The organism is Thiomonas sp. DCM-2 (genome assembly GCF_056820905.1).
Genome location: NZ_CM165962.1, coordinates 332395 through 442341, shown reverse-complemented (window position 1 = coordinate 442341; position 109947 = coordinate 332395). Strand labels below are relative to the sequence as shown.

113 protein-coding genes (2 of these 113 cut by a window edge) are annotated in these 109947 nt (G+C 66.7%); 33 read left to right on the top strand and 80 right to left on the bottom strand.

Annotation, left to right across the window (positions count from 1 at the left end):
* The 3 genes in view from AC1ZQA_RS02215 to AC1ZQA_RS02205 are tightly spaced (at most 21 nt apart) and all read left to right on the top strand, a layout consistent with a single transcriptional unit that may run on beyond the window.
* Positions 1-464, top strand: the 3' end of a protein-coding gene (locus AC1ZQA_RS02215) for a cation diffusion facilitator family transporter (protein WP_482678216.1). The gene continues 478 nt to the left of window position 1, outside the view; only the last 464 of its 942 coding nucleotides appear in the window; its start codon lies off the left edge, out of view; its stop codon occupies positions 462-464.
* Between the two features lie 21 nt (positions 465-485).
* Positions 486-1112: a YbhB/YbcL family Raf kinase inhibitor-like protein gene (locus AC1ZQA_RS02210; protein WP_482678215.1), complete on the top strand. Its 627-nt coding sequence runs from the start codon at positions 486-488 to the stop codon at positions 1110-1112.
* A gap of 3 nt (positions 1113-1115) precedes the next feature.
* Positions 1116-1409, top strand: coding sequence for a hypothetical protein (locus tag AC1ZQA_RS02205; RefSeq protein WP_482678214.1), 294 nt, complete (start codon positions 1116-1118; stop codon positions 1407-1409).
* A 7-nt stretch (positions 1410-1416) separates the two neighbouring features.
* Here AC1ZQA_RS02205 and AC1ZQA_RS02200 read toward each other — a convergent pair whose 3' ends face one another.
* Together AC1ZQA_RS02200 and AC1ZQA_RS02195 are read right to left on the bottom strand one after the other, a co-directional pair.
* A complete protein-coding gene (locus AC1ZQA_RS02200) occupies positions 1417-2916 on the bottom strand; it encodes a sensor histidine kinase N-terminal domain-containing protein (protein WP_482678213.1) in 1500 nt (499 codons plus the stop codon).
* On the bottom strand, positions 2909-3682 hold the full coding sequence (locus tag AC1ZQA_RS02195; RefSeq protein ID WP_482678212.1) for a response regulator: 774 nt from the start codon (positions 3680-3682) through the stop codon (positions 2909-2911). Before AC1ZQA_RS02195 ends, AC1ZQA_RS02200 begins: the two co-directional genes overlap by 8 nt.
* Positions 3683-3854: 172 nt before the next feature.
* On the opposite strand from AC1ZQA_RS02195, the gene AC1ZQA_RS02190 reads away from it, so the two are divergent.
* Positions 3855-4106 carry a hypothetical protein gene (locus tag AC1ZQA_RS02190; protein ID WP_482678211.1) on the top strand — a complete coding sequence of 84 codons (252 nt, stop codon included), beginning with the start codon at positions 3855-3857 and terminating at the stop codon, positions 4104-4106.
* On the opposite strand, the gene AC1ZQA_RS02185 is transcribed toward AC1ZQA_RS02190, so the two are convergent.
* The 8 genes from AC1ZQA_RS02185 to dacB all read right to left on the bottom strand — a co-directional run bounded on the left by AC1ZQA_RS02185 (position 4088) and on the right by dacB (position 12642).
* Positions 4088-5200 (bottom strand): mechanosensitive ion channel family protein, encoded by a 1113-nt coding sequence (locus tag AC1ZQA_RS02185; protein WP_482678210.1) that lies wholly within the window; start codon positions 5198-5200, stop codon positions 4088-4090. The two genes, AC1ZQA_RS02190 and AC1ZQA_RS02185, sit on opposite strands and share 19 nt — an antisense overlap.
* A 31-nt stretch (positions 5201-5231) precedes the next feature.
* Positions 5232-6368, bottom strand: coding sequence for a mechanosensitive ion channel family protein (locus tag AC1ZQA_RS02180; protein ID WP_482678209.1), 1137 nt, complete (start codon positions 6366-6368; stop codon positions 5232-5234).
* Between the two features lie 9 nt (positions 6369-6377).
* Positions 6378-6791: a sodium:solute symporter family transporter gene (locus AC1ZQA_RS02175; RefSeq protein WP_482678208.1), complete on the bottom strand. Its 414-nt coding sequence runs from the start codon at positions 6789-6791 to the stop codon at positions 6378-6380.
* 40 nt (positions 6792-6831) lie between these two features.
* Positions 6832-8328, bottom strand: coding sequence for a glucosylglycerol-phosphate synthase (gene ggpS / locus AC1ZQA_RS02170; RefSeq protein WP_482678207.1), 1497 nt, complete (start codon positions 8326-8328; stop codon positions 6832-6834).
* Complete coding sequence (locus AC1ZQA_RS02165; protein ID WP_482678206.1) at positions 8285-9055, bottom strand: HAD family hydrolase; 771 nt, start codon at positions 9053-9055, stop codon at positions 8285-8287. Before AC1ZQA_RS02165 ends, ggpS begins: the two co-directional genes overlap by 44 nt.
* 11 nt (positions 9056-9066) lie before the next feature.
* Complete coding sequence (locus AC1ZQA_RS02160; protein ID WP_482678205.1) at positions 9067-10251, bottom strand: NAD(P)H-dependent glycerol-3-phosphate dehydrogenase; 1185 nt, start codon at positions 10249-10251, stop codon at positions 9067-9069.
* Between the two features lie 640 nt (positions 10252-10891).
* Positions 10892-11167: a SemiSWEET family sugar transporter gene (locus AC1ZQA_RS02155; RefSeq protein WP_482678204.1), complete on the bottom strand. Its 276-nt coding sequence runs from the start codon at positions 11165-11167 to the stop codon at positions 10892-10894.
* 29 nt (positions 11168-11196) lie between these two features.
* Positions 11197-12642, bottom strand: a complete 1446-nt coding sequence (gene dacB, locus AC1ZQA_RS02150) for a D-alanyl-D-alanine carboxypeptidase/D-alanyl-D-alanine endopeptidase (RefSeq protein ID WP_482678203.1) — start codon at positions 12640-12642, stop codon at positions 11197-11199.
* 185 nt (positions 12643-12827) lie between these two features.
* Here dacB and pyrF point away from each other — a divergent pair, with 185 nt between their 5' ends.
* The 5 genes from pyrF to AC1ZQA_RS02125 all read left to right on the top strand — a co-directional run bounded on the left by pyrF (position 12828) and on the right by AC1ZQA_RS02125 (position 17290).
* Positions 12828-13709, top strand: coding sequence for an orotidine-5'-phosphate decarboxylase (gene pyrF / locus AC1ZQA_RS02145; RefSeq protein ID WP_482678202.1), 882 nt, complete (start codon positions 12828-12830; stop codon positions 13707-13709).
* On the top strand, positions 13706-14197 hold the full coding sequence (moaC, locus tag AC1ZQA_RS02140) for a cyclic pyranopterin monophosphate synthase MoaC (protein WP_482678201.1): 492 nt from the start codon (positions 13706-13708) through the stop codon (positions 14195-14197). The genes pyrF and moaC overlap by 4 nt, the downstream gene beginning before the upstream one ends.
* A gap of 57 nt (positions 14198-14254) precedes the next feature.
* Positions 14255-15718 carry a metalloprotease TldD gene (gene tldD / locus AC1ZQA_RS02135; protein WP_482678200.1) on the top strand — a complete coding sequence of 488 codons (1464 nt, stop codon included), beginning with the start codon at positions 14255-14257 and terminating at the stop codon, positions 15716-15718.
* 464 nt (positions 15719-16182) lie between these two features.
* Entirely contained in the window at positions 16183-16638 is a 456-nt protein-coding gene (locus AC1ZQA_RS02130) for a PsiF family protein (protein ID WP_482678199.1), read from the top strand.
* A gap of 118 nt (positions 16639-16756) precedes the next feature.
* Positions 16757-17290, top strand: coding sequence for a cytochrome b (locus tag AC1ZQA_RS02125; protein WP_482678198.1), 534 nt, complete (start codon positions 16757-16759; stop codon positions 17288-17290).
* 16 nt (positions 17291-17306) lie between these two features.
* Here the strand turns inward: AC1ZQA_RS02125 and AC1ZQA_RS02120 are convergent, their stop codons facing one another.
* The gene (locus AC1ZQA_RS02120; RefSeq protein ID WP_482678197.1) at positions 17307-18128 is read right to left on the bottom strand and encodes a PPK2 family polyphosphate kinase; all 822 of its coding nucleotides are present in this window, start codon (positions 18126-18128) and stop codon (positions 17307-17309) included.
* Positions 18129-18138: 10 nt separating this feature from the next.
* Entirely contained in the window at positions 18139-19047 is a 909-nt protein-coding gene (locus tag AC1ZQA_RS02115; protein WP_482678196.1) for a tetratricopeptide repeat protein, read from the bottom strand.
* 110 nt (positions 19048-19157) lie between these two features.
* Here AC1ZQA_RS02115 and AC1ZQA_RS02110 point away from each other — a divergent pair, with 110 nt between their 5' ends.
* Genes AC1ZQA_RS02110 through AC1ZQA_RS02100 form a run of 3 tightly spaced genes read left to right on the top strand, consistent with a single transcriptional unit; the run spans position 19158 to position 21150 of the window.
* Positions 19158-19778, top strand: coding sequence for a LemA family protein (locus AC1ZQA_RS02110; RefSeq protein WP_482678195.1), 621 nt, complete (start codon positions 19158-19160; stop codon positions 19776-19778).
* Positions 19779-19784: 6 nt separating this feature from the next.
* A complete protein-coding gene (locus AC1ZQA_RS02105) occupies positions 19785-20642 on the top strand; it encodes a TPM domain-containing protein (RefSeq protein ID WP_482678194.1) in 858 nt (285 codons plus the stop codon).
* Between the two features lies 1 nt (position 20643).
* Positions 20644-21150, top strand: coding sequence for a TPM domain-containing protein (locus AC1ZQA_RS02100; RefSeq protein WP_482678193.1), 507 nt, complete (start codon positions 20644-20646; stop codon positions 21148-21150).
* Between the two features lie 9 nt (positions 21151-21159).
* Here the strand turns inward: AC1ZQA_RS02100 and AC1ZQA_RS02095 are convergent, their stop codons facing one another.
* On the bottom strand, positions 21160-23493 hold the full coding sequence (locus AC1ZQA_RS02095) for an AsmA family protein (RefSeq protein ID WP_482678192.1): 2334 nt from the start codon (positions 23491-23493) through the stop codon (positions 21160-21162).
* 139 nt (positions 23494-23632) lie between these two features.
* On the opposite strand from AC1ZQA_RS02095, the gene AC1ZQA_RS02090 reads away from it, so the two are divergent.
* On the top strand, positions 23633-24841 hold the full coding sequence (locus tag AC1ZQA_RS02090; protein WP_482678191.1) for an FAD-dependent monooxygenase: 1209 nt from the start codon (positions 23633-23635) through the stop codon (positions 24839-24841).
* Between the two features lie 26 nt (positions 24842-24867).
* Positions 24868-25605: a DsbC family protein gene (locus AC1ZQA_RS02085; RefSeq protein WP_482678190.1), complete on the top strand. Its 738-nt coding sequence runs from the start codon at positions 24868-24870 to the stop codon at positions 25603-25605.
* Between the two features lie 151 nt (positions 25606-25756).
* On the opposite strand, the gene AC1ZQA_RS02080 is transcribed toward AC1ZQA_RS02085, so the two are convergent.
* From AC1ZQA_RS02080 to AC1ZQA_RS02070, 3 genes are read right to left on the bottom strand one after another with little or no spacing between them, the layout of a single operon-like run.
* Entirely contained in the window at positions 25757-26095 is a 339-nt protein-coding gene (locus tag AC1ZQA_RS02080) for an AzlD domain-containing protein (protein WP_482678189.1), read from the bottom strand.
* Positions 26092-26841, bottom strand: coding sequence for an AzlC family ABC transporter permease (locus AC1ZQA_RS02075; RefSeq protein ID WP_482678188.1), 750 nt, complete (start codon positions 26839-26841; stop codon positions 26092-26094). The genes AC1ZQA_RS02080 and AC1ZQA_RS02075 overlap by 4 nt, the downstream gene beginning before the upstream one ends.
* Positions 26842-26859: 18 nt before the next feature.
* Entirely contained in the window at positions 26860-27744 is an 885-nt protein-coding gene (locus tag AC1ZQA_RS02070; protein ID WP_482678187.1) for a helix-turn-helix domain-containing protein, read from the bottom strand.
* Positions 27745-27791: 47 nt separating this feature from the next.
* Here AC1ZQA_RS02070 and AC1ZQA_RS02065 point away from each other — a divergent pair, with 47 nt between their 5' ends.
* Positions 27792-28211, top strand: coding sequence for a DUF3806 domain-containing protein (locus AC1ZQA_RS02065; RefSeq protein WP_482678186.1), 420 nt, complete (start codon positions 27792-27794; stop codon positions 28209-28211).
* A 6-nt stretch (positions 28212-28217) separates the two neighbouring features.
* Here the strand turns inward: AC1ZQA_RS02065 and AC1ZQA_RS02060 are convergent, their stop codons facing one another.
* The 3 genes from AC1ZQA_RS02060 to ruvA form a co-directional block, all read right to left on the bottom strand.
* Positions 28218-29735, bottom strand: a complete 1518-nt coding sequence (locus tag AC1ZQA_RS02060) for a cytochrome-c peroxidase (protein WP_482678185.1) — start codon at positions 29733-29735, stop codon at positions 28218-28220.
* Between the two features lie 41 nt (positions 29736-29776).
* The gene (locus AC1ZQA_RS02055; RefSeq protein WP_482678184.1) at positions 29777-31486 is read right to left on the bottom strand and encodes a phospholipase C; all 1710 of its coding nucleotides are present in this window, start codon (positions 31484-31486) and stop codon (positions 29777-29779) included.
* A 168-nt stretch (positions 31487-31654) separates the two neighbouring features.
* Complete coding sequence (gene ruvA / locus AC1ZQA_RS02050) at positions 31655-32230, bottom strand: Holliday junction branch migration protein RuvA (RefSeq protein WP_482678183.1); 576 nt, start codon at positions 32228-32230, stop codon at positions 31655-31657.
* Between the two features lie 52 nt (positions 32231-32282).
* Here ruvA and fabA point away from each other — a divergent pair, with 52 nt between their 5' ends.
* Together fabA and AC1ZQA_RS02040 are read left to right on the top strand one after the other, a co-directional pair.
* Entirely contained in the window at positions 32283-32798 is a 516-nt protein-coding gene (fabA, locus tag AC1ZQA_RS02045) for a 3-hydroxyacyl-[acyl-carrier-protein] dehydratase FabA (RefSeq protein ID WP_482678182.1), read from the top strand.
* A gap of 144 nt (positions 32799-32942) precedes the next feature.
* Positions 32943-33983, top strand: coding sequence for an MBL fold metallo-hydrolase (locus tag AC1ZQA_RS02040; protein WP_482678181.1), 1041 nt, complete (start codon positions 32943-32945; stop codon positions 33981-33983).
* A gap of 23 nt (positions 33984-34006) precedes the next feature.
* Here the strand turns inward: AC1ZQA_RS02040 and AC1ZQA_RS02035 are convergent, their stop codons facing one another.
* From AC1ZQA_RS02035 to aceK, 21 genes are all read right to left on the bottom strand, one after another.
* Positions 34007-35155, bottom strand: a complete 1149-nt coding sequence (locus AC1ZQA_RS02035; RefSeq protein WP_482678180.1) for a branched-chain amino acid ABC transporter substrate-binding protein — start codon at positions 35153-35155, stop codon at positions 34007-34009.
* A 90-nt stretch (positions 35156-35245) separates the two neighbouring features.
* Positions 35246-35830, bottom strand: coding sequence for a crossover junction endodeoxyribonuclease RuvC (ruvC, locus tag AC1ZQA_RS02030; protein WP_482678179.1), 585 nt, complete (start codon positions 35828-35830; stop codon positions 35246-35248).
* A gap of 13 nt (positions 35831-35843) precedes the next feature.
* On the bottom strand, positions 35844-37394 hold the full coding sequence (gene purH, locus AC1ZQA_RS02025) for a bifunctional phosphoribosylaminoimidazolecarboxamide formyltransferase/IMP cyclohydrolase (protein ID WP_482678178.1): 1551 nt from the start codon (positions 37392-37394) through the stop codon (positions 35844-35846).
* 31 nt (positions 37395-37425) lie between these two features.
* A complete protein-coding gene (locus tag AC1ZQA_RS02020) occupies positions 37426-37665 on the bottom strand; it encodes a helix-turn-helix domain-containing protein (protein ID WP_482678177.1) in 240 nt (79 codons plus the stop codon).
* On the bottom strand, positions 37662-38732 hold the full coding sequence (gene dusB / locus AC1ZQA_RS02015) for a tRNA dihydrouridine synthase DusB (protein ID WP_482678176.1): 1071 nt from the start codon (positions 38730-38732) through the stop codon (positions 37662-37664). The genes AC1ZQA_RS02020 and dusB overlap by 4 nt, the downstream gene beginning before the upstream one ends.
* Before the next feature lie 70 nt (positions 38733-38802).
* Positions 38803-39021: a DUF1289 domain-containing protein gene (locus AC1ZQA_RS02010; protein ID WP_482678175.1), complete on the bottom strand. Its 219-nt coding sequence runs from the start codon at positions 39019-39021 to the stop codon at positions 38803-38805.
* Between the two features lies 1 nt (position 39022).
* Positions 39023-39532 (bottom strand): YbaK/EbsC family protein, encoded by a 510-nt coding sequence (locus AC1ZQA_RS02005; RefSeq protein WP_482678174.1) that lies wholly within the window; start codon positions 39530-39532, stop codon positions 39023-39025.
* Positions 39529-40485, bottom strand: a complete 957-nt coding sequence (locus AC1ZQA_RS02000; protein ID WP_482678173.1) for a hydroxymethylglutaryl-CoA lyase — start codon at positions 40483-40485, stop codon at positions 39529-39531. The genes AC1ZQA_RS02005 and AC1ZQA_RS02000 overlap by 4 nt, the downstream gene beginning before the upstream one ends.
* A gap of 14 nt (positions 40486-40499) precedes the next feature.
* Positions 40500-41444, bottom strand: a complete 945-nt coding sequence (locus AC1ZQA_RS01995; protein WP_482678172.1) for a 2-hydroxyacid dehydrogenase — start codon at positions 41442-41444, stop codon at positions 40500-40502.
* Positions 41441-43498: an acetyl/propionyl/methylcrotonyl-CoA carboxylase subunit alpha gene (locus tag AC1ZQA_RS01990; protein WP_482678171.1), complete on the bottom strand. Its 2058-nt coding sequence runs from the start codon at positions 43496-43498 to the stop codon at positions 41441-41443. The genes AC1ZQA_RS01995 and AC1ZQA_RS01990 overlap by 4 nt, the downstream gene beginning before the upstream one ends.
* A 22-nt stretch (positions 43499-43520) precedes the next feature.
* Positions 43521-44180 (bottom strand): DUF4126 domain-containing protein, encoded by a 660-nt coding sequence (locus AC1ZQA_RS01985; protein WP_482678170.1) that lies wholly within the window; start codon positions 44178-44180, stop codon positions 43521-43523.
* Between the two features lie 8 nt (positions 44181-44188).
* The gene (gene bioB, locus AC1ZQA_RS01980) at positions 44189-45199 is read right to left on the bottom strand and encodes a biotin synthase BioB (protein WP_482678169.1); all 1011 of its coding nucleotides are present in this window, start codon (positions 45197-45199) and stop codon (positions 44189-44191) included.
* Between the two features lie 33 nt (positions 45200-45232).
* Positions 45233-46036, bottom strand: a complete 804-nt coding sequence (locus AC1ZQA_RS01975; protein ID WP_482678168.1) for an enoyl-CoA hydratase-related protein — start codon at positions 46034-46036, stop codon at positions 45233-45235.
* Complete coding sequence (locus AC1ZQA_RS01970; protein WP_482678167.1) at positions 46033-46557, bottom strand: DinB family protein; 525 nt, start codon at positions 46555-46557, stop codon at positions 46033-46035. The genes AC1ZQA_RS01975 and AC1ZQA_RS01970 overlap by 4 nt, the downstream gene beginning before the upstream one ends.
* Complete coding sequence (locus AC1ZQA_RS01965; protein ID WP_482678166.1) at positions 46545-46790, bottom strand: PIN domain-containing protein; 246 nt, start codon at positions 46788-46790, stop codon at positions 46545-46547. Before AC1ZQA_RS01965 ends, AC1ZQA_RS01970 begins: the two co-directional genes overlap by 13 nt.
* A 66-nt stretch (positions 46791-46856) precedes the next feature.
* Positions 46857-48464, bottom strand: a complete 1608-nt coding sequence (locus AC1ZQA_RS01960) for a carboxyl transferase domain-containing protein (protein ID WP_482678165.1) — start codon at positions 48462-48464, stop codon at positions 46857-46859.
* A gap of 6 nt (positions 48465-48470) precedes the next feature.
* A complete protein-coding gene (locus AC1ZQA_RS01955; RefSeq protein WP_482678164.1) occupies positions 48471-50174 on the bottom strand; it encodes an AMP-binding protein in 1704 nt (567 codons plus the stop codon).
* Between the two features lie 52 nt (positions 50175-50226).
* Positions 50227-50832, bottom strand: a complete 606-nt coding sequence (locus AC1ZQA_RS01950; protein ID WP_482678163.1) for a DsbA family protein — start codon at positions 50830-50832, stop codon at positions 50227-50229.
* 28 nt (positions 50833-50860) lie between these two features.
* Positions 50861-51988, bottom strand: coding sequence for an acyl-CoA dehydrogenase family protein (locus AC1ZQA_RS01945; RefSeq protein WP_482678162.1), 1128 nt, complete (start codon positions 51986-51988; stop codon positions 50861-50863).
* A gap of 80 nt (positions 51989-52068) precedes the next feature.
* Positions 52069-53247, bottom strand: a complete 1179-nt coding sequence (locus tag AC1ZQA_RS01940; protein ID WP_482678161.1) for an acetyl-CoA C-acyltransferase — start codon at positions 53245-53247, stop codon at positions 52069-52071.
* The gene (aceK, locus tag AC1ZQA_RS01935) at positions 53244-55052 is read right to left on the bottom strand and encodes a bifunctional isocitrate dehydrogenase kinase/phosphatase (protein WP_482678160.1); all 1809 of its coding nucleotides are present in this window, start codon (positions 55050-55052) and stop codon (positions 53244-53246) included. The genes AC1ZQA_RS01940 and aceK overlap by 4 nt, the downstream gene beginning before the upstream one ends.
* Before the next feature lie 149 nt (positions 55053-55201).
* On the opposite strand from aceK, the gene AC1ZQA_RS01930 reads away from it, so the two are divergent.
* Positions 55202-56356: an aminotransferase class V-fold PLP-dependent enzyme gene (locus AC1ZQA_RS01930; RefSeq protein ID WP_482678159.1), complete on the top strand. Its 1155-nt coding sequence runs from the start codon at positions 55202-55204 to the stop codon at positions 56354-56356.
* A gap of 44 nt (positions 56357-56400) precedes the next feature.
* Here the strand turns inward: AC1ZQA_RS01930 and AC1ZQA_RS01925 are convergent, their stop codons facing one another.
* Complete coding sequence (locus AC1ZQA_RS01925; RefSeq protein ID WP_482678158.1) at positions 56401-57579, bottom strand: isovaleryl-CoA dehydrogenase; 1179 nt, start codon at positions 57577-57579, stop codon at positions 56401-56403.
* Between the two features lie 185 nt (positions 57580-57764).
* Here AC1ZQA_RS01925 and AC1ZQA_RS01920 point away from each other — a divergent pair, with 185 nt between their 5' ends.
* Positions 57765-59351, top strand: coding sequence for a GGDEF domain-containing protein (locus AC1ZQA_RS01920; protein WP_482678157.1), 1587 nt, complete (start codon positions 57765-57767; stop codon positions 59349-59351).
* Positions 59352-59360: 9 nt separating this feature from the next.
* Here the strand turns inward: AC1ZQA_RS01920 and AC1ZQA_RS01915 are convergent, their stop codons facing one another.
* Positions 59361-59774: a MerR family transcriptional regulator gene (locus tag AC1ZQA_RS01915; RefSeq protein ID WP_482678156.1), complete on the bottom strand. Its 414-nt coding sequence runs from the start codon at positions 59772-59774 to the stop codon at positions 59361-59363.
* 72 nt (positions 59775-59846) lie between these two features.
* Between AC1ZQA_RS01915 and AC1ZQA_RS01910 the strand changes: the two genes are divergently transcribed.
* Genes AC1ZQA_RS01910 through corA form a run of 3 tightly spaced genes read left to right on the top strand, consistent with a single transcriptional unit; the run spans position 59847 to position 63128 of the window.
* Positions 59847-60902 (top strand): MBL fold metallo-hydrolase, encoded by a 1056-nt coding sequence (locus AC1ZQA_RS01910; protein WP_482678155.1) that lies wholly within the window; start codon positions 59847-59849, stop codon positions 60900-60902.
* A gap of 20 nt (positions 60903-60922) precedes the next feature.
* Entirely contained in the window at positions 60923-62137 is a 1215-nt protein-coding gene (locus AC1ZQA_RS01905; RefSeq protein WP_482678154.1) for a patatin-like phospholipase family protein, read from the top strand.
* Positions 62138-62162: 25 nt separating this feature from the next.
* Positions 62163-63128, top strand: coding sequence for a magnesium/cobalt transporter CorA (gene corA / locus AC1ZQA_RS01900; RefSeq protein ID WP_482679265.1), 966 nt, complete (start codon positions 62163-62165; stop codon positions 63126-63128).
* 1 nt (position 63129) lies between these two features.
* Here corA and AC1ZQA_RS01895 read toward each other — a convergent pair whose 3' ends face one another.
* From AC1ZQA_RS01895 to AC1ZQA_RS01880, 4 genes are all read right to left on the bottom strand, one after another.
* Entirely contained in the window at positions 63130-63555 is a 426-nt protein-coding gene (locus AC1ZQA_RS01895; protein ID WP_482678153.1) for a nuclear transport factor 2 family protein, read from the bottom strand.
* Positions 63556-63621: 66 nt separating this feature from the next.
* On the bottom strand, positions 63622-64044 hold the full coding sequence (locus AC1ZQA_RS01890) for a diacylglycerol kinase (protein ID WP_482678152.1): 423 nt from the start codon (positions 64042-64044) through the stop codon (positions 63622-63624).
* A gap of 4 nt (positions 64045-64048) precedes the next feature.
* On the bottom strand, positions 64049-65077 hold the full coding sequence (locus tag AC1ZQA_RS01885; protein WP_482679264.1) for a glycosyltransferase family 4 protein: 1029 nt from the start codon (positions 65075-65077) through the stop codon (positions 64049-64051).
* A gap of 74 nt (positions 65078-65151) precedes the next feature.
* Positions 65152-66099: a UDP-2,3-diacylglucosamine diphosphatase gene (locus AC1ZQA_RS01880; RefSeq protein ID WP_482678151.1), complete on the bottom strand. Its 948-nt coding sequence runs from the start codon at positions 66097-66099 to the stop codon at positions 65152-65154.
* A gap of 138 nt (positions 66100-66237) precedes the next feature.
* Here AC1ZQA_RS01880 and AC1ZQA_RS01875 point away from each other — a divergent pair, with 138 nt between their 5' ends.
* Positions 66238-67794, top strand: coding sequence for a CYTH and CHAD domain-containing protein (locus AC1ZQA_RS01875; protein WP_482678150.1), 1557 nt, complete (start codon positions 66238-66240; stop codon positions 67792-67794).
* A 7-nt stretch (positions 67795-67801) separates the two neighbouring features.
* Here the strand turns inward: AC1ZQA_RS01875 and AC1ZQA_RS01870 are convergent, their stop codons facing one another.
* The 7 genes from AC1ZQA_RS01870 to argS form a co-directional block, all read right to left on the bottom strand.
* Positions 67802-68587, bottom strand: a complete 786-nt coding sequence (locus tag AC1ZQA_RS01870) for a COG4705 family protein (RefSeq protein WP_482678149.1) — start codon at positions 68585-68587, stop codon at positions 67802-67804.
* Positions 68588-68716: 129 nt separating this feature from the next.
* Positions 68717-70246, bottom strand: a complete 1530-nt coding sequence (locus AC1ZQA_RS01865) for an RNA polymerase factor sigma-54 (protein ID WP_482678148.1) — start codon at positions 70244-70246, stop codon at positions 68717-68719.
* A gap of 6 nt (positions 70247-70252) precedes the next feature.
* Positions 70253-71050 carry an LPS export ABC transporter ATP-binding protein gene (lptB, locus tag AC1ZQA_RS01860; RefSeq protein ID WP_482679263.1) on the bottom strand — a complete coding sequence of 266 codons (798 nt, stop codon included), beginning with the start codon at positions 71048-71050 and terminating at the stop codon, positions 70253-70255.
* Positions 71051-71094: 44 nt separating this feature from the next.
* The gene (lptA, locus tag AC1ZQA_RS01855; RefSeq protein WP_482678147.1) at positions 71095-71727 is read right to left on the bottom strand and encodes a lipopolysaccharide transport periplasmic protein LptA; all 633 of its coding nucleotides are present in this window, start codon (positions 71725-71727) and stop codon (positions 71095-71097) included.
* A 138-nt stretch (positions 71728-71865) separates the two neighbouring features.
* The gene (locus AC1ZQA_RS01850) at positions 71866-72531 is read right to left on the bottom strand and encodes a thiol:disulfide interchange protein DsbA/DsbL (protein WP_482678146.1); all 666 of its coding nucleotides are present in this window, start codon (positions 72529-72531) and stop codon (positions 71866-71868) included.
* Between the two features lie 35 nt (positions 72532-72566).
* Positions 72567-73196: an SPOR domain-containing protein gene (locus AC1ZQA_RS01845; protein WP_482678145.1), complete on the bottom strand. Its 630-nt coding sequence runs from the start codon at positions 73194-73196 to the stop codon at positions 72567-72569.
* 52 nt (positions 73197-73248) lie between these two features.
* The gene (gene argS, locus AC1ZQA_RS01840) at positions 73249-75003 is read right to left on the bottom strand and encodes an arginine--tRNA ligase (RefSeq protein WP_482678144.1); all 1755 of its coding nucleotides are present in this window, start codon (positions 75001-75003) and stop codon (positions 73249-73251) included.
* Between the two features lie 168 nt (positions 75004-75171).
* On the opposite strand from argS, the gene AC1ZQA_RS01835 reads away from it, so the two are divergent.
* A complete protein-coding gene (locus AC1ZQA_RS01835; protein ID WP_482678143.1) occupies positions 75172-75540 on the top strand; it encodes a PsiF family protein in 369 nt (122 codons plus the stop codon).
* Between the two features lie 104 nt (positions 75541-75644).
* On the opposite strand, the gene AC1ZQA_RS01830 is transcribed toward AC1ZQA_RS01835, so the two are convergent.
* From AC1ZQA_RS01830 to AC1ZQA_RS01785, 10 genes are all read right to left on the bottom strand, one after another.
* Positions 75645-76814 (bottom strand): septal ring lytic transglycosylase RlpA family protein, encoded by a 1170-nt coding sequence (locus tag AC1ZQA_RS01830; RefSeq protein ID WP_482678142.1) that lies wholly within the window; start codon positions 76812-76814, stop codon positions 75645-75647.
* A gap of 145 nt (positions 76815-76959) precedes the next feature.
* Positions 76960-77394 (bottom strand): F0F1 ATP synthase subunit epsilon, encoded by a 435-nt coding sequence (locus AC1ZQA_RS01825; protein ID WP_482678141.1) that lies wholly within the window; start codon positions 77392-77394, stop codon positions 76960-76962.
* Positions 77395-77489: 95 nt separating this feature from the next.
* The gene (gene atpD / locus AC1ZQA_RS01820) at positions 77490-78905 is read right to left on the bottom strand and encodes a F0F1 ATP synthase subunit beta (protein ID WP_482678140.1); all 1416 of its coding nucleotides are present in this window, start codon (positions 78903-78905) and stop codon (positions 77490-77492) included.
* Positions 78906-78963: 58 nt separating this feature from the next.
* On the bottom strand, positions 78964-79842 hold the full coding sequence (gene atpG, locus AC1ZQA_RS01815) for a F0F1 ATP synthase subunit gamma (RefSeq protein WP_482678139.1): 879 nt from the start codon (positions 79840-79842) through the stop codon (positions 78964-78966).
* A 68-nt stretch (positions 79843-79910) separates the two neighbouring features.
* Positions 79911-81452 carry a F0F1 ATP synthase subunit alpha gene (atpA, locus tag AC1ZQA_RS01810; RefSeq protein ID WP_482678138.1) on the bottom strand — a complete coding sequence of 514 codons (1542 nt, stop codon included), beginning with the start codon at positions 81450-81452 and terminating at the stop codon, positions 79911-79913.
* A gap of 16 nt (positions 81453-81468) precedes the next feature.
* On the bottom strand, positions 81469-82008 hold the full coding sequence (locus tag AC1ZQA_RS01805; RefSeq protein WP_482678137.1) for a F0F1 ATP synthase subunit delta: 540 nt from the start codon (positions 82006-82008) through the stop codon (positions 81469-81471).
* A gap of 12 nt (positions 82009-82020) precedes the next feature.
* Positions 82021-82491, bottom strand: a complete 471-nt coding sequence (locus AC1ZQA_RS01800) for a F0F1 ATP synthase subunit B (protein WP_482678136.1) — start codon at positions 82489-82491, stop codon at positions 82021-82023.
* Positions 82492-82547: 56 nt separating this feature from the next.
* Entirely contained in the window at positions 82548-82796 is a 249-nt protein-coding gene (atpE, locus tag AC1ZQA_RS01795) for a F0F1 ATP synthase subunit C (protein ID WP_013107156.1), read from the bottom strand.
* A gap of 55 nt (positions 82797-82851) precedes the next feature.
* A complete protein-coding gene (gene atpB, locus AC1ZQA_RS01790; RefSeq protein ID WP_482678135.1) occupies positions 82852-83706 on the bottom strand; it encodes a F0F1 ATP synthase subunit A in 855 nt (284 codons plus the stop codon).
* Between the two features lie 47 nt (positions 83707-83753).
* Complete coding sequence (locus AC1ZQA_RS01785) at positions 83754-84449, bottom strand: ATP synthase subunit I (protein WP_482678134.1); 696 nt, start codon at positions 84447-84449, stop codon at positions 83754-83756.
* Between the two features lie 99 nt (positions 84450-84548).
* Here AC1ZQA_RS01785 and AC1ZQA_RS01780 point away from each other — a divergent pair, with 99 nt between their 5' ends.
* Positions 84549-84995 (top strand): CopD family protein, encoded by a 447-nt coding sequence (locus AC1ZQA_RS01780; protein WP_482678133.1) that lies wholly within the window; start codon positions 84549-84551, stop codon positions 84993-84995.
* On the opposite strand, the gene waaF is transcribed toward AC1ZQA_RS01780, so the two are convergent.
* The 3 genes from waaF to AC1ZQA_RS01765 are packed head-to-tail and all read right to left on the bottom strand — an operon-like array spanning position 84996 to position 87256.
* A complete protein-coding gene (gene waaF, locus AC1ZQA_RS01775) occupies positions 84996-86066 on the bottom strand; it encodes a lipopolysaccharide heptosyltransferase II (protein ID WP_482678132.1) in 1071 nt (356 codons plus the stop codon).
* A gap of 21 nt (positions 86067-86087) precedes the next feature.
* The gene (locus tag AC1ZQA_RS01770; RefSeq protein WP_482678131.1) at positions 86088-86288 is read right to left on the bottom strand and encodes a zinc-finger domain-containing protein; all 201 of its coding nucleotides are present in this window, start codon (positions 86286-86288) and stop codon (positions 86088-86090) included.
* 32 nt (positions 86289-86320) lie between these two features.
* Positions 86321-87256, bottom strand: coding sequence for a branched-chain amino acid transaminase (locus AC1ZQA_RS01765; protein WP_482678130.1), 936 nt, complete (start codon positions 87254-87256; stop codon positions 86321-86323).
* 144 nt (positions 87257-87400) lie between these two features.
* Here AC1ZQA_RS01765 and AC1ZQA_RS01760 point away from each other — a divergent pair, with 144 nt between their 5' ends.
* The 3 genes from AC1ZQA_RS01760 to AC1ZQA_RS01750 are packed head-to-tail and all read left to right on the top strand — an operon-like array spanning position 87401 to position 91265.
* Positions 87401-88429, top strand: coding sequence for an extracellular solute-binding protein (locus tag AC1ZQA_RS01760; protein WP_482678129.1), 1029 nt, complete (start codon positions 87401-87403; stop codon positions 88427-88429).
* Positions 88405-90174, top strand: coding sequence for an ABC transporter permease (locus AC1ZQA_RS01755; protein WP_482678128.1), 1770 nt, complete (start codon positions 88405-88407; stop codon positions 90172-90174). The genes AC1ZQA_RS01760 and AC1ZQA_RS01755 overlap by 25 nt, the downstream gene beginning before the upstream one ends.
* Complete coding sequence (locus AC1ZQA_RS01750; RefSeq protein ID WP_482678127.1) at positions 90171-91265, top strand: ABC transporter ATP-binding protein; 1095 nt, start codon at positions 90171-90173, stop codon at positions 91263-91265. Before AC1ZQA_RS01755 ends, AC1ZQA_RS01750 begins: the two co-directional genes overlap by 4 nt.
* Here AC1ZQA_RS01750 and tpx read toward each other — a convergent pair.
* From tpx to gspG, 13 genes are all read right to left on the bottom strand, one after another.
* Positions 91238-91735, bottom strand: a complete 498-nt coding sequence (tpx, locus tag AC1ZQA_RS01745) for a thiol peroxidase (protein WP_482678126.1) — start codon at positions 91733-91735, stop codon at positions 91238-91240. The two genes, AC1ZQA_RS01750 and tpx, sit on opposite strands and share 28 nt — an antisense overlap.
* An 87-nt stretch (positions 91736-91822) precedes the next feature.
* Positions 91823-92737, bottom strand: coding sequence for a 5'-nucleotidase (locus tag AC1ZQA_RS01740; RefSeq protein WP_482678125.1), 915 nt, complete (start codon positions 92735-92737; stop codon positions 91823-91825).
* Between the two features lie 258 nt (positions 92738-92995).
* Positions 92996-94210, bottom strand: coding sequence for a type II secretion system inner membrane protein GspF (gene gspF, locus AC1ZQA_RS01735; RefSeq protein WP_482678124.1), 1215 nt, complete (start codon positions 94208-94210; stop codon positions 92996-92998).
* Positions 94211-94242: 32 nt separating this feature from the next.
* Positions 94243-95667, bottom strand: coding sequence for a type II secretion system ATPase GspE (gene gspE / locus AC1ZQA_RS01730; protein ID WP_482678123.1), 1425 nt, complete (start codon positions 95665-95667; stop codon positions 94243-94245).
* A gap of 15 nt (positions 95668-95682) precedes the next feature.
* Positions 95683-98361, bottom strand: coding sequence for a type II secretion system secretin GspD (gene gspD / locus AC1ZQA_RS01725; RefSeq protein WP_482678122.1), 2679 nt, complete (start codon positions 98359-98361; stop codon positions 95683-95685).
* A 55-nt stretch (positions 98362-98416) separates the two neighbouring features.
* Positions 98417-99229, bottom strand: coding sequence for a type II secretion system protein N (gspN, locus tag AC1ZQA_RS01720; protein WP_482678121.1), 813 nt, complete (start codon positions 99227-99229; stop codon positions 98417-98419).
* 108 nt (positions 99230-99337) lie between these two features.
* Positions 99338-99892: a type II secretion system protein GspM gene (gene gspM / locus AC1ZQA_RS01715; RefSeq protein WP_482678120.1), complete on the bottom strand. Its 555-nt coding sequence runs from the start codon at positions 99890-99892 to the stop codon at positions 99338-99340.
* Positions 99889-101082 (bottom strand): type II secretion system protein GspL, encoded by a 1194-nt coding sequence (gspL, locus tag AC1ZQA_RS01710; protein WP_482678119.1) that lies wholly within the window; start codon positions 101080-101082, stop codon positions 99889-99891. The genes gspM and gspL overlap by 4 nt, the downstream gene beginning before the upstream one ends.
* A gap of 96 nt (positions 101083-101178) precedes the next feature.
* The gene (gene gspK, locus AC1ZQA_RS01705) at positions 101179-102153 is read right to left on the bottom strand and encodes a type II secretion system minor pseudopilin GspK (RefSeq protein WP_482678118.1); all 975 of its coding nucleotides are present in this window, start codon (positions 102151-102153) and stop codon (positions 101179-101181) included.
* Entirely contained in the window at positions 102150-102887 is a 738-nt protein-coding gene (locus AC1ZQA_RS01700) for a PulJ/GspJ family protein (RefSeq protein ID WP_482678117.1), read from the bottom strand. The genes gspK and AC1ZQA_RS01700 overlap by 4 nt, the downstream gene beginning before the upstream one ends.
* On the bottom strand, positions 102888-103238 hold the full coding sequence (gspI, locus tag AC1ZQA_RS01695) for a type II secretion system minor pseudopilin GspI (RefSeq protein WP_482678116.1): 351 nt from the start codon (positions 103236-103238) through the stop codon (positions 102888-102890).
* A gap of 107 nt (positions 103239-103345) precedes the next feature.
* Complete coding sequence (locus AC1ZQA_RS01690) at positions 103346-103918, bottom strand: pilus assembly FimT family protein (protein WP_482678115.1); 573 nt, start codon at positions 103916-103918, stop codon at positions 103346-103348.
* Positions 103919-103964: 46 nt separating this feature from the next.
* Entirely contained in the window at positions 103965-104432 is a 468-nt protein-coding gene (gene gspG / locus AC1ZQA_RS01685) for a type II secretion system major pseudopilin GspG (protein ID WP_482678114.1), read from the bottom strand.
* A gap of 116 nt (positions 104433-104548) precedes the next feature.
* Between gspG and AC1ZQA_RS01680 the strand changes: the two genes are divergently transcribed.
* The 5 genes from AC1ZQA_RS01680 (at position 104549) to AC1ZQA_RS01660 (ending at position 109803) form a co-directional block, all read left to right on the top strand.
* Positions 104549-105142 (top strand): type II secretion system protein N, encoded by a 594-nt coding sequence (locus tag AC1ZQA_RS01680; RefSeq protein ID WP_482678113.1) that lies wholly within the window; start codon positions 104549-104551, stop codon positions 105140-105142.
* Between the two features lie 181 nt (positions 105143-105323).
* Complete coding sequence (locus AC1ZQA_RS01675; protein ID WP_482678112.1) at positions 105324-105593, top strand: FmdB family zinc ribbon protein; 270 nt, start codon at positions 105324-105326, stop codon at positions 105591-105593.
* 94 nt (positions 105594-105687) lie between these two features.
* Positions 105688-106326 (top strand): DUF502 domain-containing protein, encoded by a 639-nt coding sequence (locus AC1ZQA_RS01670; protein WP_482678111.1) that lies wholly within the window; start codon positions 105688-105690, stop codon positions 106324-106326.
* Positions 106327-106400: 74 nt separating this feature from the next.
* The gene (gene aspS / locus AC1ZQA_RS01665; RefSeq protein ID WP_482678110.1) at positions 106401-108224 is read left to right on the top strand and encodes an aspartate--tRNA ligase; all 1824 of its coding nucleotides are present in this window, start codon (positions 106401-106403) and stop codon (positions 108222-108224) included.
* A gap of 457 nt (positions 108225-108681) precedes the next feature.
* Positions 108682-109803: a 3-deoxy-7-phosphoheptulonate synthase gene (locus AC1ZQA_RS01660; RefSeq protein WP_482678109.1), complete on the top strand. Its 1122-nt coding sequence runs from the start codon at positions 108682-108684 to the stop codon at positions 109801-109803.
* Positions 109804-109854: 51 nt separating this feature from the next.
* Here the strand turns inward: AC1ZQA_RS01660 and AC1ZQA_RS01655 are convergent, their stop codons facing one another.
* Positions 109855-109947: the 3' portion of an aminotransferase-like domain-containing protein gene (locus AC1ZQA_RS01655; RefSeq protein ID WP_482678108.1), read on the bottom strand. It continues 1377 nt past the right edge of the window; the window shows 93 of its 1470 coding nt (coding positions 1378-1470); its start codon lies beyond the right edge, outside the window; the stop codon is at positions 109855-109857.

Sequence of the window (109947 nt, the reverse complement as noted above, 5' to 3'; positions counted from 1 at the left end):
TCGGCGTGTTGCTGGTGCCGGTCACCGGCTGGCTGTGGCTCGACCCGGTGATCGGCATCATCGTGGCACTGCACATCCTGGGCGAGGCGTTCTCGCTGGTCAGGCGCTCGGTCGATGGCCTGATGGACAAGTCGATGACCGAGGCCGATCTGGCCGAACTGCAGACCGTGCTCGATCGCTTTCGGTCCAGGGACATGCGCTTCGACCATGTGCGCACCCGCGTGGCGGGCACCCGGCGCTTCGTCTCCATGCACCTGCACATGCCCGGGCAGTGGACGCTGCAGCGCGCAGCCAACTGCCGCTACGCGGTGGAGAAGGCGCTGATCGAGGCACACCCCGGCATGGTGGTCACGATCGAAATGCTCACTTCCGCGCAGGAAAGTCTGCAGGAGGAAAATGAGCAGGCGCACGGCAGCCCTGCACGCGAAGACTGCCCGCCCGCATCCCCCATTGCGCGCCCTTGATGCATCCACCAGGAGAAGTCCATGCAACTGACCAGTCCCGCCTTTTTCGACGGCCAGCCCATCCCGCCGCAGTATGCGTTCTGCAAGCCCGCGGTGGTCGGTCATGTGGCGCTGTCGCAGAATCTCAACCCGCCGCTGGCCTGGCGTGACCTGCCCGCAGGCACGCAGAGCCTGGTGCTGATCTGCCACGACCCCGATGTGCCCAGCCGCGCGGACGACGTCAACCTCGAAGGCCACACCGTGCCGGCCGACCTGCCCCGCGTGGATTTCTATCACTGGCTGCTGGTCGACATTCCGCCCACGCGCACCCACATCGACGAAAAGGAATTCAGCCACGAAGTCTCTCCGCGCGGCAAGCCGGGCCCTTCCTGTCATGGCGGCATGCGCCACGGCGTGAATGACTACACCGCCTGGTTTGCCGGGGATCAGGACATGGCCGGGCAGTATTTCGGTTACGACGGCCCCTGCCCGCCGTGGAACGACAGCCTGCTGCACCACCACATCTTCACCCTGTACGCGCTCGATCTGCCGCGCTGCCCGGTGGACGGCGCGTTCAATGGTGCGCAACTGCGCGCTGCCCTTGCCGGTCATGTGCTGGCCCAGGCCAGCCTCACCGGCACCTACACCCTCAACCCCGCCCTGCGCTGACCCATGGCCGACACCCCGCAAGCCCCAACGCCCACGCCGCCGAGCAAAAAGCGCGGAATCAGTGTGCAGCTCAGCGGACTGCTGGGCATCGTCATCGGCATCGTGGTCCTGGTGGGCATCTTCAGCCTGCTGCGCGAGCGGCTGGTGAATGAACCTGTGGACGCGCCGCAACTCCAGCTCGCCAATGACAGCCCCTGCATGCGCGAGGGCCTCAAGGCCCTGGCCGCCAGCGGCAAGCCCGTCACCTATGGTCAGCTCGGCACCCTGAAACATCAGTGCGGGGAAGACAGCGACTGAGGCGCGCTCAGACCCGCACGAATTGCAGTTGCACACGAAGACCGCGACTGCCCTGCGGAGGGATGGGAAGGTCCATCAAGGCGATGTCGGCGTCATGCTGGCGGGCGATTTCGCGGACGATGGCCAGCCCGAGGCCGCTGCCCTCGCTGCCGTTGTCGAGAATGCGATAGAACGGCTCGAACACCAGCTCACGCTCGGCCTCGGGAATGCCGGGGCCAGTGTCGTCCATCTGCAGTTGCACCACGGCTCGGGCGCCCGGGCCGTCGGCCACGGTGCTGCGCAGGCGCAGGGTCACGCTGCCGCCGGACGGCGTGTAGGTGATGGCGTTGTGCAGCAGGTTCTTGATCAGCTCGTGCAGCAACAGGGCATTGCCGCGCATGGGCAGTGGCACCGGAGGGCTGTCGAACTCCAGCTCCAGCCCCTTGTCGAGTGCCAGCATGGCCAGGTCCTGCATGGCCTCGGTGGCGGGCTGGCGCAGGTCGATGGTCTCGAACACCGCGCGCGCCGCGCCGCCCTGGTTCTCGGCGCGGGTGAGCGCGAGCAACTGGTTGACCAGCCGGGTGGTGCGCTCCACGCTGCGGCCGATCTGGCGCAGACTGGCGCGCAGTTCCTCCGGGTCGGCTTCGCGCAGCGCCAGCTCGGCCTGGGTGCGCAGCCCGGCCAGCGGCGTCTTGATCTGGTGCGCGGCGTCGGCGACGAAACGCTTTTGCGTCTGCAAGGACTGCTGCAGGCGGGCGAACAGACTGTTGATCGAGTCGACCAGCGGGGCGATCTCCTCGGGCGCCTCGCGCTCGTCGATCGGACTCAGATCGTCGGCGCGTCGACGGCGGATGCGCGACTGCAGCTCGTTGAGCGGCGCGATGCCCTGCCCCAGCCCGAACCAGACCAGCAGAATGAAAATCGGCACCACGACAAATTGCGGCAGGATGACGCCCTGCACGATGTCGCGCGCCAGCCGGGTGCGCGCCTGCATGTCCTGCGCCACCTGCACCAGCACCGGCGCGGCGGGCCTCGACCCGACTTGCGGTGCGGGCCACACCCAGGCCGCAGCCAGCCGCGCGCTGTGTTGACCCACTTCGCCGTCGCGCCACTGCACCGCGATCGGCGTGCTGCCCTGCGCGGGCGGCAGGCTCCACGCTGCGGGCAGACGTGCCTCTCCGGCCAGAACTGCGCCGGTCTTGCTGCGAACCTGGTAGCCCAGAATGCCCCCCGCCGGGGGCTGTCGCAGCGTCTGCTGCCACAGGGCGGACTGCACCGCGCCCTGTGCCCCCAGTGTCTGCACCTGCGCGGAGAGTTGCAGCAAGGTATGTTGCAGCGCCGCGTCATAGGGTTTGGCGGCAATGGCCTGCGCCACCAGATAGGTGATGCCGATGGACAGCGGCCACAGCAACAGCATGGGCGCGAGCATCCAGTCGAGGATTTCGCCGAACAGCGAGCGCGGATGGCGCTTGCGGGCGGACGCTGCGTCGTCCCGAGCACCACGTGCCGGCAACGGCAGTTCAGACATCGGGTTTGGGGTGCACTGCGGCGGGGCCATCCCCACCCCGTCCTTCCCCCGGCACGGCGGAGGTCGGGAGGGAGGAATGCTCACCCTGGGACGGAGCGGGCACGATTTTCTCCAGGCAATATCCCAGACCACGCACCGTGGCGATGCGGACCGGGCCGACCTCGATCTTCTTGCGCAGCCGATGCACATACACCTCGATGGCGTTGGTGCTCACCTCCTCGCCCCACACGCACAGATGCTCGACCAGCTGGTCCTTGCTCACCAGGCGCCCGGCGCGCTGCAACAGCACTTCGAGCAGGGTGAGTTCGCGCGCGGAGAGTTCTACCACATGGCCGTCGAGCGTGACCACGCGGCCCGTGATGTCGTAGTGCAGCGGGCCGTGCTGGATGATGGCGCTGGCACCGCCCATGCCGCGGCGCGCCAGCGCCCGAACCCGCGCCTCCAGTTCTGCGAGCGCAAACGGCTTGGCCATGTAGTCGTCGGCGCCGAGGTCGAGGCCGCGCACCTTGTCTTCCACGCTGTCGGCCGCGGTGAGAATGAGCACCGGCACCGTGGTTCCGCGCGCGCGCAGCCGACGCAGCACCTCAAAGCCCGACAGACGCGGCAACCCCAGGTCGAGAATGAGCAGATCGAAGGAACTGGACTGCAGCGCGGCGTCGGCGCTGTTGCCGTCGGCCACCTGATCGACCGCATAGCCCAGCGCGCGCAGCGAGCGCAGCAGGCCGTCGGCCAGAACGCGGTCGTCTTCGGCAATCAGAATGCGCATGGGTGTCCCTTCGATGTACTGTGCACCGCCGACGCGTGGCGTGCAGCGCGGCGAATTGCTCTGAATAGTAGAGGGCCGCACGCAGCACGCGAAGGGGAGTTTCACCGGTCAGAAATACGCAGACCAGGTTGATGGTGGCGAAGGTCCGGTTGGACATGATCTGCCTTGCTCGATGCCCTGCGCGCCGTTGCGCCAGATCAGCCGCAAGGTGTCTTGCAGCCGCTGCGCGCTGGGGGCGATCAACAGCCTGGCGCTGGCAACGGCCCGCAAGGCGGCGAGCACCTGGTGGCCCTGGCGGTCGGCCAGGCCGCGCAGCCGGCGCAGCAGGGTTTTCGCCCGTGCGGGGGCGTCGCGCCCGCATGCGGCTGGTGTCGTCGTCGCTTTGGGGGGTGTGGATGCGGCGCGCTACGCCTGGGCATCCTGAACGGCAGGCGCGAGAATCTCCCGCACACTGTGTGCTGCGGGTGACGCAAGCTGCAGGAGCACGGTGCGCGTCGGGAAGGCGAACTCGGCACCGAGGCGGGCACAGCCTCGCATCAGCGCCAGGTTGATCGCCTGCTGGGTGTTCATGTAGGCGGTGTAGTCCGAGGTCTTCATCCAGTACACCACCTCGAAGTTCAAGCTCGAATCGCCGAAGTCCTTGAAGTGCGCACGATCGAACCGCGCGTCGGGCTGCTGGTCGACCACCTCCTTGACCAGTTCTGGAATCTGCTCCAGGGTATCCGGCGGAGTGTCATAGGTCACGCCGAAGGCAAACACGATGCGCCGCTCCTGCATGAACTTGTAGTTGCGCAGCCGCGCCTTGGTCAGATCGGTATTGGAAAACACCACGATCTCCCCGCTGATGGAGCGCATGCGGGTGGTTTTCAGGCCGATGTTCTCGACCGTGCCGGAGAAATTGTCGACCACGACGAAATGCCCGATCTGAAACGGCTTGTCCAGCACGATGGACAGACTGGAAAACAGATCGCCCAGGATGTTCTGCAGCGCCAGCCCCACGGCGATGCCGCCCACCCCCAGACCGGCCAGCAGCGTGGTGACGTTGAAACCCAGGTTGTCGAGCAGCAGCAAAAACACCAACGACCATAGAACCAGCCGGGCGATGAAGCTCATCGCGGCCAGGCCGGTGGCGGTTTCGGGGTCGTGCAAGATGGCGCGTTCGCGTGAGATCCGAATCCAGAAATCGAGAAAACGCGACGTCCACAGACCGATCTGCAAGAACAGGCCGACCGCCGCAACGCCGATCAGCCATTTGGTGGCCACGGCGGGCAGACTCAGACTTTGCACCGCGGGATAGAACCCGATGAGAAAGGCCAGCGGCAGCCGCGTGCCCCGCAGCGCGCTGAGCAGCGCGTCGTCCCACCGGTTGCTCGTGCGCGCGGCAAACGCGCTCAGCCACGCGATCAACACCGGCTTGACGCTGGCCACCAACACGACCACCAGCGCCAGCCAGCCTAGCGCGATCAGCCAGGCCTGCAGCGAATTGCCGAGAAACATCAGGGAAAGCCATGTGGTCATCGCGTTGCCTTTCACGAAGGGGAGAGGGTGTTCAGGAAGAAAAGGGCGGCATGTCCGGTGACTTTCCGGCAGATGCCGACGCGGTGTCGTGCCACTGCATGCGGCGGCGCGGCAGATGCTGCGGCAGCGTGCTTTGCACAAACGCAATCATTCCCTCGCGGATGCGGCAGCGCAGTTCCCAGGCGCGCGCCGAATTGGCCGCGCTGACCAGAAAGCGCACCTGCACCGCGGTCTCGGAGGTATCGGTGACATGCACCAGCGCCAGACGCCCGTCCCAGTCGGGATCGGCGGCGCACAGGCGCTTGAGCTCCTCGCGCAGCGCGGCGATCGGCGTGGCATAGTCCACCCACAGGAAGACCGTGCCCAGCAGGCTGGCGCTGGTGCGCGTCCAGTTCTGGAACGGGTGTTCGATGAACCATTGCAGCGGCAGGATCAGCCGCCGGTCATCCCACACACGAAACACCACATAGGTACCGGTGATTTCCTCCACGCGCCCCCACTCGCCCTCGACGATGAGCACGTCGTTGATGCGGATCGGTTCGGTCATCGCGATCTGCAGCCCGGCAAGCAGATTGCTCAGCACCGGGCGGGCGGCAAAGCCCACCACCAGACCGGCAATGCCCGCCGACGCCAGCAGGCTGGCGCCGATCTGCCGCACGTCGGGAATGCTCATCAGTGCCACCGACAGGCCGACGAGCAGGATGAGAAGGCTCAGCACCCGCGTGAGCACCCGCGCGCGCGTGAGCAGGCCGCGCACTTCCAGATTGGAATCGAGCAGATTGGGGTCGTCGGGCAACTGCAGCCCACCGCGGCGCAGCAACACCAGCTCGCCCGCGGCGCGGATCAGTCGCATCGTCAGCCAGGTGATCGCGGCAATGAGACCCAGATGCAGCGCCTGGATTCCCCACGCCCAGCCATCGAGACGGCCCTGCAGCAAACCCGCATCGATGCGCAGCACCAGCAGCAGCCAGGCCAGACGCAGGGGCATGCGCACGCGCAGGTACAAGAACTGGGCATTGCCGTCCGGCCCGCCAGTCTTGACGAACAGGCGCACGAGAAGCAGAAACACCGGCGCGGCCAGCAATGTGACTGCGATCGCCACCGACTCGGGGTGATGCGCGGAAATCCAAGCGGTGAGGGTGTTCCCATATGGCATCAGGCCGTGCATCGTGCCTCCTCAGTGAAACACCCACAGCAGCGCAATGCCCAGGATGAACGCGCGGCCCAACATCGTCAGTCGGCGCTGCGACAGCTGCGGTCTGCACGGCGCGACGAAGTCCAAGGTCAACAGCGTGGCTGCCGAGTTGCGCGTGGCCGAGCAGGTCGACATCAGCGCAGCGAGCAAGCCCGCGATGATGAACCCGGCCAGACCGACCGGGGCATCGCGCACCACCAGCTCGGGCCAGACCTGGTCGGAATGCTGCAGATGCGGCAGCAGCGGAATCGCCATCGCTGCCGGTCCGAGCGAGCGCCCGGCGAGAAACAGCTCGTCCGCGTTGGAATGCGCGCGCATGGCCCAGGCGCCGATCGCATCAGTGCACAAAAAGTCGGCGGCGATGGCGACATCGTCGAGCGTGTGCAGCGTCATCATGGGTGCGCAGCTCCCTGCCGGAAACGAGGAATGCAATCGGTCATGTCGTGGGTTCGGCCTGCGCCCGCAACTGCGCGAACAGGTCGAGCACATGGCGGGTCCAGTGCGTGATGTCGTACTGGCCGATGCGCGCATCCATGCGCTGCATGCGCGCGCACTGCTCGTCTCGCGGCATGTCGAGCGCGCGGTCGATGGCATCGTCCATCTGGCTGATGCTGTATGGGTTGACCAGCACCGCGTCCTGCAGCTCGACCGCGGCGCCGGCGAATTCCGACAGCACCAGCACGCCGCTTTCGTTCACATGCGCGGCGATGAATTCCTTGGCCACCAGATTCAGCCCGTCGCGCAGCGGGGTGATCCAGCAGATGTCGGCGGCGCGGTAATAGCTCAGCGTCTCCTCGAACGGCATCGGCGTGGTGGACAGCAGGATCGGCGTCCAGGTCAGCGAACCGAAATGGCCATTGATGCGCCCGACCAGTTGCTCGATGTTCTGCTGCGCCCGCCGGTACACCCGCATGCCGTCGGCTGCGGCCACCGCGGTGACAAGCAGCCGCACCTTGCCGTGCAGTTCGGGGCGACGCGCCAGCAGCCGCTCGAACGCCAGCAGCATTTCGCGCGTGCCCTTGGCATAGTCCACCCGGCCGATCGACACGATCACCGTCTGGCCGGCCATTTCGCGGCGGATCTGCACGACCCGCGCCAGGTTCTCGGGTTTTTGCACCGTGCTGCGAATCATGTCGGCATGGGTGCCAATGGGAAAGGCGTCAATGCGCACGGTGCGCCCACGCACGCTGACCGACACCGGCGTGACCGGCTCGGACAGCGCGGTGCCGGTGGCCTGCAGTTCCGGCGCCACCGCATGCTCGATCAAGCCGTCAACCTTGCGCAGCGACTGCATCAGCGCCGCGAAGTTGCGCGCGTAGCGCGGCACGTGAAACCCCACCAGATCGCAGTCGAGCAGACTGTCGAGGATTTCATCGCGCCACGGCAGGATGTTGAACACATCGGGCGCGGGAAACGGCGTGTGGTGAAAAAAGGCGATCTTCACGTCCGGCCGCATGCGCCGCACCATGCCCGGCACCAGCCAGAGGTTGTAATCGTGCACCCAGACCACAGCCCCCGGGGCGGCCTCGTCGCAGGCGGCTTCGGCGAATTTGCGGTTGACCTCGCGAAACACGCTCCACTGGCAGTTCTCGGTCGAGTACAGCGAAGGAAAGCTGTTGAGGATGGGCCACAGCGCCTCTTTCGACACCACGTGATAGAACTGGCTGATTTCCTCCGCGGTCAGCGGCAGCCGCACCACCTCATAGCTTCCGTAGCTGTCGGCGACCGTGATGCGGCGTTCGAACTTCACCGGTCTGTTCGCGGGCGCTTTTTTCCACGCCACCCAGCTCGCGCGGTCCACCTGCCCGATGAAGCCCTTGAGCGCGGGCACGATGCCGTTGGGACTCTTGTTTTCCTTCAGGACGATCTTGCCGTCCTCGCTGTGTTCCTCATACGGTTGTCTGTGATAGACGATGACCAGAGACGAAGCCATTGAAATCCCCCTGTTGGTGAAAGCGAATCAGCGCATCGAGCACCCCGGCTGCACCCGGTTGCGCGCTGCGATAGACATTGGGATGCGGGGCAATGGCATGGTCGAGCGCAGCCTCGCGGTTGCTCACCGCCACGCCGGTCAGTCCGGTCTCGAACATCGACAGATCGTTGAGCGTGTCGCCCGCAACCAGGGTGCGGTGCTCGGGCAGGCCCAGTGCGGCCAGGGTACGCAGCAGGGTGGAGCCTTTCTGCACACCGCGCGGCAGCACGTCGAAATACTGGTTGTCCGACATCAGGGTGTCGAAGCCCACCCGGCGCAATTGCGCTGCCGCCAGTTGCGCGGGCTCTGGTCGGCTGTAGAAATAGGAGCGCCTGCGCCCACCGTGCTGCGCCTGGGGCTCCAACCCAGGGTGGCGCGACACGATCCGGTCGATCTGATGCGCTGCGTCCCGGGGCCAGCAGGCATCGAGCCAGATGTCCAGCGCGGGCAAGGGCGCAAAGTTCGCACCGGTCGCCACGCTGGTTCCGACATCGCCGATCACATGATCGGGCTGCACCGGCAGTTCACGGGCGAGCTGTCGCATGAAATCCAGCCCGCGCCCGCTGACAAAGATCAGCACGATCTCTTCGCGATGTTGTGCGATCCACGCATACAGCGCAGCGCGCTGAGACGCATCTCCGCCGAGAAACGTGCCGTCGAGGTCGGTGGCAAGAATGGTCTTGTGCATCGGCATTCCCTTCATTGCGGCTGCCGCGTCAGCGGATGCAGCGCACCCCACCGCACGGCGCTGGCGTCGCGCGCCTGTTTGAACTGGTGCAGGCTGTGCACGCGGGGCAGACGCAGCGCATCGTCGTGCGACAGAGGCTGCGTGAGCAGGCAGTGCAATGCGTCCTCTGCGGTCTGGCGTTGCTGGAGCACGTCACGCACGGCGGCGGCGACCTGCAGACGCAGACCCAGACGCTGTTCCAGAGCCTGCACCGACAAGCTGCTGATCGCTCCCTCTGCCAGTTCGCCATCGCCCGATGCCCGCTCACCCCGGCCCAGCCGCATGCCCAGGCGGGTGTTGCGCGACTGGGTGGAAGACGCCGTGAGAAACAGATCACCTGCCCCGGCGCTGGAGAGCAAAGTCTCTGGTCGGCCGCCGAGTGCCAGAGTGAGCTGGCGCATGTCTTGCAGGCCGCGGGTCAGAATGGCAGCGCGGGCGTTCTCTCCCAGGTCACAGGCCATGGCCATGCCACAGGCAATGGCGATCATGTTTTTCAGTGCGCCGCCCACTTGCACGCCAATGGCATCGTCCGTGGCGTCGAGATGCACCCCGCCTGCGGCGAACGCGCCGCGCAATGCGCCGACGACGCGCTGAGCGCTCAACTGGCCAGGCATCACACCGCGCAGACGCAGCGCTGGCAAGCCCACCGTCAGCGCCGCATGCTGGCCGCGCACGACCTCCTGGGCAAAGCTCGGTCCGCCGATGGCGCCAATCAGTGCGTCGCGCCGCAGTTCTTCCTGCAGCACTTGCGTCATCAGGGCGCCGCTGCCGCGCTCGATTCCCTTGCAAGCCGCAAGCACCACGGCTCCCCGGGACAACAGGGGCGCCGCTGCACGCGCGACCTCCCGCAGCGCGACGGAAGGCACTGCCATGATGACCACGCGGGCTCCGTCCAGCGCCTGCCCCATCTGGCTGCTCGCCTTCAGGCCCGCAGGCAACTCCAAGCCGGGCAGATGACGCGGGTTGCGCTCGGTGGTGGCGATGGCCTGCGCGAGTTCGGGGCGGCGCGCCCAAAGGGTCACGTCCAGCCCGCCGCGCCGTAGCGCGCAGGCCAGAGCCGTGCCCCAAGCCCCGGCGCCAAGAACGGCGACAGCAGGCGCATCGGCAGCAGGGCGCTGCGCCCTGCCGGTTGAAATGTGTGCAACAGAGTTCTGCATGGACTCTCCCAAGGTCGGGACAACGCGGGGTTGTCCGGCTGAAGGACGCCCGGCTGGGCGGGCGTGGCGACTGGGTTGACCGCGCGTGCAGACGCGGCCAGAACAAGGCATTCCGCAGGAATGCAGGGGCTTTCAGCGACTTGCTGATCGCCGTGGCTGCCAACTTTGGAGGCAACCAGGACCACCGGATTCACCCTTCAATGCATGGTGAAAGTCGCTATGCAAACGACGATTCTTGGTGACCCATTCTAAATAAATTTGAATGATTAGATTCTAAGGTATTTTTTACAAAAAATAAACCTCAAAAACTCTAAATTAACAAGAACCTTTAGGACAATTCCAGGGACATCGCCGCTCAGCCCGACGATCTGCCTAAGGCAGCACTGAATGAGTCCCTGTGATGTTGCGCGCCGGGCTGCGGGATGGGATGCAAGGCGCACACCGCAGCCATAGCCCAAGCTATGGCGAGGATGTGCAACGCCGCAGACCGCCCGCAGGCTGGATGCGCAGCGCGCAGGGGACTTGTTCAGTGTTGCCCCAAATGCGCAACGGAGACCCTCTGCGGCGCAACAAGTCGACGCAGCAAGGCGCTCGGGCGGCGCGCCAGGGCACCACACGCGGCCGCCCAGAGGCGCGTCCCTCAAACCTTGCGGCGCGGTCCGTGGCGCAGGCGCAAGGTCAGGACGATCAGGGCCAGCAGCAGCGTGACGGCGTTGGCACCCACCAGCGGCCAGCTGCGCTGAACCACGCCGTAGATCAGCCACAGCGCAATGCCCGCGGTGAACAGGCTGTACATCCCCAGCGACACGCCAGAGACGTCGCGCGTGCGCAGGGTCAGCCAGACCTGCGGCACGAAGGACACGGTGGTGAGGAACGCGGCGGCGTAGCCGATGAGATCGGAGGGATGAAAGGCCATGCGGGGCTCTCGAAGGGATGGATCCGCGCTCAGGCCGCCTGCATGAAGCCATTGACAAAGGCTTCGAGCGCCGGCCAGGCGCCGCCGGCGCGCGGGTCGTTGACCAGCGCGGCGAAGGTGTAGCGCTGGCCGCCTCTGGCCTGCGCATAGCCGGCAAGCGACAGCACGCCGTCGAGACTGCCGGTCTTGGCGTGGATGCGCCCAGCGGTGTCAGGGTCTCGAAAGTGGCGGCGCAGCGTGCCATCTTCCCCGGCCAGCGGCAGCGACGACACGAACTCGGGCATCACCGGGCTGTTCCACGCCGCGCGCAGCAGCGCGTTGATGTCGCCCGCGCTGATGCGCGCGGTGCGTGACAGGCCGCAGCCGTTGTCCAGCACCAACCCCGGCATCGGCAGACCGTGGGTGGAAAGCCACTGCATCACCGCCTGCTGCGCCCCGGCCCAGGTGGCGCGCTGCGCCCCGGCCTGCAGTGCCAGGGTGAGAAACACCTGCTGCGCCATGACGTTGTTGCTGTATTTGTTGATGTCACGCACCAGCACCGCCAGCGCCGGCGACTCCCACACCGTCAGCTCGGTGGCATCCGCAGGCAACGGCGCGGTACGCACCTGTCCCTGCCAGGCGATGCCCACCTGAGAAAACAGCGCGGCCAGCAGCCGCTGCACATACGCGTTGTCGCTCACCTCGGGCGCGATGTTCCAGGTCTGCGCCCCGCAGGACACGGCATAGGCCCCGGCAAAGCGCGGCGCGAAGGGCTGCTTCCAGTCGGCGCGCAGCTTGTCCTTCCAGTTGCCGCAGGCCGCGGTGGTGAGCCGGGGCGCCTCGCGCAGATCGAACCCGGCCAGCGGCGGCTCCACGGTCACCCGCACCTGCTGCGTCTGCGCATCGGGCACGAAGCCCAGACGCAGCACGCCGAAGTTCACCAGAAACGGATCGGGGCCAACGTTGTAGGGCGCAGTGGCGTCGCCGTCGAACGCGCCGGGGTCGTGCGGCGGCAGGTCGAAGGCCTGGCGGTCGATCAGTACATCACCGCGTATGCGGCGGATGCCCAGATCGCGCAACCGCAGCGCGATGCTCCACAGGTTGTCGGCCATCAGATGCGGATCGCCGCTGCCGACGAAGGCCAGATCGCCCTGCAGCACCCCGGCGCGGATCGGCCCGACCGCGTACACCGGCGTCTTCCACACAGACGCCGGCCCAAGGATGCGCAACGCGGCATAGGTGGTCACCAGCTTGAGCACCGAGGCCGGATTCATCAGCGCGGCGCCGTTGAACGCGATCTGCGGCGCGGCGCTGTCGAGCGCCTGCAGCACGAAGGCGCAGGACTGCAGCGGAATGCGCGCCGTGCCCAACGCCTGCGTCACCGCAGCGGGCAATGCCCCGGCAGCGCCCCCTCCAACAGCCTGCGCCCGGGCCAGCAGCGGCGCGGCGGTCAGGGCCAGTGCGGAACCGAGAAACAGGCGGCGGGTAGGGTGCATGGCAAAAGGCAGTCTTGGAGATGGCGTGATGGTAGATGCGAGGCGGTGGTGTCAGGTTGCACCCTGGGGTCAGGTCTCGCTTTGATGCAAATGCGACGGAACCAGACCCAGCCCTGCCGCGCCCGAGACATCATGCGCGGCGCATCGAGGGAGGTTTCACCCCGCCGTCACCTCCCCTTCCTACAATGCGGCGCATGAGCACACCCCGCCCTCCTTTCACGCAGCAGTGGCAAGACGCCGCCGAGCGCAACAACTCGGCGCTGTGCGTCGGGCTCGATCCGGAGCCTTCGCGCTTTCCGGCGCCGTGGACCAATGACCCGCTGCGGCTGTTCGACTTCTGCGCGGCCATCGTCGACGCCACGGCCGATCTGGTCTGCGCGTACAAGCCGCAGATCGCCTACTTTGCCGCGCTGGGGGCGGAGGATCAACTCGAACGCCTGATTGCGCATATCCGCAAGGCTGCACCGGGCGTGCCGGTGATTCTCGATGCCAAGCGCGGCGACATCGGCGCGACCGCCGAGCAATACGCCCGCGAGGCCTTCGTGCGCTTCGATGCCGACGCGCTCACGCTGTCGCCCTACATGGGCTTCGATTCGGTCGAGCCCTACCTGCGCTACCCCGAGCGCGGTCTGTTCTTGCTGTGCCGCACCTCCAACCCCGGCGGCGCCGATCTGCAGACCCTGCGCATCGCCAACCCCGCGACCAGCCCTTCGGCCCACCTCGGCGACGAGCTGCTGTTCGAGCGCGTGGCGCGGCTGGCGGCACAAGACTGGAACCGCCACGGTCAGAACGGTCTGGTGGCCGGTGCGACCCACCCGGGCGACATCGAACGCATCCGCGCGGTGGCCCCCGATGCGCCGCTGCTCATCCCCGGCATCGGCGCGCAGGGCGGCGACCTTGCGGCCACCGTGCGCGCGGCGCGCAACCGCTTTCTGATCAACGCCTCGCGCAGCGTGCTCTACGCCAGCAGCGGACGCGAATTCGCCGACGCCGCGCGGCGTGAAGCCCGCCGCCTGCGCGATGCCATCAACCACGCGGCGCACGCCAGCGCCTCTCCTGCACCATGACCTCCCCTGCCGCGCAACTCACCCATTTCGACACCACCGGCCAGGCGCACATGGTCGATGTCGGCGCGAAGGATGAAACCCATCGCGTCGCCGTGGCCACCGGCTGCATCCGCATGCAGCCCGCCACCTTCGCACTGGTGCAAAGCGGCAGCGCGAAAAAGGGCGACGTGCTGGGCATCGCCCGCGTGGCCGCCATCATGGCCAGCAAGCGCACCGCCGATCTGATTCCGCTGTGCCACCCCATTGCACTGAACCGCGTTGCAGTCGACTTTGCACTGCAACCGCAGGACAGCAGCATTTTCTGCACCGTCACCGCAGAAACCCGCGGCCGCACCGGCGTGGAAATGGAAGCGCTCACTGCAGTGCAGGTGGGGCTGCTGACCATTTACGACATGTGCAAGGCGGTGGACCGCGGCATGACCATCACCGACGTCAGGCTGCTGGAAAAGCATGGCGGCAAGTCGGGCGACTGGGTGGCCGCGCGCTGAACCCGGCAATCGCGCCTCAGCGCGCAGGGGCTTGGCGCCCTTCCTACAATCGAGCCCATGAACATGATGACCGAACCCGCGCTGTTGCGCCTGGACGAGGCGCGCCGCGTCTTGCTCGACCCCTATCAGATCGACGAATCCGCCCTGCAGCGCGCGCTGGGCAAGGTGTTCGAGCACAGGCTCGACTACGCCGACGTCTACCTGCAATACACCCGCTCCGAGGGCTGGAGCCTGGAAGAAGGCATGGTCAAGTCGGGCAGCTTCGACATCGAGCAGGGCTTCGGCATCCGCGCGGTGCAGGGCGAGAAAACCGCCTTCGCGTATTCCGACGACATTTCCGAACTCGCCCTGCTCGAAGCCGCCGACACGGTGCGCAGCATTGCGCGTGCGGGCAAGGGCAGCGCCAAGGTGCCCACCGACACCCGACGCAGCGCTGCGCGGGTGCTCTATGGCGCGAGCGATCCGCTGAGCGCGCTGGGCTCCGATGCGAAGGTCGCACTGCTGCAGAAGGTGGACCGGCTTGCGCGCGCCAAGGACCCGCGCGTGGTGCAGGTCATGGCCAGCCTGGGCGGTGAACACGATGTGATGCTGGTGCTGCGTTCCGACGGTCTGCTGGCCGCCGATGTGCGCCCGCTGGTGCGCCTGAGCGTGAATGTCATCGTCGAGCAGAACGGTCGGCGCGAGTCCGGCTCGTCGGGCGGCGGCGGGCGTTTTGGCCTGGGCCACTTCGACGACGCGCTGATTGCGCAATATGTCGACGAAGCGGTGAACACGGCGCTGGTGAACCTCGAATCCCGCCCCGCACCTGCGGGCGAGATGAGCGTGGTGCTCGGCCCCGGCTGGCCGGGCGTGCTGCTGCACGAGGCCGTGGGCCACGGTCTGGAAGGCGACTTCAACCGCAAGGGATCGAGCGCGTTCTCTGGCCGCATGGGCCAGCGCGTTGCCGCGCGCGGCGTGACCGTGCTCGACGACGGCACCCTGCCCGACCGGCGCGGCTCGCTCAACGTGGACGACGAAGGCAACCCGACGCAGCGCAATGTGCTGATCGAGGACGGCATTCTGGTCGGCTACATGCAGGACATGCTCAACGCCCGGCTGATGGGCCGCGCGCCCACCGGAAACGGCCGCCGCGAAAGCTATGCCCATGTGCCGATGCCGCGCATGACCAACACCTACATGCTGGCCGGAGACCGCGATCCGGCGGAAATCCTCGCCAGCATCGATCGCGGGCTGTACGCAGTGAACTTCGGCGGCGGGCAGGTGGACATCACCAGCGGCAAGTTCGTGTTTTCCGCAAGCGAAGCCTGGTGGGTGGAAAAGGGCAAGCCGCTCTACCCGGTGAAGGGCGCCACGCTGATCGGCAACGGCCCCGATGCCCTCACCCGGGTGAGCATGATCGGCAACGATCTGCGGCTGGACAGCGGCGTGGGCACCTGCGGCAAGGAAGGCCAGAGTGTGCCGGTCGGCGTGGGCCAGCCCACACTGCGCATCGACGGCGTGACCGTGGGCGGCACGGGCTGAGCAGGCCTTCGCTTTCGGGCCTGTTCACGCTATTGGTACACCCGCGCCGGGGGTCTGGGCGGATGCAATGCGAGGCGCAGGCCGCACCGTGGTGTGTTGCACCACAAGCGGACTGCAACGTGGCAGTGCGCCGCCCAGACCCCCGGCCCGCTGGGTTGCCCCCAGGCGGGGTGTCTGCGGCGTTGTCAGCCTGGGGCAAGGCGCCCAGCCTTGCCCCAGGCCTCCGCCTTGCATCCATCCCCGCCTGGGGGCAACGCGGGTGCACCAATAGCGTGAACAGGCCCTCACCCCACCCGACAGCCGGGGCGCAGCGATGCGTTCCGGCTGTTTCGTTTTTTACCTCTGGTGACATCGGTGAAATATGGTTTACGGTGCATGATCAAACCGTGCACGCTGGGTACAGTGCGCGCAGGCCGAATCCATTTTCGGCGCTTCCTCCCACACTGCTGAAAAAGGACACCCCCATGAAAACCACCTCCCTGCTTGCTGCCGCCCTGAGCTGTGCTGTGCTCGCCTTCCCCGCCGTGGCCTCGGCCAGCCTGCTGAAAAATCACGAAGCCAAGGCGCAATGTGAAAAGCAGGCCAAGGAGCAAAGTCTGAAAGACAAGGACCGCACCGAGTTCATCAAGTCCTGTGTGAGCAAGGCGGAAGCTGCCACACCCGCCGCTGCCCCCGCCGCCACGGAAACCAAGAAGGAAACCAAAAAGGAAGAAGCCAAACAGGCAGCCAGCCCATCGGGCTCGGGAACGGCGGCCGCAGCCGGTGGCGGTGCCGGCAAGGTGTGGGTGAACGCATCCACCAAGGTCTATCACTGCCCGGGCGACAAGTACTACGGCAAGACCAAGCACGGCGCGTACATGACCGAAGCGGCAGCCAAGGCCGCTGGCGACCATCCAGCGCATGGCAAGACCTGCAACTGATGTGCGATGGATGCGCCGCGGCTGGGCGGGTGAACGACCTCAGCCCGCGCTAAGTTTCCCAGCTTAAGGTGCGACCACTTCAGTTTCCGGCCGCTGCACCTGTGCGGCCTTGCGCACCATGTCCACGCTCTCCCTGCCCAGGGCACGCTATCACCCCGTCTCCCGGCTGTTGCACTGGGCCGTTGTCGCACTCATCCTGCTCGAATACCCACTGGCCTGGCTGATGACCGATCACCGCGGTGCGCCGGAGACTGCGCTGTCGGCCTGGCATCTCGGCGTCGGTACGGCGGTGATGACTCTGATCGTGCTGCGCCTGGTCTGGCGGCTGGTCAAGACGCCGCCGCCCCACCCGCCCATGCCCGCATGGCAGGCACGCGCCGCGCGGGCTACGCATGGGCTGCTCTACGCCGGGTTTGTCGGCCTTCCTCTGCTGGGCTGGCTTGCCGCCTCGGCACGCGACTGGCCGGTGCACTGGATCGGTCTGGTGTCGCTGCCTGCGCTGTTTCCGGCCAATGCCGGCTGGGCCGAGCGGCTGGGCGACGTGCATCAGGTCCTCGCCCTGGGGCTGCTCGGATTGATCGGGCTGCATGTTGCTGCAGCGCTGTACCACGCGGTCATCCTGCGCGACGGCAGCCTGCGGCGGATGTGGTGACGCGGCGACGACGGGCTCAAACCACCTTCAGTCCGGCCAGTTCCGGCTTGCGATCGGGTGCCGTCGCCTTGAGGTTTTTCAGCGCTTCGAGCACCAGCCGCGCGACGATCAGGTTGCGCACCGGCTTGCGGTCGGCCGGCACCACATACCACGGCGCCTGCGCCGTGGACGTGGCTTGCAGCGCCTGGCTGTAGGCGGACTGGTAGGCGCCCCAATACTGCCGTTCCTGCAGATCGGACGGATCGAACTTCCAGTTTTTCAGCGGGTTGTCGATGCGCTCCTGCAGACGCTCGCGCTGCTCGTCAAAGCTCAGGTGCAGAAAGCACTTGACGATGGCCGTGCCGGTCTCAGAGAGCATTTGCTCGAAGTCGGCGATCTGCCGCAGGTAGCGCTTCATCTCGCCGTTCTTGATTTCGCCATGCACCCGGCGGATGACCGGCTCCTCGTAGTGGCTGCGGTTGAACACGCCGATGCAGCCCAGCGGCGGCACCTGGGCGTGCACCCGCCACAGATAGTCATGGCGGCGTTCCTGCGGCGTGGGCACGCTGAACGACGCGGCGCGGATGCCCAGCGGGTTCACCCCGGTGAACACCGCCTTGGTGGTGCTGTCCTTGCCCGCGGAATCCATGCCCTGCAGCACCACCAGCAAGGCGCGTTCGCGGCGGGTGAACAGCAGGTCCTGAATATCGCCGATCTGCTCGCGCAGCGCGGCCAGTTCGGCCTCCAGCGCGTCCTTGGAGGGATTGCCCGGCAGATCGAGCTCGGTCGGGCGGTCATTCAGGTCGAGGGCCTTGCCCGGCTCCACCAGCAGGCTGCGCAGATCGCTCAATGGGGACATGCACCTTCCTTCATCGCTGCACCCCTTTGGCAAGCAAGGCCAGATTGTTTTCAGCACGCTCTTCACCCTGCGCCGCCGCCTGCTTCCACCAGTACCTGGCCTTTTCAGTGTCCTGCAGCTTGCCCAGGCCGCGGTAGTACAGCACCCCCAGACTGAACTGCGCCTGGGCATCCCCATGTTCCGCGGCACGCTGAAACCACCCAGCCGCCTGGGTGTAGTCCGGGCTGCCCCCCCGCCCCATGGCCAGCAGAGTGGCGAGCTCGCGCTGCGCTGCAGGCAGCTCCATTTCTGCTGCCTTGCGCAACCAGACTATGGCTTGCGCGTCGTCCTGCGCCACGCCCTGCCCGGTGAGGAACAGATGGCCGTAGCGATAGCAGGCCTCGCGGTAACCTTGATGCGCTGCAAGGGCGAACATCGACGCGGCCCGCACCAGATCCACCGGGGTGCCGCGGCCCGTCTGCAAAAACGTGCCCAGGTTGCATTGCCCGCCAGGGTCTCCCGCCTCGGCTGCGCGCTGGTACCAGATCAACGCCTGGGCATCGCTGCGCGGCACGCCAAGCCCTTGTTCGTAGAGATAGCCCAAGCCGTTCATGGCGCGCGCCAGCCCGGCTTGCGCGGCCTGCTGCCACAGGGCGAGTGCCTGCGCGCTGTCCGGTGCCACGCCATGGCCGTGGACATAGAGCCAGCCGAGGTTGTACTGAGCGCCCGCCGAGCCTTGATCGGCGGCCTTGCGATACCAGTGCGCCGCATGCACATAGTCCTTGCGGTCGTGGTAATGCGCGCCCAGCCATTCCTGCGCGGTGGCGTCGCCCGCATGGGCGAGTGCCTCGAGCGGGTGCTGGGTCTCGTCGAAATCGAGGTGCTGCGGCGGCTCGGTCTGCGGCCCGATTTCGGTGTTGGGGAGCGGTGGAATCTGCATCGGAACAACGGTTTTATCCTGTTTCGCAGCATACCGCCGCCTCGCGCTGGCCAGAAAGAAACAAACGGTATGCTTTGCAATCACATTTCATTTTCCCCGGAGATCTGCTCATGCGCCGCCTGCTATCTGTCGTGTTGCTGTCTGTCGCCCTGCTCAGCCTGAGTGGCTGTGGCTACAACGCGCTGCAATCTTCAGACGAACAGATCAAGGCCAGCTGGGCCGAGGTGCTCAACCAGTACCAGCGCCGTGCCGATCTGGTGCCCAATCTGGTGAACGTGGTCAAGGGCTATGCCGCGCACGAAAAGGATGTGTTCGTGCAGGTGACCGAGGCGCGTGCCAAGGTCGGCCAGATCCAGGCCACGCCCGAGCTGATCAACGATCCGGCCGCGTTCGCCAAGTTCCAGGAAGCACAGGCGCAGATGACCACCGCGCTCTCGAGGCTGATCGCGGTGTCGGAGAACTATCCGCAGCTCAAGGCCGACGGCGTGTTCCGCGATCTGCAGGCGCAGCTCGAGGGCACCGAGAACCGCATCGCGGTTGCACGCATGCGCTACATCGAGGCGGTGCAGAACTACAACAATCTGGTGCGGCAGTTCCCGAGCAATCTCACCGCCATGGTCATCGGCATGAAGGTCAAGCCCAGCTTCACCGTCGAAAACGAAAAGGCCATTTCTGTGGCGCCCAAGGTGGACTTCGGCGGCATGACGCCCGCCCCGGCTGCGTCGAAATAACTCCCCGTGAACAGGCTGCGTGGGCTGTTGCAGTGCTGGCTGGCAGCGCTGCTGCTGGGCGTGGGCGCAGTGGCCCACGCGGCACTGGTGCCGGTGCCTGCGCTGACCGCGCCGGTCACCGATCTCACCGGCACACTCACGCCGCAGCAGACCGCCGCGCTCGACCAGGAACTGCGCGACTTTGCCGCGCGCAAGGGCAGCCAGATCGCTGTGCTCATCGTCCCGAGCACCGCACCGGAAGCCATCGAGCAATACAGCATCCGCGTCACCGACGTCTGGAAGCTCGGGCGCAAGGGGCAGGATGACGGCGTGCTGCTGCTGGTGGCCAAGGACGACCGCACGATGCGCATCGAGGTGGGCTATGGCCTGGAGGGCGCCATTCCGGACGCGATCGCCAAGCGCATCATCGCCGAAGTGATCACCCCGCAGTTCAAGCAGGGCAACTTTTACGACGGGCTGCAGGACGGGGTGCAGAGCATCATGAAATTGATCGACGGCGAGCAGTTGCCACCGCCCAGGGCTGCTGCCTCTCCTGCGGGCGGCGTCAACCCGACCGAGACCGCATTCTTCCTGCTGATCGCCGCGATCGTCGTCGGCTCCGCGCTGCGCGCCGTGCTGGGCCGCACCGTCGGCTCGGGTCTGGCCGGTCTGATCGCGGGCGGCGCGGGCTGGCTCTTGATCGGTTCGGCACTGCTGGGTTTGGGGCTGGCCGTGGCGGCGTTCTTCGCCGTGTTCAGCGGCGTGCGTTTCGGCGGTGGGCCGGGTGGGTTTGGCGGGGGCGGCTTCGGTGGGGGCAACGGCTCCGGCGGCTTCAGCGGCGGTGGCGGCGGGTTTGGCGGAGGCGGCGCTTCGGGCCGGTGGTGAGATGCAGATCAAACGCCTGATCCGTCATCTTGCCTTTGCGCCCTGGCGCGTGCGCAGGGCGTTTCCGAAGGCCACGCTGCAGGCCATCGCGCAGGCCATCCATGCCGCCGAGCAGCAACACGGCGGCGAGATCCGCTTTGCCGTGGAGGGTGCGCTCGACCTGCCCGAACTCTGGCGGGGATGTACCGCGCGCGAGCGGGCCATCGAGGTGTTCTCGCACCTGCGGGTGTGGGACACCGAGCACAACGACGGCGTGCTGATCTACCTGCTGCTGGCCGAGCGCGACGTGGAAATCGTCGCTGACCGTGGCATTCACCAGCAGGTGGATGCGGGCGCCTGGGAACAGGTGTGCCGCGACATGGAAGCGCTGCTGCGTCAGGGCCGTTTCGAGGACGCGGCGCTGCAGGGTATTGCCGGGGTCAGCGCCCTGCTCGCCCGCCACGCTCCCTTGCACCCTGCGGGCAGGCGCAACGAGCTGCCCGATTGGCCGGTGGTGCTGCGGCTGTGAGCGGGGTGCTCAGGGCAGCAGCCCCTTGAACAGGCCGGGGATGACCGGCCGCATGGGTTTGGCTTGCTGCGGCGCGAGCTCCTTGCGCAACGCGTCCTCCAACTGGGTCTGCAGCGCGCGGCGCAGCAGATTGCCGCCAGCCTGCGACCACAGCACGGTGGAGTCCGGCTGGGCAAAGCTGCCGCTCACGCGCACCGGCACGGTGATGCCCCGCAGGGCTGCAAGCCCCGCGCCGCCCTGTCCTTGCGGCGTGCCGACCACGCTGGGCAGCAGCAGGTAGTCCATGCGCTGCCTGGGCAGGTCGAACCAGCCTTCGCCGCCAACCCGCAGCAAGGGGCTCTGCACCAGCAGATCGCTGTTTTTGGCCACGCCGTCTTGCAGATTCAGGGTCGCCCCCAGCGCGGTGAAGTCGGTCTGCTCTCCCGGCGTGGCAGCGAAGCTGCTGTCCTTGCGCGCAGCCAGCAGCGCGCGGGCGTTGCGCAGCATCTGCGCCAGGCTGAACCCTTTGACGGCGCCGTTTTTCACGTCCAGCCGCGCCTTGCCCGACAGGCTGGACATCAAGGCCTGCCGGGTCTTGCCCTGGGCGTTCAGATTCACTGTCCAGCTGGCCTTGCCGAGCAGAAAAGCCTTGCCCGTGAGGGCCTGCAGAATGGGTTGCACACTGACATCGCGTGCGCTTTGCTGCAGGGCATAGTGTTGGCTCGCCAGATCGACATGCAGAGTGGCGCCCACCGTGCCGCCGAACCCCTGCGCGCTGAATGGCTGCAGAGTCAGGGTCTTGCGGTCGCTGGCGAGAGTGCCCTGCACCGCGCTCCACTGCATGCCCTTGAACAGCAGGCTGCCGATCTTGAACTGCGCGCTCAGCGCGACGGTGCGGAAGGCCGAGAGGTCGATGGGCGTGTCGGTTGCCGCGGCAGGCTTCCTGGCCGCAGGTTTGGCGGGCGCGGGTGGCAGCCAGTCGTCGAGCTGGATGCGGTCTGCGTTCAGGTCGAGCTTCACGGCGCCGGGCTGTGTCCAACTGCCCGAGGCCTTGACCGCGCTCCCGGCCAGCAATCCCTGCAACGCGAATTGGGCCGCCTGCGGCGCGGTACCCGCAGCGGCCGCATAGCGCGCGTTGCCCTGCAGCGCCAGGGTGTGCGGCCTGGCCGCGTCGGCTCCCGTCACCTGCCCGGACAGCTTGAGCGCCACCAGGTCGCAGCGCGACTGGGACAGATCGAGTTGCAGCGGCGAGGCCAGGGTGAACTGCAGCGCGCCGGCCGCATTGGCCGCGCCACGCTGCACATCGACCTGCGCGATGGGAATGCGCAGTGCGTGCCACGTGCCCGTGGCTTGCTGGGTGCGGACATCAAGCTGCACCGGCTGCGGCGCGGCCAGGTGCAGCTCTGCGCGGAGCGCGCCGAGCTGCAGCGCATCGCCCTGGAGATTGAAGGTCGGCAGGCTGGCCTGCGCGGTCAGTGCCTCACCATCGGCGGTGCGCGCCGTGGTCTTGAGGCTGCCCTGCTGCGCACCGAGGGTCAGCGCCGGACGGGTGCTCAGGCCCAGCCGGGCCACGTTGACCTGGGTCTGCATGGTCTTGAGGCCAAGCGCATCGCCCTGCACCGACAAGGCCAGGTCAGACAGCGCCAGGCTGTGCTGCGCGGGATCGGACTGCAACTTGCCGCGCAGGTCGATGCGGGTCGCCAGCATGGGCTGGACGAAGCGTGCGGTGGTGCCGAGGTGCAAGCTGCCCGCGCTGCCGCCGTCCAGCCCGGCGAGCTCCAGATCCAGCCCGGCGAATTCGCCGTGGAACTGCGCCTTGTCATCATCGAAGGTGATGACACCCTGCTCGACCTGCAGGCGGTGCACCGACAGGCCCAGCGGGCTGCGCGCCTGTGCGGCATCGGGCTTGCTGTCGGGCAGCAGATCGGCAAAGTTGAACTGTCCCTGGGCATTGCGAGCGACGTGGACCTGCGGCTTGATCATCACCACACGATCGACCACCAGCTTGCGGCGCAACAGAGCGAACAGGTCGAGGTGCAGCCGAAGGTCGTCGGCCCGGGCGAACACTGCAGAGGAATCGCGCTCGCTCAGGGTGAACGGCCCGGTGCGCAGGGTCAGCGGCGGAAACAACTCCAGCGCAATGGTGCCCGGCAGCGTGAGCGTGCGGTGTTCGCGCTCCTTCACCACCTGGATCAGCATGGCCTTGTACTGGTTGGGATCGAAGGTGAGCAGCACGATGCTCAACCCGCCCACCACCAGAATGACTGCAGCCAGCAACGCGGCCAGCAAGCCCTTGAGCAGCCGCACCAGCCAGCGCTTGCGCGGCGCGGGCATGAGCGGCAGCGGCGCAGTGCCCTCAGTCATTGTCGGGACTTGCGCCACGCGGACGGGCCGTCAGGGGCACAATGCGGGCTGTGTTGGCAAACATGGACCTGATTCTAGGCAGCTTGTCTGACACGCCGAAGTTCCCAGAAAACGCGGTGCCCGGCGCCGCGATGTCCTCATGTCCACCCCATCTCCTGACCTCCTGATTCTCGGCGGCGGCATCGTCGGCAAGGCCTGCGCCCTGGCACTGGCCCAGGCCGGGCTGAACCTTACCCTGCTGGGCGCGCACGCGGTTGCGCAGCCCTTGCCGCCCGATCGCTACACCCAGCGGCTGTTTGCGCTCAATGCCGCGTCGCGGCAATTGCTCGATCAACTGCGCGTGTGGCCGCACATTCCGCCGGAACGCGTGCAGCCGGTGCAGGCCATGCACATCCGCGCCGACGGGGCGCAGCTCACATTCCGGGCGCAGGACGCCCGGGCCGAGGCACTGGCGTGGATCGTCGAGTCCGACGCCATCGAAGCCGCACTCGATCTGGCGCTGCGTTTCGAGCGCCGGGTCCAGATCGACCCCGCACAGGCCGATCGCCTGCATCACGCGCCCGCCAGCGGCTGGCAGATCCAGACCCACGATGGCCGCACACTGCAGGCCGCGCTGCTGGTCGGCGCGGACGGCGAGAACAGCCTGGTGCGCAAGGCCTCCGGCATTCCGATGGACGTGCACGACTACATGCAGCGCGGCGTGGTAGCCAATTTCGTCTGCGCCACGCCGCACGACGGCGTGGCCTTCCAGACCTTTGCCGACGGCGGCGTCATCGCCCTGCTGCCGCTGGCACCGATGCAGGGGCAGCCCATGGTGTCGCTGGTGTGGTCTGCCCCCGAGCCGCTGGCGCTGGAATTGCTCGCGCTGCCGCCGGACGCACTCGCACGCCGTGTCGATGCCCATCTGCCCGCGCTGCGTGCGCAGCACCTCGGGCCGCTGCAGGCCACCGGCAACGCGGCGGCGTGGCGACTGCAGCGCCAGCTGGCCCGCCGCGCCGTCGCCGACGATCTGGTGCTGATCGGGGACGCCGCGCACCGCGTGCATCCGCTGGCCGGGCAAGGCCTGAACCTCGGTCTGCAGGATGTGCAGGTGCTGGCCCATACCCTGCAGCAGCGCCCCGCAGGGCAGGCCATCAACGATCCGCGCCTGCTGCGGCGCTACAGCCGCGCCAGGGCGGAACAGGTGCTGGCTCTGGCGACCGCCACCGACGCGCTGGCCCGGCTGTACGCGGCGCCAAGCCGCATTCCCGCGCCGCTGCGTGCATTGGGGCTGCAGGCCGCCAATGCCTTGCCGCCACTCAAGCAACTGCTCACCCGGTATGCTTCGGGTCTTCCCTATCTTGCCTGAGGCGCAGATTTGCGCAAACCGCATTCATGAACTCCCTGCTCTCCCGCTCCGTGCTGCGCGTCCTGCGTCTGGCCGCACTGTCGCTCGCCGCCCTGTCCGTTCCCGCGATGGCACAAACCTTGGCCGACACCCGCGCCGCTCTCGAAAAGGCCATGCCCGGCCTGCCCGCCAGCGCCAAGATCATCAAGACGCCTTACGCCGGGCTGTATGAAGTCGATGTCGGCAGCAAGATTTTCTACACCGATGCCAAGGCCACGTTCCTGTTTGCCGGCGAGATTTTCGACACCAAGACCCAGACCAACATCACCAAGGCGCGCATCGACGACCTGCGCCGGGTGAACTGGAAAGACCTGCCGTTCAAGGACTCGTTCCCGCTGGTGTTCGGCAACGGCAAGCGCCAGATCGCCATTTTCGAAGACCCGTACTGCCCGTACTGCCACAAGATGGAAGCCACGCTGGAGAAGATGAGCAACGTCACGCTGCATGTGTTCGTGGTGCCCATCATCCGCCGCGAATCCATGCAGCAGGCGCGTGACATCTGGTGCACGCCCAACCGCAGCAAGACCTGGCTCGACTGGATGAACAATCAGGTACAGCCGCCCAAGGCCGCAGCGACCTGCGTCGATCCACTCAAGGCCAATGTGCAACTGGCGGAAAAGCTCGGCATCTCTTCCACCCCCACGCTGATCTTCATGGACGGCGACCGCATGGAAGGCGCGCTGCCGCAGGAAGAAGTCGAGAAGAAGCTGGCGTCGATCAAGTAAGGGCAACACTGCATAAGTCCTTGTGATGATGCGCGCCGGGCTGCGGGATGGGATGCAAGGCGCACACCACAGCCATAGCCGTCGCTATGGCGAGGATGTGCAACGCAGCAGACCGACCGCAGGCCGGATGCGCAGCGCGCAAGGGACTTGTTCAGTGTTGCCTAAGGCCCAGACCGAAGCGCCACAGCAGATACACCGCCATGCCACCGGCAATGGCGGCCAGCAGCCTGCGCGTACCCAGCGCCAGCGCGGCGCTGGCCACGGCGCCCGCCAGCCACGGATTGCGCCAGCTCACGTCCCAATGCTGCCCGTCCGGCAGCAACACCATGGGCACGACGATGGCGGTCAGCACGGCCACCGGCACATGGCGCAGCGCCTGCCGCACGCGCGGCGAAAACTGCAGGCGTCCGCCCAGCCCGAACAGGGTGTAGCGGATCAGAAAGGTCACCGCCGCCATGCCGACGATCACGGCCCAGCCTGCCCAAGTCATGGCGTGCCTCGCATCGTCGGCGCCGAACGCGCGGCATCTCGCCCATCCCTCCACACCCCAACCAGCACCCCGGCCAGCGCGGCGCACAGCAGGCCGAGCTTGTAGGGCAGGCCGCGCGCCAGCAATGCCACCGCCGCCGAGGTGAGCGCCACCGCAAGGCTCGGCCGCTCGCGCAACAAGGGCACGACGATGCCCACGAACGTGGCCACCAGGGCGAACTCCAGGCCCAATTGAGCAAGGGCCGGACTGGCCTGGCCCAGCCACGCGCCCGCCGCCGTCCAGCCCAGCCAGTTGACATACATGGCCGCGCCCGAACCCGCGGTGTACCAGTGCTTGAACGGCGCGCCGTCGTCGCGGGCGTAGCGGTGGTGCACGGCGGCATAGGTTTCATCGGTCAGCCAGAACGCCAGCAGCATCCGCCAGCGCTGCGGCAGGCGCGCCACCTGCGGCTGCAGGCTGGCCGAATACAGCAGATGCCGCAGATTGACCACCAGCGTGGTGAACACCACGACCAGCCCACTGGCACCGCTGGCCAGCAGGCTGAGGGCGATGAACTGCGCCGACCCGGCGAACACCAGCGCCGACATGGCCAGCGCGCCCACAATGCCCAGCGGGCTGCTCGCGGCCAGCGCGCCGAAGATCAGCCCGAACGGCGCGGCGCCAAGCAGCAGCGGCAGAGTGTCACGCGCACCGTGGCGCAGTTCGGTCGTTCGGTCCAGTGTCTGGCGGTCGGAAGGAGAGGGCATGGCACACATGCCGACAGATTACCGGCACGCGCCCGCCTGTTCTTGGACGTTCTTGCGCGGTGCGTAGCCGCCGGGGGTGACGCCGAACGCACGTTTGAACAGCCGGTGCAGATGCGACTGGTCGGCAAAGCCCAGGCTGGCCGCCACCTCAGCCGCGCTCTGCCCGCCGCGCAACAGGCGCTTGGCCTGCGCCAGCCTCCACTGGTTGCGCCAGGCATGCGGCGGCAGACCCACGGTGCGCGAAAACACGCGGTTGAGATGCCAGGGGCTCAGACCCACTTCATGCGCCAGCGCGTGGAGGGTCAGGGTGGCGGTGAGATCGGCGCGCAGCATGCCCTGCGCAACCCGCACCGCCTGATCCTCCCGCCCGGTTGCGGGCTCTCGCACACCGGCATGGCGCAGCAGCGGCGCCATCGCCTCGCGCCAGACACCGGCACGCAGCAAGGCATCGTCAGACGCATGCAGTGCGACATGCAAACCCCGCAAGGCCCGGAACAGGGCCGGATCATCGAACACCACCTGATCGAAAACCGGCTGCCGACCGTCGCCCGCGCGCAGCTCGGCCATGAGTTCGGCCAGCAAGGCCGGATGCGGGTAGAACACCCGGTAGGCCCAGCCCGCCTCACACCCACGGCGGCCATCGTGCACTTCTCCGGGCGGAATGACGATGACGCTGCTGGCCGGTGCCACCTGCGCTGCACGGCCGCAGCAAAAACGCTCCACGCCGTCCTCGATCAGCGCAATCACATAGCTGTCGTGCACATGCGGCGCAAATCGATGGTCGAGATAACGCGCCGTGAGCAATTCCATGTCGCCAAAGTCGGCGGCAAAGCGCAACTGGGCAAACTCGCCGCCTGACCCGGATACCCGAGGATTTTTGAATGGTTGCGCTTGTTTCGTCATGGTCGCCAGCGTACAAGCTGGATTCGATCATTGTTCAGGAGGGTGTGATGCGCCTTTTCAATCTGGAACCGCCGGATGTCCAACAACTCACCCAGGCACTGCAGGAGGCCGACCGGCTGGCGCAGGCCTGTTGCGCGGGTCACTGGCTCAGCGGCACCCTGCAGGACTTGCCCATTCTCCAGCGGGTGATCGAGCAGTTCCCCGCGCACACGCTGACCCCGCAACAGGTCCAGGCCATCGCAGCCGCCCTGGGCCGCGTGCTGCTGCACGAGCAGGAGGGCGCCGACTGGGTCATCGTGCAAGGCGCGCATCAGCGCGGCTTCGCCATCCGCCGCCTGGGCACCCTGCACTGGATTTCTCCTCGGGGTGCGCTGTGCTCGCATCTCCATGGCCAGGCGGCGCCCAATCTGCGGCGCGTGTTCGCCAGCATGATGGAGCGCCTGAACCCACCGGCCCTGGCGGCCTGAGCGCCCTCACGACGCTGGCTTGAGGGGCGTGTAGCCGTCGTTGAGCGTGCGCAGGAAGGCAATGATGTCGCGCATGTCCTGCGCGGTCATCGCGGGCTGATCACCCCGCTTGCGGTTGAGGGGCGGATCTGTCACGTCCACATTGGCGCGGTAGGGCGCTGGCAGATCGTTGAACTTCTGCACTTTGCCGTCCGCACCGACCGGATAGATTTTCTGCGGCTGCACGTCGCGGAAGTCGTAGAAATCCAGCACCTGCTGCAGCGTGTGATAGACCCCGTTGTGGAAGTACACTGACCGCTGCGCCACGTTGCGCAGCGTGGGGGTGAGGAACATGCCGCAATACTGCGTCTGATTCCTCAGATCGGCACGGAACGGTCCGCACAGGCCGAGATCGACATAGTGCGGGTCGCGGTTGGCCGGAAGATGCGGGTTGCGCGGCACGCCCAGCGCCTCGTACTGCGTATCGGTGAACAGCGGCGGCAGGCCGTCCCGGGTCGGCTTGTCCAGATGGCAGGCGGCGCAATCGCCCTTTTTCACGTCATTGAAGGCCAGATAGCCGCGCATCTCCTGCGGCGCCAGCCGCGCCTTGCCCTGCAGCCAGGCGTCGAACTTGCTGTTGAAGGCGTGAAAGCTCGGGGCCTCGATTTCATAGCGGGCGATCGCGAACTGCGCCTCGGCCACGACCTGCTGCGGGCTGCCGAACACATTGGGGCCGAAGAGCTGCACGAAGTTGCGTGCATAGGGCTGGCGTTCGATGATCGCCGCCACCCGCTGCGGCGTGCCCGCATCCATCTCCACCGGGTTGAACAGCGGCCCGCCCGCCTGCTGCTGCAGCGTATCGACCCGTCCATCCCAGAACAGACCGCCTTGCGGCACGAGGTTCTGCGCCGCCTGCGCAGTGGCGGCGGCGGTCTTGGTGGTGCGCGCTGCGCTGTTTCCGCGCTGCACCAACTGCTGCAGGGTGGTGGTCTCGTTCTCCTCGTTGTCGGGTCCGATGGAGAAATTCTGCTGGCGATAGAGATAGGCCAGCGATGGCGGCAGGCGATAGCCGGGCGAGGTCAACTGCGGCCCGCCCAGCATCACCGGCCCGCCGCCCGGTGGCGGGGACTGCTGCGCCCCCACGCTCGCCATCGGCTCGCTGCCCCCCAAGGGGGTGAAACCCGCCTTGGGGCGGCCCGGCGGCGGGTTGTAACCGTTTGCCGGATCATGGCAGGACGCGCACGACTGCTTGCCCGACGCCGACAGCGCGGTGTCGAAGAACAAGGCCCGGCCGAGCTGCGCCACGGCGGACAAGGGCTGCTGTTGCGGCAGAACGAGGCGCACCGGATGCGGGTTGCCGCCGAGCGCGTAGATGCTGCTGCGCACCGGATGCAGCAGCCAGTCGATCGGCGGGATGGACGGCTGACTGTGCACACCCCAGGCCAGACCCGCAGCGGCGCAGGCGAGCGATAAGGCCGCGCCCACAGCCATGCGGCGCAGCCAGCGGGAGCGGGTTGTCCTCGCTGCCGCCCCGGCCTCGTGCATGGGGAGGGGGGCGGTGAAAAGGGCCGGAGCCTCGGTCTGCATCAGCTCTGCTGGCTGAACAGCGAAACGTTGAACACCGGTGTCAGGCTGTTTGCAGGGGGCTGACTCAGCACCGTGCCCTGTACCGGGTCGAGATAGGTCTTGGTGCCTGCGGCCTGGCTGAAGTTGAACAGATCGTTGAGCGAACCGGCCGTGGCGTCGAATGAACCGCCGCCCAGGCGCTGGCCGCCCAGCCAGTTGTCCTCGATGAAGCGCACGATCGACGCCTGGCTGATCGGCGTGTTGCTCACATAGTTGGTCTTGGCCCACGGCGAGATGACGAGGAAGGGAATGCGGGTGCCGGGGCCGCAGCGGCCGTTGACCGGCTTGCCGTTCACGCCACCCGGCGGCGTGCCCTTGCCGCAGACGCCCGAGCCATTCAACTGGTCGGCCTGGCCGTCGAACGAGGGGCTGGTGGGATTGGCGTAGGCATGGTCGTACCAGCCGTCCGAGTCGTCCCAGGTGACGACCACCGCGGTGCTGCTCCACTGCGGCTGCTGTTCGAGGAAGTTGACCACCTGCGTGACAAATGCCTGTTCGTCCAGCGGGTCGGAATACCCGGCGTGGCCGTCCTCGAAGGCCGGGGCCTTGAGGTAGGCCACTGCAGGCATGTTGCCGGCCTTCACCGCAGCGAAAAAGTCCTGCAGGCCGTATTCGTGATTCGCCGGATCGGGGGTCTTGCCGTCGGTCTCGAGGGTATGGCCGATGGCCAGCGTGGAACTGGGGCGTGCGTGGGTGGGGTTGGCCGTGCTCTTGAAATACTGGAACCAGTTGTGGTGCTGGATGTAGTCGCCCACGGTGGAATTGACGACTGGCGAGAAGGTGCTGCGCTTGCAGCCCGTGGTGCCATTCGGATTGGTCACGCCCAGATTGAACCCGCCCATGAAACCGCCCCAGGAAACGTTGGCGGCGTTGAGCAGGTCGCCGATGTTCTTGCCCGACATGGACACGTTGTCGGTGGCACTGGAGCAGATGTCGCCCGACGGATCGACGTCGTTGATCATGGTGTAGCCACCTTGGCCGTCGTTGACGTAGTACGAATACTTGCTCAGCGTGAACGGCTGCTTGCTGGTGGCGCCGATGAGCATGCCGTTGGTCTGGCCGCTCACCGCTTCGAGCGCGCCGGGGGTGGACGGGCCGTAGGTGTCGGTATAGGCATCGTCGCTCATCGCGAAGTTCTGTGAATAGTTCCACATGGCGGTCACCGTGTTGCCGTCGAAATAGCCCATGACCTGGCCGGTGGTGCCGAATGCGCCTGGACCGCCACTGGTGCCCTTGCCGGTGAACTCGGGAAACTTGTCCGCCGCACCGTTGTCGTAGGCCTGCTGCTCGGCGGTATAGGCATGGTTCTGGTCGGCGGTGGCGGCCTGGCTGCGATCGAGGCGGAAGGGCTGGGTGGAGTTGGGGTTGCCGGTCAGCAGATTGGCCCGCACCAGATTGTTCGGCGTCGGCGTGCCCGCCTTGGCGCTGAACACCGGCTCCCCTGTCGGATTGGTCGCGTTCGGGTAGGTGGCGTAGTAGTGGTCGAAGGACACGTTTTCCTGATACAGCACGACCAGATGCTTGATCGGCGTCGCCGTGGTGAAGGCACGCGCGGCGGTGTAGTTGGTGCCGGGCACGGTGGCGGCAGAAGTTGAGCCGCCGCCGCAGGCGGCTAGGCTGGCGGCGATGGCCGCGATGGCAGCCGTGGCCAAGAGTGTTTTGCGCAACATGGAGAACTCCCTGAATGATGTGAACGATCGCTTGCGTGCAGATCTGCTGCGCCAAGCGATGACCGGCATTCTTGGAGGTGCAAATGTCGGTTGCGTGACGGCGCCGCGCACCGCAACATTCGGTTGCAGACGATACCGTCTGCTTACCTTTGCTGCCTGGAAAACCACTTACCGCGCCAGGCTCTTGAGTGCCTGGCGGATGCCGTCGTCCACGCTGCAGCCCTCGGGCAGGGCCTTCACTGCGGCAGCCGCCTCGCGTTCGGAGTAGCCCAGGGCGATCAGCGCCTGCAGCACGTCGGAGGTGCTGCCCGCCGCAGCGGCAGATGCGCCAGCGCCCAGATCGGCGCCGAGCTTGCCCTTGAGCTCGAGCAGCAGGCGCTCGGCGGTCTTCTTGCCGATGCCGGGCACACGGGTGAAGCGGGCCGTGTCCTGCTGGGTGACGGCCTGCGCGATCTCGGCAACGCTGAGCCCCGAGAGCACCGCCAGCGCGATGCGCGGGCCGATGCCGCTGATCTTGAGCAGCTCGCGGAAAGTGGCGCGTTCCGCAGCGGTGGCGAAGCCATAGAGCAGATGCGCATCCTCGCGAATGACGGTGTGGATCAGCAGGGTCACGCCATGGCCGACTGCCGGCAGGTCGTAGAGTGTGCTCATGGGCACGTCCACCTCGTAGCCCACACCGCCCACGTCGAGCAGGATCTGCGGGGGGGATTTGTCGAGCAGGGTGCCGTGCAGTCGTCCGATCATGGGCAAACTTTAGCAGCCGCTAACATTCGCGGATTCCTTTGTGGCTTCTCCCATGACCCGACCCTCCTCCTACAGCAAAGACGATCTGATCGCCTGCGGCGAAGGCCGCTTGTTTGGCCCCGGCAATGCGCAGTTGCCCCTGCGCGAGATGCTGATGATGGATCGCATCACCCTGATCACCGACGAGGGCGGCACCTACGGCAAGGGACAGATGCTGGCCGAGCTCGACATCCGCCCCGACCTGTGGTTTTTCGGCGTGCACTTCCAGGGCGACCCGGTGATGCCCGGCTGCCTGGGGCTGGATGCGATGTGGCAGCTCGTGGGCTTTTATCTCGGCTGGATGGGCGGTCCGGGACGCGGCCGCGCGCTGGGCGTGGGCGAGGTCAAGTTCACCGGTCAGGTGCTGCCCACAGCCAAACTGGTGCAGTACCGCATCGATCTCAAGCGCGTGATCAACAGCCGACTGGTCATGGGCATCGGCGATGGCACCATGCTGGTGGACGGCCGCGAAATCTATACCGCCAAGGATCTGCGCGTCGGGCTGTTCACCTCCACCGACGGGTTCTGAAACACGGGATTGCCGCCTCGCGGCGGCGCGCGTGTCCGAGGCCGCCGTTCCGCGCGCCTTGGGGCTGTTCGGGTATACCCTGGGCGTTTTCATGCGGCATTCGGGCGCACAATCTCGATTTGTATCCAAATGTTCGAGATTGTCATGCCGCCCGCCCCGCTCCGCCCCACCTTCAACCTGCAACGCCGCCACCTTCTGGGCTGGGGCGTGGCTGCTGCCAGTCTGGCCGCAGCAGGCGCCGCCGCGCCGCACATTGCGGCATTCGCTGCCGATGCGGTCGACTTCATCCGCGGCCCGAAGGTACCCGACGTGCCTTTCACCCGCCTGTCCGAGCATGTGCATGTGATCTACGCCGCCGACGGCTTTCCGACCGAGAGCAATCAGGGCATGATGAGCAACATCACTGCGGTCAAGACGGCCAAGGGCCTGGTCATCCTCGATTCCGGCGCCTCGGTGCAGATTGGCGAAATGGCGATCCGCCAGCTGCGCAAGCTCACCGATCAGCCGGTGGTCGCGGTGTTCAACTCGCACTACCACGGCGACCACTGGCTGGGCAACGATGCCTTCGCCAGTGCCTATGGCCAGGATCTGCCGATCTACGCCATGCCCCACACCCGCGAGCAGATTCTGGGCGCCACCGGCACCGAGTGGCAGCAGGCCATGCTCAAGTGGACCAATCAGTCGAGCGCGGGCACGCGCATCGTCGCACCCAACCGCGATGTGAAGCACGGCGACGTGTTCGACTTCGGCGACGTCACCCTGCGCGCGCACCACTACGGCACCGCGCACACGCCGTCGGACGTGTGCATCGAGGTGGTGCAGGACAAGCTCACCTATGTCGGCGACGTGATGATGAACCGGCGCATCGCCAACATGGACGAGGGCTCCTACCCCGGCAGCCTGGCCTACATGGCCGCGCTGGAGAAGAACATCCCCGGCAGCAACTGGCTGCCCGGCCACGGCCATGCGGGGCAGGAGGTGATGACCTGGCAGCGCGAGCTGTTTGCCGCGATCTGGGAGCATGCGCAAAAGGCCGCGCGCGACATGGCCGGGCCGGATGCCGCCATCGCCGCGGCCAAGGCCGACCCGCGCGTGGCTTCCAAGGCCAAGGACACCGCCGGCTGGGACAACAACATCGGCAAGTACATCAGCCTGGCGTATCTGGAAGCCGAACAGAACGTCTGACCTGCCGCGCGGCGGCCAAGCATCTACCGCACCCGCTCCACCGCCAGCGGCACCTTGACCCCGCCCTTGAACTCCGACAGGGTGATGCTCGGATCGACCAGTTCGCCGGTCGCGGTGAAGTGGATGTCGCTGTCGGTCACGCCGTCGTCGTCGATGTGGCGGATGTCCTTGCGATACACCCTGGGGTTGCTCGACCCGGCCTTCATCATGGCGTGTGCCAGCACCATCGCAGCGTCATAGGCGTTGGGGGAATAGAGCTGGAAAGCCGCGGCGCCGAACTCGGCGTCATAGCGCGCCTTCCACGCCTTGCCCCTGGGAAGCTCCGACAATGGCGCGCCGCCCTGCGCGCAGAGGGTGCCGTTGACCGCATCGCCCGCCACCTTGGCCATGATGGGCGCGCAGATGCCGTCGCCACCCATCAGCCGCGCCGTCATGCCGATCTGCCGCATCTGCCGCACCAGCGGTCCGGCCTGGCTGTACATGCCGCCGTAGAAGATCACTTGCGGATGGTCCGCCTTGATGCGGGTGAGGATGGCGGAAAAGTCACTGGACTTGTCGTCGGTGTATTCCCGGTCCACCACCTCCATGCCGAGCTTCCTCGCCGTGGCGGAGAACACATCGGCCAGGCCCTGGCCGTAGGCAGTGCGGTCGTCCACCACCGCCACGCGCTGCACATGCAGGGTGTCGTGCGCGTACTCGGCCAGCCCGGCGCCCAGCGCGTTGTCGTTGGCGATCATGCGGAAAAAGGTCTTGTAACCCTGCTCGGCAATCTTCGGCGCGGTGGACGACGGGGTGATCTGCGGGATGCCGGCCTGGCTGTAGATGCGCGCCGCCGGAAAGGTGCAGCCCGAGGTCTGGTGGCCAACCACGCCGCTCACGCCCTCGTCCACCAGCTTCTGCGCCACCAGCGTGGCCTGCGTGGGCAGACCCTGATCGTCTTCCGCGTCCATCGCCCAGCGCACCGGCTTGCCGCCGATGGTGGCGTGCTGGGCGTTGAGCTGGTTCAGCGCCATCTGCACGCCGTTGACCGCGTCCTGACCGCTGGCGGCCAGCGGGCCGGACAGTGGCACCGCCACGCCGATGACCACGCGCTGCTCCGCCGCATGCGCTGGCAGCCCCAGACCGGCGAACAGTGCCAGAGAGAATCCGGTGAATCGCAGTGATGCAGACATGGGCAGCTCCTTGAAAAACAGCAGGCTGCATGTTCCTGCAAGAAGCGCGCACGGCGTGTAAGAAAATGCGACAGCCATCGCAGCAAGCCATCAGCCGATCAAGCGTCCGCCCCGCGTGCGCATGCCGCGCAACTGGGCCGCGCTGAGCGTATCGGCCTTGCCCCGCCGTGCAGCCTTGGGCGCGTAGTCCGCAGCCAGCACTGCCGCCAGCCCGCGCTGCGCATGCGCATGGCAGATCGCCAGCCCGAGCGCGTCGGCGGCGTCCGGCCCCGGTTGGCCGGGCAGCGCCAGCAGCCGCGCCACCATCTCCTGCATCTGCGTCTTGCTCGCGCGGCCGTAGCCGACGATGGATTTTTTCAGCTGCAGCGCGGTGTACTCCACCACCGGCAAGCCCTGCGCCACCAGCGCGGCAATGGCCGCGCCGCGCGCCTGCCCCAGCAGCAGCGTGGACTGCGGGTTGACGTTGACGAACACGATCTCGACCACCGCCACGTCCGCCTGCGCCTGCCGCGCCACCGTGCTCACGCCGTCGAACAGGGTTTTCAGCCGCTCGGGCAACGTGCCCTTGGGAATGCGGATCGCCCCGCTGGCCTGATAGCCCAGGCGCTGCCCCTGCGCATCGACCACGCCATAGCCGGTGGTGTTGAGGCCGGGATCGATGCCGAGGATGCGCATGCGCCGCGTCGGCTCAATGCCGGAAGTGCCGCATGCCGGTCAGCACCATGGCCATGCCGTGTTCATTGGCGGCGGCGATCACCTCGGCGTCGCGCATCGACCCGCCGGGGTGGATGACCGCGGTGATGCCGGCCTGCGCGGCGTTGTCGATGCCGTCGCGGAAGGGGAAGAACGCGTCGGACGCCATCACCGCGCCGGCCACCGGCAACCCGGCGTGCTCGGCCTTGATCGCGGCGATGCGCGCCGAGTTCACCCGGCTCATCTGGCCCGCGCCGACGCCGATGGTGCGCTGATCCTTGGCATAGACGATGGCGTTGGATTTGACGAACTTGGCTACGCGCCAGGCGAACAGCAGGTCGCGCAGCTCGGCCTCGGTGGGCTGGCGCTGGCTGGCGATCTGCAGCTCGCCGTGCAAGGCAAGATCGGCATCCTGCAGCAGCAGGCCGCCGTTGACCCACTTGGCGTCGAACCGGGCCGTCGGCTGCGCGTCCCAGCTGCCGCAGGCCAGCAGACGCACGTTTTTCTTCGCCGCGCACACCGCAAGTGCCTCCTGCGACACCGCGGGCGCGATGATGACTTCGACGAACTGACGCTCGACGATCGCACGCGCGGTGTCGGCGTCGAGTTCGCGGTTGAACGCGATGATGCCGCCGAAGGCCGACTCGGTGTCGGTGGCGTAGGCGCGGTCGTATGCGGCCAGCAGCGTGTCGCCGTACGCCACGCCGCAGGGGTTGGCATGTTTGACGATCACGCACGCCGGCCCGTCGGCGAACTGCTTGACGCACTCGAGCGCGGCATCGGCGTCGGCGATGTTGTTGTACGAGAGCTCCTTGCCCTGCAGCTGGCGCGCGGTGGCGATGCTGGCCTCGCGCGCGCCTGGCGCGACATAGAACGCGGCGCGCTGGTGCGGGTTCTCGCCGTAGCGCAAATCCTGCTGCTTGGTGAACGTGAGGTTGAGCTGCGCGGGAAAGTCGCTGCGCGTGCCGTCGTCCTGCAGCGCCGTCAGGTAGTTGGAGATCGCCGCGTCGTATTGCGCGATGCGGTTGAACGCGGCAACCGCGAGGCGAAAGCGCGTGGCATCGCTGACCCTGCCGGCGGCGCGCAGTTCCTCCACCACCACGGCATAGTCGGCCGGATCGGTGACCACCGCGACATGCTGATGGTTCTTCGCGCCGGAGCGCACCATCGCCGGGCCGCCGATGTCGATGTTCTCGATCGCATCGGCAAGGCTGTGCGGCTTGGCCACCGTGGCCTCGAAGGGGTAGAGGTTGACGCAGAGGATGTCGATCGCCGGCAGGTCGTGCGCCGCGGTCTGCGCCACATGCTCGGGCAAGTCGCGCCGCGCCAGCAGACCGGCATGCACCTTGGGATGCAGGGTCTTGACCCGGCCGTCGAGCATTTCGGGAAAGCCGGTGTAGTCGGCCACCTCGAGCACGGGCAGACCGGCATCGCGCAGCAGCCTGGCGGTGCCGCCTGTGGACAGCAGGCGCACACCCAGGGCGTGCAGTTCACGGGCGAAGTCGAGCACGCCGGTCTTGTCGGAAACGGAAATCAGGGCTTGCATGGAAGTCTCGAAGGAAGAAAAGAGGGGCGGATCAGAGCAGCTTGTGTTCGGCGAGTTTTTTGCGCAGGGTGTTGCGGTTGATGTCCAGCCAGCGCGCAGCCAGGGACTGGTTGCCTTCCGCATGGCGCATCACGGTGGCCAGCAGCGGCTTTTCCACCGCCTGCATCACCATGGTGTGAATGCCGTGCGGCTCGGAACCGCCGAGATCACGGAAATAGCCCTCCAGGCTTTCGATCACGCATTGTTCGAGGGTTTTGCGTTGCGGATTCATGCGGCGGCAAGAGGATGAGGGAGGGAAGGCAGCGCCCCGCAGAGCAGGCGTCGCAGCGCGGTCAGTTGCTCGGCGGCGGTCTGCAGGGTGTTGAAATACTGGCGAAACGCCGCGCCGCCCGGCAGATTGGCGACGTACCAGCCCACATGCTTGCGCGCGGTGCGCACCCCGGCGGCCTCGCCATACAGCGCGTAGTGATCGTCCAGATGCGCGAACAGCCAGTCGCGCCACTGCTCGGGCGGCGGGTCGGGCAGCAGCACGCCGCGCTCGACAAACGCGGCGATCTGGCCGAACAGCCAGGGGCGCCCCATCGCCGCGCGGCCGACCATCACTGCGTCGGCGCCGGTGTGCTGCAGCACTGCAGCGGCCTTTTGCGGCGAGTCGATGTCGCCATTGGCCACCACGGGAATGGAGACGATGCGCTTGACCTCGGCAAGGGTGTCGTACTCCGCCTGCCCGCCATAGCCCTGCTCGCGGGTGCGGCCGTGCACCACGATCATCGCCGCCCCTGCGGCCTCGGCCAGCCGGGCGATACGCGGGGCGTTGCGCGCCGCGGCGCACCAGCCGGCGCGCATCTTGAGCGTGACCGGCGCGTCGAACGGGCGGGCTGCCGCCACCGCGGCCTCGACCAGCCGCGCGGCGAGGTCTTCGTCCTGCATCAGCGCCGACCCGGCCCAGCGGTTGCAGACCTTTTTCGCCGGGCAGCCCATATTGATGTCGATGATGTGCGCACCGCGCGCGAGGTTGTACGCGGTGGCGTGCGCGATCTGCTCGGGGTCGGTGCCGACGATCTGCACCGCGACCGGCGCGGCCTCGCCGTCGTGGTTGGCGCGGCGCGCGGTCTTGAGGCTGTCGCGCAGATCGGGCCGCGCGGTGATCATTTCGCTCACGCAATACCCGGCGCCGAGTTGCCGCGCCAGGCGCCGGTACGGCCGGTCAGTGACCCCGGCCATCGGCGCGGCGAACACGCGGTTGGGCAAGACATGCCGCCCGAGCCAAAGCGGCGCGCGCAGCCGCGACAGCGCATCGAGAGGCGCGGAGTCGGCGGGGGCAGCGGGTTGGGTCATGGCGGGACGGCGTGCGCAGCGCAGCAGGCCCGTGGATCCGGCTGCCGCTTTTTTGTGCAGGGGGTGGATTCTATGCCGCGGCAGGCGGCGTCCGGCCCGCGCCGGGCGCCTCCCCTGCCGTGCCGCCGGCCTGCTGCCGCAGCCGGATCTGGCGCCAGACCTGCAGCCTGTCCTGCTCGCTCATGCTGCTCCAGCGCGCGATTTCGTCCAGGGTACGCAGGCAGCCACGGCACAGCCCCCGCGCTTCGTCGACGGTGCAGACATTGATGCAGGGGGACGGCACGGCCATGTCAGACGGGGCGGGTGACGGCGCTGGGCGCAGCACCGAGCCAGCGCGGCAGATCGTCGGGTCGCAGCGCAAAGACCGCATGCGGATGCCCCGCCGCGGCCCAGATGCGGGCAAAGCGCCACAGACTCTGGTCGATCAGCGCGATCGGCGGCTGGGCATGCCCCACCGGACTGACCCCGCCGATGGCAAAGCCGGTGGCCGTGCGCACAAAATCGGCATCGGCGCGTGCGAGCCGCCCCACCTGCGCGGCCACGGCGCGCTCGTCCACCCGCCGATCCCCGGCGCAGACCACGAGCACGGCGCGGTTGCTGTCCACATGGCGGAACACGATGGACTTGGCAATCTGCCCGAGCTGCACACCGAGCGCATCAGCGGCCTGCTGCGCAGTGCGCGCCGCGGCGTCGAGCAGGACCGGCGGCTCGGCATGGCCGAGCGCGGCCAGCGCGTCGATCACCCGCTGCACCGATGCGCTCGGGTGGCCGATGGCGCGGGGCGGCATGGCGTGGCTCATGCGGCGCAGGCGACGCTGGTGCCGTTGCCCTGCTCGGCGGCCCACTTGGCCAGCAGCGCGCGGCCGGCGCGGCTGTGGTTCGGGCGGCCGATGGCGCGTGTGATGAAGTCGCCCGTCTGCACCACCGCGCGCAGATCGACCCCGGTGTCGATGCCCAGGCCGTGCAGCAGGTAGAGCAGATCTTCGGTGGCGAGATTGCCGGTGGCGCCCCTGGCGTAAGGGCAGCCCCCCAGCCCGGCGACCGAGGAATGAAAGCTCGCCACGCCCAGTTGCAGCGCGGCGAGCACATTGGCCAGCGCCTGGCCATAGGTGTCGTGGAAATGCCCGGCCAGCCGCGCGAGCGCAAACACCCGCGACGCGGCGTCGAACACCGCCTGCACCGCGCCGGGCGTGCCCACGCCGATGGTGTCGGCGATGTCGATGCTGTCGCAGCCCAGATCGGCCAGGCGCCGCACCACGTCGACCACCGCAGCCGGCTGAACCTCACCCTGGTACGGACAGCCCAGCGCCACGGAAATGCTGCCGCGCAGCCGCACCCCGGCGGTCTTCGCCGCGTGTGCGACCGGGCGGAAGCGTTCGATCGATTCGGCGATCGAGCAGTTGATGTTTTTCTGCGCAAACGCCTCGCTTGCCGCGGTGAACACCACGACCTCGTCCACGCGGGCGGCGAGCGCCGCCTCCATGCCTTTGAGATTGGGCACCAGCGCGGAATACCGCGTGCCGGGACGGCGGCGGATGCCCGCCATCACCTCGGCGCTTCCGGCCATTTGCGGCACCCACTTGGGCGAGACGAAGGCCGCAGCCTCGATCTGCGGCATCCCTGCGGCGGACAGCCGGTCGATCAGGTCGATCTTGACCGCGGCGGGCACCGGATTGGCCTCGTTCTGCAGGCCGTCGCGCGGGCCGACCTCGACCACTTCGACGAATTTGGGCAAGTCGTTCAGGGAATGCATGGCGTGTCTCCGGTTCAATACCCCAACCGCATGTCGACCACGCCGCCGGGCGATTCGCCGCGCTCGATCGCGGCGATCTTGCGCACGATCTGCGCTGCCGACGGGCCGACCAGGGTTTGCGCCGCCACATGCGGGGTGATGCGCACCCGCGAGTGGCGCCACAGCGGATCGTCTGCCGGCAGCGGCTCGGTGGCGAACACATCGAGCAAGGCGCTGGCCAGGTGCCCGGACTGCAGCAGATCGAGCAGATCGGCCTGATCGACCACCGCACCCCGGCTGGCGTTGATCAGGTGCGCGCCCTGCGGCAGGCGGCTCAGCGCAGCGTAGTCGAGCAGCCCGCGGGTGTCGGCGGTCAGTGGCAGCAACACCACCAGCACCCGGGTCTGCGCGAGAAATTCGTCCAGGCTGCCCAGCCCGACCACCTGGCAGTTCAGCCCCGCGACAGCGCGGCCGCTGCGGGTGCAGGCGTGGATCGGAAAGTCCATCGCCGCCACGCGCCGCGCGGCAGCTGCGCCCATCTGCCCCAGACCGAGAAAGCCGACGGTGAAACTGGCGCGCGGCGGCAGCGGCAGCGGCTGCCAGTGTTGCTGCGCCTGCTGCTCGGCATAGTCGAGCATGCGGCGATACGCGTGCAGCACGCCTTCGGCGACGTAGTCGGCCATCTGCCGCCCCATGCCCGCGTCCTCCAGACGGATCAGCGGCACGCCGGGGTGCAGGCGGTGCAGCAGCGGCGCGATGGCATCGACCCCGGCGCCGAGGTTGAACACCGCGCGCAGCCCCATCTGCCCGGCGAGCCACTCGGCCTCGGGGCGCCAGACCAGCGCGAACTCGGCCTGCGCATCGCGGTCGGCGCAGGCGTCGATCACGTCGATCGCCAGCCCGTTTTCCTTGGCGTGCTGCATCAGCGCGTCGCGCCAGCGGCGAAACGGCTCGTCGGGGTCCCATACGGCGAGTCTCATGTCTGCGCTTCCTGCGCGTGCGGTGCGGTGATGCGCAGCAGTTCCGCGCCTTCGCTGACCTGGTCGCCGACGGCGTGCAGCACCGCGCTCACCTGCCCGGTCGAGGGCGCGCTCAGGGTGTGCTCCATTTTCATGGCTTCGAGCACCAGCAGCGGCGCACCCGCCTGCACCGTCTCACCTGGCTGCACATGCAGCGCGATGATCTTGCCGGGCATCGGCGCGGTGAGCCGCCCGCCGCTCTGCACCGCGGCCGCGCTGCCCAGATCGGCAGCGCGCAGTTGCAGCAGCGCCTGCTCGCCTGCGGCGAACACAGCAAACCCCGAAGCCCCCAGCCGCACCACCTCGACCTGCGCGCGCTGCCCGCCCAGCGTGAGCACCAGCACGCGCGCGTTTGCGCCCGACGCGGCGCGCGCGCTGCAGGCAAAGGGCTGCGGCGCATCCAGCCCCGGCGCCTGCAGACGCAGCGGCTGCGCAGCCTGCGGGTAGAGCAGCGCGCCGCGCAGTTCGCCCCAGGGGCTGTCGAACACGAACGCGCGGGGCGGCAGCACGCCGTTGCTGAAGCCGTCGCAGGCGGACCAGGGATCGTCGGCCTGCGCCTGACGCTCGTCCTCGAGCAGCGCGCCGACCGCTGCGGCGCACGCCAGTTGCGGCGCGATCGCAGGCGGCGCCATGAGCGCGTCCTGATGCCGATGGATCAGCCCGGTATCGACCACCCCGGCGGCAAACGCCTCCTGCCCGAGCAGGCGGTGGAGGAACTGCACATTGGTCTGCACCCCGGCGATGTGCGTTGCCGCCAGCGCCTGCCGCAGCCGCAGCCGCGCCTGCTCGCGCGTCGGCGCCCAGGCGATGAGCTTGGCGATCATCGGGTCGTAATACGGCGTGATCGCATCGCCCTCGCGCACCCCGCTGTCGATGCGGATACCGGATTCGCCTGCCGCGCCGAACGCGGTATGCGGCGGCAGCGCCAGCCGCTGCAGCACCCCGGTCGACGGCAAAAAGCCGGCTTCGGGATGCTCGGCATAGATCCGCGCCTCGATCGCATGGCCGCGCGTGCGCACCTCGTCCTGCGCGAGCGGCAGCGGCTCGCCTGCGGCCACGCGCAACTGCCACTCGACCAGGTCGAGCCCGGTGATCGCCTCGGTCACCGGATGCTCGACCTGCAGCCGGGTGTTCATTTCCATGAAGTAAAAGTTCTGCGGCACGGCGTTCTCCTCGCACTCGACGATAAACTCGACCGTTCCCGCGCCGACATAGCCCACTGCCTGCGCCGCGGCCACGGCGGCAGCGCCCATGGCTTCGCGCATCGCCTGCGGCAACCCCGGCGCGGGAGCTTCCTCGACCACTTTTTGGTGGCGGCGCTGCATCGAGCAGTCGCGTTCGGCCAGCCACAGGCAATGCCCGTGCATGTCGGCGAACACCTGGATTTCGATATGCCGCGGGTGGCGCACCAGGCGCTCGAGCAGCACCGCGTCGTTGCCAAAGCTGCTGCGCGCCTCGCGGCGGCAAGACGCCAGCGCCGCAGCGAAGTCTGCCGCCGCCTGCACCTCGCGCATGCCCTTGCCGCCGCCGCCGGCGCTGGCCTTGATCAGCAGCGGGTAGCCGATGCGCTCGGCCTCGGCTGCCAGCCGCGCGTCGTCCTGCTCTGCGCCGTGGTAGCCCGGCACCAGCGGCACGCCTGCAGCCTGCATCAGCCGCTTGGATTCGGCTTTGAGCCCCATCGCCTGCATCGCCTCGGGCGGCGGGCCGACGAACACCAGCCCGGCCTGCGCGCATTGCCGCGCGAAATCCGGGTTTTCGCTCAAAAAACCATACCCCGGATGCACGGCCTGCGCGCCGGTGTCGCGCGCCGCCTGCACGATGCGCTCGCCGCGCAAGTAGCTGCCCGCCGCCTCGGCCGGGCCGATGCACACCGCCTCGTCGCACGCCGCGACATGCGCGGCCTGTGCATCGGCCTCGGAATACACCGCCACCGTCTGGATGCCGAGCCGCCGGCAGGTGGCAGCGACCCGGCAGGCGATTTCTCCGCGGTTGGCGATCAGGATTTTGTTGAACATGGAGCGCTCCCTGAGGCGTGACTCAGCGCTTGTCGCGAAAGGACACATCGGTGACCGGGGACGCGCTTTCCCCCCTGCCGCTGAACATGCGCACCATGCGGCCGAGCAGCCCGCGCACGAAGTGCAAGCTGCGCCGCGCCAGCCACACCATCGCCGCCAGCACCAGCGCCAGCGCGAGCAAAAACAGCACCGGGTGCAGCCAGGCCAGCCACAGCCCGCCGAGCACCAGCGCGTCTTCCCCGAACGACGCGCCGATGTTGGAAAACGGCTCGGGCGAGGTGTTGATCGCCGCGCGGGTGGACAGCTTGGTGCCGTGGCTCACTGCGGCCAGGCTGCCTCCGGCGGCCGCCGCCAGCGCCGCGACGAAGGTGTGATCGAGCCCGAACACGCTGGCTGCGAGCACCGCCCCGGCGGGGATGCGCAGCAGGGTGGAGATGAAGTCGAGCAGGCTGTCCACGCCCGGAATCTTGTCGCCGACGAATTCGAGCAGGGCCAGAACCCCGGTGATGCCCACCGCCAGCGGGCTGGCCAGCGCCTGCAGCCCGGCGGGCAGTTGCACCCACCCGGCCAGCCCGGCGACGCCGACGGCGAACATCACCAGAAAGGCGCGCAGCCCGCTGGCCCAGCCCAGCGCTGCGGCCAGCGCGAGCAGTTGCAGGGTGTCGAGGGTGGGGGCTTGCATCGATGGCCTCAGGCGGTTTGCTGCACGGGGATGGTGCGGCGCACCGCAGGGGGCTGCTGTGGCGCTGCCGTGCCGCTGGCGCGCAAGCCCAGACGGGCGAACAGCGCGCGGTCGGCCTCGACCTCGGCGTTGCCGGTGACCAGCAGGGTGTCGCCGTAAAAAATGGAGTTGGCGCCGGCGAGCAGGCATAGCGCCTGGATGCCGTCGCCCAGCTCCTTGCGGCCTGCGGACAGCCGCACCCAGGCGCGCGGCATGACGATGCGCGCCGCAGCCACGGTGCGCACGAACTCGAACGGGTCGAGGTCGGGCGCGTGTTCCAGCGGAGTGCCGGCCACGCGCACCAGCGCGTTGATCGGCACCGATTCGGGGTACGGGTCGAGGTTGGCCAGCTCGGCGAGCAGCGCGGCGCGGTCGGCCCGCGTCTCTCCCATGCCAACGATGCCGCCGCAGCACACCGCCATGCCCGCGCTGCGCACATGGTGCAGGGTGTCGAGCCGCTCCTGATAGGTGCGGGTGGTGATGATGTGGCCGTAGAACGCGGGCGAGGTGTCGAGGTTGTGGTTGTAGTAGTCCAGCCCCGCGTCGGCCAGGCGCCGCGCCTGCTCGGGGCGCAGCATCCCGAGGGTCATGCAGGTCTGCAAGCCGAGCGCCTTGACCCCTTCGACCATGCGCGCCACCGCGTCGATGTCGCGATCCTTGGGCTCGCGCCAGGCTGCGCCCATGCAAAAGCGGGTGGCCCCGGCGTCCTTCGCCGCCTGGGCGTTGGCCAGCACCAGATCGAGGTCCATCAGCTTGCCAGCCTTCAGGCCGACGTCGTGATGCGCCGATTGCGGGCAGTAGCCGCAGTCTTCGGCACATCCGCCGGTCTTGATCGACAGCAGCGAGGACAGCTGCACCTCGGTCGGGTCGAAATGCGCGCGGTGCACCTGCTGCGCCTGCCACAGCAATTCGGGCAGCGGAAGGTCGAGCAGGGTTTCGATGCGCGCGGGCGTCCAGGGGTTGGCTGAGGTCATGTGCATGGCGGGATTCGGTTCGGTTGGGTTCGGTTCGGTTCAGTTCGGGCCGGGTGCGGCCCAGAGAGGCTTGCGTCTTTCCAGAAAGGCGGAGATGCCTTCGCGCCCGTCGCTGCTGGCGCGGGCCTGCGCGATGCGCTCGGCGGTGTCGGCCAGCAGCACCTCGCCCAGCGGATGATGCGCCACCTCGGCGAGCAGCCGCTTGGCCGCGGCCAGCGCCTGCGGTGATGCGGCCAGCAGCGCCTGCGTCCAGGCGTGCACCTGGGCGTCGAGCGCGGCGGCGTCTGCAGCGACCTCGTGCACCAGCCCGATGCGCTGCGCCGCGGCGGCGTCGAACACCTCGGCGGTCAGGGTCAGGCGCTGCGCCGCGCGCGCGCCGACGGCGCGCAGCACATGCGGCATGATGGTCGCCGGAATCAGCCCGAGCCGGACTTCGCTCAGGCAAAACCGCGCGGCGGATGCGGCCACCGCCAGATCGCAGGCCGCCACCAGCCCGACACCGCCGGCAAACGCATCGCCCTGCACCCGGGCGATCACCGGCTTGGGGCATTCTGCCACGCTGCGCAGCATGCGCGCGAGCTGCAGCGCGTCGTCGCGGTTCTGCACTTCGCTGTACTGCGCCATCTCCCGCATGTAGCGCAGATCGGCGCCGGCGCAGAACGTCGCTCCCTCGGCGGCGAGCACGACTGCGCGCACCTGCAGGTCTTCGCCGAGCGCGACGAACGCCGCGTGCAGCGCAGAAATGGTCGCGGCGTCGAAGGCGTTGCGCACCTCGGGGCGGTTCAGCGTGACCGTGGCCACCACCCCGGCGCGCTCCACCCGAACAGCGGCAGCCGCGTTCATGCTGCCTCCTCGCGCAGCATGTAGATCAGATCGAGCACCGGCGCAGCGCGGCCCATCGCGGTCAGCGCCGCGGTGATCTGGCCGCGATGGTGCGTGGCATGGTTGAACACATGCGCCAGGGTCAGCGCGAACGGTGAGGTGACAGGTTCGCCACGGCTGGTGGCATAGGCTAGCGTCGATGCAAAGCGCTCGGGCGACAGCGACGTGATGAACGGCTGCCAGGCCTGCGCCACATCCAGCAGACGCTGTGCCAGCCGCGCGCGGTCGGGCTCGACCTCGGCGTCCAGCGCAATGCCACTCGGTGAGACACCGTCGATGAAACGCCGCTGCCACAGCAGCCCTTCGCCCACCAGCAGGTGGTTGAGCGTGCCGTGGATGCTCTTGAAAAACAGCCCGCAGTCGCGGCGGTAGTCGGCCTCGGGCAGCGGCGCGACGTGCTCGGCGAGCAGCCGCCGCGTGGCCCAGAGGTGATAGCGGGCCAGGGTCTGGAAGTAAGCACCCAGCGGATTCAGGACGTCCATGTGTCGATTTCTCCCACCAGTTTGAACCCCTCGATTAAACCCCCGACATCGGCGTCGCAGCGCAGCAGGGTAGGGCCCTGCGTCATGCAAAAGCTGGCGAGCAGCACATCGATCGGGCTGCGCACGCAGCAACCCTGCATGCGCAACCGGCGGTCGAGGCGCGCCGCCTGGACTGCGTGCGCCTCCCGCCCATGCTTACCTGCGACAGCGCGCGCATCAGACTGTCGGCCCATCGTCGATGTCGATATGGGTTCGCATGATCGGCGCTCGATGTGTACGGAACGAATCAATCCTACACATCACATGCGCAGCACACCGAAACGGGTTTGCGGGATGGGCGCGTTCAGCGCGGCGGACAGCCCCAGCGCGAGCACGCGGCGGGTGTCGGCCGGGTCGATGATGCCGTCGTCCCACAGCCGCGCGGTGGCGTAATACGGGTGGCCCTGCGCCTCGTATTGCGCGCGGATCGGCGCCTTGAACGCCTCTTCTTCTTCCGCGCTCCAGCTGCCGCCCCGCGCCTCGATGCCGTCGCGCCGCACCGTGGCGAGCACACTGGCTGCCTGCTCTGCGCCCATCACGCTGATGCGCGCGTTCGGCCACATCCAGAGTTGCCGCGGGCCAAACGCCCGGCCGGACATGCCGTAATTGCCGGCGCCGAACGAGCCGCCGATGATCACGGTGAACTTGGGCACCTGCGCGCAAGCCACTGCGGCGACCAGCTTGGCACCGTGCCGGGCGATGCCTTCGTTCTCGGCCTTGCGCCCAACCATGAACCCGGTGATGTTCTGCAGGAACAGCAGCGGGATGCGGCGCTGGCAGCACAGCTCGATGAAGTGCGCGCCCTTGACCGCGCTGTCGGAGAACAGGATGCCGTTGTTCGCCAGGATGCCCACCGGGATGCCGTGCAGATGCGCAAACCCGCACACCAGCGTGCTGCCAAAGCGCGCCTTGAATTCGTCGAACGCCGAGGCATCGACGATGCGGGCGATGACCTCGCGCACGTCGAACGGTTTGCGCGCGTCGCGCGGCACAATGCCGTACAGCTCGCTGGCTGGGTAGAGCGGGTCGCGCGGTGCGCGCAGGTCGAGCGCGGCGCGCGCGCTCGGGGGCAAGCGCGCGACGATGCTCCGGGCGATCGCGAGCGCGTGCGCGTCGTTCGCGGCGAGATGGTCGGCCACGCCCGAGAGCCGGGTGTGCACGTCGCCGCCGCCCAAGTCTTCGGCGCTGACCTCCTCGCCGGTGGCCGCCTTGACCAGCGGCGGGCCGCCGAGAAAGATCGTGCCCTGGTTGGCGACGATGATGGATTCGTCGCTCATCGCCGGAACGTACGCGCCGCCTGCGGTGCACGAGCCCATGACCACGGCGATCTGCGCGATGCCCTCGGCGCTCATCGTCGCCTGGTTGTAGAAAATGCGGCCGAAGTGGTCGCGGTCGGGGAAGACCTCGTCCTGGTTGGGCAGGTTGGCGCCGCCGGAATCGACGAGGTAGATGCACGGCAGGCGGTTTTCGCGCGCGATCTCCTGCGCGCGCAAGTGTTTTTTCACCGTCATCGGGTAATACGTGCCGCCCTTGACCGTGGCGTCGTTGCACACGATCACGCACGGCCGCCCGGACACGCGGCCGATTCCGGTGATGATCCCAGCTCCTGGCGCGGCGTCGTCGTACATCCCGTGCGCAGCCAGCGGCGAGAGTTCGAGAAACGGCGACCCGGGGTCAAGCAATTGCGCCACCCGCTCGCGCGGCAGCAGCTTGCCGCGCGCGGTGTGTTTGGCGCGCGCGGCCTCGCCGCCGCCTTGCGCCGCTTGCGCGAGTCGGGCGCGCAGGTCATCGACCAGCGCCTGCATCGCCTGCGCGTTGGCGGCGAACTCGGCGCTGCGCGGATCGATCTGGGTGTCGAGCGTCGGCATGGTCGGTCAGGCGGTCTGCGCCGGGCGCAGCCCGAGTTCCTGCTGCATCGCCTCGCGGATCTTGAACTTCTGCACCTTGCCGGTGATGGTCAGCGGAAAGCTCTGCACGAAGCGGATGTAGCGCGGAATCTTGTAGTGCGCGATCTGTCCCTGGCAGAACGCGCGGATGTCGTCCTCGGTCGGCGCGGCGCCCGGCTTGGGGATGATCCAGGCGCACAGTTCCTCGCCGTATTTGGGGTCGGGCACGCCGACCACCTGCACGTCCTGCACCATCGGGTGGCGGTAGAGAAATTCCTCGACCTCGCGCGGGTAGATGTTCTCGCCGCCGCGGATGACCATGTCCTTGATGCGGCCGACGATGTTGACATAGCCCTCCTCGTCCATGGTCGCCAGGTCGCCGGTGTGCATCCAGCCCTCGGCGTCGATCGCCTCGCGGGTCTTGGCCTCGTCGCCCCAGTAGCCGTGCATCACCGAATAGCCGCGCGTGCAGAGTTCGCCGGTCTGCCCGGACGCCACGGTCTGGCCGGTGGCCGGGTCGACGATCTTCACTTCCAGATGCGGCTGCACCTGCCCGACCGTGCTCACCCGCTTGGCAAGCGGCGTGTCTGTGGAACTCTGGCAGCTCACCGGTGCGGTTTCGGTCATGCCGTAGGCGATGGTGATTTCGGACAGATGCATGTCGCGCACCACCCGCTTCATCACCTCGGTCGGGCAGGGGCTGCCGGCCATGATGCCGGTGCGCAGCGTGGAGAGGTCGAACTCGGCAAAGCGCGGGTGGTCGAGCATGGCGATGAACATGGTCGGCACGCCGTGCAGCCCGGTGCAGGCTTCGTCCTGCACGGCCTGGAGCGTTGCCAGCGGGTCGAACGCGTCGTTCGGGTAGACGATGGTTGCGCCGTGCGTCAGGCACGCCAGATTGCCCAGCACCATGCCGAAACAGTGATACAGCGGCACCGGGATGCACAGCCGGTCTGCTGCGGTGAGCTTCATCGCCTCGCCGATGAAATAGCCGTTGTTCAGGATGTTGCTGTGGGTGAGCGTGGCGCCTTTGGGAAAGCCGGTCGTGCCGCTGGTGAACTGGATGTTGATCGGATCAGACGCGCGCAGGCCGGCTGCGGCCTGCGCCACTGCCGGGTCGTCTGCGCTGCCCTGCGCGATCCAGTCGGCAAAGCGCAGCATTCCGGGCTCGTGCTGCTCGCCCAGATGGACGACCAGCCGCAGCTCGGGCACGCGCGCGGCGCGCAGCGCACCCGGCGTGCTGTGCGCCAGCTCTGGCGCGAGCTCGCGCAGCATGGCCAGGTAGTCGCTGGTCTTGAACGACGGCATGGTCACCAGCGCCTTGCACCCGACCTTGTTCAGCGCGTATTCGACCTCCGCGACGCGGTACGCCGGGTTGATGTTGACCAGGATGACGCCGACGCGCGCGGTGGCCAGTTGCATCAGCACCCATTCCACGCTGTTGTGCGCCCAGATGCCCACACGGTCGCCCTTGCGCAGGCCACTGCGCAGCAGGCTGCTGGCCAGCCGATCGACCTCGCGCTTGAGTTCGGCATAGCTCAGTCGCACGTCCTGATGGCGCACGACCAGTGCCTCATGCAGGCCCTGCCGTTCGGCCATGGCGTCGAAAAAGTCGCCCAGGGTCTGGGTGATGAGGGGCTGATCGGTACGGCCGCAAGCGTAGCTTTGCAGGCGCACTTCGGTGTCGGACATGATGGGTCTCCTCTGTGTGTTGCCCGCGACTGTGCGCGGTTCATCTATTCGTTCAGAAACCGCCGGTCTGCAGCCAGTGCGCGAGTTGCGGCAGACGGTCCACGCCCCAGAAAGGCTGCTCGTCGACCACCATGAACGGTGCGCCGCACATGCCCTCCTCCAGCGCGCGGTCGCAGTTGGCCTTGAGCTGGGCCTTGATGGCCGGGTCGGTCGTGTGACGCGACACGGTATCGGCCGGCAGACCTTGTTCGGCAGCAAGCGCCTGGAGGACCGGCAGTTCGGCGATGTTGCGGTTTTGCGTGAAATAGGCCGCGAAGCAGCGATGCAGCCACGGCACCGCCTGCGCCGGATGTTCGCGCTGCAGCCCGATGAGCACCCGCGCGGCCTGGTAAGTCGCAAGCGGAAACGGGTCGGGGTGGACATACGGCACGCTCAAGTACCGCGCCGAACGCGGAATGTCGATGCGGGCGTAATCGCCCTTGAGCGGCTGATCGATCAGGGGTTTGGACCCCGTGGCCTGGAACACCGGCCCGAGCAGCATCGGTACCCATTCGATGTCGCGCAGATGCTGCGCGGCGATGGCCTCGATCTGCGTGCTCGCCAGATAGGCGTAGGGCGAGGAGAAGTCGAAAAAAAAGGTGATCGGGCTGACGGGCATGGGTGTCTCCTGGTGTCGGTATGTCGGTTTACAGCGCGCGGGCGATCAGCATGTTTTGCACGTCCGAAGTGCCTTCGTAAATCTGGCAAACCCGCGCGTCGCGCCAGATGCGCTCGACCGGAAAGTCGGCGACATACCCATAGCCGCCGTGGACTTGCATCGCCGCGCTGCACACCCGCTCGGCCATTTCGCTGGCAAACAGCTTGGCCATCGCCGCCTCCTTCAGGCAAGGCTGTCCGGCGTCCTTGAGGCTTGCCGCATGCCAGAGCAACTGCCGCGCGGCTTCGATCTGCATCGCCATGTCGGCGAGCCGGAACTGCACCGCCTGGTGCGCAAACAACGGCTGGCCGAACGCGGTGCGCTCGCGCGCATAGCGCAGCGCCGCCTCGAACGCGGCGCGCGCCATGCCCACCGCCTGCGCGGCGATGCCGATGCGCCCGCCCTCCAGCCCCGAGAGGGCAATCTTGTACCCCTGCCCTTCGGCGCCGATGCGGTTTTCCACCGGGATGCGGCAGCCGTCGAAGCGGATTTGCGCGGTGTCGCTCGCCGCCTGTCCGGCCTTGTCCTCCAGCCGCTCGACCACATAGCCCGGGGTGTCGGTCGGCACGATGAAGGCGCTGATGCCGTGTTTGCCCGCGGCGCGGTCGGTCACCGCAAGCACGATCGCGACCTGGCCGTTCTTGCCGCTGGTGATGAACTGCTTGACGCCGTCGAGCACGTAGGCGTCGCCGTCGCGCCGTGCGGTGGTGCGCAGGTTGGCCGCGTCCGACCCGGCCTGCGGTTCGGTCAGCGCGAATGCGCCGACCATCTGCCCGCGCGCCAGCGGTTCGAGCCAGCGGCGTTTTTGCGCGTCGTCTCCCCAAGCGAGCAGGATGGAGCACACCGGGCAGTTGTTGACACTGACGATGGTGCTGGTCGCGCCGTCGGCTGCGGCGATTTCCTCGATCGCCAGCGCCAGAGACAAATAGTCCAGCCCGGCGCCGCCCCACTCGACCGGCACCGCGATGCCCAGGCAACCCAGCTGCGCCAAGCCCTGCAGCGCCTCGCGCGGAAACCGCGCCTGCCGCGCCCACGCGGCGGCGTGCGGCGCGATTTCGCGCTGGGCGTAGTCGCGCACCGCGTCGCGGATCAGGCGGTGGTCGTCAGACAGCAACATGGATCATTCCCCTCGGACGACTGCCCCTTCCCAACCTCCCCCACGCGTGGGGGAGGAGCACGCTGGGTAGTCCCGTGCATTCACAACAGTTCGACCGCCATGGCCGTCGCCTCGCCGCCGCCGATGCACAGCGCAGCCACCCCCTTTTTCAGCCCCCGCTGGCGCAGCGCGCCGAGCAGCGTGACCACGATGCGCGCGCCGCTCGCGCCGATGGGGTGACCGAGCGCGACCGCGCCGCCGTGGACGTTGACGATGTCGTGCGGCAGGCCGAACTCGCGCATCGCCGCCATGGTCACCGCGGCGAACGCCTCGTTGACCTCCCACAGATCGACCTCGCGCGGCTGCCATCCGGCTTTGTCGAGCACCTTGCGGATCGCGCCGACCGGCGCGGTGGTGAACCACTCGGGCGCCTGCGCGTGCACCGCGTGCGCACGGATGCGCGCGATCGGCGCGCAGCCGAGCTTGTCGGCGGTGGACTGGCGCATCAGCACCAGCGCCGCGGCGCCGTCGGAAATGCTCGACGAGGTCGCCGCGGTGATGCTGCCATCCTTCTTGAACGCCGGTTTGAGGCCGGGAATCTTGTCGAGCTTGGCCTTGAACGGTTGTTCATCGCGGGCGATCTGCACCGCACCGCCACGACCGGCGACGCTGACCGGCGCCATCTCCCAGTCGAAGCTGCCGTCCTCGTTGGCCTTCTTGCTGCGCTCGGTCGAGGCGATGGCAAACGCGTCCATCTCCTCGCGGCTGAAACCATATTCGGCCACGCAGCTCTCGGCGAACACCCCCATCGCCTTGCCGCGGTCGTACGCATCCTCCAGGCCGTCAAGCGCCATGTGGTCGTAGAACTGGGTCAGGCCGTATTTCACGCCCTTGCGCACAAAGGCCAGATGCGGCGCGTTGGTCATGCTCTCCATGCCCCCGGCCACCATCACGGAGGCCGAGCCGGCGGCGAGCATGTCGTGCGCGAACATCATCGCCCGCATGCCCGAGCCGCACATCTTGGACAGGGTCACGGCACCGGCGCTCTGCGGCAGACCGGCCTTGAGCGCCGCCTGCCGCGCGGGCGCCTGGCCCTGTCCGGCCATCAGGCAGTTGCCCATCAGCACTTCATCGACCTGCTCGCCTTGGATGCCGGCGCGCTGCACCGCGGCGGCGATCGCCGCTGCGCCCAGTTCCCAGGCAGGCAGCGCGGCAAAGTCGCCGAGCAGCCCGCCGATGGGCGTGCGCGCGGCGGAAACGATGACGATCGGATCGGTCATGGTGAGGTCTCCAGTTCGGTTGGTGTGGAATGCGCGCGCGCGGCCTGCGGCCGGGGAAAGCGGCGCGCCGCGTCGTAGGTGAACACGTCGTACAGATGACCTTCGCGGATGCGGCTCTGGTGTTCCTGCCAGAACGCCGGTTCGAGCAGGTCGGCGTGGTGCTTGAGAAACACGGCGCGCACCTTGGGGTTGCCCAGAAGGAACTGGCCGAAGGTCTCTGGAAACACGTCATGCGGGCCGACCGCATACCACGGCTCGGCGGCCATCTCGTCTTCCTCGTTGCGGGGCGGCGGCACGCGGCGGAAATTGCAGTCGGTGATGTACTCGATCTCGTCGTAGTCGTAGAACACCACCTTGCCGTGACGGGTGATACCGAAGTTTTTCCACAGCATGTCGCCGGGAAAGATGTTGGCTGCGACCATGTCCTTGATGGCGTTGCCGTACTCGATCACCGCGGCCTCGAGCTGCGCGTCGTCGGCTTCCTGCAGATAGATGTTGAGCGGAATCATGCGCCGCTCGATGTAGCAGTGGCGGATGATGATGGTGTCGCCGTCGAACTCGAGCTGCGAGGGGCAATAGGTCTGCAGCTCGTCGATCAGCTCGGGTGAGAAGCGCGCGCGATCGAACGCGACATTGGAATATTCCAGCGTCTCGGCCATGCGCCCCACGCGGTCGTGCTGCTTGACGAGCAGATACTTGCCCTTGATCTTGTCGCGCGTGGTGTCTTTCTGCGGCGGGTAGAAGTCCTTGATCACCTTGAACACGAACGGGAACGACGGCAGGGTGAACACCACCATCACCATGCCCTTGATGCCCGGCGCGACGATGAACTTGTCGCTCGAATGCCGCAGGTGAAACAGAAAGTCGCGGTAGAACAGCGTCTTGCCCTGCTTGGCCAGCCCCAGCGCGTTGTACAGCTCGGCGCGTGGCTTGCGCGGCATCAGGCTGCGCAGGAACTGCACATAGGCCGAGGGAATCTCCATGTCCACCATGAAATACGCCCGGGCGAAGGAGAACAGCAGCAGCATGTCGTCCTCGGTGAGCAGCACGGTGTCGATGAAGAGCTGTCCGCGGTCGTTGTGCAGGATGGGCAGCGCCAGCGGAAATTCGGTGAACCCGTTGATCACCTTGCCCACCGCATAAGCGCCCTTGTTGCGGAAGAACAGCGAGTCGAGCATCTGGATCTGGAAGTTGGCACGCAGCCGCACATCATTGCCGAAACGCTTGCGCACCGCAGCGATCACTTGCGCGACATCGTGATCCAGGTCCTCGAACGGCAAGGCGAGCTGGAAGTTCTCGATCGCGCGGCGCAGACAGCCGTGCAGCGCCGCGTGGGTGTGCGGGTAATACACCCGGAAAGTTGGCTTGGCCGCAGGTTCCTCGTTCTCGATGTACTCGGTGGACACCGCCGGGCGCACGAACAGGAACTCGTTGTTGAAATGCTCGCGCCGCAGAATCTTGGTGGTCACCGAGTTGAAAAATGTCTCGGCCAGCTCGGGCTGGTGATGATTGGTCAGCAGGCCGATGTAGTGCAGCTTGGCCTGCTGCCAGATCTCCATGGGCTGATTGCCAGCGTCGAGTTCCTTCTGCAGCCGCTCGGTGCCTTCATCCACGCGCTGGTCGTAGAACGCAATGCGCTCGCGTTGCGCCGCCTGTTGCGCTGCCCAGTCGGCGCGTTCGAAACGTTCCTTCGCCGCGGCGCTCACCTGGCGGAACAGGCGGTAGTGGCGGTTGAAGCCCTCCAGCATGGTGCGCGCCATGGCAAAGGCGATGGGGGAATCCAGACGGGGCGGAAACTGATTCATCGGACACCTGCGCGGCGTGGCAACCGCCGTGACTGTAAGCCCGCACCGGCGACAAGGCAAAGCGCCCGGCAATTGCTGGCGCTGCATGCTAGGCTTTTCGCTCTTGTCGGCGCCAGACGCGCCCTTGCTTTGCCCACAGGAGACACCCCATGCCCGCTTTGCTGCCCAACGTCGATCCCGACGGACTGCTCGAATATTCGGTGGTCTACACAGACCGCTCGCTCAATCACATGTCGGCGAAGTTCCAGCAGGTCATGCGCGATCTGTCGGCCATGCTCAAGGACGCCTATGGCGCGCAGGCGGCAGTGATCGTGCCGGGCAGCGGCACGTTTGCCATGGAAGCGGTGGCGCGGCAGTTCGTGCAGGGCGCGCAGGTGCTGATCGTGCGCAACGGCTGGTTCAGCTACCGTTGGAGCCAGATCATCGAGACCGGGCATCTGAGCGACAAGGTGACCGTGCTCAAGGCGCGGCGCATCGCCGACGCGCCCGAATCGCCCTTCGCCCCGGCGCCGATCGACCAGGTCGTCGCCACCATTGCCCGAGAAAAGCCCGCGGTGGTGTTCGCCCCGCATGTGGAAACCTCCGCCGGCCTGATGCTGCCCGACGACTATCTGCGCGCCGTCGCCGATGCGGTGCACGCAGTGGGCGGCCTGTTCGTGCTCGACTGCATCGCATCCGGTGCGATGTGGGTGGACATGCAGGCCACCGGCGTGGACGTCTTGGTCTCGGCGCCGCAAAAAGGCTGGAGCGGCCAGCCCTGCTGCGGCTTTGCCATGCTCAGCGACCACGCGCTGCAGCGGCTGGAGCAGACCACAAGCAACAGCTTTGCCTGCGACCTGAAAAAATGGCATCAGATCATGCAGGCCTATGAAAAGGGCGCGCATGCCTATCACGCCACCATGCCCACCGACACCCTGGCCGAGGTGCGCGATCAGATGCGCGAGGCGTTCGACCTCGGCCTGCCCCGGCTCAAGGCCGCACAGATCGAGCTGGGCCGGCGCGTGCGCGATTCGCTCGAGCGCCGCGGAGTCAAGAGCGTGGCTGCGCCGGGATTTCAGGCGCCGGGCGTGGTGGTGAGCTACACCCGTGACCCGCAGGTGCAGAGCGGCCGGGCGTTTGCCGCGCACGGCATGCAGATTGCCGCCGGCGTGCCGCTGGCCTGTGACGAACCGGCCGACTACATGAGTTTTCGCCTCGGGCTGTTCGGCCTGGACAAGTGGAAGGACGTGGACGCCGCCGCGCAGCGGCTGGACCATGTCCTCGACGCGGTCGGCCTGCGCGCGGAAGAAGCCGTGCATCGCTGATTGCCCGCGGCGCGCACCGCGCCGCATCGTTGCTGCCCGCATGTTCAGGCGGTCTGCGCAAACAGCTCGCGGCCGATCAGCATGCGGCGGATTTCGCTCGTTCCTGCGCCAATCTCGTAGAGCTTGGCGTCGCGCCACAGTCGGCCCAGCGGGTAGTCGTTGATGTAGCCGTTGCCGCCGAAAATCTGGATGCCCTCGCCGGCCATCCACGTGGCTTTTTCCGCGCACCACAGAATGACCGCGGCGCAGTCCTTGCGCACGCTGCGCGCATGGCCGTCGCCGAGCGCGTCGAGATTCCTGCCCACGGTGTAGAGCAGGCTGCGCGCGGCTTGCAGCGTGGTGTACATGTCGGCCAGCTTGGCCTGGATGAGCTGGAATGTGCCGATCGGCTGGCCGAATTGCTTGCGTTCGTGCACATAGGGCAGCACATTGTCCATCACCGCCTGCATGATGCCCACGGGGCCTGCGGCGAGCACCGCGCGCTCGTAGTCCAGCCCGCTCATGAGCACCCTCGCCCCGCCGTTGATCTGCCCAAGCACGTTCTCCGCCGGCACCTCGCAGTTGCGAAACACCAGCTCGCCGGTGTGGCTGCCGCGCATGCCCAGCTTGTCGAGCTTTTGCGCCACCGAAAACCCAGCAAAGCCCTTCTCGACGAGAAAGGCGGTGATGCCCTTGGCGCCGGCAGCCGGATCGGTCTTGGCATAGACCACCAGCACATCGGCATCCGGACCGTTGGTGATCCACATCTTGCTGCCATCGAGCACGAACGCATCGCCGCGCCGCTCGGCGCGCAACGCCATGCTCACCACATCGCTGCCTGCGCCCGGCTCGCTCATCGCCAGCGCGCCGACGTGCTCGCCCGAAATCAGCTTGGGCAGGTATTTGGCCTTTTGCGCTGCGGTGCCGTTGCGCCGGATTTGGTTGACGCACAGATTGGAATGCGCGCCATACGACAGCCCGACCGACGCGCTGGCGCGCGAGATTTCTTCCATCGCCACCATGTGCGCCACATAGCCCATTCCGGTGCCGCCTTCGGCCTCGGGAACGGTGATGCCCAGCAGCCCGAGGTCGCCGAACTTGCGCCACAAATCCATCGGAAACTGGTCGCTGCGGTCGATCTCGGCGGCGCGCGGGGCGATTTCCTTGGCGGCAAAACTGCGCACCGCCTCGCGCAGCGCGGCGATGTCCTCGCCGAGTTGAAAGTCCAGTCCGGGCAGTTGCATGGGGCGCGTCTCCGTTGGGGCTGCTCTGGTGGCAGCGCATGGGCTTGAATCTTACCTTCCGTTTACGTCAACGTGAAGAACAGACAAACCGCGTGCAGCGTGACAAGGTTCACACCGGTTCCGCAAGCCACCGCCGGATAATGCAATTTTTTACATTGTGCAGGTCGGTTCTGCGCCCACACCTCATGCCGTTGCAACACCGTGGTTCCGAATCCGCCGACGCGAACAGTGACGACGGCCTGCCCCCTGCCGACGATTCCGGTCATCCGATCGGCAAGCTCGGGCTGTTTCGCCGCGCAGAGGACGAACACGCCTATGTCCTGAGTGCCTGGCCAGACATCACGTCCCGGCTGCGGCTGCTCGGGCTGGCTGGCGGCGGTGTCTTCGTGCTGGCCAGTGTGGTGGATTGGGCCAAGTTGCACGACAGCCCGCAGTTCTGGTCCATCCTGCTGGCGCGGCTGGTGGTGCTGGCGCTGGGCCTCCATCTTTGGTGGGTGGCACGCCTGGGCGCACGCGAACGCCCCGAAGCGCTGCGCCGGGCGCTGATCGCGTTTCAGATCGGCGGTATTGTGGCCTTTCGGCTGGTCAATCTGGCCTATGGCGACTATTCGCCGAATCAGGGCATGTCCGGGCTGCTGATGGTGCTGGCGTTCTACGCCTTCGTGCCCATGCTCAGTCCGGTCAACTACTGGCTGCTGCCGCTCTCGACCGCAACGCTGTTCCTGATGGCCGCCGGCTGGTTTCACGCCACGCCGCGCGATCTCACGGCGATGCTGGTGATCGCGGTGTTCGTGCACCTGCTGGGCTGGTCTGCCGCGGTGCGCAGCGCCCGCAGCGGGCGGCTGGCCTGGCTGGAGCGGCTGCGTCTGGCACAGGAAATGGAGGAACGCCGCGCCGCAGAAAGCAATCTGCGCCATCTGTTCGAGGTCTGCCCGGTACCGCTGGTGCTCAGTGACCGGGTGGATGGCAAGGTGCTGCGGTTCAACCGCTCGGCTCAGGCGCTGCTCGACCCCCAGCGCCTGTATCCCGACCCGGGATCGGCGCATGCATCGCGCTTCTATGCCGAGACGCAGTCACGCCAGGCCATCCGCGACGCGCTCGATGCACGCGGCGAGGTCGGCCCCGTGGATGTGCGCATGCTGACTGCCCATGGCGCGAACATTCATGTGATGCTGGCCGCGCGCAGCCTGCGCTACGACGGCAAGCAGGCGGTGCTCACCAGCCTGGTCGAGATCACCGAGCGCAAGCAGCGCGAACTGGCACTGGCCCGGCAGACACAGACCGACATGCTCACCGGGCTGTACAACCGCCGGGGATTCTTCGAGCGCGCCGAGCCGACGCTGCGCGAAGCCCGCGGCGATCTGCCCAGCCTGATGCTGATCGACGCCGATCACTTCAAGCGAGTCAACGACACGCACGGCCACGCGGTCGGCGACGCCGTGCTGCTGCAACTGGCCAGCCGCATGAGTGCCGCGCTGCGCGAGGGCGATGTGATCGGCCGCATCGGCGGCGAGGAATTTGCCGTGTTTCTGCCTGCGACCCACACCCGGGCCGCCACCGCACTCGCCGAGCGCATGCGCGAACTGGTGGCGCGCCATGCGCTGCGCATCCACGGTCTGCGTGTGCCGATGACCCTGAGCATCGGCGTCACCCGCCTGCAGCCCGGAGAAAACACGCTGGACGCCGCACTCAGCCGTGCCGATGCCGCGATGTATCAGGCCAAGCAGCGCGGGCGCAACCGGGTCGAGGTGGCCGCGGTGTCGGTTCCATGACAGCCGGCATCAACCGCCGGTCGCCCCGAGCGTCTTGAGCAAGCCGCGCGCCTCGGTTTCATACGCCCGGATGTCCTCCAGCGTCGCCTGCAGGTCGGCCATGCGGCTCTCGATGTCGGCGCGGTGCGCGGTCAGCACCTCCAGATAGCGTCGCAACTGCGGCACGGTGTCGCGCGGTGACTCGTACATCATCACCAGTTCCTTGATCTCGGCCAGGCTCAGCCCGAGCCGCTTGCCGCGCTGCGTGAGCTTGAGCCGCGTGCGGTCGCCCTGGGTATAGACCCGCAGGCGGCCCTTGCGCTGCGGGCAGAGCAGCCCGGCCTCCTCGTAGAAGCGGATGGCGCGGGTGGTCAGGTCGAACTCGCGGGCGAGTTCGCCGATGGTGTAGGTGCGTGCGGCGGGAGCGACAGCGGCGTTTTTCATGCGTGCCTATACTCGACTGCGAGTTGACGTTAACGTCAAGTGTAGTTTCCAGTCCCCTTCACGACCCACGCCATGTCCGACACATCTGCCGCCGATCCCATCCACTACCCCTTCGGCGACGATGTCCCGACGCTGGGCACCAGCATCGAACTCGCACCCGGCCTGCGCTGGCTGCGCATGGGCCTGCCATTCGCGCTGAACCACATCAACCTCTGGCTGCTCGACGACACGCTGGACGGCGTGCGCGGCTGGACCCTTGTGGATTGCGGCATCGACTCCGCACCCACCCGCGCCGCGTGGGAACAGGTGTTCGCCACCCAGCTCGAAGGACGCCCAGTGCTGCGCGTGGTGGTCACGCACATGCACCCCGACCATGTCGGGCTGGCCCACTGGCTGACCGCGCGCTGGAACTGTCTGCTGTGGATGAGCGCCACCGACTACGCGGTGTCGTGCATGGCCGCGCGCGGCTGCATGACCATCGGCGGCGAGCCAATGGCCGCGCACTTTGCCGCGCACGGCCTGCACGATGCCGACACCCTGGCCGCCATCCGCAGGCGCACCGACTACTACACCGGCCTGGTCCCCGCCATGCCCGCGCAGTTCAGGCGCCTGCAGCACGGTGATGTGCTGCACATCGGCGGGCGCGCGTGGCGCTGTGTTGCAGGCTACGGCCACGCGCCCGAACACATCAGCCTGTTCTGCGAACGCGACGCGCTGTTCATCGCAGGCGACATGCTGCTGCCACGCATTTCCACCAATATCAGCGTGAACGACAACGAGCCGCTGGCCAACCCGCTGCAGCAGTTTCTCGACAGTCTGACGCACTTTGCCGCGCTGCTGCCCGCGCACACCCTGGTGTTTCCCTCGCACGGCCTGCCGTTTCGCGGCGCGCACGCGCGCATCGCGCAGCTGCAGCAGCATCACCGCGAGCGCCTGACCGAGGTGATGCAGGCCTGCGCCACACCGCAGACCGCCGCCGACCTGCTGCCGGTTCTGTTCAAACGGCCATTGGACGTGCACCAGATGACCTTCGCGATGGGTGAGTCCATCGCGCATCTGCACAAGCTCTGGTTCGACGGCGCGCTGCGCCGACTGCAGCAGGACGGGGTGTACCGCTTCGTGCGATAGGGACAGATCGACCCGCCGCAATGCCCAACACCCTCGCCGCCGAATCCAAGCCGTTGCCGCAGGGCACGGCGCTGGTACTGCTCGGTGGCGGGGCGCGCACCGCGTATCAGGCTGGGGTGCTCGGCGGCATCGGCGACATCCTGCAGGCGCAGGGATGGCCCGCGCAGCGCAACCCGTTTCCGGTGATCTGCGGCACGTCGGCAGGAGCGATCAACGCCGCGTACTTCGCCAGCCGCTGCGCCGAATGGCCGCTGGCGCTGCGCGAGTTGCAGACCCTGTGGAGCACCCTGCAGGCGCATGAAGTCTTCGAGGTCGGCACGCTGCACCTGCTGCGTGGCGGCCTGCGCTGGCTGGGGCTGATGGCCTTCGGCTGGCTGTGGAAGCAGAACCCGCGCGCGCTGCTCGACAACACGCCACTGGCCGATACCCTGGGGCGGCTGCTGCATTTCAATGCGGTGGACGCCGCAATTCAAAGCGGTGCGCTGCGCGCGCTGGCGGTGGCCACCTCCAGCTACACCAGTGGGCGGCATATCACTTTTTTCCAGGCTCGGCCCGATGTGCAACCGTGGCGCAGACCCGGACTGTGGGGCATTGCTCAGCCCATCGGGGTCGAGCATCTCCTGGCCTCCAGCGCCCTGCCTTTCGTGTTTCCGGCAACACCCTTGTGGGGCGAGATGGGGCCGGAGTTTTTTGGCGACGGCGCCATGCGCCAGCTCGCGCCGCTGGCACCGGCCATCCACCTGGGGGCCGAGCGCGCGGTGGCCATCGGCGTGGCCGAGCCGCATGCGCAGGCAGGGGCAATGCGCACGCATCTGCCGCCGTACCCGAGCGTGGCGGAAATCGCCGCGCATGCCATGTCCAGCGTGTTTCTCGACACCCTGCGCGCCGATGCGCAGCAGGCACAGCGCATCAACCGCATGCTCGCCGACCTGCCAACCGAAGTGCGGGCTGCACTGCCCTACCGCCCGCTGCCCACACTGACCCTGCTGCCTTCGGTGTCGATCAGCGCCATCGCTGCGCAACACTGGCACAGCATGCCGCGCAGCGCCCGGCTGCTGCTGCAGGCGGTCGGCATGGGCACGGGCAGCGGCGCGGCGCTGGCCAGCTATCTGCTGTTCACCCCGGACTATCTGCGAGCGCTGGTGGAGCTCGGCCGGGCCGATGCGCTGGCGCAGCGCGAGGCGATCGCCGCGTTTTTTGCCCTGCCCATGGCCCAACCCGGTGACGCGCCGTGATCTGCATTGCGCATAATGCATGCCCATGCTCAATGTGTTCACCCTCAAGAACGGCCGCCTGGTGCAGCAGGAGGTGGTCGATTCGCAGGCGCTCGCTGGGTTGCAGCCAGTGTGGGTCGATCTGGAGTCGGCCACGCCGCGCGAGCTGGGCTGGGTCAAGGCGCGCTTTGGCCTGATCATCCCGGCCGATGTGCTCGACCAGGATCTGGAGGAATCTGCCCGGTTCTACGAGGAGGAGGATGAGAACCAGCTCCACCTGCGCTCGGACTTTCTGATCAGCGACGAGGAGCGGCCGCGCAACGAGCGCGTGGCCTTCATCATCCACGGCAGTGTGCTGTTTTCCATTCACACCCACGACCTCAGCGTGTTCCGCCTGCTGCGGCTGCGGGCGCGACGCATGCCGGGGTTGATCGAAAACGCCACCGACGTGCTGCTGGCGCTCTACCTGACCGACGCCGAGTATTCCGCCGACACGCTGGAAGGCATCTACGACGATCTGGAGGCCATCGGCGCGCACATCCTCAAGCCGCGCCCCAGCGACCAGGACGCCTCCGAGGCACTGACCGGCATTGCGCTGCAGGAAGACCTGAACGGCCGCATCCGCCGCAATGTGATGGACACGCGCCGGGCGCTGAGCTTTCTGCTGCGCAGCCGCCACCTCAGCGCCGAGCAGTCGCAGGAAGCGCGGCAAATCCTGCGCGACCTCGACTCGCTCGACGGCCACACCGCGTTTCTGTTCGACAAGATCAACTTCCTGATGGATGCCACCGTGGGCTTCATCAACATCAACCAGAACAAGGTCATCAAGATCTTTTCGGTGGCCTCGGTCGCGATGCTGCCGCCCACGCTGATCGCGAGCATCTATGGCATGAACTTCAAGGCCATGCCCGAGCTCGACTGGGCCTATGGCTATCCGTTCGCGCTGGGGCTGATGGTGCTCACCGTCATCGCGCCGTTCTGGTATTTCCGCAAGAAGGGCTGGCTGAACTGATTCAGCTCGCCGCGGCTTTTTTCAGCCGACGCACCACGGCACCGAGCAAGGGGACGGTGGCGTAGAAATCGCAGGCATCCCAATAGTCGCGGTGGTCGATCACCAGGCCCTGCGCATCGAGCGCAAACCGCGTTGCCCCCGGGATGGTGTGCGCCTGCGCTCCGGAGCGCAGCGCGAAATGGAAATCCCAGGTCATCCAGCCCACCTCGGCCTGCGCCGTCACCTCGCGCACCACAAAGCGCGGGGCATGCAGCTTGGCATACATGTGCGCGAACTGCGCGGTGATCGCACCCAGCCCCTGCACGCGGTTGAACGGGTCCTGGAAGGTGGCATGCGGGGCGTAGATCTGCGCGAGCACGTCCAGCCGGTCGGCGCTGAGTTGCTCGAACAGGCGGGCGATGCGTTGCAGGCTGGCGGTGGTGTCCATGGGATGCGGCGAATCAAAAAATGTCACACATCTTAGGCAGGCAGCGCCTGCGGCGCAGCGCGCGGGTCAAAGCCAGCGCGGCAGCAGCACAGCGGCCCACACCAGCACGCACAGCAGCAGGGTGAGCAGCACTGCGGCGCTGCCCAGGTCCTTGGCGGTCTTGCTCAGGTCGTGCCGCTCCAGCGACACGCGATCCACCGTGTATTCGATCGCGGTGTTGAGCAGTTCGACGATCAGCACCAGCAACACGCTGCCCGCAAGCAGCGCGCGCTCGGTCCAGGTCTGGCCCAGCCACAGCGCCAGTGGCAGCAGGAGAGCCGCCAGGGTGAGTTCCTGGCGGAAGGCCGACTCGGTCTGCCACGCCGCGCGCAGGCCGCTGATCGAGTTGATTCCGGCGTGATAGACACGCGACAGACCGGTGCGCGTCTTGTACGGATTGGGGGCCGCGTCCGGCTTGGAGGCAGGCGCGCGCTCGCGCTGCTGGGCCATGTGCTCAGTGCCCCGCGTGCGCCGCCGCGCCTTCGCGCACCGCCTTGCGCAGGTGGTCGAGAAACTGTTTCGACGCGGCTTCCCAGGTGAACTTGCGCGCGTGCGCCAGCGCCACGCTGCGCGGAATCTGCAGGGCGCGCAGACAGGCCGCTTTCAGATCGTGGTCGAGCGCGCCGGCCGGGCTGTCGCCGATCACGTCCAGCGGGCCGGTCACGGGATAGGCGGCCACCGGGCAGCCGCAGGCCAGGGCTTCGATCAACACCAGACCGAAGGTGTCGGTCTTGCTCGGAAACACGAACACGTCGGCGCCGGAGTAGACCCGGGCCAATTCATCTTGTGTGAGCACACCGAGAAAGCGCACGTCGGGGTATTGCCGGCGGATGCGTTCGAGCTCCGGCCCTTCGCCCACCACCCACTTGGTACCGGGCAGGTCGAGCTGCAGAAAGGCGTCGATGTTCTTCTCCACCGCCACCCGGCCCACATACAGAAAGATCGGCGGCTTGCCGTCCAGCCGCTCGCCTTCACGCGGGTAGAACATGCGGTGATCGACCCCGCGCGACCACAAGCGCACATTGCGGAAGCCGCGCTCCTGCAGGTCGCACTGCACCACCTGCGTGGGCACGAGCACCGCGCGCCCGGCGTTGTGGAAACGCCGCAGGTAGGCATAGGTCCAGCTCAGCGGCACACGAAACCGGGCCTGCACATACTCGGGAAAACGGGTGTGATAGGCCGTGGTCAGCGAAATGTCCAGCCGGTGCGCCACCTTGCGCGCCGCCTGTCCCAGCGGGCCTTCAGTGGCCACATGCACCACATCGGGCATGAAGGCGGTGATGCGCTGCATGATCTGCGCCCGCGGTCGCAGGCTGAGGCGGATTTCGGGGTAGGTCGGACAGGGAATGGTGCGGAAGCTGCCCGGCTCGACCACCTCGACCTCCTGGCCCATGTCGCGCAACTGCCCGATGGTGGTCTTGAGGGTGCGCACCACGCCGTTGACCTGCGGCTCCCAGGCGTCGGTGACGATGAGAATGCGCAGCGGTGGCGTGCCTGCTGCGGCAGGCCAGGGCTTTTCGGCGGCTGCAGCCGCGCCGGGTGTCACGGTCGACGCGATCATGCAGGCACCACCTGCGCGCCGACGGACTGCGGCACGTGCTGTGCCGGCGACTGCGGAGGCAGTTCGGCCAGCACGCGCAGCCCGACGTTCCAGTGCAGCAACTTGAGGCGTCCGTCGAAGTCTTCCACCAGGGCGGTGAGGCTTTCCACCCAGTCGCCGCAGTTGGCGTAGATCTGATGCTCCTCGCTGCGCAGCTCGGCGCGGTGGATGTGGCCGCACACCACACCGTCGCACTGCTGGCGGCGCGCCTCGTCGCTGAGCAGGGTTTCAAAACTGGAAATGGTGTTCACCGCCGCCTTGACCTTGTGCTTGAGGTATTGCGACAGCGACCAGTACGGCAGGCCGAGCCTGAGCCGCGCGTGGTTGAGCCAGCGGTTGAGCTTGAGGCTGAACATGTAGGCGGCGTCGCCCAGATGCGCGAGCCATTTGGCATAGAGCACCACGCTGTCGAACTGGTCGCCGTGCACGATCAGCAGCGTGCGGCCGTCGGCGGTGACATGCCGCACCTGGTTGATCACCTCGATACCGCCGAAGTGCAGGCCGTCATACGGCCGGGCGAACTCGTCGTGGTTGCCCGGAACGAACACCACCCGCGTGCCTTTGCGCGCCTTGCGCAGCAGCTTCTGCACCACGTCGTTGTGCGCCTGCGGCCAGTAAATGCCTTTTTTCTTGAGCTGCCAGCCGTCGATGATGTCGCCGACCAGATAGATGGTGTCGGCGCTGCAATGGCGCAGAAATTCGAGCAGCTGCGGCGCCTTGCAATCGCGCGTGCCCAGATGGATGTCCGACAGCCACAGCGTGCGCCATCTCACCTCGGGCTCGGCGTCGCCGCCACCCTGAGATGGTTCCGCCTGAAGGGCAGCCGCTGCAGCTTTGCTGGCCTTGAGGTCTTCCGGGAACGCTGCGCTGCTTCGCATCAGTCGGGACAGGGTGTCGGTAGCCATGCCGCGCATTGCATCGCGTCAATATGTCATCCGCGTGACCGTCACAGAGAAATTGCTCGCCCTGCTTGACGCAGCCGCTTGTGCCACGCCCTGCGACCGGTTCAAATCGGGCGCATCATCTTTCGAACACCTTCAGCCATGAGCCAGGAACGCGAACTCAAATTCCGACTCGACCCCACCCTGCACGACGCGGTACGCACACACCCGGTCTTGCTCGCCCTGGCACGCCCGCCTCAGGTGCACGCGCTGCAAAGCTGGTACTTCGACACCACGGAGCACACTTTGCGCAAGGCAGGGATGGCGCTGCGTGTGCGTCACACGGGGGACGGCCGGCGCATCCTCACGCTCAAGAGCAGCCCGGCCCAGGGCCTGCAACTCACCCGTGGCGAATGGGAGTTCGACATCGACAGCGACGCGCCCGACGCCGCGGCTCTGGAACGCCTGCACCACACCCGCCTCGCCACACTGGGAGACGCCGATGTGCTGGCGCACAGTCTGCGCGCCGTGCTGGGCACCCGGGTCCAGCGCACCGTCTGGCATCTCGACTGGCAGGGCACGCGGCTCGAAGTCTGCCTCGATGACGGGCAGGCGCTCGGCGGCATCGCCGCAGATGCACCCAGCCTGCCGATCAGCGAACTGGAAATCGAACTGCTCGACGGCCACTGGCCGCACGCCTTCGACCTCGCCTGGACGCTGGCACAGGACCTGCCGCTGCTGCTCTCCCCCATCAGCAAGATGCAGGTGGCCGCGCATGCCGCCGGGCTGAGCACGCTGCAGCTGCCGCCGCTGGCGCGCGAACTCGCGCCGCTTCCAGAGGGCGGGCAGGCGATGGCGGGCGCTTTGCAGCAATCGGCCGCCGTGCTGGCCGTGGGCGCGGAGCTGTTGCAGACCCGTCCGCAGCCAGAGACCGTGCACCAGATGCGCCTGCAACTGCGCCGCCTGCGCGTGTTGCTGCAACTGCTGCAAACCACCGGGCCGTCCTCACAACGCGCTGCCTGCCGCTGGCTGCGCAGCGAATGGCGCTGGGCGGGACAACTGCTGGGCGCCGTGCGCGATGTGGATGTCTGCCTGGAACAGGCTCTGGCCATGCAGCAGCACCCGGATGCCAGCGCGCTGCGGCCCCACCACCTGCAACAAAAGCGCAGCGCGCATCTGCTGGCGCTGCTGGGCTATCTGCGCAGCGCCCGCTTCGGCCGCGCGCTGCTGGCGCAGGCACGCTGGGCGGAATGCTGGAGCAGCGGTCAGGTCATTGCCGCCGATCAGTCCACCGATCAACTGGCGCGCCGCCTGCTGCGCTTTGACCGCAGCGACCTGCAACTGCACCCGCAGCGCTGGGCCGAGCTGCTGGCCATCTGGGACGGTCAGGCCGCAGCCCCGCTCGACGCGCCGTGGAGCGCGCTGCACACCCTGCGGCTCAAGGCCAAGCATTTGCGCTACGCGCTGGAATGGCTCGCCCCCTGGACGGAAGACGTTCTGGGCAAGCAGGGCAAGGCCTGGCTCAAGCTCACCAGCGCCCTGCAGACCGATCTGGGCGAAGCGCTCGACACCCTGCGGCTGGCACGATGGCTGGGCGAGACCGCCGCAGCCGCAGACCCGGACGCGGCGACCCAGTCCGCAGCGGGCGTGCAGCAGGCCTTCGATCAGGTGCGCAGCAGCCTGCAGCGCGCCTTGCAGGCTGCACGCCAGGCGAATTGAGCAGCGCTCAGACAGCCGGTTTTGCGTCGCGTCGGGTCTTGGTGAGATACGCCACCAGCAGCATGATGGCCCCCAGGAACAGCGCGCTGGTTCCCATCGTCCCCAGGCCGAGGCCGCCTTCGCTGCCAGGCTTGGACAGCCAGTCGCCGAAGGTCGCACCCAGCGGACGGGTGAGGATGTAGGCGATCCAGAACGTGGTCACTGCGCTGGCCTTGAACAGAGAGAAGGCTGCCGCCGCCGCAGCGATGGCGCCGCCGAAAAGCAGCGCAGACAGGACGTAGCCGAGTTGCAGGCGCTCGGCGGCCAGATCGCCCCCGGCCGTGCCCAGCGCAAATGTGAACAGGATGGCCGCCCAGTAGAACGCCTCGCGCCGCGGGGTGTCGATGCTGTGGATCGACAGGGTACGTTCGCTCGCCCACCAGCCCACGAACGTCGCCGCCAGTGCCAGCGCGAACAGCACGGTACTGACCGGCAGCGGCACGCCCAGATGGTCGGTGAGGTTGTCGGTGATCAGCGTGCCGACCACGCTGATGAGGGTCACGGTCAACCAGTACAGCCAGGGAACGTAGCGGCGCGCACGCATCTGCGCGGTCAGCACACCGAGGAACAACACCGTCATCACCACCGTGGTACCGACCAGTCCGACATGCAGATCGACCGAGAGAAAGTCGGCGGCGGTTTCACCCACCGTGGTGGCCATGATCTTGATCAACCAGAAATAGAGGGTGATGACGACCGGAACCTTGATCGCCTGCGCCCAGTCGGGCTGCGCTGCCAGTGCGGTGTGTTGCATGAGAAACTCCCTGAATGCCGTGTGGTGTTGTTGTGTGGTCGCGTGTTGCGCGATCACGGCATTCTGGGAAAGCAGACTTAGCGCAGGGTGAGCGCTTGCCGATGCAGACCGACCAGCAGGCGGCGCGGCTCAACCGCTCTTGCGCAGATTGGCCGGGGCGATGCGCAGCGCCTCGCGGTATTTCGCCACGGTGCGGCGCGCCACCTGCACGCCCTGCTGGGTGAGGCGCTCGGCGAGTTCGCTGTCGGACAGGGGCTTGGTGCTGTCTTCCTCGGACACCAGACGGCGGATGAGTTCGCGCACGGCGGTCGATGAGGTGTTGCCGCCGGCCTCGGTGCTCAGGCCGGAGCCGAAAAAGTATTTCAGCTCCACCGTGCCAAACGGCGTGAGCATGAATTTCTGCGTGGTGACGCGCGAGATGGTGGATTCGTGCAGCCCGAGTTCATCAGCGATTTCACGCAGCACCATCGGACGCATGGCCACGGGGCCGAAGTCGAAAAAACGCTGCTGGCGCTCGACAATGGTCTGCGCCACGCGCTCAATGGTCTCGAAGCGCTGCTGCACGTTCTTGACGAACCAGCGCGCCTCCTGCAACTGGCCCTGCATCGCGGTGCCGCTGTCGCGGGCGCGGCGCAGGGCATCGGCGTAAATCTGGTTGACCCGCAGCCTGGGCATGACCTCGGGATTGAGTTGGGCCGTCCAGCCCCGCGCAGTCTTGCGGGCGATGACATCGGGCGTGACCGCCTGCGCCGCGTCGCTGCGAAAGGCGCCGCCCGGATGCGGTTCGAGCTGGGCGATGCGTTGCTGCGCGAGGCGCAACATGGCCTCGTCGGCACCGAGCTGACGTTCGAGCTTGCGCCAGTCGCGCCGCGCCAGCAGGTCGAGATGGCCGTCCCGGCAAATCTGCAGGGCCATGTCGCGCACCGGACAGGGCGGCTGGCGCTGCAGTTGCAGGCACAGGCACTCGGGCAAATCGTGTGCAGCAACGCCCGGCGGATCGAAGCTCTGGATCAGCCGCATTGCGGTGGTCAGCGCATCGGCAAGGTCTTCGAGTTGGTCCTCCCCGGCTTCGGGTGCGAGCGCCTGCGCCAGCTCCAGCATGGTCTCGGGCAGATAGCCGTTGTCATCGAGCGAGTCGATGATGGCCTCGGCAGCGGCGCGGTCGATGGCGCTCAGCGCCAGCCCGGCGAGCTGACCGCGCAGGTGATCGCGCAGACCGAGATGCTCGGAAGCCCGGTCGATGGCGCTGAATTCGTCGTCGTCCCCGCCGCCGGAAGACTGCCCCGAGCTGACCCAGGAGTCGGCATCGGCATCGGTGTCGGCGCCGTGATCGGTCTCGCCGCTGCTGGCCGTCCAGTCCTGCGTCTCCAGTTGCAGCTCGGCGGCGGGTTCGGTGGCGAACTCGGCAGCAGACTCATGCCCCTCATTGGCAAGCAGGGTGGGCGAGTCTGGCTGCAGCGGCGCGGACTGCTCGGCAGTGGGCGCGGCCGCAGTGCCGTCATCCGTCTCCTCGTTTTCAAGGAAAGGATTGGATTCGAGCAGACCCTCGATTTCCTGCGTGAGCTCCAGGGTGGAGAGCTGCAGCAGACGGATGGATTGCTGCAGCTGGGGCGTGAGCGCCAGATGCTGGGACAGGCGCAGATTCAGCGACGGCTTCATCGCGAACTACATGCGGAAGTTTTCACCGAGGTACACCTTGCGCACCGCGGGGTTGTCGATGATGGATTGCGGATCACCCTGGGCCAGCACCTGCCCTTCGCTGATGATGCAGGCCGCGTCGCAGATGCCCAGGGTTTCGCGCACATTGTGGTCGGTGATCAGCACGCCGATGCCCTGCTCCTTGAGGAACTGGACGATGCGCTGGATCTCGATCACCGCGATCGGGTCGATGCCGGCAAACGGCTCGTCGAGCAGAATGAAACGCGGCTGCGTGGCCAGCGCACGGGCGATTTCCACCCGCCGCCGCTCGCCCCCCGACAGCGCCGGCGCGGGGCTGTCGCGCAAGTGCTCGACATGCAGCTCGCGCAGCAAGTGCTCCTCGCGCGCGCGAATCTCGTCCTTGCCGAGGCGCCGCCCCTGCGCGTCGCGCTGCAGTTCGAGCACCGCGCGCACATTCTCGGCCACGGTCATGCGGCGGAAGATCGACGCCTCCTGCGGCAGGTAGGACAGCCCCATGCGGGCGCGGCGGTGCATGGGCAAATCGGTGACATCCTGGCCGTCGATGTGAATGCGACCGGCATCGGGCCGCACCAGGCCGACGATCATGTAGAACGAGGTGGTCTTGCCCGCACCGTTCGGCCCCAGCAGACCGACCACCTCGCCGCAGCGCACGCGAAAGCTCACGTCGCGCACGACCTGCCGGCCGGCGTAGCGCTTTTGCAGATGCTGCACGTCCAGTTCGGGACCCGTTGCGGGCCGGGCTTCGCGTCCGTGCCGGTCAGGCGCGACGGCAACCGGCTCCAGCCCACCGCGCACCGGAGTCTGCGGCGAGACACTCGGCTGGGCGCTCAAGGTTGCGCCCCCATTTTCGGCGTGACCTTCAGCGCGGGCGGCGATGTCGGTGCCGACGACGCCGGGGCCGTGGCCTGCGGGCTCAGCATGACACGCACCCTGCCTCCAGGATTGGTCGCTGTCGCACCCTGCGCCCCGCCCTCGACGGTGAACACATCGGTGATCTGGTTGTAGGCAATCACATTGCCCTGACTGCGATCCGTGAGCTTGCCGTCCACCAGACGGCTGAGCATGGCCTGTCCGCGAAACGTCACCACATCGGTCTTGCCGTCATATTCGATGCGCTGCGCTGCGCCATCCATGGTCTGCGACGGCTGCCCAGGCGCGGTATCGAGTTGCTGCTGGAAGGTGGCCAGCTGGCCCGGCGCGGCAATCGCCGTGGCGTATTGATAGCCGTCCGGCGCCTGGCGCACGTCCACCGTCGCCGCACGCAGCACCAGCGTGCCCTTGGTCACCACCACATTGCCCGTGAACACGCTGGTCTGATGCGCGTCGTCATAGCGCATGGCATCGGCCTCGATATGAATCGGCTGATTCCGGTCGGCCTGGGCTGCCCAGGCAGGCAGCATGAGGTCAGGCGCGCAAAGGGCGCAAAGCAGCAGGAATCGGGCCAGTCGTTTCATCGGCATGGGTTTTGCTTGGGTCGATTCATTCTAGGGCCAGTTCTTGCGATGCGGGCAGGAAACCACGCGATGCTTTCGTCGCCGTTCAAAAACAAACTGCCCGCAATGCGCGGGCAGTTCATCGGTGACTCAGGTGCGAGCGACTTACTTTTTCGCCGCCTGCACTTTTTTGATCAGATAGTCGACAACTTCCAGCACTTTCTTGTTGTTGTTCGCCTCGGGCAGGGCGGCGGAGGTGGTGTACATGCCCTGCACCGCCATGGTCGGCACACCCTGGATCTGGTAGTCGCTCACCATCTGCGTGGCCTGCTTGACCTGGGCGTTCACGCCAAACGAGTTGTAGGCGTCGAGAAAGGTCTTTTTCGGAATGCCTTGCTGCGCCAGCCAGTTGGCCATCTGCTCAGACGTGCCCAGCGGAATGTGCTGCACATGGATGGCGTTGAAAATCTTGGCCTGCAGTTCCGGGGTGAGCTTGCCCAGCGCCTTCAAGGCGTAATACAGATGCTGCTGGGGGATGAACTGCGGAGAGAACGCAACGGGCACGCGCTCCAGCACCACGTCCGCAGGCAGTTTCTTTGCCCAGCTTTCCAGCAAAGGGTCGAAGTCGGCACAGTGCGGGCAGTCGTACCAGAAAAACTCCATCACCACGATCTTGTCCGACGGACTCACCGGCTGCGGCACGGCCAGTCGGTTGTAGGCAAAGCCTTCGTTGAACGGATTGGTCTTGGAAGCGGTCTGCGCTTGGGCGCCGGTGGCCAGAAAGCCCAGCGAGAACAGCGCGAACACCACGGATAGCCAGCGTCGAAACATGAGTCGTCCTTTGGAAGTGAGAGCAGAGAGTTGCTTTATTTACCGGTCCGCACCAGCGCAGTTTGAATCCCGTTGTCGCTCAGAAGTTTCTGCGTTTTCTCGGCTTGCTGCGCCGAGGTGAACGGCCCCACTCGAACGCGATACAGGGTGCGCCCGTTGACAACACGCTCATCCACATGCGCCTCCTGTCCGGTCAGCGCCACCTTGGCGCGCTGGCGTTCGGCATCGTCCTGTGTGCTGTACGCACCCACCTGCAGCACATAGCTCACCTCGGTCGGGGCTGCGGGCGTCGCTGCGGGTGCAGCGATAGCGGGCTGCGCATTCGGCGCGGCTGCCGCAGCGGACTGAGACGCACCCGGCCCGGGCTGACCCAGTTTGGCCAGGGCTTGCGCAGAGAGCGGTCTGCTCGCCACGGTGACCGGCATCGAGCCGCTGCCTGCAGGAGGCGCAGCGGTGGCCCCGCTCAGGCCCTGATTCGGATTCCAGTTGGCCGCGCCGGACGCCGCACTCGACGGCCGTTCCTGAAAGCGGTTCATGAAGGGCAGCGGCGCCTTGGTGATGTAGAGGGCGACGCCCAGTGCAATGGCCAAGCCGATGACCAGGCCGGCGATCAAGCCAATGAGGGTGCCCCCGAACTGGCGGCGTAGTGCAGGACGTGTGGACATGGCATGCGGGAGTTGCTTGGCTGTGGAAAAAGCAGGTGCCGGACGGGCGCGCTCACATGCGCAACGGCGCACTCACGCCCAGAACGGCCAGTGCATTGTGCATCACCTGACGGACCGCCTGCAGCAGACGCAACCGCGCGTGGCGCAGCGGCAGATCGTCGACCAGCACGCGCTCGGCGTTGTAGTACGCATGGAAATCGGCCGCCAGATCGCGCAGATAGAACGCCACATGGTGCGGTGCGAGTTCCTTTGCGGCGGCGGCCAGCACCTGCGGATACTGCGCCAGATTCAGCAGCAGCGCGCGTTCGCGGGGGGCGGTAAGCAGGCTCAGGTTGGCGTCCTTGAGCAGCGCAGGTTGCGCAGCATCCTGCGGTGTGCGCGCCGCCCATTGCTCGAACACCGAGTTCACCCGCGCATGCGCGTATTGCACGTAATACACCGGGTTCTCGTCGGTCTGCGCCAGGGCCAGATCGACATCGAACACGAACTCGGTATCGGCCTTGCGCGACACCAGGAAGAACCGCACCGCGTCGCGCCCCCGCTGCAGCGCCGCAGCGCGCTCGGCCTCGGTCATGCCGTCGTTGACCCCGCCCGACCACTCGATCAGGTCGCGCACCGTGACATAGCTGCCGGCGCGCTTGGAAATCTTGACCTCCTGCCCGCCGCGCATCACGGTGACCATTTTGTGCAGTACATAGTCGGGATAGCCCTTGGGAATGCCCAGGCCGACCGCCTGCAGCCCGGCGCGCACCCGGGCGATGGTGCCGTGATGGTCCGAGCCCTGGATGTTGACCGCGCGGTGAAATCCGCGCTCCCATTTGGTGAGGTGATACGCCACGTCGGGAACGAAATAGGTGTAGGTGCCGTCGGACTTGCGCATCACCCGGTCTTTGTCGTCGCCGAAATCGGTGGTGCGCAGCCATAGCGCGCCGTCCTGCTCGTAGGTGTGGCCTGAAGCCTGCAGGCGCTGCACCGTGTCGTCGACGCGGCCTTCGGTGTAGAGACTGGACTCGAGGTAGTAGCAGTCGAAGCGGATGCCGAAGGTCTTGAGATCCAGATCCTGCTCGCGGCGCAGATACGCCACGGCAAAGCGCCGGATATTGTCCAGATCGTCCGCATCGCCGCTGGCCGCGACCTGCCGCCCCTGATCATCCGGCACCGATTTGCGTGCCAGAAAGTCCTGCGCGATCTCGGCGATGTAATCGCCGTTGTAGGCCGATTCGGGCCACTGCGCATCGCCGGGCTTGAGCCCGCGCGCGCGCGCCTGCACCGACAGCGCCAAGGTCTGGATCTGCACCCCGGCATCGTTGTAATAGAACTCGCGCTGCACCGCCCAGCCCTGGGTGGTGAGCACAGCGGCAATCGCGTCGCCCAGCGCGCCCTGGCGCCCGTGGCCGACATGCAGCGGCCCGGTGGGATTGGCCGAAACGAATTCCACCAGCATCGGCTGGCCAGCACCCGCTCTGGAGTTGCCGAATGCGGTCGACGCCTGCTCGATCTCCACAACCACCTGCTGCAACACCCTTGGCTGGAGATGGAAGTTGATGAACCCCGGCCCGGCGATTTCCGCGCGGGCAATGTCAGCAGCCAGGCTGAGGTCCGTCTGGATGTGATCGATGATGATCTGCGCCACGTCACGCGGCTTGCGCCCCAGCGGTTTGGCCAGCTGCATGGCCAGATTGCTCGCCAGTTCGCCATGCTCCTCGCTGCGCGGACGGCTGAGTTCAATCCCGCTGTTGAATCCTGGCTGCAAGGCGAGGGCGACTTGTTGCAGCGCGGCGGTCAACCGCGCGGTGAATTCGATCATTATGGAGATGTTGTGATTGTGCAAAATCGGCATTTTATGGGTCTGCATCATGGCGACGTGCGCACACAACCCTATGGTGTAATGAATCGTCGGCTGAACCGCGGTGCGCGGGCAGGCTGATGATGTTGCAGTTTCCTCCGCGTTTAGACCACGACAACACTTGGAGTCATGATGAAAAAATTGATCGCAACCCTTGGCCTCGCCCTTGGCATTTTCGCCATGCCCCTGCTGGCACAGGCGCAGGCAACCGCGCAGCAAAGCCGCATGGCGCAGTGCAACAAGGACGCTGCCGGCAAGACCGGTGAAGCCCGCAAGGCGTTCATGAAGGACTGTCTGGCGTCCAAGCCGGCCGCTGCTGAAGCCGCCAAACCGGCTGCCAAAGAGCCTGCCAAGACTGAAAAGAAGGCGGCTGTCGAGGGCAAGAAGCTGACCCCTCAGCAAGAAAAAATGTCCTTCTGCAGCAAAGACGCCAAGGCCAAGGGCTTGAAGGGCGAAGAGCGCAAAAAGTTCATGAGCGAATGCCTGCGCAAGAAGTGAGCACGAACTGACGCCCCGGCGCGTCGTTCTGCCTGATGTTCGAACGCACCTCCGGGTGCGTTTTTATTGGCCTTGACCGAAGCGACGGACGCGGCAATGCCCGGCTATTGCTGGATCACGGAATACTGCGTCAGGCCCAGGTTCTGCAATTTTTGCAGCAACCCGGCATCAGGCGAACCGTTCAACGGCCCGACCTGCACCCGATAGAACATCTGGCCTCGGATATATCCGGGTACGACGAGAACGCCATCGATCCCTGCAGCCTGCAGACGTGCCTTCTCGATCTGGGCGTTGACCTCCTGGGTAAAGGCCCCGGTCTGCACAAAGGTCTGGGGCGTGTAGGTCTGCACCATGGCTGGCTGCCGAGCGTCCGCGCTGGCGGTCTGGGTCGAAGCGATGGAGTCGCCAGGCAGGGTCAGCGCGGGCTGGGGCATGGGTGATTGTTGTTCTACTCCAGAAGGCGGCTCGCGCATCGGCGCTGACGGGGCGCTGGCCTGAGTTGTCGGCGTGGTCAAGGGCGGAAGAACCTGCAATTCGATCGGCGCCGGTGCTGTTGCAGGCTGCGTGGACGCCACTTGCGCAGGGGGCGACTGTGCAAACTGCTCGGGCGCCGCGACATCCTGGTCCTTGGCGTTTTCGCGCCCAGGCGGGACGGCTGCGGCCCTGCCGTTCGGCACCATGGGCTGGCTCTGCATGGCCGTCTGCAAGGGGGCATTCGCCCCTTCGGGCAGCGCAACGATGCGCACCTGTGCAGTTCCCGTCCGGGTGACACCCAGGGCGGCTGCCGCGCCCATCGACAGGTCAAGGATGCGGCTGCTGACGAATGGACCCCTGTCGTTGACCAGGACCAGCGCACTCAGTCCGTTGTCCAGATTCGTCACCTGGACACAGGTCGGCAAGGGCAGCACACGGCTTGCCGCAGAAAAGTCGCGCGGATTGAACCGCGTGCCCATCGAGGTTGTCGCCCCGGACTCCCAGCCGTACCAGGATGCGGTGCCCACTTCCTCGTAACCGTCCGCAGTGCGCAACGGAGTATAGGTGCGTCCCTTGACGGAGTAGGGTCGGTTGTAGGCTGCGCGCAAATTGGGCGGCGGAGCGTGACAACCCGATTGCGCATTGACCACCTCCCCGCCGCCCGTGGTGCGGGGCGGCGCACTGGCGCAGCCCGCCAAGGTGAGGCTGAGCACGGCGGCGCCCCAGAACGCTGCGTCGGCCCGTGCCTGGCCAACGAGAAAAACCCAATGCCGCCGAGATGGACTCTGATTTGCACCCATCGTTTTCTCCGCTTTGCACCCATGCTAACGGAGCGCCTGTGCAATGCCGCGCCTCAGAATGACAACAGCCCGCAGAGCGGGCTGTTGTGTCACATGTGTGGACAGCTGCGTCGGGTGAACCGACCAGGCAGGTTCCGAGCAAGGTTCAGTGGGCGCGCCCACGCAGACGTCGAATCGCGGCAAGCTGCGCGGCCAGCATGGCGAGCTCGCCTTCAACCACGGCAACATCCTGCACATCCTTGGCATGGGCCCGCGCGTCCTGCGCGGCCTTGAGGGCCTCGTTGGCCTTGGCCTCGTCGAGATCCTTGCCACGAATGGCGGTATCTGCGAGCACGGTGACACGCTTGGGCTGCACTTCGAGAATGCCACCGGCCACGAAGATGAACTCTTCCTTGCCGCCAGCGGCATTGGCCTCGGCCAGCTCGATACGCACCGAGCCAGGCTTGATACGGGTAATCAACGGTGTGTGGCCGGGCAGAATGCCCAGTTCACCCGATTCGCCCGGAAGGGCGACAAAGCGCGCCTCACCGGAGAAGATCGATTCTTCGGCACTGACGACGTCGACATGGATGGTGTTCATGGCTTCAATCCGGAACGTGATGCGGGTTCAGTCACTGGCTGCGTGCAGTCTGCGGGACAAACGCAGCCAGGCGGCAACGCTTCAGGCTCACAGGTTTAGTTGAGTTTCTTGGCCTTCTCGAAGGCTTCGTCGATGGTGCCGACCATGTAGAACGCTTGCTCGGGCAGCGCGTCGCATTCGCCGTTGACGATCATCTTGAAACCGCGGATGGTTTCCTTGAGCGGCACATACTTTCCGGGCGAGCCGGTGAACACTTCGGCCACATGGAAGGGTTGCGACAGGAAACGCTGGATCTTGCGAGCACGCGCCACAGCCAGCTTGTCTTCCGGCGAGAGTTCGTCCATCCCCAGAATCGCGATGATGTCGCGCAGTTCCTTGTAGCGCTGCAGAATGCCTTGCACTGCGCGGGTGGTGGAGTAGTGCTCTTCGCCGATGACGTTGGGGTCGATCTGGCGGCTGGTGGAATCGAGCGGGTCAACCGCGGGGTAGATGCCCAGCGAGGCGATGTCACGGCTCAGCACCACGGTGGCGTCGAGGTGGTTGAAGGTGGTCGCGGGCGACGGGTCGGTCAAGTCATCCGCCGGGACGTAGACGGCCTGGATGGACGTGATGGAACCGGTCTTGGTGGAGGTGATGCGCTCCTGCAGTTTGCCCATTTCGTCAGCCAGCGTCGGCTGATAGCCCACGGCGGACGGCATGCGTCCGAGCAACGCGGACACTTCGGTTCCGGCCAGGGTGTAACGATAGATATTGTCGACGAAGAACAGAATGTCGCGGCCTTCGTCGCGGAAGCGCTCGGCCATGGTCAGGCCGGTGAGTGCCACGCGCAGTCGGTTGCCCGGGGGCTCGTTCATCTGACCGAACACCATGCCGACCTTGTCGAGCACGTTCGAGTCCTTCATTTCATGGTAGAAGTCGTTGCCCTCGCGGGTGCGCTCGCCCACACCGGCAAATACCGACAGACCGCTGTGCTGCTTGGCGATGTTGTTGATGAGTTCCATCATGTTCACGGTCTTGCCCACACCGGCACCGCCGAACAGGCCGACCTTGCCGCCCTTGGCAAACGGGCAGACCAGATCGATCACCTTGATGCCGGTCTCGAGCAGGTCGACCGAAGGCGACAGGTCATCGAACTTGGGTGCGGCCTGGTGAATCGAGCGACGCTCGTCGGTGGCGATCGGACCGGCTTCGTCGATCGGACGGCCCAGCACGTCCATGATGCGGCCCAGCACGGCCGGTCCCACCGGAACCTGGATGGACTTGCCGGTGTTGTTGACCAGCATGCCACGACGCAGGCCATCGCCGGAACCCATGGCAATGGTGCGCACCACGCCGTCGCCGATCTGCTGCTGCACCTCGAAGGTCAGACCGCGTTCAGCCAGGCTGCTGTCGTTGTTGTCTGCCAGCACCAGGGCGTCATACACCTTGGGAATGGCGTTGCGGGGAAACTCGATATCGATCACAGCGCCGATGCACTGAACGATTTTGCCTTGCGCTTGAGCCGTCGTCATATTGCTCTCCAATGGTTTGAATTCGGTTGGCCGGGTTGAGGATCGGGACTTGACCCGATCAGACCGCAGCGGCTCCGCTCACGATTTCCGAAAGTTCTTTGGTAATGGCAGCCTGGCGGCTCTTGTTGTAGACGAGCTGCAACTCACCGATCACGCTCTTGGCGTTGTCCGAGGCGGACTTCATCGCCACCATCCGAGCCGATTGTTCGCAGGCCATGTTCTCGGCCACGGCCTGATAGATCAGTGCCTCGATATAGCGCACCAGCAGTGCATCGATCACCGGCTTGGCGTCTGGCTCGTAGATGTAGTCCCAGCTGTGCGAGCGTTCCTCTCCGGCCTTGACGTCCAGTGCATTTGCAGGCAGCGGCACCAGGGGCTCGATTTCCGGGGCCTGCTTCATGGTGTTCACGAAGCGACTGAACGCCAGATACACCGCGTCCAGCTTGCCATCCTGGTAGGCGTCGAGCATGATTTTCACTGGCCCGATCAACTTTTCCAGGTGTGGCTTGTCGCCAAGCTGCACAGCGTGCGAGGTGAGATTCATGCCGAGACGCTGCAGGAATTGCATGCCCTTGTTGCCGATGGCGCAGCACTCGATCTGCACTCCGGCAGACTGCCATTCCTTGATCTTGCCCAGCGCCATGCGGGTGATGTTGGTGTTCAACCCGCCGCACAGCCCCTTGTCGGTGGTGACCAGGATCAGGCCGACGCGCTTGATCGGCTCGCGCTTGATGAGAAAAGGATGGGTGTACTCGGGATTGGCCTGACGCAGATGACCAGCAATGACACGCACCGTGTCGCCGTAAGGACGCGCTGCGCGCATGCGCTCCTGCGCCTTGCGCATCTTGGAGGCCGCCACCATCTCCATCGCCTTGGTGATCTTGCGCGTGTTTTGCACGCTCTTGATCTTGACGCGCACTTCTTTCATTCCAGCCATTGCATTACTCCTGGGTCAGACTGGGCAGGGACGTCCCTGCCCCGCCCCGTCCGTTTTCGTGGAATGAATTAATACGCGCCATTTTTCTTGAATTCGGCGATTGCTTCCTTGAGCTTGGCCTCGTCATCCTTGGACAGATCCTTGGATGATTCGATGCTCTGCACAAGTGCGGCGTGCTTGGTCTGCAGATGGTCGTGCAAGCCCTTCTCGAACGGCAACACCTGCTTGACATCGATGTCATCCAGATAGCCATTGTTCACCGCATACAGCGAAGCAGCCATCTGCCAGACCTGCGCCGGCTGGTATTGGGGCTGCTTGAGCAGTTCGACCACGCGGCGGCCGCGCTCGAGCTGCTTGCGGGTGGCTTCGTCGAGGTCGGAAGCAAACTGCGCAAACGCGGCCAGCTCGCGGTACTGCGCCAGGTCGGTCCGAATACCGCCGGAGAGTTTCTTGATGATCTTGGTCTGCGCCGCGCCGCCCACGCGCGACACCGACACGCCCGCATTGATGGCGGGACGCACGCCGGCGTTGAACAGATCGGTTTCCAGGAAGATCTGGCCGTCGGTGATCGAAATGACGTTGGTCGGGACGAATGCGGACACGTCGCCCGCCTGGGTTTCGATGATCGGCAGCGCGGTCAGCGATCCGGTCTTGCCCTTCACCGCCCCATTGGTGAACTTCTCGACATAGTCGGCGCTCACGCGGGCGGCACGCTCGAGCAGGCGGCTGTGCAGATAGAACACATCGCCCGGATAGGCTTCGCGGCCCGGCGGGCGGCGCAGCAGCAGGGAGATCTGGCGATACGCCCAAGCCTGCTTGGTCAGATCGTCGTAGATCACCAGCGCGTCTTGACCACGGTCGCGGAAGTATTCGCCCATGGTGCAGCCGGCATAAGGCGCCAGATACTGCATGGCAGCGGAGTCGGATGCGGAGGCGGCGACGACGATGGTGTATTCCATCGCGCCGAACTCCTGGAGCTTGCGCACTACGTTGGCGATGGTCGAGGCTTTCTGACCGATGGCAACGTAAATACAGATCAGGTCCTTGCCCTTCTGGCTGATGATCGAGTCGACGGCCACTGCAGTCTTCCCGGTCTGGCGGTCGCCGATGATCAATTCGCGTTGCCCACGGCCGACGGGCACCATGGCGTCAATCGCCTTGATCCCGGTCTGCACCGGCTGCGACACCGACTGGCGCCAGATCACGCCAGGAGCGATTTTTTCGATGGGGTCGAGCTGCTTGGTGTCCACGGGGCCTTTGCCATCGATGGGCACACCCAGAGTATTGACCACACGGCCAATCAGCTCGGGGCCGACCGGCACCGACAGGATTTCACCTGTGCATTTGACCGTGTCGCCTTCGGAGATTTGCTCGTAGGGGCCGAGAATCACCACACCAACAGAGTCGCGTTCGAGGTTGAGCGCCAGGCCGTAGGTGTTGTTCGGGAATTCGAGCATTTCGCCCTGCATCACGTCGGACAGGCCGTGAACCCGCGCAATACCGTCGGTCAGGGACACGACCGTGCCCTCGTTGCGGATATTGGCACTGGCGCCAAGACCTTCGATTCGGCTCTTGATGAGTTCGGAAATTTCTGCGGGATTGAGTTGCATGGGAGCCTCTAAGACTTTAAGCGGTGAGAGCGACTTTCATCTGCTCCAGCCGGGCGCGAACCGAGGTATCGAGCACTTCGTCGCCGACTGCGACACGCACCCCCCCGATGAGCGACGGATCGATTTCCACTGTGGCGTGCAGCTTGCGGCCGTATTTGCGTTCCAGCGCCTGCAGCAGGCTGTCGAGCGCTTCGCCCTCAAGCGGAAAGGCGCTGGACACCACCGCTTCGACCTTGCCTTCCGCCTCGTCCTTGAGGACGCGAAACTGCTCGGCGATTTGCGGCACGGCGGCCAGACGATGATTTTCGGCGAGCATGTCGACCAGGTTTCTCAGCGCGGGTGGCACGGTGCCGGGCACCGCGCCCAGGATCAGGTCGGACAGCTGGCGCGCAGAGACCTTCGGACTGCCCACGACCTCACGCAAGGCGGGAGCCGAAGTGATCTGTGCAATCTGGTCGAGCAGGTCGGCCGCCTGCGCGAGCGACCCGCCTGTTTCGCGCACGGCGGCAAAAGCGGCTTCGGCATAAGGACGGGCAATGGTGGCGAGTTCAGCCATGGTGCGCTCCGATTACAGCTCAGCCTTGAGCCGATTCAGCAGATCGGCATGCACCTGCGGATTGATCTCGCGGTGCAGGATGGCCTCTGCACCTTTCACCGCCAGCGCAGCGACCTGATCGCGCAATTGCTCGCGCGCCTTGACGGCTTGCTGTTCGGCTTCGGTCTTGGCCTGGGCAACGATGTTGGCCCCGACCTCCTCCGCCTTCTTGCGCGCCTCTTCGATCACGGCTTGTGCACGGCGCTCCGCGTCAGCCAGGCGTCCTGCACTTTCCTGATGCGAACGCGCAAGCTCTTCTTCAACCTTGCGGTTGGCAGAGGCGAGCTCGGATTTGGCACGATCGGCGGCAGCCAGACCGTCAGCGATTTTTGTTGCGCGTTCATCGAGAGCCTTGACGATGGGTGGCCACACGAATTTCTTCGTGAACCACGCCAGCAGCAAGAAAACGATGATCTGCGCAATGAGTGTTGCGTCCAGATGCATGGCGCTAACCTTTGCTTCAGATGGATGAACTGTTCGTTGAAGACATCAGGCGATGCTTACTTCAGCACGAACGGGTTGGCGAAGGTGAACATCATGGCCAGACCCACACCGATCAGGAAGGCGGCGTCGATCAGACCAGCCAGCAGGAACATCTTGGTTTGCAGTTCATTCATCAGCTCGGGCTGACGCGCAGCGGATTCGAGGTACTTGCTGCCCATGATGCCGATGCCGATACAGGCACCGTTGGCGCCCAGGCCAATGATCAGGCCAGCGGCCAAAGCGACATATCCGAGAACGTGTTCCATGCTTGCTCCTAGTGAGTTGAAGTGGTGAAAAGAGAAAAAAGAAAGTCAGAAGGGGTTAATGATGGTCATGCGCCTGACCGATGTACACCAGGGTCAGCATCATGAAAATGAAGCCCTGCAGCACAATGACCAGCAGACTGAAGATCGACCAGGCCAGACCTGCTGCAATGTTGCCGAAGAACAGCGCCCAGCCGGTCAGGCTGCTCAGCCCGGCCGCGCCCATCAGGGCGATGATCATGAACAGGATCTCTTCGGCATAAAGGTTGCCGAACAACCGCATGCCATGCGAGAGCGTCTTGGCCAGATATTCCAGGATCTGCATCGCGAAATTCAGCGGCCACAACAGGAAGTGATTGCCGAATGGCGCAGTGAACAACTCATGCACCCAGCCGCCAATGCCCTTGATCTTGATGCCGTAGTAAAGACTGAGCAGCAGGATGGTGATGGACATCCCCAGCGCAACCGACAGGTCCGCCGTGGGCACCACGCGCAGATAGACATGCTCCGGGTTCTCGCCGCCGTGCAACATCTGCCACAGCCGGGGCAGCAGATCGACCGGCAACAGGTCCATCAGGTTCATCATCACGATCCAGACGAAGGAGATGAACGCCAGCGGAGCGACAAATTCGCGGGATTTGGCGTTGCGCACGATGCCGCGGGCCTGCTCGTCAACGAACTCGACCAGAAATTCGACCGCAGCCTGCATGCGCCCCGGCTTGCCGCTGGTCATGTTCTTGGCCACGCGCCACAGCACATAGCACGCAATCACACCCAGCAGGACCGAGAACACCACCGAGTCGATGTCGATGATGCCGAAATCGACGACCCCGGCACGCGGACCGCTGGTCCAGTGGGTCAGGTGGTGAACGATGTACTCGCCTGCGGTGATGGTGTGTTGTTCTGCGGACATGGTCGACTAATTTTTGAGTGCCGCCTGCGCGACACGACTTGAATGGATCAGGTAGCGCAGCGGGCTTTCTTGCCGCGCAGAATCAAGGCAACCCAGTACACCTGCAGGGTCACAACGATCGCAATCAGCATGGCCGCCCAACTCAGCGGCTGCACGACGCGCGGCGCAAAAAACAGGAGCACGATGGTCAAGCCAATTTTCAACAACTCGCCCAGCGCAAATCCGTAAACGGCAACGCCAGGCTTCAATTTGGACAGCCAGAGCTGAATGGACAACGCAAACAAGGCAGACGGCAGGGCAATGATGCCCGCGCCATACAGCGCAGAAAACACCACAGGCCATTGACCTGCCGAAAAAAACCAACTGGCCAGCGCCACCACCAAACCCACGACAACCTGCAACACCACCACGCGCCAGACAGAGACCTGGGGCTTGCGCAACAGCAGGCTCTGCACCTCGGCGCGCGTCATCGGCGCCGCAGCCGGAGCATCTTCCTGGTCTTGCCAGGGATCGGTGGATTGCACAGTGTGGTTCAAAGCAGGAGCGCCCGGGTTGAAAACAGCCCTATGCGTCGAAACGCAGCGTAAAAGTGAACAGTCTGGATCGAGCGCCTTCAAACTGATGACACCCAGCAAACGCCAAGGTTGTTGCTGCGGGTAACAATTCGCACGAAGCTCAAACGGCGAAAGTATAGGGGAAAGTCGATGCTGCGCCAGTTTTTTTCTTGCCCGCACACTTAACATTGTGTCGAGTCAAGCTTCCGCACCCGCCTGGCCGCCTGCTGCATCGACCGCGGCATTTGCTCTGGCGCATCGTCGCGTCCGATCCTGTTGGAATCCATGATGAATGCTCTTCTGGTTTTTTTACATCTTGTCGCGGCCGTCACCTGGATGGGTGGTATGGGGTTCATCCTGTTCGCCATGCGTCCGGCGGCATTTGCCACGCTGCAGGCGCCGGCACGGCCACAGCTCATCCTGTCCAGTCTGCAGCGCTTCTTTCCCCTGGTCTGGATCAGCATCGCCGTGATCCTGGTCTCGGGGCTGATCATCATGCTGCAGGTCGGCTTTGCGCGCGCGCCCATCGGCTGGCACATCATGTTCGGCATTGGTCTGGTCATGATGGCGGTTTTTGCGCACATATTTTTCGCCCCCTTCCGGCGCGCACGACGGGCCGCAGCCGCGCAGGACTGGCCCGCAGTGGGGCGGTCGCTGGAAACGATGCATCCTCTGGTCGTGCTCAACTTCACTCTCGGATGGATCGCGATCGCGGCCTTGCTGTTCTGGCACTGATCAGGACATCAGCCGCGTGAGGGCATGCCACACCCTGTCGGGCGGAATCTGGTTCAGGCAACGGAGATGGCCCAACGGGCAGGTGCGCTGAAAGCAGGGGCTGCAGTCAAGCTGCAGCCACAGCGTGGCGCTGCGGTGCGCCGCGGGCGGGGTGTGGCGTGGATCGGTCGAGCCGTAAACACCAACGGTCGGGCGCTCCAATGCGGCGGCGACATGCATCAGACCGGAGTCGTTGCTGACCACACCGCTGCTGCTGGCGAGCAGGGCGATGGCTTCGTCCAACCTCGTGGCGCCGCAGAGATTCACGCTTCCCGGGGCCCGGGCGGCAATGGCATCTCCGGCAACCGCATCGCGCGGGGCGCCCAGCACGGCCACGCCGTAGCCCGCCTGCTGCGCCAGCGCCGCGAGTGCGGCGTAATGGGCGACGGGCCATTGCTTGGCGGGGCCGTATTCAGCGCCGGGGCACAGGGCAATCCAGCGTTCAGGGAGTCCGAACCGCTGGCGCGCTTCGCTTGCCGCCTGAGACGGGATCGACAAGGTCGGCTCCGGTACCGGAAGGTCCGGCGCATCGGCGGCAACACGGGCCAGCGCGGCGTAATGCTGGCGCATATCGGGCCGGGCGGAGGGCGCGTCTGCCGGGATGCGGCACGACAGCGGGGACAGCGCCAGCGGCTCTCGCGGCCGCGAATTGCCGTGCGACGCTGCTGACTTGTGGATGTCGGTCAGCAGCAAGCCCCTGGCCTCGCCCACATGGCCGATGCGCCGCGGAATGCGCGCCAGCCAGGGCACAAGCCGTGCCTTGAGGTTATTGCCGAGGATATAGGCCCGCTCGAATTGTTCTTGACGGAACTGCGTGGCGAGGCGCTGGCGCAGTTTCAAATCGAGCTTGCCGTGCGCGAACGGGGCTTCGATCACCTCGGCCACTCCCGGCATGGCGCGCAGCACCGGCGCCACGGACGGCAAGCCGAGTGCCGTGATGCGGTCGCCGCGGGCAGCGAGCAGCGCAACCAGGGGTTGCGCCATCACCGCGTCCCCGATCCACTGCGGCGCGATCAGCAGGACACGGTGCATCCCGGGAGTGCTCACACCTCCTCAGTGACCGTGAACCACTTCACCTTCCGCCAGTCGGTAGCGCGTGCCGCAATAGGGGCAGGCGACCTCACCGTGCGTCACGTCGAGAAACACCCGCGGGTGGCTGCTCCAGATCGGCATGTTCGGGTTCGGGCAGTAGGCGGGCAGATCCTTGGCCTTGAGTTCGACCACGGGCATGTCGGGTTTGGGAATGGCGCTCATGAGCAGGTCTCGGTCAGTGAAGAAAGTCGGCGTCAGACTGCGGACAGCCAGTTCGCGTACTTGGGATTGCGCCCGCCGACGATGTCGAAAAAGGCATTCTGGATGCGTTCGGTGATGGGGCCACGGTGGCCAGGGCCGAGGGCAATGCCGTCAAGCTCGCGAATGGGGGTGACTTCGGCTGCGGTGCCGGTGAAGAAGGCCTCATCGCAGATATAGACCTCGTCGCGGGTGATGCGCTTTTCCTTGATGGTCAGGCCCAGATCCTCGCAAATGGCAAACACCGTCTTGCGGGTGATGCCGTTGAGTGCGCCCGAGGACAAGTCCGGGGTGTACAGCACGCCGTCGCGAATGACAAAGATGTTCTCGCCTGCGCCTTCGCTGACGAAGCCCTGCGGGTCGAGCAGCAGCGCTTCATCGTAGCCATCGCCGGTCACTTCCAGGTTGGCGAGGATGGAGTTGGTGTAGTTGCTCACCGCCTTGGCGTTGACCATGGTGATGTTGACATGATGGCGGGTATAGCTGCTGGTCTTGACGCGGATGCCTTTTTTCATGCCCTCCTCGCCGAGGTAGGCGCCCCAGGGCCAGGCGGCGATCATCAGGTGGATGGTGTTGCCCCGCGGGGAAACGCCGAGCTTCTTGTCGCCGATCCAGGTCAGCGGACGGATGTAGCAGGAGTCAAACCCGTTGGCACGCACCACGTCGATCTGCGCCTGCATGGCCTGCTCGAGGGTGAAGGGGATGTCCATGCGCAGAATCTTGGCGCTGTTGAACAGGCGCTCGGTGTGCTCGCGCAGGCGGAAGATGGCCGTGCCCTTGTCGGTCTTGTAGGCACGCACGCCCTCGAACGCGCCGCAGCCGTAGTGCAGGGTATGGGTCAGCACATGCACCTTGGCATCACGCCATTCGACCAGCTGGCCGTCCATCCAGATTTTGCCGTCGCGATCGGACATCGAAGTGGGCATGACCATGATGTGTTGTCTCCGGGAGGTAAACCTCTGATTCTAGGAGCCCGCACGGCTTCCTGTCGCGGTGCCGCGCGCAACGTCGCACAGATGTCACTCACGTGACATTCCTGTCGGCTAAAGTCACAACATCACCATTGGAGACTCCGCATGCAACGACGCGAATTTCTGCAACACACGGCGATGACCGTGAGCGCTCTGGGCCTGGTCAACCTGGCCCATGCCGAGGCACCAGACGTCGAGGCGCTTTATGCCGAGGCGAAAAAAGAGGGCAAGGTCGTGATGTACACCTCGGTGCCGACCTTTCTGCTGTCGCGCTGGAAGACCTTGTTTCAGGCCAAGTACCCGGGCATCGATATCGAATTCTTCCGCAGCGGCACAGGCAAGGTGCTGGCCCGTGTCGAAACCGAAAGCCGCGCTGGCAGCCTGGGCGGCGACCTTGTCTGGCTGGCCGATCCCACCACTTTCAACGGCATGATCGCGCAAAACCTGCTGCTGTCCTACGAGCCGCCAGAGTGGAAGCACATCACCCTGGCGAAAAACCCGCAGGGTTACTTCGTTGCCGGTCGCGTGCTGGTGGGCTGCCTGCTGACCAACCCCAAGGCCGGCGGCGCTGCAGTCAAGAGCTTTGCCGATCTGGCCAATCCCGCGATGAAGGGCAAGATCTGCATCGCCTCGCCGCTGATCTCCGGCTCGACCAACATCATCGACGGCGCCTTGTGGAAAGACCCGCGTTTCGGCTGGAAGTATTTCGAAAAGCTGAAGAAAAACGAGGTCCTGGTCCTCAATGACGTACCCGACGTGGCGCGCGCCGTGGCCAGCGGCGAGCGCGCAGCCGGCATCTCGCTGAGTCTCTACAAGTATCAGCCCGAGTTCGCCAACTCGCCCATGCAAGTGGTGCTGCCGACCGAGGGCGCCATTCCCATCGCCTCGCCGCTGGGCATTTTCGCCAAGGCGCCGCACCCCAACGCGGCAAAGCTGTTCTATCGCTTCCTGCTGTCGCCGGTGGCGCAGACGGTACTGTCGGAGGCGGGGATCTATCCGGCGCGCACCGACGTGCCCGCCCCCAACGGCCTGCCGGACTTTGCCCAACTCAAAAAGCTCCTGCCTGATTTCGCCTGGATCGAGGCGCATCAACGCGAGAACCAGGCGCAATGGCGCGAACTGTTCGGCGGCTGAGCCGCGTCGCGGGGCTGGGAACGCACGATACCCGACAGGCGCCGCCGGGGGCACGCGTTGCGCTCTCGGCGCGGCGCGCCCCGATCGCGGTGGCCGCCGCGCTGGCGGTGCTGGCCGTTCTCGGCCTGCTCGTGTTCAGCGCCCTGGGGTTCTGGGAATTGCTGCACACCGCGTTCCAGTCCGCCACTGGAGCCTGGTCGCTCCACCCGCTGCAGCAGGCGCTGACCCAGCGCTACATGATCCTGGGGCCGCTGCGCAACTCGCTGCTGCTGGCCGTCCCCGTCGCCCTGGCTGCCACGGTGCTGGGCGGACTGCTGGCCTGGCTGGCGACGCGCACCGACCTTCCCGGCGGGGGCTGGCTGCTGCCCCTTGTGGCCCTGCCGCATGTCATTCCGGGCTTCCAACTCGCCAGCGCCTGGGTGGAAATTTTTTCGCACGGCGGCCTGTGGCATGCAGCGCTGGGCCTGCAGGCGCCGCTGTCGGCCTATGGCTACGCGGCCATCGTCGTGGTCATGACGCTGCACCTGATGCTGTTTCCTTATCTGCTCGTGGCCTCGAACCTGCAAGCCGCCGACCCGGCGCTGGAAGAAGCCGGTCGCATCGCCGGGCTGGCACCGACAAAAGTGTTCGTACGCATCACCATGCCGCTGGCACGCCCGGCGCTGCTGGGCAGCCTGCTGCTGGTGTTCGCCTATGTGATGGAGGAGTTCGGCATCCCCAGCCTGCTGGGCACGCCCAGCGGCTTTGACACGCTGACCACGCGCATCTACGGTCTGGCGACCACGCCGCCGCTGGACTTGTCGGGGGCCGCGGTGCTCGCACTGGGGCTCGGGCTGATCGCGCTGGGCGTGCTGTGGATGCAGTTGCGGCTGCTCGCCGGATCGCGTCTGGAAACGCTGGCGGGCAAGGCCAGCCGCCAGAGCCGGGTTCGGCTCGGAAGCTGGCGCTGGCCGTTGGCCGCTCTGGTCTGGGCGGCGCTTCTGGCCGTGGCGCTGGCGCCGTTTGCCGCACTGATTCTGGTCAGCCTGCTCGACAGTTGGGGGCAGGGCTACGACCCGAGCCACTGGACCGGGCAGCGCTACGCCGAATTGCTGCGCAGCGAGGAACTGCGCCGCGCCGTGCGCAATACGCTGAGCCTGGCACTGGGCAGCGCCGTGGTCGGCACGGCGATCGCCGTGGTCATCGCCTACGCCGCGCAGCGGTTTCGCCAGCGCCTCGTCGGGCGGCTTGCGCTGCTGGCCGATCGGGTGAGTTTTGTCGCCTTCGCCGTACCCGGTCTGGTCATCGGCCTGGCGCTGATTCTGGCGTTCAGCGGCGGCTGGCTGCCGCTGTACGGTACGCCGTGGATTCTTCTGGTCGCGTACACCTTGCGCTTTTCCGGCGTGGGGGTGCGCACGGTCGCGGCACGGCTGAGTCAGATCGGCATCGAACTGGAAGCGGCTGGGCAGGTGGCGGGGCTCTGTCGGCTGCGCATCCTCTCGAACATCGTCCTTCCCCTGCTCGGCCCGGCGTTGGTGGGCAGCGCTGTGCTGATCTTTGTCAACGCCGTGAAGGAAATTTCCGCCACCAGTCTGCTGGCCTCGCAGGGCAGCGAAACGCTGGCGTACGAAGCCTATGTGCGCTTTCAAGAGGGCAATTACACCCAGGGCAGCGCGGTCAGTGTGGTGATGATCGTGCTGGTCATCGCCGTGCTGCTGGCGGGACGACTGCTGGGACGCTCCAGGCCAACAGGAACCACGACATGACCACGATTCACATGGAACGGCTGGCAAAGTCTTACGGCGATCAGCCCGTGCTCCATGAACTCTCGCTGGAGGTGCGCGCCGGTGAACTGCTCACCTTGCTCGGCGCCTCCGGCAGTGGCAAGACCACGCTGCTGCGCATCCTCGCCGGACTGGAGCGCGCCGACACCGGACGCGTCGTGTTCGGCGACACCGTGGTGCAGGATGGCGCGACATGCCTTGCGCCGCAGAAACGCGGCCTGGGTATGGTGTTCCAGAACTACGCGCTGTGGCCGCACCTCGACGTCCAGGGAAATTTGGCGCTGGCGCTGCGCGAGCAGGGCCTGCCCCGGGCCGACATCACGCAGCGGGTGGACGAGGCGCTGCAAACCGTGGGCCTCGCGGGCCTGCAGCGCCGCGCCATTCATCAGCTCTCGGGCGGGCAGCAACAGCGCGTGGCTCTGGCCCGGGCTCTGGTGGCGCGCCCCAGGGTGCTGCTGATGGACGAGCCGCTGTCGAATCTGGATGCCGGGCTGCGCGAGCAATTGCGCGATGAAATCCGCACGCTGCAGCAGCGTCTGGGCATCACCACAGTGTTCGTCACCCACGACCAGACCGAGGCCCTGGCCATTTCCGATCGCATCGCCCTGCTGCACCAGGGACGGCTGGTCGAGCTGGGCTCGCCGGATCAGGTCTACACCAGGCCGCAGAGCCCGTACGCCGCGCACTTTCTGGGCAAAGCCAATGTGCTCGACGGCCATGCCGCGGCCGAAGGCTGGGCCCGCGTCGGCCAGACGCGGCTGCGCCTGGCGGCGCCGTCAGGCTCGGGGGCGCTGCAGATTCTGATTCGCCCCGAGGCGCTGAGTTGGGCGCAGGGCCAGCAGGACAACGTGGTGGACTGCAGCATCGCGCAGGTCCACATGCTGGGGCCGCTGCGCGAATACACGGTGCAGGCCGACAGCCTGGGCTGCAGCATGGTGCTTCTCGAACCCTCGGCGCTGCCACCGCGCAGCGGCAGCGCCCGAGTTCATCTGCCACCCCAGGCGCTGCGCGCCTGGAGCGATGCTGACGCTGCGCAACCGCCGTCTTACAACACAGCCAGCGCCGCGTCGTAGTTGGGCTCGTGGGCGATCTCGCTGACCAGCTCGGTGTGCAGCACGGTGTTGTCGCGGTCGAGCACCACCACGGCGCGTGCGCACAGTCCGGTAAGCGGACCACCCGCGATGCCCACGCCGTAGGCCTGGGCGAAGCTGCGATCGCGCATCTCCGAGAGGTTGACCACCTTGTCCAGCCCTTCCGCGCCGCAGAAGCGCGCCTGGGCGAACGGCAGGTCGGCGGAGATGCACAGCACCACGGTATCAGCCTTCTCGGAGGCGCGGGCATTGAAGGCCCGCACCGACTGCGCGCAGGTGGGCGTGTCGATCGACGGGAAGATGTTGAGCACCTTGCGCTTGCCTGCATAGTCGGCCAGCGTGCGGTCGGCGAGGTCTTTGTCGGTCAGGCGGAAGTCTGGCGCCTTGCTGCCTTTGGCTGGCAATTCGCCGCTGGTGGGTACCGGGTTGCCGTGCAGGTGGGTGGTGGCCATGCGAGTCTCCTTCGGTGCGATGTCCTTGGTGGACGAAGACCTGCATGGTAGGGGCGCAGACGGTTTTTTTCAGGCGGCCTGCCTGACTCAAGGTTTCCGGGTGATCTCTGCATGCACCTGCCCGGACGGCACATGGCGGGCGGCCGATTGCACATGCCCAGCCTGGTCATCGAAGAAAAAGTCGGGCTGGAACGCGCGCAGGAAGGGGCCCTTGTCCAGTCCACCGAGGAACATGGCTTCATCGACCGTGATGTTCCAGTGCATCAGGGTGCGGATGGCGCGCTCGTGCGCCGGGGCGCTGCGGGCGGTGACCAGCGCGGTGCGCAGGCGCATGGGGGTGGAGCCGTCGAAGCTGGCGCGCTGCAACCGGTGCAGCGCCTCGAGCAGGGGCTTGAACGGCCCGGGCGGCAGCGGCAGCGCAGCCTTGCTGGCCTCATGCCGCTGGAACGCGGGCAGACCCTCGGCCTGAAACACGCGCTCGGCCTCGTCGGAAAACAGCACGGCGTCGCCGTCGAAGGCAATGCGCACCTCGTCTGGATGGGCCTCGGACGCCCGCGCCGACTCCGGATAGACCTGCGCTGCCGGATAGCCGTCGAGCAGCGCGGCCCGCACGTCGTCGGGCTCGGCCGAGAGAAACAGATTGGCCTGCAGCGCATGCAGATACTGGAACGGCGCGCGCCCGCGGGTGAACACCCCGCGCTCGATGGGCGTGCCATGATGCTTGGCCGAATTGAACACCCGCAGACCGGACACCGGATCGTTGCGCGACAGCAGCACCACTTCCACCCGGTCGCGCTGCTGCGCACTGGTGTTGAACGCCAGCAGCTTGCGCACCAGCTGGAACGCCACACCGGGATGCGCAGGCCGCTCCAGCCGGTCGAGCTGCAGGCGCATGTAGGCCGCGTCGTCGGCCTGCTCGAACACGCGGTTCTCTTCCTCGAAATCGAACAGCGCGCGGGAGGAAATCGCCACGACGAGACGGTCGTTCAGATCAGCAGGCATGGCAGTTCAGGCAACACTGAATCAGCCTTTGTGTTGATGCGCGCCGGGCTGCGGGATGGGATGCAAGGCGCACACCACAGCCATAGCCGTCGCTATGGCGAGGATGTGCAACGCAGCAGACTGCCCGCCGCCCGGATGCGCAGCGCGCAAGAGACTTGTTCAGTGTTGCCTTCAAGTGCAAGGAAAACCCGCCGGGCCGCCCCAAGGGTTTTCCGCCCCCTGGGGGGAGAACCGAGCGCAGCGAGGTTTTCGGGGGGCTCATTTCACGAGATTGTTCATCTGGATGATGGGCATCATCACCGCCAGCACGATCAGCAGCACCATGCCCCCCATCACCAGAATGAGCAGCGGCTCCAGGATGGTGGTCAGCGCCATGGCGCGACGCTGCACTTCCTGCGCGTGCTGCACGGCGGCGCGTTCGAGCATCTGCGGCAGGGTGCCGGTCTGCTCGCCCAGGCGGACGAACGTGATGAGCACCGGCGGAAAGCGCTTGTGCAGCGCCAGCGACTGCGCCAGCGAAGCGCCCTCGCGCACCAGCGCGATCGCCTCTTCGGCATCGGCCTTGAGCACCGTGTTGCTCAGGGTGTCGGCGGCGGCCTGCAGCGCCCGCAGGATGGGCACACCGGCGGCGCCGAGGATCGCCAGGGTGCTGGCAAAGCGCGCGGTGTTGAGACCACGCACCAGCCGTCCGAACAGCGGGCTGCGCAGCAGGAAGCCATCGAACGCCAGCCGCGGCCCGGGCAGCTTCATGGCCTGGGCGAACACAATGCCACCCATCACCAGCACAGCCAGCAGCAGCCAGCCCCAGGCCCGCAGGAAGTCGGACACGGCAATCAGGCCCACGGTCAGCATCGGCAGTTTTTGATGCGCGCCCTGAAACACGCCAACGACCTGCGGCACCACATAGGTCAGCAGCATGACCACCACGGTGACGGCCACCAGCACGACGATGGCCGGATAGGCGAAAGCCTGCACCATCTTGCCGCGCAGCGCCTGGCGGTCTTCGAGGTAATCGGCCAGCCGCTCCATCACCAGGCCAAGGTCGCCACTGTCCTCGCCGGCGTTCACCAGGGCGCGGTAAATGGGGGCGAATTCACGCGGATACTGCCCCAGCGCGGCGCCGAAGCTGTGCCCTGCCGACACCTCGCTCTTGAGGTTGGACAGCAGGTTGCCGACCTCGGCGCGGTCGGCGTCGTCAGCCAGCGCGGCCAGTGCCTTCTCCACCGGCAGCCCACTGACCAGCAGCCCGGCGATCTGCCGGGTGAACAGGGTGCGTTCCTGGTTGTTGAACACGCGGCGCGCAAACCGCCGTCCGCTGGCCTGTGCGGCCTCCTCGAAAATGCCCTCGACCTGCAGTGGAATGAGGCCACGACTGCGCAACAGGGTGCGTGCGCCGCGGGCGCTCTCCGATTCGAGCACGCCGGATTGCTCGGCTCCGGTGGCATCAAGGGCGGTGAAGCGGTAGGCGGGCATGGCGCAGGAGAATCAGGCAGTCCGGGCACGGATCAGTCGCGCGTGACCCGCATCAGCTCGGCCAGGCTGGTGATGCCGCTGTCGATGTAGCGCTGGCCGTCCTGGCGCATGGTGCGCATGCCGCTGGCCTGGGCGAGCGTGCGCAGTTCGGCTTCGGAGGCGCGGGAATGGATGGCGGCGTTCAGCCGCGCATCCAGCTCGAACAGCTCGAACACGCCGGTGCGGCCGGTGTAGCCGGTGTGGTTGCAGCTCGGACAACCGACAGGCACGAAGCCCTGGCCGTCGGGCGCAGGCACTTTGCAGACCGGGCAGAGCTGGCGCACCAGCCGCTGCGCCAGCACGCCGAGCAGCGAGGAGGCGAGCAGGAAGGGCTCGACCCCCATGTCGGTGAGGCGGGTGACGGCGGAGATGGAGTCGTTGGTGTGCAGGGTGGCGAGCACCAGGTGGCCGGTGAGCGAGGCCTGGATGGCGATCTGCGCCGTCTCGAAGTCGCGGATTTCGCCGATCATCACCACGTCCGGGTCTTGCCGCAGGATGGCGCGCAGCGCGCGGGCAAAGGTGAGGTCGATGCGGGTATTGACCTGCGTCTGGCCGATGCCGGGCAGGTCGTATTCGATCGGGTCTTCCACCGTCATGATGCTGGTGGTGGCCGCGTCCAGCCGGGTCAGCGCGGAATACAGCGTGGTGGTCTTGCCCGAACCAGTCGGCCCGGTGACCAGCAAGATGCCGTGCGGTGCGCGAATCAGCGCGTCGAAACGCTCGAGCATGTCGGGCGCCATGCCCACGGCGCGCAGATTGAGCTTGGCAGCGGATTTGTCGAGCAGGCGCAGCACGGCGCGTTCGCCATGCGCGCAAGGCAGGCTGGACACTCGCACGTCCAGCGTGCGCCCGCCGATGCGCAGCGCGATGCGGCCGTCCTGCGGCAGACGCTTTTCGGCAATGTCGAGCTGCGACAGAATCTTGATGCGCGAGATCAGCGCGCCATGCAGGGCCTTGTTCGGCCGCACCACTTCGCGCAGGGTGCCATCCACGCGGAAACGCACCACCGACGAGGTTTCGTAGGGCTCGATGTGGATGTCGGATGCGCCCTCGCGCGCGGCCTGGGTGAACAGCACGTTGAGCATGCGGATGATGGGGGCGTCGTCGGCGGCTTCGAGCAGGTCTTCGACCGCCGGAATGTCCTGCATCAGCCGTCCCAGATCGACATCGCCCTCGACCTCGCTGATCACCGCCGCGGCGCTGCCGTCGCGCGCGGCATACGCCGCGCCGATGCGGGCCTGCAGGTCGTCTGCCGAGATGCGATGCACGGCGCGCAGCACATGCTGGCGCTGTACCTCGACCAGCGCGGCCGGCCGCGTCTGCTCGCACATCCACAGCTCGACGCCCTGGCCGTCGTCCTCGGCGAGCACCGCCTGGTCGCGGCAGAAGGTATAGGGCAAAGGATGACGCGCGGACATGATCGGTTGCGCCGTTCAGCGCTGCGGCGTGAGCGTGACGCGCAGGTGCTTGCCCTGCAGCTCGGTCACGTAACGGGTGGTCTGGCTCAGATTGAAAATCACCCGGGTCTTGCCCTGCCCGTCGAGCACGCTGGCCGATTGCAGCGGCCCGAGCTGGAAGCTCTGGGTCTTGCTGCTGAGCTGCGAGTGCGCTCCCGGAAAATCAAGCACCAGGCGAATGGGATCGCTCATGGTGAATGCGGTCGGCGGCGCGCTCAGCGGCTGGGCAAAGCCGAGATCGACCACGGTGGCGCTGGCCTTTTGATGCGCCTGCAGACTTTGCAGGGCGTTTGCGCCACTTGTTGCGGCGGGCGCCATGGCAATTGTCGGGCCAGGCGCGGCTGCGTTGCTGGCGCTGCCGACAGGGGCAGTGATTGGCTCTTCACTGATGCTCGGCATCACCGGCCCGGGCAGATCCGGCATGCCGAATTGCGGTGGCAGCTGCGCGGTGCTCTGCAGCCCGCGCATGGCGTCATAGCGCTGCTGGCTCAGCGCGGTGCCCTGGTCTTGCGTGCGCACGACGATGGGCCGCAGGAACACCATCAGATCGGTCTTGGTCGCGCTGCGCGAGTTGGAGCGGAACAGCGCGCCCAGCCCCGGAATGTCTCCCAGCCCGGGAATCTTGCTGTTGTTGGAGCTGACGTTGTCCTGCATCAGCCCGCCGAGCACGATGGTCTGGCCGTCGTTGACCAGCACCGCGGTCTGGATCGAGCGCTTGTTGGTGATGATGCCTGCGGCGTTGGTGGCGCTGGAAATGCTCGACACCTCCTGGTAGACGTCCATCTTGATCGCGCCGCCCGAAGTGATCTGCGGCCGCACCTTGAGGGTCAGACCCACGTCCTTGCGCTCGATGGTCTGAAACGGCGTGACCGTGGCGCTCGATCCGGTCTGCGCGTACTGCCCGGTGATGAAGGGCACGTTCTGGCCGACCACGATCTTGGCCTCCTCGTTGTCGAGGGTCATCAGATTGGGCGCGGACAGGATGTTGGCGCCATCCTGCGTCTGCAGGAAGTTGGCCAGCAGACCCAGCGTGGCCAGACCCGCGACGTTGTGCAGAATGCCGATGTTCAGGCCATTGGGGATGGCCAGGCTGCCGTTGGCGATCGCGGTGCCCGTTGCCGTGCCGCCACCGGAAATGGCGGCCTGCAGGTTGATGATGTTGGAGCCGCCAGCACCGAAGTTGCTGCCCCCGTAGATGGCGTTGTTGTTGCCGGCGCTGCCCGCAATGGCCTGCCACTGAATGCCCAGTTGCGCGGCCTTGTTGGCGTCCACCTCGGCGATCAGCGCCTCGACATACACCTGGGCGCGGCGCACGTCGAGCCGCTCGATCACCCGGCGCAATTGCATGTACACCGGCTGCGGCGCGTTGATGATGAGGGCGTTGAGCGCATTGTCGGCGTACACCGTGCCGCCCTGCGGCAGGGCCACGGTGGAGTCGCCACCCGTGGCCGCGAACTCGGGCGCCTGGCCCAGCCCCGGGCTGGTGGCGCCCGATGCGCCCGAGTTGGACGCCGACGGATTGTTGCCGCCGCCCATGGCCTGCGATCCGGTCTGCGGTCCGGCAAGCGACCGGTTCTGCGGGGTGCCGCCTGTGGAACTGCCGCCACCCTGCGCCGCCAGCACGCCGCGCAGGGTGCGCGCCAGGTCAGCGGCATTGGCGTTGCGCAGGTAGACGACGTGAATATTGTCCTGATCGTTCTGCGGCCGGTCGAGGCGGCGGATCATCTGCTCGATTTCCGCCAGCTGCGCCCCGTTGGTGGCGCGCACGATCAGCGAATTGCTCGCGGTCTCGGGCAGGATGACCGCGCGCATCGCACCGCTGCCCGCGATTGCCGCCTGCGCGCTCAGCGCGCCCGGGCTGCCGGAGGTCACCGTCTGCATGTCGATCAGCTTCTGCAATGTGGGCGCCAGATCGCTGGCCACGGCGTAGGTCAGTGGCACCACGGTGACTTCGGTGCCGGTGGGCACATCGAGCGCGGCGATGATGCGGGCGATGCGCTTGAGGTTGTCGGCATAGTCGGTGACGACCAGCGCATTGCCCGAAGGGCTGACATTGATGGTGTTGTTGGGCGAGATCAGTGGCCGCAGCACCGGCAGCAGGCTGCTGGCCGAGGCATTGCGGAGCTGGAAGATCTGCGTCACCACCTGATCGCCGCGACCGGGAATGTGCGACGGCCCAAGGCCCACGCCCACCGGGCCGCTCTGCAGCTTGGCATCGGCTTCCGGCACGACCTGATACACGCCGTCATGCTCCACCACGGCAAACCCCGCCAGCCGCAATTGGGTGAGCAGGGCCTGGAACACCTTTTGCGGTGTCACCGGCTTTTCGAACTGGATGGTGACCTGTCCCCTGACCCGCGGATCGACAATGAAATTGCGCCCTGTGGCTGCAGCCACGGCCTGCACTGCGCTGGCAATGTCGGCGTTGACCAGATTGATGGTGAGATCGCCATTGGCGTTGCGCGTGGGGTTGCCGGCCATGCCCGCACTCCCCGAGGGAGCGGAGCCCGGTGCCTGCGCCAGCACCGGCTGCAGCGCCAGCAGCGGGACGAGCAGCAGCGCGAGCAGACGGCTCAAGCCCTGCGTGCGCCAGGGGCTGCCAGGCGACCCGGTCTTTTCGAGGGCGCGCCGACTGGGTTTCATGTGACGATGCATCGCAGCGTTCCTTGATTCTTGTGGTGTTGCGGGTCAGGCGGTGTGCTGCCGTCTGTCAAATGGAGATGCGGATGTGGTCGCCCTCGGGGCGGCCAAGCAGAGACAGCAGATTGGCCATCGCCGCCTCGTTGCCTGGCGCGGCGCGGCCCGTGCCGAGGAACTGCAGCGCCTGCCCATTCCAGACCCCCTTGCCCTGCAGCAGCAAGGGCCCCTTGTCGCTGCGCAGATCGACCTGCGCGTCCGCGCCCTGCCCCGTGATGGTGAGCGTGTAGCTGCCGATGGGAGCGACCACGCTCAACCTCGACGCCACGTCCGGCAGATCGACCTGCAACTGCCCGCCCAGTCGCATGCGGCCTGCAACCGATTCTAGGTGCAGGCCACGCAATGTGAACTGCGCCTGTCCCCGCAGCGCAACGGTATTCCAGGGCGTGCCCAGGCCATCGAGCACGGACAGCGGCAAGGCACCCTGCCAGGGTGCGTCGGGGCCGCCGCCCGCAGGGCGCAACGCCACGCGGATTTGCGACAGGCCAAGCTGCGTGTCGATCTGCAACGGCTGGGCGGACACGGCAGGCCAGTCGATCCGGGTGAGCAGATGACCGCGCCAGAGATTGGCCAGGCCGACCGTCCAGCGCACGGTGCCCGGCAGCACCGTGGCGCCCCGGCTGCCCGCGCCGCCCTCGAGCACCAGCAGCGCCGAGCCATCGCGCCAGGTGCCTTGCGCCTGCGCCAGCAGCACGCGCTGTCCGCTGACCCTCCACACTGCGGCGCTCAGCCAGCTTGCCGGGGCCTGCCAGACCAGTGCCCACAGCACCCCAAGAAACGCCGCGAGCCACAGCCAGCGCCTGCTCGAACCACGCTTGCGGCGCACCGGTTTGCGCGACCCGCTGCGCGAACGCGCCGACGAGGCCGCGCCTGACGGTCGTCCGGTGGCGGAGCGGCCGTCCCGAGACGGGACTGGTGTCTGGGCGCTGGCCATTCATCCGCCACCCGAGACTTGACGCGACAGGTGCACCGTGCCGCTGAGCAGACCGTCCGCACCACGCTTCAGATCGGCGCTGTCGACCTGCGCCGACCAGTCGCGCCGCGCCGTCTGGGCCAGCGCCACCAGACTGGCCGGACGCAGCGCCGAGACTTGCAACGTGACCTCACCCGGCAACACCTGCGCCTCGACCTTGGCCTTTGGATCCACGCGCTTGAACCAGGCGAGCAGAGTCGCCTGCAAGTCGCCGCTGAACGCAGGGGCCACTGGCGCATTGCGCAGCGCAGCGATCTGCTGTCCGTCCTGCTGCAAGACCTGCAATTGCTGCTGCAGACTGACAATGCGCTGCGGCGCGGTCTGCAGGGTGCGCCAGGCGGGGCGGATGGCCAGCATCCACAGCAGCGCACCTGCCACCACGACAACGGCAGCGCCGGTCAGCACCCGTTCGCGCTGGGTCATCGACGACCAGCGCTGACGGCTGTAGGCCACGGCCTGCGGCAGACCGCGGTACCACAGCGCCGAGAGCGATGCCACGCGCGCGTTCGTGCTCATGGCGCAGCTCCGCTGACGCTCAGCACGTCGCCCTGGGCGATGCATGTCAGCCCTGCCGGGGTACAACGCGCTGCGGCCTGCGCCGCCGCGTCGCCCGGCAGCGTGATCTGCAGCTGCCCGGTGGTGAATTTCAGCGCCGAGGGCGTGATGCCTGCGGGCACCACCACGCTGGCGCGCCCCATCAGCACATCGAGATCGCCATCGCCGGGGCGCCCGGTGCGCAGGCGCGCATCGTTGAGCGCACGCTGGACCTGCAGGCGGGCGTCGAGGATGGCGGGCACGCCGGGCAGCGCCTCGGCGGCGGTGGCATCGAGCTTTTGCCGCAACTGGCTTTCCTGGCGCGAGAGCTGGAAGGCCGCAACATTCATGCCGACCAGCTGCACGGCGGCCACCAGCCCCAGCAGCGAACCGACCCGTCGCCAGGCTGGCGTGCCGAGTTGCTCCATCACCCCGCTCCAGCCGCGCGAGAATGCGTGCTTGGGCGCGAGATCGAATTGCCGCAGATTCCAGGACGACTGCGCGGCCCGCGCCATCCAGCCGGCGTCGTTGATCGATGCCGGGGTGAGCTCGGGCGGCAGGTCGAGCCAGCTCAACTGGGGCCGGGCCTGATCCTGCACCCAGAGATGTTCCGGTGTGACGGGAATGGGCAGGGCCTGCGGCGCAGCGGCATCTGCCGCCAGAATGAGCGGCAGCCACGCGGCCTCGCCCTGCAGATCGCGCCACAACAGGCGCGGTCCTTGATCGGAAATCTGCAGCAATGCATCGCCCGGCGCCAGCAAGGCGGCTTCGGGCACGATCTGCTGCGGTTCCTGCCCCGCCTGCGTCAGATCGGCAATTGCCTGCTGCAGGGCGTCTTTCTGTACGGCGCAGGCCAGGGTGGTTGCGCCATCATCGCCCTGAGGACCTGCGGCCAGGTGCAGTTGCCCCGCGTCCTGGAGCAAGCGGTCTTCGAGCGCGCCGCTCAGCGCCGCCTGCAGTCGGCCGGGCGACAGGGACGGCAGCGCCACGGACAAGACCGAGGCATCGAGTGCATCGACCACGACCACCACCCGCCGCCCGCGTGGCAGCAGCGCGGCTTGCTCGCGCCCCTTGGACTGCAGCTTGCCGTCGGCGCTCAGCAGCACATAGTCCAGCTCCGGCAGCGGGTGCGCGGAAGCCAGCGGCGGCAGGCGGAGAACCAGGGTTTGCATGGTGACGGCGATTGTAGGGACGCTTTGTTTCAGAAAATGTACAAGGAAAACGCGATGTTGCAACGCATTCTTGAAAGGTTGCACGCGAAAGGAGCTTCAGTTTGCACTCTGCGCGCCTTCCGGGACAGCCGCCAACCAGGGGGGAACGCGCTGGATGCGCACCACCTGGGAGAACAGTCCGGCACGCTGGATGAGTGCGCGTTCGGCGTATTCCAGCCTGTCGATGCGCACGCGGGCAATGGCGTCGAAGTAGCCAGTGGCCACGCTCACCAGCTGCGGGTTGACCGTCGCGCCCTGCGGCAACAGTGTGGAAATATCGCCGAGATTGCGGAAATACGCGCGCTTGCGCGCTTCGACCAGGGACTGAGCGGTGTCGGCATCGACCCCGAGCACGGCGGCCAGCACCAGCGGGCTGGCGGTGTTGGCGTTGACCGGGGTGGCCTGCGGCAGCAAGGTGACTTCCGGCGCCAGCTTGGGCAGCGCCTGGGCAACGCCCGGTCCGAGCCGCACCAGATCTTGCAACTGCTGCAGCGGAAGTGGCGAATTTGCAACATTGCTCTGGGTCGAGGCGCGAAATGGGCTGCTGGCGGCCATGCCGTTGGCGATGTCCGCAGCCACGCCGGGCGGCAGTTGCAGCGCGGCGCACAAGCGCTGAAAAGCGAGAAGCGCCTGCGGATCGACCGTGCCCGCCGGGGCCAGATCGCGCAGATTGAAGCGGCTCTGGGCATCGACGATGCGACCTTCGAGCCAGGCGTCCGGCAGCGACGCGCTGTCCTGTCCGCGTGCGGCGAGAAAGGTGGACAGCCGCGCTTCGGCCAGCGGCACCGACCAGGGTTCGCCGAGATAGTCTGCCGTGGAGTTGCGGGCGTCTTCACGCAGAATCAGCCGCGCCCAGTCGATCGCGCCGCGCAGAATCCAGCGTGCCTGCGTCTGCTCGCGCGCGGTCTGCTCGCGGGCGATGGCGCTCCACTGACTCCAGAACATGCCCGACACCATCACCGCCGCCAGCGCGGCGATCAGCATGGCGGTAATCAGCGCAGCACCGCGCTGGGGGCTCGTCGTGCCGCTCACTCGTGGTCATCCAGCAAAAAGTCGCGCTGCAACGCGCCCGCCAGCGGCTTGTCGGCAAACTGCAGCCGCACGCGCACTGCGGCCGGTGTGACATTGCTGGCCGCCAGGGTGATGGCCGTGGCCGCCGCCGCGCTGGCCGACGCGGCCGGTGCGGTCGGTGTCGCGGCATTGGCCGCCGTGCCCGGATTGACCCAGGCACCTGATTGCTGCAGCAGCCCGATGCCGGCGTAGCGGTAGAACTGGATCTGCATGTCGACCACGCCGGGAAGAATGGTCAGCAGCGGCGCAGTCGGGTTCTGCAGAGCGGCCTGCAGCGTGGCGCGGCTGTCGCTGGGCGGGCTGGCACTGCGCATGAGCGCGCCGTTCTGCACCGTCCACCGCACCACCTGCAGTTGCCCGGCCTGCGGCGGCAGCCCGACATCCGCACTGACATCGGTGCGGACATCGCCGCCAAGAGGCTGGGCTGGGCGGCGCACGATGAACAGCCCGCCGCCCAGCAGGCTGACCGCGGGCAGACCGGCGCCCTCCGATGTGGCATGGCGCAGATCGTCGCCGAGCTGCTGCATGCCGTCGGCCAGGCGTGAACTGGTCGCGAATGCACTGGCGGCGTCATCGCGGCTGCGCGCCACGGCATCCAGCCCGCGCCAGCCCAGCACGGCGACGACGGCCAGAATGGTGACCGCCACCAGCAGCTCGATCAGGGTGAAGCCGGACAGCCCGGCTGGGCGCGCCATTCAGAGGTTCCCGATGATGGTGATGACCTGCCAGGCGCTCCAGCCGCTGGTGTCGAGCACATTGACCTGCACGCGGCGGAAGTTGGGGTTGGGCGTGGGCATGACATCGACCGCCACGGTGAAGGGCACATTCGCCTGCGTGCAGGCGCTGGTGCTCTGCCCGACCGCAAGAAAGGTCTTGCTCAGGCGCTGATCGACCAGATAATTCTGCGCGCACTGTTCGGCCAGGACGGTGAGGCGATAGCGCTGCGCGTTGTCGCTCACATTGCCAGCGGCGCGCATGGCCGCGAGCAGGGCGATTGCCACCACGGCGAGCGCAACAAGCACTTCGAGCAGGGTGAATCCACGCAACCAAATCTTCTCGGTTGCGTCACGAACCCTCTCCACGCCTGGGGAGGGAGCAAGCGCCTTTCCCTCACGGCATGGGAGAGGTCGGCAGGGGGATGGAGCAGGCGTGGTCATGACCTGCTGCGGCTGACCTCGAAGGGCGCGAAGCCGTCGGTCTGGATGCTGTCGCGCTCGGCACCGTCGGACAGCACGATCTGGATCGGGCCGCCCACCGGTTCGGAGCCGAACAGCAGCCAGCTCGGCGGCGTGCCCAGGCTGCGCACCCCACCTTCGCGCAGGCTGACCGTCACGGTTCCGGCAGAGTAGGCCGCTTCGCGCGGCTGCCCGCCCAGCGCGCTGCGCCAGTCTCGCGGAGGAATGTCACGCTGCCCGCCCAGCCAGGGCCAGGTCCGTGGACGCAGCAGGTCGGAATCCACCGGCTCCCAGCCCTGCGGCCCGATCTGCACGAAGGCATAGCCGCCGGGTCCGCTGGCCCAGGCCAGGGGCACACCGGTTTCGGCTGCATGCTGTCGCGCCGCGTCGAACAGGGCGGAAAGCCGCTGCGCCTCGCGCTGCATCTGCGCGTTTTCGGAAGGCGGCAAGGCGAATGCGGCCAGCGCGGTCACCATGCCGACGATGACCAGCGCCACCAGCATTTCAAGCAGGGTGAAGCCGTGCGCGGCATGACGGCGCAGCGTCCCCATCACCCGCGGCTGAAACCGATCGGCGGCACCGACGCTGCCGCTCGGCCTACTGCCAGCTGCCGATGTCGGCATTGGCGCCCTCGCCGCCGGGTTTGCCGTCCGCCCCGTAGCTGAACACATCCACCGGACCTTTCACGCCCGGATTGAGATATTGATAGGCATTGCCCCAGGGATCGGTGGGCAGTTTTTCCAGATAGGGCTTCCAGTTGTTGGGGATGGGCGGGGTGCTGGGCTTGACCACCAGCGCCTGCAGGCCCTGTTGCTGGGTGGGATAGATGCCGTTGTCGAGCTTGTACAGCTTGAGGGCCTGCATGATGGTGGCAATGTCGGTCCTGGCCGCCGTCTGCCGTGCCTCGTCGGTGCGGCCCATGATGTTGGGCACGATGAGCGCTGCCAGCACGCCCATGATGACCAGCACCACCATGAGTTCGATCAGGGTGAAGCCGCGTGCCTTGCGCGGCGTTGACGGCGCAGGTGCCGCGCTGGGTGTTGCACAATTCAAAGCAGAGTCCATCGATCCTCACCTCATGAGAAAACGCCGGGTCGCCCCAGGTTTCCTGGTCCCCCACGGGGGCGGGCTGGGCGCTGGCCAACCCGGGGGGCTCCGTCTGCGCAGATAATAAGGGTGCCATGTTGCGAACCTCGATCCAATACCCTGCGGTGAACGGCGTCTCTTCCCGGAACAGCCGCAGAGTGGCGTTCGCTCTGGCGTTGGCGCTGGCCTTCGCCGCTGCGGCGCTGGCGGTCACCTGGGGCTTGCGGCTGCTGTCCACGTCGCAACCCGTTCCAGCCGATGCCCAGCTCATCGGTGCGCTGTCGCCCGATCAGGCCGCGCAGCAGGCGGCGCGGCTGTTCGGCGCCGAACCCGTGAGCGCGGCAAGCGCCGCACAGGCGCCAAGCCGCTTTCGGCTCTATGGCGTGATTGCGGGAGGCGACGCCGGCTCGGCGTTGATCGGCATCGACGGCAAGCCGCCGCGCGCGGTGCGCGTTGGCGACGCCGTGTCACCCGGTGTGATCCTGCGCGCCACGGGCTACAAGATGGTCTGGCTGGAGCGGGACGGCGTGCGACAGGAACTCAAGATGGATCCGCAGAACGCGCAGACCGGCGGATCGGGCTTGCCCAGTTATGCACCGCGCTTGCCCGAGTTCACCCCGCCCGCCCTTGCACCCCCTGGCATTGCTCCGGCCAATATCGCCCCAGTCCGGACGGACAACGAAGGTTAGAAGCCCCTCTGGCGCGCGGCTTGGCGTCGGTTCAAGGCTCACTCCGCAGCAAGCGGACGGCGCCCGCCCGCTGCTGGCGCCCATCATTTTTATAATGGGCCTATTGTTCTGCGCCGATCTGCCCGCATCTGGCACAAGAAACGCCCTGTTCGGCGCTCACCCACTTCTCAGGATTTCAACCATGCCGATCTACGCTTACAAATGCGATGCCTGCGGCCACTCGATGGACGCACTGCAAAAAATGTCCGATGCCCCGCTGACCGTTTGCCCGCACTGCGGCAAACCGGCGCTGCACAAGCAGGTCACTGCGGCCGGGTTCCAGCTCAAGGGTTCGGGCTGGTATGCCACAGATTTCAAGGGCGGTGCCGGTACCGCTGCCGCAACTGCCGCAGCACCCTCCGCAGACGCCTCTGCGCCTGCAGCCTGTGGAGCGTCGTGCGCCTGCCACTGATTGGTTTGCGTTCGTGGCGCCACGGCTTGCCGTGGCGACCACGCCGATCCCCTGACCCCCACGCCTTCCGCGCCCCGGAAGGCTGTTTCGTTCCATGAGCCTGAAAAGTATTTTCATCGCCGGCATGCTGGTGTGGCTGCCGCTGACCATCACCATCTGGGTGCTGTGGCAGCTGCTGGCCGTGTTCGACGGCATTTTCCGGGCTCTGGTCAGCGCCCTGAGCACGGTGGCCCCCGGTCTGGCGCCCGCACTGGACAAGCTGGTGAGCATTCCCGGCGTGGGCGTGTTGCTGGTGCTCGCTGCCATCTTCCTGACCGGCCTGGCCGTGGCCAACATGGTCGGCCAGTGGTGGCTGGCCCGCTGGGACGGGCTGATGACGCGCATCCCGCTGGTCAAGACCATTTACAGCAGTGTCAAGCAGGTGTCGGACACGCTGTTCTCGAGCAACGGCAACGCCTTTCGCAAGGCGCTGCTGGTGCAGTACCCCAGGCAGGGTTCGTGGACCATCGCCTTCATGACCGGCATGCCGGGCGGTGAGGTGGCGGCGCATCTGCCGGGCGATCATGTCAGTGTCTATGTGCCCACCACGCCGAACCCGACCTCCGGGTTTTTTCTCATTCTGCCGCGCAGCGACGTGATCGAGCTGCAGATGAGCGTGGACACTGCGCTCAAATACATCATCTCCATGGGCGTGGTCGTGCCCACTGGGCCGAACAACCCCCAGGTGCACTGAACTGCCCTGGTCTCCAAATTTTGCGCCTGCGGATCTGTCCCGCAGGGCCTGTTTCCCGAAAGTACCCTTCCAACATGAGTCTGCGTAGCCAATATTGCGGTCAGGTGACCGAAGCCCAGCTTGGGCAAACCGTCTCTTTGTGCGGCTGGGTGCATCGTCGCCGCGATCACGGCGGGGTGATTTTCATCGACCTGCGCGACCGCGAAGGGCTGGTGCAGGTGGTGTGCGATCCCGACCGCGCCGCGATGTTTGCCATTGCCGAAGACCTGCGCAACGAGTTCTGCATCCAGGTGCAGGGCCTGGTGCGGCCGCGTCCCGCGGGTACGGAAAACGAGGGCATGACCTCGGGCCGGATCGAAGTGCTGTGCCACGACATCACCGTGCTCAACACCTCGGTCACGCCGCCCTTCCAGCTCGACGACGACAACCTGTCCGAGACCACGCGGCTGACCCACCGCGTGCTCGACCTGCGGCGCCCGCAGATGCAGCACAACCTCAAGCTGCGCTACCGGGTTGCCATGGCCGTGCGCCGCTTTCTCGATGCCCAGGGCTTCATCGACATCGAAACGCCCATGCTGACCAAGAGCACACCCGAAGGCGCACGCGATTACCTTGTGCCCAGCCGGGTGCATGACGGCGAGTTCTTCGCGCTGCCGCAGTCGCCCCAGTTGTTCAAGCAGATGCTGATGGTCTCGGGCTTCGACCGCTACTACCAGATCACCAAGTGCTTCCGCGACGAAGACCTGCGCGCCGACCGCCAGCCCGAGTTCACCCAGATCGACTGCGAAACCTCCTTCCTGAGCGAGCAGGAGATCCGTGATCTGTTCGAGACCATGATCCGCGGCGTATTCAAGGACGTGCTCGGCGTGGAACTGGCCAACCCCTACCCGGTGATGACCTATGGCGAGGCGATGGACCGCTTCGGCTCGGACAAGCCCGACCTGCGGGTGAAGATGGAGTTCACCGAACTCACCGATGTGATGGGCGACGTGGACTTCAAGGTGTTCTCAGGCCCGGCCACCACGCCCGGCGGCCGCGTGGTGGCGCTGCGCGTGCCCGGCGGCGGCGAGATGAGCCGCAGCGAGATCGACGCCTACACCGAGTTCGTCAAGATCTATGGTGCCAAGGGGCTGGCCTGGATCAAGGTCAACGATGCCTCCAAGGGCCCGGGCCAGGATGGCTCCTCACGGTGGCCGGGCCTGCAATCACCGATCGTCAAGAACCTGCACGACGCGGCGATCGCGGCGATTCTGCAGCGCAGCGGCGCGCAAAGCGGCGACCTGCTGTTCTTCGGCGCCGACAAGGCCAAGATCGTCGCCGATGCCATCGGCGCACTGCGCGTGAAGATCGGCCACAGCGATTTCGGCAAGGCCCACGGCCTGTTCGAAGACGCGTGGAAGCCGCTGTGGGTGGTCGACTTCCCGATGTTCGAGTACGACGAGGACAACCTGCGCTGGGCCGCTGTGCATCACCCGTTCACCGCCCCGAAGGACGGCCACGAAGAGCTGATGGACAGCGCCCCCGAGAAGTGCATCGCCAAAGCCTACGACATGGTGCTCAACGGCTGGGAGATCGGCGGCGGCTCGGTGCGCATCCACCGCGCCGAGGTGCAGAGCAAGGTGTTTGCCGCGCTCAAGATCGGCACCGACGAGGCGCGCGCCAAGTTCGGCTTCCTGCTCGACGCGCTGCAATATGGCGCCCCGCCGCACGGCGGCATCGCCTTCGGCCTGGACCGCATCGTCACCCTGATGACCGGCGCCCAGAGCATCCGCGATGTCATCGCCTTCCCCAAGACCCAGCGCGCCCAGTGCCTGCTGACCAACGCGCCCAGTCCGGTCGATGAAAAGCAGTTGAAGGAGCTGCACATCCGCTTGCGCAATCCGCAGCCGGGGGCTTGAGACGGCTAGGGCCTGTTCACGCTATTGGTGCACCCGCGTTGCCCCCAGGCGGTGCGTCTGCGGCGTTGTCAGCCAGGGGCAAGGCGTCCAGCCTTGCCCCTGGCCTCCGCCTTGCATCCATCCCCGCCTGGGGGCAACCCTGCGGGCCGGGGGTCTGGGCGGCGCACTGCTACGTTGCAGTCCGCTTGTGGTGCAATACACCACGGCGCGGCCTGCGCCTCGCATTGCATCCGCCCAGACCCCCGGCGCGGGTGCACCAATAGCGTGAACAGGCGCTAATCCACATCGCATGTGAGTACCGCTGCCGATCAGCCAAGCTGCCAGACCGGCGCGCCCTCCGCCGTAAATGGATTTGGGAAGACCAGGGACCGGAATATCGCTCTACGAAAACACTCCTCCCTCCCCCTCGGAGGGAGGGTACCGCCGATTGTCTTCACCATCTGCTGACCCACCACCCATGCCCCGCATCGACGACCCCACCCACGACCATGAGGCCGGCGCGCAAGACGCCACGCTGGATACCACCCGCATCGACGACACCCGCATCAAGGCGGTGCGGGCCTTGGTGTCGCCTGCGCTGTTGCTCGAAGAATTGCCGGTCACCGAGACGGTGGAAGCGGTGGTCGAGCGCAGCCGGGCGGACATTGCAGCAGCCTTGCAGGGGCGTGACGACCGGCTGGTGGTCGTGGTGGGGCCCTGCTCCATCCACGATCACGGTCAGGCCATGGACTACGCGGCGCGACTGAAGGCCGAAGCCGAAACTCTGGACGATGCCCTCATCGTGGTGATGCGGGTGTATTTCGAGAAGCCGCGTACCACGGTGGGCTGGAAGGGCTACATCAACGACCCGCGGCTGGACGGCAGCTTCCGCATCAACGAAGGATTGCGGCGGGCGCGGCAGCTGCTGCTCGAGATCAACGCCCTGGGCCTGCCTGCGGGCACCGAATTTCTCGATCTGCTGTCGCCGCAGTACTTCAGCGACCTGATCGCCTGGGGCGCCATCGGTGCCCGCACCACGGAAAGCCAGAGCCATCGTCAGCTCGCCTCCGGCCTGTCCTGTCCGGTGGGCTTCAAGAACGGCACCGATGGCGGCGTGCAGGTGGCGGCAGACGCCATGGTGTCCGCCGCCAGCGGTCATGCCTTCATGGGCATGACCAAAATGGGCGTGGCCGCCATTTTCGAGACCCGCGGCAACCGCGACTGCCACGTCATCCTGCGCGGCGGCAAGGCGCCCAATTACGACGCCGCCTCGGTGGACGCCGCCTGCGCCGTGCTGGCCAAGGCCGGGCTGCGCGAGCAGCTCATGATCGATTGCTCGCACGCCAATTCGGCCAAGCAGCCGCGTCGGCAGGTCGAGGTGGCGCGCGATATTGCGCAGCGCATCGCCGCAGGCGAGCGGCGCATCATCGGCGTCATGGTGGAGAGCCATCTGTGCGAAGGTCGGCAGGATCTCAGGCCGGGCCAGCCGCTGGCGCCTGGCGTGTCCATTACCGACGCCTGCCTGGGCTGGGACGACACCGTGCCGCTGCTGCACGAACTGGCCGAAGCCGTGCGCAAGCGGCGCGCTGCAGCGGCCTGAGAGACGCAGCTCTGGCGCGGATCGGGCACAGGTCGGGGGGCAGCCGGGCGATCAACCCCGTGCCGCGGCGTAAGCGCGCCAGAACGCCTCGTCCTGCGTCTGCGTGAAGTTGATGCGCATGCGGGTGGTGGGTTGTTGCAGCGG

Excerpts from the sequence above, each read along its gene's own strand:
- AC1ZQA_RS02040 (WP_482678181.1), top strand. The coding sequence starts at position 32,943 with ATGCCGCCCGCCCCGCTCCGCCCCACCTTCAACCTGCAACGCCGCCAC.
- AC1ZQA_RS02060 (WP_482678185.1), bottom strand. The coding sequence starts at position 29,735 with ATGCACGAGGCCGGGGCGGCAGCGAGGACAACCCGCTCCCGCTGGCTG.
- gspL (WP_482678119.1), bottom strand. The coding sequence starts at position 101,082 with ATGCAAACCCTGGTTCTCCGCCTGCCGCCGCTGGCTTCCGCGCACCCG.
- argS (WP_482678144.1), bottom strand. The coding sequence starts at position 75,003 with ATGATCGAATTCACCGCGCGGTTGACCGCCGCGCTGCAACAAGTCGCC.
- AC1ZQA_RS02180 (WP_482678209.1), bottom strand. The coding sequence starts at position 6,368 with ATGCACGGCCTGATGCCATATGGGAACACCCTCACCGCTTGGATTTCC.
- AC1ZQA_RS01890 (WP_482678152.1), bottom strand. The coding sequence starts at position 64,044 with ATGGCCCAGCAGCGCGAGCGCGCGCCTGCCTCCAAGCCGGACGCGGCC.
- AC1ZQA_RS02200 (WP_482678213.1), bottom strand. The coding sequence starts at position 2,916 with ATGTCTGAACTGCCGTTGCCGGCACGTGGTGCTCGGGACGACGCAGCG.
- AC1ZQA_RS01985 (WP_482678170.1), bottom strand. The coding sequence starts at position 44,180 with ATGCAAGCCCCCACCCTCGACACCCTGCAACTGCTCGCGCTGGCCGCA.
- dacB (WP_482678203.1), bottom strand. The coding sequence starts at position 12,642 with ATGCACCCTACCCGCCGCCTGTTTCTCGGTTCCGCACTGGCCCTGACC.
- AC1ZQA_RS02010 (WP_482678175.1), bottom strand. The coding sequence starts at position 39,021 with ATGGCCGTGCCGTCCCCCTGCATCAATGTCTGCACCGTCGACGAAGCG.
- corA (WP_482679265.1), top strand. The coding sequence starts at position 62,163 with ATGCTCAATGTGTTCACCCTCAAGAACGGCCGCCTGGTGCAGCAGGAG.
- AC1ZQA_RS02130 (WP_482678199.1), top strand. The coding sequence starts at position 16,183 with ATGAAAACCACCTCCCTGCTTGCTGCCGCCCTGAGCTGTGCTGTGCTC.
- AC1ZQA_RS01660 (WP_482678109.1), top strand. The coding sequence starts at position 108,682 with ATGCCCCGCATCGACGACCCCACCCACGACCATGAGGCCGGCGCGCAA.
- AC1ZQA_RS01765 (WP_482678130.1), bottom strand. The coding sequence starts at position 87,256 with ATGGTCATGCCCACTTCGATGTCCGATCGCGACGGCAAAATCTGGATG.
- AC1ZQA_RS02065 (WP_482678186.1), top strand. The coding sequence starts at position 27,792 with ATGCGCCTTTTCAATCTGGAACCGCCGGATGTCCAACAACTCACCCAG.
- AC1ZQA_RS02020 (WP_482678177.1), bottom strand. The coding sequence starts at position 37,665 with ATGAATCCGCAACGCAAAACCCTCGAACAATGCGTGATCGAAAGCCTG.
- AC1ZQA_RS01755 (WP_482678128.1), top strand. The coding sequence starts at position 88,405 with ATGGCGCGAACTGTTCGGCGGCTGAGCCGCGTCGCGGGGCTGGGAACG.
- AC1ZQA_RS01870 (WP_482678149.1), bottom strand. The coding sequence starts at position 68,587 with ATGCAACACACCGCACTGGCAGCGCAGCCCGACTGGGCGCAGGCGATC.
- AC1ZQA_RS01905 (WP_482678154.1), top strand. The coding sequence starts at position 60,923 with ATGCCCAACACCCTCGCCGCCGAATCCAAGCCGTTGCCGCAGGGCACG.
- AC1ZQA_RS01680 (WP_482678113.1), top strand. The coding sequence starts at position 104,549 with ATGTTGCGAACCTCGATCCAATACCCTGCGGTGAACGGCGTCTCTTCC.
- lptA (WP_482678147.1), bottom strand. The coding sequence starts at position 71,727 with ATGCCGATGAAACGACTGGCCCGATTCCTGCTGCTTTGCGCCCTTTGC.
- atpE (WP_013107156.1), bottom strand. The coding sequence starts at position 82,796 with ATGGAACACGTTCTCGGATATGTCGCTTTGGCCGCTGGCCTGATCATT.
- AC1ZQA_RS01750 (WP_482678127.1), top strand. The coding sequence starts at position 90,171 with ATGACCACGATTCACATGGAACGGCTGGCAAAGTCTTACGGCGATCAG.
- AC1ZQA_RS02055 (WP_482678184.1), bottom strand. The coding sequence starts at position 31,486 with ATGTTGCGCAAAACACTCTTGGCCACGGCTGCCATCGCGGCCATCGCC.
- AC1ZQA_RS01670 (WP_482678111.1), top strand. The coding sequence starts at position 105,688 with ATGAGCCTGAAAAGTATTTTCATCGCCGGCATGCTGGTGTGGCTGCCG.
- AC1ZQA_RS01925 (WP_482678158.1), bottom strand. The coding sequence starts at position 57,579 with ATGCAACTGCCCGGACTGGACTTTCAACTCGGCGAGGACATCGCCGCG.
- AC1ZQA_RS02190 (WP_482678211.1), top strand. The coding sequence starts at position 3,855 with ATGCCCTGCGCGCCGTTGCGCCAGATCAGCCGCAAGGTGTCTTGCAGC.
- atpD (WP_482678140.1), bottom strand. The coding sequence starts at position 78,905 with ATGACGACGGCTCAAGCGCAAGGCAAAATCGTTCAGTGCATCGGCGCT.
- AC1ZQA_RS01690 (WP_482678115.1), bottom strand. The coding sequence starts at position 103,918 with ATGGGGACGCTGCGCCGTCATGCCGCGCACGGCTTCACCCTGCTTGAA.
- AC1ZQA_RS02210 (WP_482678215.1), top strand. The coding sequence starts at position 486 with ATGCAACTGACCAGTCCCGCCTTTTTCGACGGCCAGCCCATCCCGCCG.
- AC1ZQA_RS01845 (WP_482678145.1), bottom strand. The coding sequence starts at position 73,196 with ATGTCCACACGTCCTGCACTACGCCGCCAGTTCGGGGGCACCCTCATT.
- atpA (WP_482678138.1), bottom strand. The coding sequence starts at position 81,452 with ATGCAACTCAATCCCGCAGAAATTTCCGAACTCATCAAGAGCCGAATC.
- AC1ZQA_RS01675 (WP_482678112.1), top strand. The coding sequence starts at position 105,324 with ATGCCGATCTACGCTTACAAATGCGATGCCTGCGGCCACTCGATGGAC.
- AC1ZQA_RS02185 (WP_482678210.1), bottom strand. The coding sequence starts at position 5,200 with ATGACCACATGGCTTTCCCTGATGTTTCTCGGCAATTCGCTGCAGGCC.
- AC1ZQA_RS01850 (WP_482678146.1), bottom strand. The coding sequence starts at position 72,531 with ATGTTTCGACGCTGGCTATCCGTGGTGTTCGCGCTGTTCTCGCTGGGC.
- AC1ZQA_RS01910 (WP_482678155.1), top strand. The coding sequence starts at position 59,847 with ATGTCCGACACATCTGCCGCCGATCCCATCCACTACCCCTTCGGCGAC.
- AC1ZQA_RS01875 (WP_482678150.1), top strand. The coding sequence starts at position 66,238 with ATGAGCCAGGAACGCGAACTCAAATTCCGACTCGACCCCACCCTGCAC.
- purH (WP_482678178.1), bottom strand. The coding sequence starts at position 37,394 with ATGCAAGCCCTGATTTCCGTTTCCGACAAGACCGGCGTGCTCGACTTC.
- ruvC (WP_482678179.1), bottom strand. The coding sequence starts at position 35,830 with ATGCGCATCCTCGGCATCGATCCCGGCCTCAACACCACCGGCTATGGC.
- AC1ZQA_RS01965 (WP_482678166.1), bottom strand. The coding sequence starts at position 46,790 with ATGGGCCGACAGTCTGATGCGCGCGCTGTCGCAGGTAAGCATGGGCGG.
- AC1ZQA_RS02175 (WP_482678208.1), bottom strand. The coding sequence starts at position 6,791 with ATGATGACGCTGCACACGCTCGACGATGTCGCCATCGCCGCCGACTTT.
- AC1ZQA_RS01990 (WP_482678171.1), bottom strand. The coding sequence starts at position 43,498 with ATGTTCAACAAAATCCTGATCGCCAACCGCGGAGAAATCGCCTGCCGG.
- AC1ZQA_RS01975 (WP_482678168.1), bottom strand. The coding sequence starts at position 46,036 with ATGAACGCGGCTGCCGCTGTTCGGGTGGAGCGCGCCGGGGTGGTGGCC.
- AC1ZQA_RS01740 (WP_482678125.1), bottom strand. The coding sequence starts at position 92,737 with ATGCCTGCTGATCTGAACGACCGTCTCGTCGTGGCGATTTCCTCCCGC.
- AC1ZQA_RS01865 (WP_482678148.1), bottom strand. The coding sequence starts at position 70,246 with ATGAAGCCGTCGCTGAATCTGCGCCTGTCCCAGCATCTGGCGCTCACG.
- AC1ZQA_RS01930 (WP_482678159.1), top strand. The coding sequence starts at position 55,202 with ATGCCCGCTTTGCTGCCCAACGTCGATCCCGACGGACTGCTCGAATAT.
- tldD (WP_482678200.1), top strand. The coding sequence starts at position 14,255 with ATGAACATGATGACCGAACCCGCGCTGTTGCGCCTGGACGAGGCGCGC.
- AC1ZQA_RS01895 (WP_482678153.1), bottom strand. The coding sequence starts at position 63,555 with ATGGACACCACCGCCAGCCTGCAACGCATCGCCCGCCTGTTCGAGCAA.
- bioB (WP_482678169.1), bottom strand. The coding sequence starts at position 45,199 with ATGCACATGACCTCAGCCAACCCCTGGACGCCCGCGCGCATCGAAACC.
- AC1ZQA_RS02035 (WP_482678180.1), bottom strand. The coding sequence starts at position 35,155 with ATGTCTGCATCACTGCGATTCACCGGATTCTCTCTGGCACTGTTCGCC.
- AC1ZQA_RS02160 (WP_482678205.1), bottom strand. The coding sequence starts at position 10,251 with ATGCAGAACTCTGTTGCACACATTTCAACCGGCAGGGCGCAGCGCCCT.
- AC1ZQA_RS01960 (WP_482678165.1), bottom strand. The coding sequence starts at position 48,464 with ATGCCGACGCTCGACACCCAGATCGATCCGCGCAGCGCCGAGTTCGCC.
- fabA (WP_482678182.1), top strand. The coding sequence starts at position 32,283 with ATGACCCGACCCTCCTCCTACAGCAAAGACGATCTGATCGCCTGCGGC.
- AC1ZQA_RS02120 (WP_482678197.1), bottom strand. The coding sequence starts at position 18,128 with ATGTCCCCATTGAGCGATCTGCGCAGCCTGCTGGTGGAGCCGGGCAAG.
- aceK (WP_482678160.1), bottom strand. The coding sequence starts at position 55,052 with ATGAATCAGTTTCCGCCCCGTCTGGATTCCCCCATCGCCTTTGCCATG.
- AC1ZQA_RS01800 (WP_482678136.1), bottom strand. The coding sequence starts at position 82,491 with ATGCATCTGGACGCAACACTCATTGCGCAGATCATCGTTTTCTTGCTG.
- AC1ZQA_RS01825 (WP_482678141.1), bottom strand. The coding sequence starts at position 77,394 with ATGAACACCATCCATGTCGACGTCGTCAGTGCCGAAGAATCGATCTTC.
- atpB (WP_482678135.1), bottom strand. The coding sequence starts at position 83,706 with ATGTCCGCAGAACAACACACCATCACCGCAGGCGAGTACATCGTTCAC.
- AC1ZQA_RS01955 (WP_482678164.1), bottom strand. The coding sequence starts at position 50,174 with ATGTCCGACACCGAAGTGCGCCTGCAAAGCTACGCTTGCGGCCGTACC.
- AC1ZQA_RS02090 (WP_482678191.1), top strand. The coding sequence starts at position 23,633 with ATGTCCACCCCATCTCCTGACCTCCTGATTCTCGGCGGCGGCATCGTC.
- AC1ZQA_RS02205 (WP_482678214.1), top strand. The coding sequence starts at position 1,116 with ATGGCCGACACCCCGCAAGCCCCAACGCCCACGCCGCCGAGCAAAAAG.
- AC1ZQA_RS02155 (WP_482678204.1), bottom strand. The coding sequence starts at position 11,167 with ATGGCCTTTCATCCCTCCGATCTCATCGGCTACGCCGCCGCGTTCCTC.
- AC1ZQA_RS01830 (WP_482678142.1), bottom strand. The coding sequence starts at position 76,814 with ATGGGTGCAAATCAGAGTCCATCTCGGCGGCATTGGGTTTTTCTCGTT.
- AC1ZQA_RS02085 (WP_482678190.1), top strand. The coding sequence starts at position 24,868 with ATGAACTCCCTGCTCTCCCGCTCCGTGCTGCGCGTCCTGCGTCTGGCC.
- AC1ZQA_RS01940 (WP_482678161.1), bottom strand. The coding sequence starts at position 53,247 with ATGACCGATCCGATCGTCATCGTTTCCGCCGCGCGCACGCCCATCGGC.
- AC1ZQA_RS02115 (WP_482678196.1), bottom strand. The coding sequence starts at position 19,047 with ATGCAGATTCCACCGCTCCCCAACACCGAAATCGGGCCGCAGACCGAG.
- ruvA (WP_482678183.1), bottom strand. The coding sequence starts at position 32,230 with ATGATCGGACGACTGCACGGCACCCTGCTCGACAAATCCCCCCCGCAG.
- AC1ZQA_RS01915 (WP_482678156.1), bottom strand. The coding sequence starts at position 59,774 with ATGAAAAACGCCGCTGTCGCTCCCGCCGCACGCACCTACACCATCGGC.
- AC1ZQA_RS01920 (WP_482678157.1), top strand. The coding sequence starts at position 57,765 with ATGCCGTTGCAACACCGTGGTTCCGAATCCGCCGACGCGAACAGTGAC.
- atpG (WP_482678139.1), bottom strand. The coding sequence starts at position 79,842 with ATGGCTGGAATGAAAGAAGTGCGCGTCAAGATCAAGAGCGTGCAAAAC.
- AC1ZQA_RS02125 (WP_482678198.1), top strand. The coding sequence starts at position 16,757 with ATGTCCACGCTCTCCCTGCCCAGGGCACGCTATCACCCCGTCTCCCGG.
- gspE (WP_482678123.1), bottom strand. The coding sequence starts at position 95,667 with ATGTCCGCGCGTCATCCTTTGCCCTATACCTTCTGCCGCGACCAGGCG.
- ggpS (WP_482678207.1), bottom strand. The coding sequence starts at position 8,328 with ATGGCTTCGTCTCTGGTCATCGTCTATCACAGACAACCGTATGAGGAA.
- AC1ZQA_RS01995 (WP_482678172.1), bottom strand. The coding sequence starts at position 41,444 with ATGAGACTCGCCGTATGGGACCCCGACGAGCCGTTTCGCCGCTGGCGC.
- AC1ZQA_RS01760 (WP_482678129.1), top strand. The coding sequence starts at position 87,401 with ATGCAACGACGCGAATTTCTGCAACACACGGCGATGACCGTGAGCGCT.
- AC1ZQA_RS02165 (WP_482678206.1), bottom strand. The coding sequence starts at position 9,055 with ATGCACAAGACCATTCTTGCCACCGACCTCGACGGCACGTTTCTCGGC.
- AC1ZQA_RS01970 (WP_482678167.1), bottom strand. The coding sequence starts at position 46,557 with ATGGACGTCCTGAATCCGCTGGGTGCTTACTTCCAGACCCTGGCCCGC.
- AC1ZQA_RS01780 (WP_482678133.1), top strand. The coding sequence starts at position 84,549 with ATGAATGCTCTTCTGGTTTTTTTACATCTTGTCGCGGCCGTCACCTGG.
- AC1ZQA_RS01805 (WP_482678137.1), bottom strand. The coding sequence starts at position 82,008 with ATGGCTGAACTCGCCACCATTGCCCGTCCTTATGCCGAAGCCGCTTTT.
- AC1ZQA_RS01945 (WP_482678162.1), bottom strand. The coding sequence starts at position 51,988 with ATGTTGCTGTCTGACGACCACCGCCTGATCCGCGACGCGGTGCGCGAC.
- aspS (WP_482678110.1), top strand. The coding sequence starts at position 106,401 with ATGAGTCTGCGTAGCCAATATTGCGGTCAGGTGACCGAAGCCCAGCTT.
- tpx (WP_482678126.1), bottom strand. The coding sequence starts at position 91,735 with ATGGCCACCACCCACCTGCACGGCAACCCGGTACCCACCAGCGGCGAA.
- AC1ZQA_RS02110 (WP_482678195.1), top strand. The coding sequence starts at position 19,158 with ATGCGCCGCCTGCTATCTGTCGTGTTGCTGTCTGTCGCCCTGCTCAGC.
- gspD (WP_482678122.1), bottom strand. The coding sequence starts at position 98,361 with ATGCATCGTCACATGAAACCCAGTCGGCGCGCCCTCGAAAAGACCGGG.
- dusB (WP_482678176.1), bottom strand. The coding sequence starts at position 38,732 with ATGACCCAACCCGCTGCCCCCGCCGACTCCGCGCCTCTCGATGCGCTG.
- AC1ZQA_RS01785 (WP_482678134.1), bottom strand. The coding sequence starts at position 84,449 with ATGTTAAGTGTGCGGGCAAGAAAAAAACTGGCGCAGCATCGACTTTCC.
- AC1ZQA_RS02095 (WP_482678192.1), bottom strand. The coding sequence starts at position 23,493 with ATGACTGAGGGCACTGCGCCGCTGCCGCTCATGCCCGCGCCGCGCAAG.
- gspG (WP_482678114.1), bottom strand. The coding sequence starts at position 104,432 with ATGGACTCTGCTTTGAATTGTGCAACACCCAGCGCGGCACCTGCGCCG.
- AC1ZQA_RS02195 (WP_482678212.1), bottom strand. The coding sequence starts at position 3,682 with ATGCGCATTCTGATTGCCGAAGACGACCGCGTTCTGGCCGACGGCCTG.
- gspM (WP_482678120.1), bottom strand. The coding sequence starts at position 99,892 with ATGAGCACGAACGCGCGCGTGGCATCGCTCTCGGCGCTGTGGTACCGC.
- AC1ZQA_RS02000 (WP_482678173.1), bottom strand. The coding sequence starts at position 40,485 with ATGCATTCCCTGAACGACTTGCCCAAATTCGTCGAAGTGGTCGAGGTC.
- AC1ZQA_RS02005 (WP_482678174.1), bottom strand. The coding sequence starts at position 39,532 with ATGAGCCACGCCATGCCGCCCCGCGCCATCGGCCACCCGAGCGCATCG.
- AC1ZQA_RS01950 (WP_482678163.1), bottom strand. The coding sequence starts at position 50,832 with ATGCCCGTCAGCCCGATCACCTTTTTTTTCGACTTCTCCTCGCCCTAC.
- AC1ZQA_RS01835 (WP_482678143.1), top strand. The coding sequence starts at position 75,172 with ATGATGAAAAAATTGATCGCAACCCTTGGCCTCGCCCTTGGCATTTTC.
- AC1ZQA_RS02080 (WP_482678189.1), bottom strand. The coding sequence starts at position 26,095 with ATGACTTGGGCAGGCTGGGCCGTGATCGTCGGCATGGCGGCGGTGACC.
- pyrF (WP_482678202.1), top strand. The coding sequence starts at position 12,828 with ATGCGGCGCATGAGCACACCCCGCCCTCCTTTCACGCAGCAGTGGCAA.
- AC1ZQA_RS02075 (WP_482678188.1), bottom strand. The coding sequence starts at position 26,841 with ATGCCCTCTCCTTCCGACCGCCAGACACTGGACCGAACGACCGAACTG.
- AC1ZQA_RS02100 (WP_482678193.1), top strand. The coding sequence starts at position 20,644 with ATGCAGATCAAACGCCTGATCCGTCATCTTGCCTTTGCGCCCTGGCGC.
- gspF (WP_482678124.1), bottom strand. The coding sequence starts at position 94,210 with ATGCCCGCCTACCGCTTCACCGCCCTTGATGCCACCGGAGCCGAGCAA.
- moaC (WP_482678201.1), top strand. The coding sequence starts at position 13,706 with ATGACCTCCCCTGCCGCGCAACTCACCCATTTCGACACCACCGGCCAG.
- AC1ZQA_RS01770 (WP_482678131.1), bottom strand. The coding sequence starts at position 86,288 with ATGAGCGCCATTCCCAAACCCGACATGCCCGTGGTCGAACTCAAGGCC.
- waaF (WP_482678132.1), bottom strand. The coding sequence starts at position 86,066 with ATGCACCGTGTCCTGCTGATCGCGCCGCAGTGGATCGGGGACGCGGTG.
- AC1ZQA_RS01700 (WP_482678117.1), bottom strand. The coding sequence starts at position 102,887 with ATGGCGCGCCCAGCCGGGCTGTCCGGCTTCACCCTGATCGAGCTGCTG.
- AC1ZQA_RS01880 (WP_482678151.1), bottom strand. The coding sequence starts at position 66,099 with ATGGCTACCGACACCCTGTCCCGACTGATGCGAAGCAGCGCAGCGTTC.
- AC1ZQA_RS02070 (WP_482678187.1), bottom strand. The coding sequence starts at position 27,744 with ATGACGAAACAAGCGCAACCATTCAAAAATCCTCGGGTATCCGGGTCA.